Annotated in this window: 124 protein-coding genes, 1 riboswitch and 1 other annotated feature (1 of these 126 running past the window's edge); of the genes, 88 read left to right on the forward strand and 36 right to left on the reverse strand. The window is 45.5% G+C overall.

The window, feature by feature from the left end:
* From AR337_RS15420 to AR337_RS15455, 7 genes are all read left to right on the forward strand, one after another.
* Window positions 1-789, forward strand: the 3' portion of a protein-coding gene (locus AR337_RS15420) for a DUF445 domain-containing protein (protein ID WP_059173287.1). 348 nt of this gene lie to the left of the window's left edge; 789 of the gene's 1,137 nt are visible here — the last part of the coding sequence; its start codon lies off the left edge, out of view; its stop codon occupies window positions 787-789.
* 97 nt (window positions 790-886) lie between these two features.
* Window positions 887-1,240 carry a YlbF family regulator gene (locus AR337_RS15425; protein ID WP_059172909.1) on the forward strand — a complete coding sequence of 118 codons (354 nt, stop codon included), beginning with the start codon at window positions 887-889 and terminating at the stop codon, window positions 1,238-1,240.
* Between the two features lie 556 nt (window positions 1,241-1,796).
* Complete coding sequence (locus AR337_RS15435) at window positions 1,797-2,054, forward strand: Xaa-Pro peptidase family protein (protein ID WP_059172911.1); 258 nt, start codon at window positions 1,797-1,799, stop codon at window positions 2,052-2,054.
* Window positions 2,055-2,103: 49 nt separating this feature from the next.
* Entirely contained in the window at window positions 2,104-2,616 is a 513-nt protein-coding gene (locus AR337_RS15440) for a DUF2179 domain-containing protein (RefSeq protein WP_059172912.1), read from the forward strand.
* 151 nt (window positions 2,617-2,767) lie between these two features.
* Window positions 2,768-3,637 carry a Cof-type HAD-IIB family hydrolase gene (locus tag AR337_RS15445; protein ID WP_059172913.1) on the forward strand — a complete coding sequence of 290 codons (870 nt, stop codon included), beginning with the start codon at window positions 2,768-2,770 and terminating at the stop codon, window positions 3,635-3,637.
* A gap of 188 nt (window positions 3,638-3,825) precedes the next feature.
* On the forward strand, window positions 3,826-5,352 hold the full coding sequence (locus AR337_RS15450) for a coproporphyrinogen III oxidase (RefSeq protein ID WP_059172914.1): 1,527 nt from the start codon (window positions 3,826-3,828) through the stop codon (window positions 5,350-5,352).
* Window positions 5,353-5,477: 125 nt separating this feature from the next.
* A complete protein-coding gene (locus AR337_RS15455; RefSeq protein ID WP_172797557.1) occupies window positions 5,478-6,284 on the forward strand; it encodes an enoyl-CoA hydratase in 807 nt (268 codons plus the stop codon).
* Window positions 6,285-6,450: 166 nt separating this feature from the next.
* On the opposite strand, the gene AR337_RS15460 is transcribed toward AR337_RS15455, so the two are convergent.
* Window positions 6,451-6,636 carry a YhzD family protein gene (locus tag AR337_RS15460; protein ID WP_059172916.1) on the reverse strand — a complete coding sequence of 62 codons (186 nt, stop codon included), beginning with the start codon at window positions 6,634-6,636 and terminating at the stop codon, window positions 6,451-6,453.
* Window positions 6,637-6,833: 197 nt separating this feature from the next.
* Between AR337_RS15460 and AR337_RS15470 the strand changes: the two genes are divergently transcribed.
* The 4 genes from AR337_RS15470 to AR337_RS15485 all read left to right on the forward strand — a co-directional run bounded on the left by AR337_RS15470 (window position 6,834) and on the right by AR337_RS15485 (window position 12,570).
* On the forward strand, window positions 6,834-8,057 hold the full coding sequence (locus AR337_RS15470; RefSeq protein ID WP_059172918.1) for a metallophosphoesterase: 1,224 nt from the start codon (window positions 6,834-6,836) through the stop codon (window positions 8,055-8,057).
* Window positions 8,058-8,067: 10 nt separating this feature from the next.
* Window positions 8,068-11,055, forward strand: a complete 2,988-nt coding sequence (locus AR337_RS15475) for an AAA family ATPase (protein WP_059172919.1) — start codon at window positions 8,068-8,070, stop codon at window positions 11,053-11,055.
* Between the two features lie 54 nt (window positions 11,056-11,109).
* On the forward strand, window positions 11,110-12,054 hold the full coding sequence (gene yhaM / locus AR337_RS15480; RefSeq protein ID WP_059172920.1) for a 3'-5' exoribonuclease YhaM: 945 nt from the start codon (window positions 11,110-11,112) through the stop codon (window positions 12,052-12,054).
* A 339-nt stretch (window positions 12,055-12,393) separates the two neighbouring features.
* Window positions 12,394-12,570: a sporulation YhaL family protein gene (locus AR337_RS15485; protein WP_059172921.1), complete on the forward strand. Its 177-nt coding sequence runs from the start codon at window positions 12,394-12,396 to the stop codon at window positions 12,568-12,570.
* Between the two features lie 117 nt (window positions 12,571-12,687).
* On the opposite strand, the gene AR337_RS15490 is transcribed toward AR337_RS15485, so the two are convergent.
* The gene (locus AR337_RS15490; RefSeq protein ID WP_059172922.1) at window positions 12,688-13,563 is read right to left on the reverse strand and encodes a peptidylprolyl isomerase; all 876 of its coding nucleotides are present in this window, start codon (window positions 13,561-13,563) and stop codon (window positions 12,688-12,690) included.
* A 233-nt stretch (window positions 13,564-13,796) separates the two neighbouring features.
* Between AR337_RS15490 and AR337_RS22795 the strand changes: the two genes are divergently transcribed.
* Entirely contained in the window at window positions 13,797-13,886 is a 90-nt protein-coding gene (locus AR337_RS22795) for a YjcZ family sporulation protein (protein ID WP_082687011.1), read from the forward strand.
* A gap of 94 nt (window positions 13,887-13,980) precedes the next feature.
* On the opposite strand, the gene AR337_RS15495 is transcribed toward AR337_RS22795, so the two are convergent.
* The gene (locus AR337_RS15495; protein WP_059172923.1) at window positions 13,981-14,160 is read right to left on the reverse strand and encodes a hypothetical protein; all 180 of its coding nucleotides are present in this window, start codon (window positions 14,158-14,160) and stop codon (window positions 13,981-13,983) included.
* 171 nt (window positions 14,161-14,331) lie between these two features.
* Between AR337_RS15495 and AR337_RS15500 the strand changes: the two genes are divergently transcribed.
* The gene (locus tag AR337_RS15500; RefSeq protein ID WP_059173288.1) at window positions 14,332-14,667 is read left to right on the forward strand and encodes a DUF1878 family protein; all 336 of its coding nucleotides are present in this window, start codon (window positions 14,332-14,334) and stop codon (window positions 14,665-14,667) included.
* Here the strand turns inward: AR337_RS15500 and AR337_RS15505 are convergent, their stop codons facing one another.
* Both AR337_RS15505 and AR337_RS15510 read right to left on the reverse strand, forming a co-directional pair.
* Window positions 14,668-15,240 (reverse strand): HTH-type transcriptional regulator Hpr, encoded by a 573-nt coding sequence (locus AR337_RS15505; RefSeq protein WP_059172924.1) that lies wholly within the window; start codon window positions 15,238-15,240, stop codon window positions 14,668-14,670.
* Between the two features lie 689 nt (window positions 15,241-15,929).
* On the reverse strand, window positions 15,930-16,307 hold the full coding sequence (locus AR337_RS15510; RefSeq protein ID WP_059172925.1) for a YtxH domain-containing protein: 378 nt from the start codon (window positions 16,305-16,307) through the stop codon (window positions 15,930-15,932).
* A gap of 177 nt (window positions 16,308-16,484) precedes the next feature.
* Between AR337_RS15510 and AR337_RS15515 the strand changes: the two genes are divergently transcribed.
* Complete coding sequence (locus tag AR337_RS15515) at window positions 16,485-16,676, forward strand: hypothetical protein (RefSeq protein ID WP_059172926.1); 192 nt, start codon at window positions 16,485-16,487, stop codon at window positions 16,674-16,676.
* Between the two features lie 115 nt (window positions 16,677-16,791).
* Here the strand turns inward: AR337_RS15515 and AR337_RS15520 are convergent, their stop codons facing one another.
* On the reverse strand, window positions 16,792-17,337 hold the full coding sequence (locus AR337_RS15520; protein WP_059172927.1) for a tryptophan transporter: 546 nt from the start codon (window positions 17,335-17,337) through the stop codon (window positions 16,792-16,794).
* A gap of 151 nt (window positions 17,338-17,488) precedes the next feature.
* Entirely contained in the window at window positions 17,489-17,914 is a 426-nt protein-coding gene (locus tag AR337_RS15525; protein ID WP_059172928.1) for an HIT family protein, read from the reverse strand.
* A 628-nt stretch (window positions 17,915-18,542) separates the two neighbouring features.
* On the opposite strand from AR337_RS15525, the gene AR337_RS15535 reads away from it, so the two are divergent.
* From AR337_RS15535 to AR337_RS15550, 4 genes are all read left to right on the forward strand, one after another.
* On the forward strand, window positions 18,543-19,283 hold the full coding sequence (locus AR337_RS15535) for an ABC transporter ATP-binding protein (protein ID WP_059173289.1): 741 nt from the start codon (window positions 18,543-18,545) through the stop codon (window positions 19,281-19,283).
* Window positions 19,276-20,487, forward strand: a complete 1,212-nt coding sequence (locus AR337_RS15540; protein ID WP_059172930.1) for an ABC transporter permease — start codon at window positions 19,276-19,278, stop codon at window positions 20,485-20,487. Before AR337_RS15535 ends, AR337_RS15540 begins: the two co-directional genes overlap by 8 nt.
* A 129-nt stretch (window positions 20,488-20,616) precedes the next feature.
* Window positions 20,617-21,351, forward strand: a complete 735-nt coding sequence (locus tag AR337_RS15545; RefSeq protein ID WP_059173290.1) for an EcsC family protein — start codon at window positions 20,617-20,619, stop codon at window positions 21,349-21,351.
* Window positions 21,352-21,365: 14 nt separating this feature from the next.
* Window positions 21,366-22,019, forward strand: coding sequence for a phosphatase PAP2 family protein (locus AR337_RS15550; protein ID WP_059172931.1), 654 nt, complete (start codon window positions 21,366-21,368; stop codon window positions 22,017-22,019).
* Window positions 22,020-22,174: 155 nt separating this feature from the next.
* Here the strand turns inward: AR337_RS15550 and AR337_RS15555 are convergent, their stop codons facing one another.
* A complete protein-coding gene (locus AR337_RS15555) occupies window positions 22,175-23,575 on the reverse strand; it encodes a hypothetical protein (protein WP_059172932.1) in 1,401 nt (466 codons plus the stop codon).
* A 199-nt stretch (window positions 23,576-23,774) separates the two neighbouring features.
* Window positions 23,775-24,266 (reverse strand): antibiotic biosynthesis monooxygenase, encoded by a 492-nt coding sequence (locus tag AR337_RS15560; protein WP_059172933.1) that lies wholly within the window; start codon window positions 24,264-24,266, stop codon window positions 23,775-23,777.
* A 235-nt stretch (window positions 24,267-24,501) separates the two neighbouring features.
* Here AR337_RS15560 and hemE point away from each other — a divergent pair, with 235 nt between their 5' ends.
* From hemE to AR337_RS15605, 11 genes are all read left to right on the forward strand, one after another.
* Window positions 24,502-25,545 (forward strand): uroporphyrinogen decarboxylase, encoded by a 1,044-nt coding sequence (gene hemE, locus AR337_RS15565; protein ID WP_059172934.1) that lies wholly within the window; start codon window positions 24,502-24,504, stop codon window positions 25,543-25,545.
* A gap of 257 nt (window positions 25,546-25,802) precedes the next feature.
* Window positions 25,803-26,741 (forward strand): ferrochelatase, encoded by a 939-nt coding sequence (hemH, locus tag AR337_RS15570; RefSeq protein ID WP_059172935.1) that lies wholly within the window; start codon window positions 25,803-25,805, stop codon window positions 26,739-26,741.
* Window positions 26,742-26,768: 27 nt separating this feature from the next.
* Window positions 26,769-28,187 carry a protoporphyrinogen oxidase gene (gene hemY, locus AR337_RS15575; RefSeq protein WP_059172936.1) on the forward strand — a complete coding sequence of 473 codons (1,419 nt, stop codon included), beginning with the start codon at window positions 26,769-26,771 and terminating at the stop codon, window positions 28,185-28,187.
* A gap of 191 nt (window positions 28,188-28,378) precedes the next feature.
* Window positions 28,379-28,534, forward strand: coding sequence for a hypothetical protein (locus AR337_RS23645; RefSeq protein ID WP_216637388.1), 156 nt, complete (start codon window positions 28,379-28,381; stop codon window positions 28,532-28,534).
* A 9-nt stretch (window positions 28,535-28,543) separates the two neighbouring features.
* On the forward strand, window positions 28,544-28,750 hold the full coding sequence (locus AR337_RS23240) for a hypothetical protein (protein ID WP_156424421.1): 207 nt from the start codon (window positions 28,544-28,546) through the stop codon (window positions 28,748-28,750).
* Between the two features lie 292 nt (window positions 28,751-29,042).
* Window positions 29,043-29,459, forward strand: a complete 417-nt coding sequence (locus AR337_RS15580) for a tol-pal system YbgF family protein (RefSeq protein WP_059172937.1) — start codon at window positions 29,043-29,045, stop codon at window positions 29,457-29,459.
* An 11-nt stretch (window positions 29,460-29,470) separates the two neighbouring features.
* Window positions 29,471-29,902, forward strand: coding sequence for a hypothetical protein (locus AR337_RS15585; protein ID WP_059172938.1), 432 nt, complete (start codon window positions 29,471-29,473; stop codon window positions 29,900-29,902).
* Between the two features lie 111 nt (window positions 29,903-30,013).
* Window positions 30,014-30,640 carry a hypothetical protein gene (locus AR337_RS15590; protein WP_059172939.1) on the forward strand — a complete coding sequence of 209 codons (627 nt, stop codon included), beginning with the start codon at window positions 30,014-30,016 and terminating at the stop codon, window positions 30,638-30,640.
* Window positions 30,641-30,774: 134 nt separating this feature from the next.
* Window positions 30,775-31,125 carry a hypothetical protein gene (locus tag AR337_RS15595; protein WP_059172940.1) on the forward strand — a complete coding sequence of 117 codons (351 nt, stop codon included), beginning with the start codon at window positions 30,775-30,777 and terminating at the stop codon, window positions 31,123-31,125.
* Between the two features lie 452 nt (window positions 31,126-31,577).
* Window positions 31,578-31,937: a hypothetical protein gene (locus AR337_RS15600; RefSeq protein ID WP_059172941.1), complete on the forward strand. Its 360-nt coding sequence runs from the start codon at window positions 31,578-31,580 to the stop codon at window positions 31,935-31,937.
* A 74-nt stretch (window positions 31,938-32,011) separates the two neighbouring features.
* The gene (locus AR337_RS15605; protein WP_059172942.1) at window positions 32,012-32,551 is read left to right on the forward strand and encodes an RNA 2'-phosphotransferase; all 540 of its coding nucleotides are present in this window, start codon (window positions 32,012-32,014) and stop codon (window positions 32,549-32,551) included.
* A gap of 36 nt (window positions 32,552-32,587) precedes the next feature.
* On the opposite strand, the gene AR337_RS15610 is transcribed toward AR337_RS15605, so the two are convergent.
* Window positions 32,588-32,887, reverse strand: a complete 300-nt coding sequence (locus tag AR337_RS15610; RefSeq protein WP_059172943.1) for a hypothetical protein — start codon at window positions 32,885-32,887, stop codon at window positions 32,588-32,590.
* A gap of 143 nt (window positions 32,888-33,030) precedes the next feature.
* Here AR337_RS15610 and AR337_RS15615 point away from each other — a divergent pair, with 143 nt between their 5' ends.
* The 5 genes from AR337_RS15615 (at window position 33,031) to AR337_RS15635 (ending at window position 38,038) form a co-directional block, all read left to right on the forward strand.
* Window positions 33,031-33,393, forward strand: a complete 363-nt coding sequence (locus tag AR337_RS15615) for a hypothetical protein (RefSeq protein ID WP_059173291.1) — start codon at window positions 33,031-33,033, stop codon at window positions 33,391-33,393.
* A gap of 169 nt (window positions 33,394-33,562) precedes the next feature.
* Window positions 33,563-34,297 carry an MBL fold metallo-hydrolase gene (locus AR337_RS15620; protein WP_059172944.1) on the forward strand — a complete coding sequence of 245 codons (735 nt, stop codon included), beginning with the start codon at window positions 33,563-33,565 and terminating at the stop codon, window positions 34,295-34,297.
* A 91-nt stretch (window positions 34,298-34,388) separates the two neighbouring features.
* Entirely contained in the window at window positions 34,389-35,378 is a 990-nt protein-coding gene (locus AR337_RS15625) for a lipoate--protein ligase (protein WP_059172945.1), read from the forward strand.
* Between the two features lie 178 nt (window positions 35,379-35,556).
* Window positions 35,557-37,119, forward strand: coding sequence for a fatty acid--CoA ligase family protein (locus AR337_RS15630; protein ID WP_059172946.1), 1,563 nt, complete (start codon window positions 35,557-35,559; stop codon window positions 37,117-37,119).
* A gap of 142 nt (window positions 37,120-37,261) precedes the next feature.
* Window positions 37,262-38,038, forward strand: coding sequence for an enoyl-CoA hydratase-related protein (locus AR337_RS15635; protein ID WP_059172947.1), 777 nt, complete (start codon window positions 37,262-37,264; stop codon window positions 38,036-38,038).
* A 236-nt stretch (window positions 38,039-38,274) separates the two neighbouring features.
* Here AR337_RS15635 and AR337_RS15640 read toward each other — a convergent pair whose 3' ends face one another.
* From AR337_RS15640 to AR337_RS15655, 4 genes are all read right to left on the reverse strand, one after another.
* Window positions 38,275-39,339, reverse strand: a complete 1,065-nt coding sequence (locus tag AR337_RS15640; protein WP_059172948.1) for a DUF871 domain-containing protein — start codon at window positions 39,337-39,339, stop codon at window positions 38,275-38,277.
* 84 nt (window positions 39,340-39,423) lie between these two features.
* The gene (locus AR337_RS15645) at window positions 39,424-40,797 is read right to left on the reverse strand and encodes a PTS transporter subunit EIIC (protein ID WP_059172949.1); all 1,374 of its coding nucleotides are present in this window, start codon (window positions 40,795-40,797) and stop codon (window positions 39,424-39,426) included.
* 11 nt (window positions 40,798-40,808) lie between these two features.
* Window positions 40,809-41,693 carry an N-acetylmuramic acid 6-phosphate etherase gene (gene murQ / locus AR337_RS15650; protein ID WP_059172950.1) on the reverse strand — a complete coding sequence of 295 codons (885 nt, stop codon included), beginning with the start codon at window positions 41,691-41,693 and terminating at the stop codon, window positions 40,809-40,811.
* A 367-nt stretch (window positions 41,694-42,060) separates the two neighbouring features.
* The gene (locus tag AR337_RS15655; protein WP_059172951.1) at window positions 42,061-42,909 is read right to left on the reverse strand and encodes a MurR/RpiR family transcriptional regulator; all 849 of its coding nucleotides are present in this window, start codon (window positions 42,907-42,909) and stop codon (window positions 42,061-42,063) included.
* A gap of 178 nt (window positions 42,910-43,087) precedes the next feature.
* Here AR337_RS15655 and AR337_RS15660 point away from each other — a divergent pair, with 178 nt between their 5' ends.
* From AR337_RS15660 to AR337_RS15685, 6 genes are all read left to right on the forward strand, one after another.
* Window positions 43,088-43,822, forward strand: a complete 735-nt coding sequence (locus tag AR337_RS15660) for an AzlC family ABC transporter permease (protein WP_059172952.1) — start codon at window positions 43,088-43,090, stop codon at window positions 43,820-43,822.
* Window positions 43,812-44,117 (forward strand): AzlD domain-containing protein, encoded by a 306-nt coding sequence (locus tag AR337_RS15665; RefSeq protein WP_059172953.1) that lies wholly within the window; start codon window positions 43,812-43,814, stop codon window positions 44,115-44,117. Before AR337_RS15660 ends, AR337_RS15665 begins: the two co-directional genes overlap by 11 nt.
* 170 nt (window positions 44,118-44,287) lie before the next feature.
* Window positions 44,288-45,559, forward strand: coding sequence for a M48 family metallopeptidase (locus AR337_RS15670; protein ID WP_059172954.1), 1,272 nt, complete (start codon window positions 44,288-44,290; stop codon window positions 45,557-45,559).
* Window positions 45,560-45,757: 198 nt separating this feature from the next.
* Window positions 45,758-46,216, forward strand: coding sequence for a hypothetical protein (locus AR337_RS15675; protein WP_059172955.1), 459 nt, complete (start codon window positions 45,758-45,760; stop codon window positions 46,214-46,216).
* Window positions 46,217-46,894: 678 nt separating this feature from the next.
* Complete coding sequence (locus AR337_RS15680; RefSeq protein ID WP_059172956.1) at window positions 46,895-48,085, forward strand: M14 family metallopeptidase; 1,191 nt, start codon at window positions 46,895-46,897, stop codon at window positions 48,083-48,085.
* Window positions 48,086-48,328: 243 nt separating this feature from the next.
* Window positions 48,329-48,997, forward strand: coding sequence for an SOS response-associated peptidase (locus AR337_RS15685; RefSeq protein WP_059172957.1), 669 nt, complete (start codon window positions 48,329-48,331; stop codon window positions 48,995-48,997).
* 53 nt (window positions 48,998-49,050) lie between these two features.
* Here AR337_RS15685 and AR337_RS15690 read toward each other — a convergent pair whose 3' ends face one another.
* Complete coding sequence (locus AR337_RS15690; RefSeq protein WP_059172958.1) at window positions 49,051-49,287, reverse strand: IDEAL domain-containing protein; 237 nt, start codon at window positions 49,285-49,287, stop codon at window positions 49,051-49,053.
* Window positions 49,288-49,488: 201 nt separating this feature from the next.
* Here AR337_RS15690 and AR337_RS15695 point away from each other — a divergent pair, with 201 nt between their 5' ends.
* Window positions 49,489-50,064, forward strand: coding sequence for a competence protein ComK (locus AR337_RS15695; RefSeq protein ID WP_156424422.1), 576 nt, complete (start codon window positions 49,489-49,491; stop codon window positions 50,062-50,064).
* Here the strand turns inward: AR337_RS15695 and AR337_RS15700 are convergent.
* Window positions 50,061-50,444, reverse strand: coding sequence for a hypothetical protein (locus tag AR337_RS15700; protein ID WP_059172960.1), 384 nt, complete (start codon window positions 50,442-50,444; stop codon window positions 50,061-50,063). The two genes, AR337_RS15695 and AR337_RS15700, sit on opposite strands and share 4 nt — an antisense overlap.
* Window positions 50,445-50,731: 287 nt before the next feature.
* On the opposite strand from AR337_RS15700, the gene AR337_RS15705 reads away from it, so the two are divergent.
* From AR337_RS15705 to addA, 6 genes are all read left to right on the forward strand, one after another.
* Window positions 50,732-52,723, forward strand: a complete 1,992-nt coding sequence (locus tag AR337_RS15705; protein ID WP_059172961.1) for a S9 family peptidase — start codon at window positions 50,732-50,734, stop codon at window positions 52,721-52,723.
* A 351-nt stretch (window positions 52,724-53,074) separates the two neighbouring features.
* Complete coding sequence (locus AR337_RS15710) at window positions 53,075-54,007, forward strand: LCP family protein (RefSeq protein WP_156424423.1); 933 nt, start codon at window positions 53,075-53,077, stop codon at window positions 54,005-54,007.
* Window positions 54,008-54,083: 76 nt separating this feature from the next.
* A complete protein-coding gene (locus AR337_RS15715) occupies window positions 54,084-54,692 on the forward strand; it encodes a TVP38/TMEM64 family protein (protein WP_059172963.1) in 609 nt (202 codons plus the stop codon).
* Window positions 54,693-54,713: 21 nt separating this feature from the next.
* The gene (gene lepB, locus AR337_RS15720) at window positions 54,714-55,265 is read left to right on the forward strand and encodes a signal peptidase I (RefSeq protein ID WP_059172964.1); all 552 of its coding nucleotides are present in this window, start codon (window positions 54,714-54,716) and stop codon (window positions 55,263-55,265) included.
* Window positions 55,266-55,688: 423 nt separating this feature from the next.
* Entirely contained in the window at window positions 55,689-59,186 is a 3,498-nt protein-coding gene (addB, locus tag AR337_RS15725; protein WP_059172965.1) for a helicase-exonuclease AddAB subunit AddB, read from the forward strand.
* Window positions 59,179-62,946, forward strand: a complete 3,768-nt coding sequence (gene addA, locus AR337_RS15730) for a helicase-exonuclease AddAB subunit AddA (protein WP_059172966.1) — start codon at window positions 59,179-59,181, stop codon at window positions 62,944-62,946. The genes addB and addA overlap by 8 nt, the downstream gene beginning before the upstream one ends.
* Window positions 62,947-63,038: 92 nt before the next feature.
* On the opposite strand, the gene AR337_RS15735 is transcribed toward addA, so the two are convergent.
* Genes AR337_RS15735 through AR337_RS15760 form a run of 6 tightly spaced genes read right to left on the reverse strand, consistent with a single transcriptional unit; the run spans window position 63,039 to window position 64,978 of the window.
* Entirely contained in the window at window positions 63,039-63,257 is a 219-nt protein-coding gene (locus AR337_RS15735) for a spore germination protein (RefSeq protein WP_059172967.1), read from the reverse strand.
* Window positions 63,258-63,297: 40 nt separating this feature from the next.
* Window positions 63,298-63,681, reverse strand: a complete 384-nt coding sequence (locus AR337_RS15740; protein WP_059172968.1) for a spore germination protein GerPE — start codon at window positions 63,679-63,681, stop codon at window positions 63,298-63,300.
* A 3-nt stretch (window positions 63,682-63,684) separates the two neighbouring features.
* Window positions 63,685-63,864: a hypothetical protein gene (locus AR337_RS15745; protein WP_059172969.1), complete on the reverse strand. Its 180-nt coding sequence runs from the start codon at window positions 63,862-63,864 to the stop codon at window positions 63,685-63,687.
* The gene (gene gerPC, locus AR337_RS15750; RefSeq protein ID WP_059172970.1) at window positions 63,861-64,460 is read right to left on the reverse strand and encodes a spore germination protein GerPC; all 600 of its coding nucleotides are present in this window, start codon (window positions 64,458-64,460) and stop codon (window positions 63,861-63,863) included. Before gerPC ends, AR337_RS15745 begins: the two co-directional genes overlap by 4 nt.
* A gap of 42 nt (window positions 64,461-64,502) precedes the next feature.
* Complete coding sequence (locus AR337_RS15755; RefSeq protein ID WP_059172971.1) at window positions 64,503-64,742, reverse strand: spore germination protein GerPB; 240 nt, start codon at window positions 64,740-64,742, stop codon at window positions 64,503-64,505.
* A gap of 14 nt (window positions 64,743-64,756) precedes the next feature.
* Complete coding sequence (locus AR337_RS15760) at window positions 64,757-64,978, reverse strand: spore germination protein (RefSeq protein ID WP_059172972.1); 222 nt, start codon at window positions 64,976-64,978, stop codon at window positions 64,757-64,759.
* A 189-nt stretch (window positions 64,979-65,167) separates the two neighbouring features.
* On the opposite strand from AR337_RS15760, the gene AR337_RS15765 reads away from it, so the two are divergent.
* From AR337_RS15765 to AR337_RS15830, 14 genes are all read left to right on the forward strand, one after another.
* On the forward strand, window positions 65,168-66,355 hold the full coding sequence (locus tag AR337_RS15765; RefSeq protein ID WP_253701803.1) for a DUF418 domain-containing protein: 1,188 nt from the start codon (window positions 65,168-65,170) through the stop codon (window positions 66,353-66,355).
* Window positions 66,352-66,855, forward strand: coding sequence for a DNA topology modulation protein (locus AR337_RS15770; protein ID WP_059172973.1), 504 nt, complete (start codon window positions 66,352-66,354; stop codon window positions 66,853-66,855). Before AR337_RS15765 ends, AR337_RS15770 begins: the two co-directional genes overlap by 4 nt.
* A 120-nt stretch (window positions 66,856-66,975) precedes the next feature.
* A riboswitch (cyclic di-GMP riboswitch) is annotated at window positions 66,976-67,062 on the forward strand.
* 100 nt (window positions 67,063-67,162) lie between these two features.
* Entirely contained in the window at window positions 67,163-67,504 is a 342-nt protein-coding gene (locus AR337_RS15775; RefSeq protein WP_253701873.1) for a DUF192 domain-containing protein, read from the forward strand.
* Between the two features lie 15 nt (window positions 67,505-67,519).
* The gene (locus AR337_RS15780; RefSeq protein WP_059172975.1) at window positions 67,520-67,711 is read left to right on the forward strand and encodes a Flp family type IVb pilin; all 192 of its coding nucleotides are present in this window, start codon (window positions 67,520-67,522) and stop codon (window positions 67,709-67,711) included.
* A gap of 135 nt (window positions 67,712-67,846) precedes the next feature.
* Window positions 67,847-68,362, forward strand: a complete 516-nt coding sequence (locus AR337_RS15785; RefSeq protein WP_059173293.1) for a prepilin peptidase — start codon at window positions 67,847-67,849, stop codon at window positions 68,360-68,362.
* The gene (locus AR337_RS15790) at window positions 68,359-68,742 is read left to right on the forward strand and encodes a TadE/TadG family type IV pilus assembly protein (protein ID WP_059172976.1); all 384 of its coding nucleotides are present in this window, start codon (window positions 68,359-68,361) and stop codon (window positions 68,740-68,742) included. The genes AR337_RS15785 and AR337_RS15790 overlap by 4 nt, the downstream gene beginning before the upstream one ends.
* 13 nt (window positions 68,743-68,755) lie before the next feature.
* Window positions 68,756-69,661 (forward strand): TadE/TadG family type IV pilus assembly protein, encoded by a 906-nt coding sequence (locus AR337_RS15795; protein WP_059172977.1) that lies wholly within the window; start codon window positions 68,756-68,758, stop codon window positions 69,659-69,661.
* A gap of 8 nt (window positions 69,662-69,669) precedes the next feature.
* On the forward strand, window positions 69,670-70,377 hold the full coding sequence (gene cpaB / locus AR337_RS15800; RefSeq protein WP_059172978.1) for a Flp pilus assembly protein CpaB: 708 nt from the start codon (window positions 69,670-69,672) through the stop codon (window positions 70,375-70,377).
* Window positions 70,378-70,396: 19 nt separating this feature from the next.
* A complete protein-coding gene (locus AR337_RS15805) occupies window positions 70,397-71,254 on the forward strand; it encodes an AAA family ATPase (RefSeq protein WP_059172979.1) in 858 nt (285 codons plus the stop codon).
* The gene (locus tag AR337_RS15810) at window positions 71,251-72,684 is read left to right on the forward strand and encodes a CpaF family protein (RefSeq protein ID WP_082687013.1); all 1,434 of its coding nucleotides are present in this window, start codon (window positions 71,251-71,253) and stop codon (window positions 72,682-72,684) included. The genes AR337_RS15805 and AR337_RS15810 overlap by 4 nt, the downstream gene beginning before the upstream one ends.
* A 2-nt stretch (window positions 72,685-72,686) precedes the next feature.
* Window positions 72,687-73,649 (forward strand): type II secretion system F family protein, encoded by a 963-nt coding sequence (locus AR337_RS15815; RefSeq protein ID WP_059172980.1) that lies wholly within the window; start codon window positions 72,687-72,689, stop codon window positions 73,647-73,649.
* An 84-nt stretch (window positions 73,650-73,733) separates the two neighbouring features.
* A complete protein-coding gene (locus tag AR337_RS15820) occupies window positions 73,734-74,573 on the forward strand; it encodes a type II secretion system F family protein (RefSeq protein ID WP_253701808.1) in 840 nt (279 codons plus the stop codon).
* 116 nt (window positions 74,574-74,689) lie between these two features.
* Complete coding sequence (locus tag AR337_RS15825) at window positions 74,690-75,601, forward strand: fumarylacetoacetate hydrolase family protein (RefSeq protein WP_059172982.1); 912 nt, start codon at window positions 74,690-74,692, stop codon at window positions 75,599-75,601.
* A 91-nt stretch (window positions 75,602-75,692) separates the two neighbouring features.
* Window positions 75,693-76,049: a YisL family protein gene (locus tag AR337_RS15830; RefSeq protein ID WP_059172983.1), complete on the forward strand. Its 357-nt coding sequence runs from the start codon at window positions 75,693-75,695 to the stop codon at window positions 76,047-76,049.
* A 135-nt stretch (window positions 76,050-76,184) separates the two neighbouring features.
* On the opposite strand, the gene AR337_RS15835 is transcribed toward AR337_RS15830, so the two are convergent.
* Window positions 76,185-76,751 (reverse strand): DUF2777 domain-containing protein, encoded by a 567-nt coding sequence (locus AR337_RS15835; RefSeq protein WP_059172984.1) that lies wholly within the window; start codon window positions 76,749-76,751, stop codon window positions 76,185-76,187.
* A 410-nt stretch (window positions 76,752-77,161) separates the two neighbouring features.
* Between AR337_RS15835 and AR337_RS15840 the strand changes: the two genes are divergently transcribed.
* The gene (locus AR337_RS15840) at window positions 77,162-78,706 is read left to right on the forward strand and encodes an alpha-amylase family glycosyl hydrolase (protein ID WP_059172985.1); all 1,545 of its coding nucleotides are present in this window, start codon (window positions 77,162-77,164) and stop codon (window positions 78,704-78,706) included.
* Window positions 78,707-78,779: 73 nt separating this feature from the next.
* On the opposite strand, the gene AR337_RS15845 is transcribed toward AR337_RS15840, so the two are convergent.
* Both AR337_RS15845 and AR337_RS15850 read right to left on the reverse strand, forming a co-directional pair.
* Window positions 78,780-79,649 carry an SDR family oxidoreductase gene (locus AR337_RS15845; RefSeq protein WP_059172986.1) on the reverse strand — a complete coding sequence of 290 codons (870 nt, stop codon included), beginning with the start codon at window positions 79,647-79,649 and terminating at the stop codon, window positions 78,780-78,782.
* A gap of 347 nt (window positions 79,650-79,996) precedes the next feature.
* On the reverse strand, window positions 79,997-80,488 hold the full coding sequence (locus AR337_RS15850) for a YajQ family cyclic di-GMP-binding protein (protein ID WP_059172987.1): 492 nt from the start codon (window positions 80,486-80,488) through the stop codon (window positions 79,997-79,999).
* A 159-nt stretch (window positions 80,489-80,647) separates the two neighbouring features.
* On the opposite strand from AR337_RS15850, the gene AR337_RS15855 reads away from it, so the two are divergent.
* Window positions 80,648-81,511, forward strand: coding sequence for a S1 RNA-binding domain-containing protein (locus AR337_RS15855; RefSeq protein ID WP_059173295.1), 864 nt, complete (start codon window positions 80,648-80,650; stop codon window positions 81,509-81,511).
* Between the two features lie 81 nt (window positions 81,512-81,592).
* Here AR337_RS15855 and AR337_RS22800 read toward each other — a convergent pair whose 3' ends face one another.
* Together AR337_RS22800 and AR337_RS15860 are read right to left on the reverse strand one after the other, a co-directional pair.
* Entirely contained in the window at window positions 81,593-81,724 is a 132-nt protein-coding gene (locus tag AR337_RS22800) for a DUF3941 domain-containing protein (protein WP_082687014.1), read from the reverse strand.
* A gap of 126 nt (window positions 81,725-81,850) precedes the next feature.
* The gene (locus AR337_RS15860; RefSeq protein WP_059172988.1) at window positions 81,851-82,711 is read right to left on the reverse strand and encodes a DegV family protein; all 861 of its coding nucleotides are present in this window, start codon (window positions 82,709-82,711) and stop codon (window positions 81,851-81,853) included.
* Between the two features lie 213 nt (window positions 82,712-82,924).
* Here AR337_RS15860 and AR337_RS15865 point away from each other — a divergent pair, with 213 nt between their 5' ends.
* On the forward strand, window positions 82,925-83,767 hold the full coding sequence (locus tag AR337_RS15865; protein WP_059172989.1) for a YitT family protein: 843 nt from the start codon (window positions 82,925-82,927) through the stop codon (window positions 83,765-83,767).
* A 36-nt stretch (window positions 83,768-83,803) separates the two neighbouring features.
* Window positions 83,804-84,610, forward strand: coding sequence for a BsuPI-related putative proteinase inhibitor (locus AR337_RS15870; protein WP_059172990.1), 807 nt, complete (start codon window positions 83,804-83,806; stop codon window positions 84,608-84,610).
* Between the two features lie 146 nt (window positions 84,611-84,756).
* Here AR337_RS15870 and AR337_RS15875 read toward each other — a convergent pair whose 3' ends face one another.
* The 3 genes from AR337_RS15875 to AR337_RS15880 all read right to left on the reverse strand — a co-directional run bounded on the left by AR337_RS15875 (window position 84,757) and on the right by AR337_RS15880 (window position 86,070).
* A complete protein-coding gene (locus tag AR337_RS15875; RefSeq protein WP_059172991.1) occupies window positions 84,757-84,945 on the reverse strand; it encodes a DUF3813 domain-containing protein in 189 nt (62 codons plus the stop codon).
* Window positions 84,946-84,947: 2 nt separating this feature from the next.
* Window positions 84,948-85,100 (reverse strand): hypothetical protein, encoded by a 153-nt coding sequence (locus AR337_RS23525; RefSeq protein ID WP_172797559.1) that lies wholly within the window; start codon window positions 85,098-85,100, stop codon window positions 84,948-84,950.
* A 145-nt stretch (window positions 85,101-85,245) separates the two neighbouring features.
* Window positions 85,246-86,070 (reverse strand): Cof-type HAD-IIB family hydrolase, encoded by an 825-nt coding sequence (locus tag AR337_RS15880; protein WP_059172992.1) that lies wholly within the window; start codon window positions 86,068-86,070, stop codon window positions 85,246-85,248.
* A 208-nt stretch (window positions 86,071-86,278) separates the two neighbouring features.
* Here AR337_RS15880 and AR337_RS15885 point away from each other — a divergent pair, with 208 nt between their 5' ends.
* From AR337_RS15885 to AR337_RS15905, 5 genes are all read left to right on the forward strand, one after another.
* Window positions 86,279-87,091, forward strand: a complete 813-nt coding sequence (locus tag AR337_RS15885; RefSeq protein ID WP_059172993.1) for an alpha/beta fold hydrolase — start codon at window positions 86,279-86,281, stop codon at window positions 87,089-87,091.
* Between the two features lie 63 nt (window positions 87,092-87,154).
* Window positions 87,155-87,463 (forward strand): metal-sulfur cluster assembly factor, encoded by a 309-nt coding sequence (locus AR337_RS15890; RefSeq protein ID WP_059172994.1) that lies wholly within the window; start codon window positions 87,155-87,157, stop codon window positions 87,461-87,463.
* Between the two features lie 61 nt (window positions 87,464-87,524).
* On the forward strand, window positions 87,525-87,863 hold the full coding sequence (yedF, locus tag AR337_RS15895) for a sulfurtransferase-like selenium metabolism protein YedF (protein ID WP_059172995.1): 339 nt from the start codon (window positions 87,525-87,527) through the stop codon (window positions 87,861-87,863).
* Window positions 87,864-88,379: 516 nt separating this feature from the next.
* Window positions 88,380-89,045, forward strand: coding sequence for a reverse transcriptase-like protein (locus AR337_RS23245; RefSeq protein WP_172797560.1), 666 nt, complete (start codon window positions 88,380-88,382; stop codon window positions 89,043-89,045).
* A 252-nt stretch (window positions 89,046-89,297) separates the two neighbouring features.
* Entirely contained in the window at window positions 89,298-90,455 is a 1,158-nt protein-coding gene (locus AR337_RS15905; protein WP_253701813.1) for a TIGR04053 family radical SAM/SPASM domain-containing protein, read from the forward strand.
* 236 nt (window positions 90,456-90,691) lie between these two features.
* On the opposite strand, the gene AR337_RS15910 is transcribed toward AR337_RS15905, so the two are convergent.
* A complete protein-coding gene (locus tag AR337_RS15910; RefSeq protein WP_172797564.1) occupies window positions 90,692-91,378 on the reverse strand; it encodes a Crp/Fnr family transcriptional regulator in 687 nt (228 codons plus the stop codon).
* Window positions 91,379-91,768: 390 nt separating this feature from the next.
* Between AR337_RS15910 and moaA the strand changes: the two genes are divergently transcribed.
* A complete protein-coding gene (gene moaA / locus AR337_RS15915) occupies window positions 91,769-92,785 on the forward strand; it encodes a GTP 3',8-cyclase MoaA (protein ID WP_059172998.1) in 1,017 nt (338 codons plus the stop codon).
* Window positions 92,786-93,083: 298 nt separating this feature from the next.
* On the opposite strand, the gene ric is transcribed toward moaA, so the two are convergent.
* Window positions 93,084-93,779 (reverse strand): iron-sulfur cluster repair di-iron protein, encoded by a 696-nt coding sequence (gene ric, locus AR337_RS15920; protein WP_059172999.1) that lies wholly within the window; start codon window positions 93,777-93,779, stop codon window positions 93,084-93,086.
* Window positions 93,780-94,001: 222 nt separating this feature from the next.
* Between ric and glp the strand changes: the two genes are divergently transcribed.
* The 4 genes from glp (at window position 94,002) to AR337_RS15940 (ending at window position 97,207) form a co-directional block, all read left to right on the forward strand.
* Window positions 94,002-95,267, forward strand: coding sequence for a gephyrin-like molybdotransferase Glp (gene glp / locus AR337_RS15925; RefSeq protein ID WP_059173000.1), 1,266 nt, complete (start codon window positions 94,002-94,004; stop codon window positions 95,265-95,267).
* Window positions 95,255-95,788 carry a molybdopterin-guanine dinucleotide biosynthesis protein B gene (gene mobB, locus AR337_RS15930; protein ID WP_059173001.1) on the forward strand — a complete coding sequence of 178 codons (534 nt, stop codon included), beginning with the start codon at window positions 95,255-95,257 and terminating at the stop codon, window positions 95,786-95,788. Before glp ends, mobB begins: the two co-directional genes overlap by 13 nt.
* A 127-nt stretch (window positions 95,789-95,915) precedes the next feature.
* Window positions 95,916-96,353 (forward strand): respiratory nitrate reductase subunit gamma, encoded by a 438-nt coding sequence (locus tag AR337_RS15935; protein ID WP_059173002.1) that lies wholly within the window; start codon window positions 95,916-95,918, stop codon window positions 96,351-96,353.
* A 131-nt stretch (window positions 96,354-96,484) separates the two neighbouring features.
* Window positions 96,485-97,207, forward strand: coding sequence for a YwiC-like family protein (locus AR337_RS15940; protein ID WP_059173003.1), 723 nt, complete (start codon window positions 96,485-96,487; stop codon window positions 97,205-97,207).
* A 257-nt stretch (window positions 97,208-97,464) separates the two neighbouring features.
* On the opposite strand, the gene AR337_RS15945 is transcribed toward AR337_RS15940, so the two are convergent.
* Window positions 97,465-98,157 (reverse strand): Crp/Fnr family transcriptional regulator, encoded by a 693-nt coding sequence (locus AR337_RS15945; RefSeq protein WP_059173004.1) that lies wholly within the window; start codon window positions 98,155-98,157, stop codon window positions 97,465-97,467.
* A 254-nt stretch (window positions 98,158-98,411) separates the two neighbouring features.
* Between AR337_RS15945 and AR337_RS15950 the strand changes: the two genes are divergently transcribed.
* On the forward strand, window positions 98,412-98,591 hold the full coding sequence (locus AR337_RS15950; protein WP_059173005.1) for a YjzC family protein: 180 nt from the start codon (window positions 98,412-98,414) through the stop codon (window positions 98,589-98,591).
* A 282-nt stretch (window positions 98,592-98,873) separates the two neighbouring features.
* Here the strand turns inward: AR337_RS15950 and AR337_RS15955 are convergent, their stop codons facing one another.
* Entirely contained in the window at window positions 98,874-99,056 is a 183-nt protein-coding gene (locus AR337_RS15955) for a YjzD family protein (RefSeq protein WP_059173006.1), read from the reverse strand.
* A gap of 175 nt (window positions 99,057-99,231) precedes the next feature.
* On the opposite strand from AR337_RS15955, the gene AR337_RS15960 reads away from it, so the two are divergent.
* Complete coding sequence (locus AR337_RS15960) at window positions 99,232-99,963, forward strand: hypothetical protein (protein WP_059173007.1); 732 nt, start codon at window positions 99,232-99,234, stop codon at window positions 99,961-99,963.
* 73 nt (window positions 99,964-100,036) lie between these two features.
* Window positions 100,037-100,690: a hypothetical protein gene (locus AR337_RS15965; protein WP_059173008.1), complete on the forward strand. Its 654-nt coding sequence runs from the start codon at window positions 100,037-100,039 to the stop codon at window positions 100,688-100,690.
* 16 nt (window positions 100,691-100,706) lie between these two features.
* Here AR337_RS15965 and AR337_RS15970 read toward each other — a convergent pair whose 3' ends face one another.
* Window positions 100,707-100,964 (reverse strand): hypothetical protein, encoded by a 258-nt coding sequence (locus tag AR337_RS15970; RefSeq protein WP_059173009.1) that lies wholly within the window; start codon window positions 100,962-100,964, stop codon window positions 100,707-100,709.
* A 193-nt stretch (window positions 100,965-101,157) separates the two neighbouring features.
* Between AR337_RS15970 and AR337_RS15975 the strand changes: the two genes are divergently transcribed.
* The 10 genes from AR337_RS15975 (at window position 101,158) to AR337_RS16020 (ending at window position 111,691) form a co-directional block, all read left to right on the forward strand.
* Entirely contained in the window at window positions 101,158-102,090 is a 933-nt protein-coding gene (locus AR337_RS15975) for a beta-ketoacyl-ACP synthase III (protein WP_059173010.1), read from the forward strand.
* 43 nt (window positions 102,091-102,133) lie between these two features.
* Entirely contained in the window at window positions 102,134-103,372 is a 1,239-nt protein-coding gene (fabF, locus tag AR337_RS15980; protein ID WP_059173011.1) for a beta-ketoacyl-ACP synthase II, read from the forward strand.
* A gap of 149 nt (window positions 103,373-103,521) precedes the next feature.
* Complete coding sequence (locus AR337_RS15985; RefSeq protein ID WP_059173012.1) at window positions 103,522-104,292, forward strand: DUF2268 domain-containing protein; 771 nt, start codon at window positions 103,522-103,524, stop codon at window positions 104,290-104,292.
* A gap of 169 nt (window positions 104,293-104,461) precedes the next feature.
* Window positions 104,462-105,490, forward strand: coding sequence for an ABC transporter ATP-binding protein (locus AR337_RS15990; RefSeq protein ID WP_059173013.1), 1,029 nt, complete (start codon window positions 104,462-104,464; stop codon window positions 105,488-105,490).
* A gap of 5 nt (window positions 105,491-105,495) precedes the next feature.
* Complete coding sequence (locus tag AR337_RS15995; RefSeq protein WP_059173297.1) at window positions 105,496-106,497, forward strand: ABC transporter ATP-binding protein; 1,002 nt, start codon at window positions 105,496-105,498, stop codon at window positions 106,495-106,497.
* Window positions 106,498-106,594: 97 nt separating this feature from the next.
* On the forward strand, window positions 106,595-108,301 hold the full coding sequence (opp4A, locus tag AR337_RS16000; RefSeq protein ID WP_059173014.1) for an oligopeptide ABC transporter substrate-binding protein: 1,707 nt from the start codon (window positions 106,595-106,597) through the stop codon (window positions 108,299-108,301).
* A gap of 259 nt (window positions 108,302-108,560) precedes the next feature.
* Complete coding sequence (opp4B, locus tag AR337_RS16005) at window positions 108,561-109,526, forward strand: oligopeptide ABC transporter permease (RefSeq protein ID WP_059173015.1); 966 nt, start codon at window positions 108,561-108,563, stop codon at window positions 109,524-109,526.
* Window positions 109,527-109,538: 12 nt separating this feature from the next.
* Window positions 109,539-110,450 (forward strand): oligopeptide ABC transporter permease, encoded by a 912-nt coding sequence (opp4C, locus tag AR337_RS16010; protein ID WP_059173016.1) that lies wholly within the window; start codon window positions 109,539-109,541, stop codon window positions 110,448-110,450.
* Between the two features lie 190 nt (window positions 110,451-110,640).
* Window positions 110,641-110,856, forward strand: a complete 216-nt coding sequence (locus AR337_RS16015) for a hypothetical protein (RefSeq protein ID WP_059173017.1) — start codon at window positions 110,641-110,643, stop codon at window positions 110,854-110,856.
* Window positions 110,857-110,944: 88 nt separating this feature from the next.
* Window positions 110,945-111,691 (forward strand): YjbA family protein, encoded by a 747-nt coding sequence (locus tag AR337_RS16020; RefSeq protein ID WP_059173018.1) that lies wholly within the window; start codon window positions 110,945-110,947, stop codon window positions 111,689-111,691.
* Between the two features lie 220 nt (window positions 111,692-111,911).
* Here AR337_RS16020 and trpS read toward each other — a convergent pair whose 3' ends face one another.
* Window positions 111,912-112,907, reverse strand: a complete 996-nt coding sequence (gene trpS, locus AR337_RS16025; RefSeq protein WP_156424424.1) for a tryptophan--tRNA ligase — start codon at window positions 112,905-112,907, stop codon at window positions 111,912-111,914.
* A 61-nt stretch (window positions 112,908-112,968) separates the two neighbouring features.
* Window positions 112,969-113,188, reverse strand: a binding site (T-box leader).
* Window positions 113,189-113,218: the final 30 nt, after the last annotated feature.

The following is a 113,218-nucleotide window of genomic DNA, read 5'->3' on the forward strand; positions in this document are numbered from 1 at the left end:
AACGGTACGGAACGGATAGAAAAGCGGATTGGGCGGTTTGTTGAAGGGGTTTACGAGAAGGCGATGGCCCAGTACCGCGGCCAGCCGATTGGAAGTGTCCTGCCCCAGCCGCTCCTTGAAGGCGCCGAGAGAAAAATACCAGAAATTACAACCTACATCCTAGGCAAGGGGGAGGATTACTTCTCCAGTTATGAGGGAAAGGTTAGAATCCAGGCTATGTTTGACGAGTTTTTCAAGGATAAAGGGATGATTGGCAATATGATTCAAATGGTGCTAGGCAATGTAAGCATCGCTGATAAAATCCAGCCCGAAATCATCAAGTTTTTTAAAAGCGAAGGGGCACATGGGCTAATTACGAGCATCCTCCAAAAAGAATGGACAAAACTTATGGAACGGGATGCGGCCGAATTGGAAGTGATGGCCGGCAGGGAAAAGATTGTTTCCGCCCTTAAGGACTATGCAGTCAATCTTGCCGGGACGGAGAAGCTTTTGGGAACTCCTGCATCGGAGCTGCTTGCTTCTTATAAAGAAACGATTCTTGAGCGGATGGCGCCCAATATTGTTGTTATGCTTGGTGATTGGCTCACATCGAGAATTGACATGATGATGGAGAAGCTTCATCTACAGGAACTGGTTCGCGCCCAGGTCGCGACATTTTCACTTGAGCGGATGGAGGATATGGTTCTCGGGATTACGAGAAGCGAGCTGAAAATGATTACGTACTTAGGTGCGCTGCTCGGCGGACTGATTGGGATTTTTCAAGGTATATTCGCAATCCTGTTTTCATAGGATATACTGTTATGACGATTTTTTACGGGGCATTTCCTTCACGAGTCCTGTTTGGTATAGTGGACAGGAATGCCAAATTGAATAAGGGAGTGTTACCATGGCAGTAAATTTATATGATGCCGCATACGAGCTCGAAAAGGCAATCCGTCAAAGTGATGAATACAGGGCCCTGAAACAAATTTATGATGGTGTCAACGGGGACGAATCGGCACGGAGGATGTTCGAAAACTTCCGCAATATCCAGATGAACCTTCAGCAAAAGCAGATGATGGGACAGGAAATCAGCCCAGAGGAAGTCGAGCATGCACAAAAGACAGTTGCTCTTGTACAGCAGCATCCTTCCATCTCAAAGCTGATGGAAGCGGAGCAGAGGATGGGCATGGTCATAGGTGAGTTGAACCAGGTGATTATGAAGCCTCTTGAGGAATTGTACGGAAATCCAATGAAATAATGGACGTACAAAAAGCCCGGCACTAAGCCGGGCTTTTTCTATTTCCACTAATCATTCGATGAGGCTATATTTATTTTTTTGAAAATCAAAAAAACGTTCGTTCAGGACGATTTCCAATTTGCTGGGTGGGAAACCTCCTGGCCATCAAAAAATATTGTGCAGGGAGAATTTTGGCTCGAAGGCGATGGGCTTTCTTCCAAATACGTTGCTCGCCGTCCGGATATGCATGTAGCCCAATCCGGCGAACCTACTCTGGTAATCTGGGAATGCTGAATCTGACCCATAGGGAGTGCCATGAATTCCCCTATAGCTCTCTTACCTGGCGAGGGGTATACTGTTAATGTGCGACTGAATGCCATTAGCGAAGTCCTTCCAGAGGTACAGCCATTCACATTAATAGTTAATATCTGCGAAAAACAAAACTGGTTTACAAAAACTTGGGAAACAGAGATTCCTCGCTACCTGGTTTAGGAATGGCGTATTGTGTTATAGAACTAGTATGGACTGCTTGTTTTTGGCAAGCCGTCCGGTTGGCTGGAGGCGTTTCTTGTGAAAATTGACTCCCGGGGTTCGCAGGCTAAAGGATTACAGGGAGGAAAATGGGGCTGAGGAATATGTAAACAATCGCGTCGGCCGCGGTTTGGGGTTGTCGGAGCACGAGGAACCGTATTTGCGTTTTGACAATGAACTCATACTTGAAGAGGGCATGGTCTACACGATTGAGCCGGGAATTTATGTCCAGGGGCTTGGCGGATACAGGCATTCGGATACTGTAATTCTTACAAAGACAGGCAGCTATTCGATTACCAGGTAACCAAGGGAGATTGAACACTTGTTTTTTAATAACAATCGGGGTGATCACAATGCCGTCTATTATTCTGACCATTATAGGAATCAATATTTTGTATGTTTCCTTGTTTACACTAAGGGTTATGATCGTTATCAAAGGATACAGGGTGCTGGCTTCCGTCATATCAATGGGTGAGGTTTTTATATACCTGATGGGCCTAACGATCGTTCTTGAGAATCTTGATAAACCCCTTAATATTGCCGCCTATTGCTTTGGCTGGGGCCTTGGGGTTTATATCGGGAGTAGAATTGAAGCCTACCTGGCACTCGGATATGTTGTCATGGAAGTGATTGTCGAGTCATCGGATTTAACTCTACCTGGAAAAATAAGGGAGAAAGGGTACGGCGTAACTTCATGGCTGGCCGATGGAAAGGATGGAAAGCGCCTGATGATGAAGGTGCTTGCAAAGCGGAAGAGCGAGCAAAAACTGAGAAAACTAATTACCTCCGTTTACCCAAAAGCCTTTATGATTTCATACGAACCAACCCACTTTAATGGCGGATTCCTGCTTGGACGGCTTCGTTAATATAAAGATGCATTTGAAGGAAGCGCGGGCCTGGATGGCTTGCGCTTCTTTTTGGTATTTAATGAAATTTTTGCCCATGCCTGTTCTATTAAAATCTTTTTTTTCATACAAGTGAAATAAGGATGATTCCATCAGGACAGGGGGCACCACCATGATATACCGTATGCTTGCTCTGAATATCGACGGCACGCTTCTGGAGAGTAGCGGAAAGCTTCACAAATCAACGAAGGAAGCAATCCGGTATGTACAGCAAAAAGGGGTTCATGTAACCCTTCTGACTTCGCGTAATTTCGCCTCGGCAAAAAAAGTGGCGCGAACATTGAAGATGAAAGGGCTTTTCGCATCCCATCACGGAGCTTATATAGCTAATGCCCAAGACAAACCCGAATTTGTAAAACGGATCAATGAGGACCTCACATACGAAATAGTCCGTTTCCTTGAAAGCTTCCAATGCCAGATTAGGCTTGTCCATGAGAAGTTTTCGCTCGCCAACAAACTTCATTTGAATAACAACCTTCTGGCAAAAGCAATTTTCACATCAGGGGATCCTTTAGCCTATTCCCATCAATTTGTCTCTGATTTGAGCGATTCACTGGTTGATACGCCTGTCGCCCCTCCGAAAATTGAAGTTTATTTCGAATCGGAACAGGACTTGGAGGATGCCAAGCAGGCCATTGGGTCAATGTTCAATGAGGTCGAGGCTGCCTGTAATGTTCCATTTAAATTGGATATCATGCCTGCTGGCGTCTCAAAGCTGTCTGGGCTGATTTATATATGTGAACGCCTTGGAATTAGCTTGAAAGAAGTGGTCGCGATCGGCGATGGGCCCGATGACATCCCGTTTATCATGGCTGCTGGGCTTGGCGTGGCGATGGGAAATGCATCATATGAAGTCAAACGAGCAGCCGACTGGGTGACCCGTTCGGAAAACGAACACGGGGTTGCCTATATGGTCAAAGAGCACTTCCGAAGGCAGCATCCAATCGCGTTTTTGCAGAAAATGAATATTATTAAAAAGTAGCAGAGTAGCGGCAGAGGAGACAGTGAAGTCACCTATGCCGCTTTTTACTATTTGGCTAGCCAACAGGTCAAAATCAGGCCCTTAGGTCGCAAACCCTTGCCTTCATAATCCTGCTTGATAGTTTTTTCATCATATTGACCTTGCTTACCCGATTCTGTACACTAAAGTAAGCAAAAAAGTAGAGGTGGATGAATGTGCATATTTCTATTACCGGCCTTTCGGATGAACGGTTCGAGCGGCCGCTGCGGCTTATCGCCAACCTTTTTTTCGAAGAAACCGAAATTCAATTAAATAGAATCGAAGAAGCCGATTTTTCCATAAAATTCACCCTAGAGCAAAATGGGGCAGACCTAATCGTATCCGGCATTTTGGAAAAGGAAGGGGAACCCCAAATCAATAAGGCACACCAGGCGACTGTTGACAGTTCCTTTTCCGAAAAGGAACAATTTAAGGCTGCCAAAAATGCCGTTTCCCATGTTTATCTAAAGCTGCTTCAGGATTTGACGGGAATCACCCAGAAGTGGGGCATCCTGACAGGCGTCAGGCCGACAAAGCTTCTCCACAGGAAGTTAAGGGCTGGCACAAAGCCCGAAACCGCCCATAAGGAGCTTGCCGAGGAGTATTTGATTACTCCAGAAAAAGCGGCGCTCATGCAAAAAATTGTAGACCGCCAGCTTGCGGCGGTCCCTGACCTGTATGATTTGAAAAAAGAAGTCAGCATTTATATAGGCATTCCGTTTTGCCCGACAAAATGCGCGTACTGCACGTTCCCAGCCTATGCCATTAACGGGCGGCAGGGATCGGTCAATTCCTTCCTTGGCGGCCTTCACCACGAGATGAGGGCTATCGGCAGCTGGCTGAAGGAAAAGGGCATACGGATTACAACCGTTTATTACGGCGGCGGGACTCCGACAAGCATCACCGCAGAAGAGATGGACATGCTCTATGAAGAAATGTACATCTCTTTCCCTGATGCAAGTGAAATCAGGGAAATAACGGTTGAAGCGGGCCGCCCGGATACGATAACCCCTGAGAAGCTTGATGTTTTGAAAAAGTGGAACATCCACCGGATCAGCGTCAACCCGCAGTCGTATATCCAGGAAACGCTGAAAGCGATTGGCCGCCATCATACTGTAGAAGAAACAATTGTAAAATTCAACCTTGCCCGGAAGATGGGCATGGACAATATTAATATGGATTTAATTATCGGCCTTCCTGGAGAGGGGACGAAGGAGTTCACTCATACGCTGAACGAGACCGAAAAATTGTTGCCGGAATCACTGACCGTCCATACACTCTCTTTTAAACGGGCGTCGGAAATGACAAAAAACCGTGATCGGTACAAAGTTGCCGACCGGGATGAAGTAGAGCGGATGATGGGCCTTGCCGAGAAGTGGACGAAGAGCCATGGCTACGAGCCCTATTATTTATACAGGCAAAAGAACATTCTAGGCAATCTTGAAAATGTGGGCTACTCGTTTCACGGCCAGGAAAGCATCTACAATATCATCATTATGGAAGAAATGCAGACAATCATCGGGCTGGGATGTGGGGCAGCAAGCAAATTTGTGCACCCGGAAACAGGGGCGATTACCCATTTTGCCAATCCGAAGGACCCAAAATCATATAACGACAGCTTTGAGCATTATACAAATGAAAAACTGAAAATACTTGAAGAACTATTTATTCAAAAAAACGAGCCTGCATCGCTGTGATGCGGGCTTGTTTTACTTCGGGTTTGGATGGTCGTAACTTCATAATGGCAGGATTTAGCTTTCCGATTTTACAGGAAAATTCTTACTTACTGGATGGACAATCTCTATAATAGAGGTAAGTGAGAATGAAGGAGGCGTTGAAGTTGTCATTCAATTTTGTTACAGAAAAAGTTGATGTTCGTGTCGATGGGCGTGTTGCGACACTCAAGATGAACAGGCCTGAAGCTTTAAACGCACTGGATAAGGAAATGATCAAGGGACTTGTTTCGAGATTAAAGGAAATCAGTGTTTCCGATGAAATTGACATCGTAATCCTAACCGGGACTGACAAGGCATTTTCTGCCGGAGGGGATATTAAGGCGATGCTCTCCCTGGACGATGAGTATGAGTTCCTTTCAATCATGGATTGTATCAATGAACTTGTCATCACTCTGTACAGCCTTCCAAAAATCACAATCAGCGCAATCTCGGGGCCAGCAGCAGGGCTGGGCCTCAGCATCGCATTGGCGACAGATTATATCATTGCAGACCAGAACGCCAAGCTTGCCATGAATTTCATCGGCATCGGGCTGATTCCAGATGGAGGCGCCCATTTTTTCCTGGCAAATAACATCGGGGAAAGAAAAGCAAAGCAATTAATTTGGGAAGGAAAGACCATGTCTGCCGAAGAAGCGCTTGGGAAAGGGCTAGTCCATGAAGTGGCCGCTGAAATGGAATCAGCCCTGAGACATAGGATAGCTGGCTATCTTCAGCAGCCTATTCAGGCAATGATTAAAACGAAGAAAATATTCGCCGAGGTAAACCGGCCTCACCTGTTGAAAGTCCTAGAGCTTGAAAAATATGCCCAACGAAAAATGAGGGAAACTGAGGACCATAAGGAAGGAATTCGAGCTTTTGCTGAAAAAAGAAAACCAAGATTTAACGGGAGATAAACGAATAATTTAGCCCACTGTGCAGAGAAGAAGATCGGTTAAAGCGCATAAATGGTTAGTCCATCTTTTCTTATGTGTTTTCTACAGGGACCGTGCCACCTTCAAATAAAAAAAGAAGCCGCATTCCGGCTTCCTGTTTGTAACAACTATAGAGTTTTTCGAAAATTCACGAATGGAAAAGAAGCAGTTTGCCGGCCGGGGAAGTACAGCGATGGGCCTTTTCAATAAGCCCTTTTTCCTCCAGTGCTTTCCGGCCGATCTCCTTGGCGGCATCGTCATTTTCCGCCAGGAATGAATCGTCGAGCAGCTTTTCCCCATCCCGCTCAAATGCGGTCAATTTATAGGTTTTCAACCTGTTCCCCCCTGAGCACTCATATAGTTCTATTTTTGCATATCTTGAAAAATTCCGCAAAGATTCCGCCCAAATCGAGCAAGCCAACACTTCCACGAAACAGAACGTGCATTCGCATTTTTAAGATGGTAGAATAGTAGAAAGAAAAGCCTGAAAACAGCCCGAAAAAGCGAGGACCCTGAAAGGATTGGTTTTTTATGAAAAAGGTGAATTTCATCCACGCAGCTGACCTCCATCTCGACAGCCCGATGGCCGGGTTGAGGGATTTGCCGCAGCCTATTCTGAAAAGGCTGCGTGAAAGCACGTTTTCTGCGTTGAAGAAGATTGTAGATGCCGCCATTGCGAATGAAGTGGATTTTGTGATTCTCGCCGGTGATTTATATGACGGTGACGACAGGAGCCTTAAGGCCCAATCAAGATTCAGAGCCGAAATGGAAAGGCTGTCGGAAAAAAACATCGCAGTCTATGCGATTCATGGAAACCATGACCATCTTGGAGGGACATGGGTGAAAATCGTGATGCCGGATAATGTTCATCTATTTGGCGCTGAAACGGAGGCTATCCTTCATAGGGCCAAGTCTGGGGCGGATGTTTGGATTTACGGGTTCAGCTACCCGACAAGACATGTCACGGAAAGCAGAGTATATACATATGAGAGAAGAGCCGAGGGCGATTTCCATATTGGAATACTCCACGGAAATGATGGTTCCAGTTCGGAGCATGGAAGTTATTGCCCATTTACGGTCAGAGAGCTGATTGACAGGCAATTCGACTACTGGGCGCTTGGGCACATCCATAAACGGGCAGTCCTTTCAGAGACCCCGCCTGTTGTCTATCCGGGCAATATACAGGGCAGGAATCGAAAGGAAACAAGTGAAAAGGGTTGTTACCTTGTCCAACTTGGGGAGAATGAGGCCAATCTGGAATTCCTCGAGACAAATGACGTCATCTGGAAAGAAACCGAAATCAGCGGAAAGGGAGCCCGTGACTTTGATTCAATCTTGCGGCTTTGCCTTGATCGGAAGGAAAAGCTGCGAAGGAACGGTATCGGGACATTGCTGTCGATCACTTTGAAGGATGTAAATCTTGAAGATGGAAGTGAATTGGACAGCCTCTACAGCAGCCTGGCCGAGCTTGTCCAGGATGGAGAGGAAGAGGAGCGCTCATTCGTTTGGATTAATGGGATCACGATTGAGGAGGAAACTTCCTGGAAAAGGGAAGAGCTCGCGGCGGAGGCCGATTTTTACAGAGAGCTATTTCTAATGTCCGAAGAATTTGGCGATGTAAATGAAGTGCTCGAACCCCTGTACGGAAGGCTCCCGGGGAGAAAGTTTCTTTCACGTCTTGGAAAAGAAGAGGGAACACGCGTCCTTGAAGATGCGGAGTACTTGCTTGTTCATCTCTTGAGGGAAAAGAGTTAGGAGGTTGGCGATGAAATTTGAAGAATTGCACATCTATGGATATGGAAAGCTTGAAAACAGGATTATTTCAGGCCTTGGGGACTTTCAGGTGTTTTACGGGGAAAATGAGGCGGGAAAGTCCACAATCATGGCTTTTATCCACGGCATCCTTTTTGGATTTCCAACGAAGCAGCAGCAGGAGCTTCGCTATGAACCCAAGGGGGGAGGCCGGTACGGCGGGAAACTTTCTTTGCGCCATCCTGAATTTGGCCTTGCGGTCATAGAAAGGGTTAAAGGGAAGGCGGCAGGGGATGTCACCGTCCTTCTGGAGGATGGTACCTCCGGCGGGGAAGAACTTTTAAAGCTCTTGCTGGGTAATTTTGAAAAGAGTATGTTTCAGGCCGTTTTTTCTTTCAACCTCCATGGGCTACAAAATGTCCATCAAATGAAAAATGAGGATATCGGCCGGTTTTTATTTTCCGCGGGAACGCTTGGGACAGACAGGCTGGCCAGGACGGAAATCGAATTGCAGAGGGAACTCGAATTACGGTTCAAGCCTTCCGGCAAAAAACCGGCTCTTAACGCTAAGCTGGCAAGCCTTCGCGCGCTTGAAACGGAGCTTGGCAAAGCGGCAGAGAAAAATGCCCGGTACGGTGAGCTTATCAAGGAACGGGATACAGTCTTGGAAGAAATCCGGTCGACTGGGGAAGAGATTCCTGTTCTTGTTCGGAAAGCTGAAAAGCTGAAGGAATGGGAACGGATCGAGGGAATTGCCCGTGAGGAGGCCGCGCTGGCCTATGAGCTTAGCCGGGCCGAGGAAGGAAGATTTCCGGCACGAGGAATCGAAAGGCTCGAAGCAAGTAAACAAATGCTGACTCCCTACTCGCTGCAAATTGAAGGCATTAAAGAGCGAAAGGAACTGCTCCAAAAAGAAGTTGATTCCATAGTCCTCCATAATGGCCTGCTGGAAAATGAGGCAGAAGCGGGTGCGGTTTCCGAGCTGATCCCTGCCTATGAGCAGTCAAGAAAGGAATGCGCCCAGCTCGATGAAAGGCTTTCCCAGCTTGAGGAACGCATCGAAATGGCAAAAGGAAAACTGCACCTTGCAATTGATGAGGGGGAAATTGCTTCAATCAATACGGATATCTATGTGAAGCAGCAGGCGGAAAAGGCGGATGAACGCCGAAAAAGGGCAGCAGCGTTAAAGATTCAGCTTGAGGCTGATTTTCAAGAAGAAAAGGCTGGGCTTGAACAAGTTGAAAAGGAATTGAAGAATGCAAGGGCGCAGATTTTGCCCCAGGATAAAAGAAGCCATTATGAAAAGCTTGCCGCGGCAGGAAACGAGAATGCTATCCGCGGGGAACTAGAGGCATGCAAGGAAAGGATTGTGCTTCTCGAAGAGGCTGCGAAAAGGGAAGAAGCCTATAAGAAAAGGTCCCGGATGTCAGGAATGGGAATAACAATCGGAGTGCTTGTCCTCGCTCTCTATGGATTCATGGCTAATGACTGGCTGCTGCTTGGAGTAGGAATCATTTTTGCCTGCATTGCAGCTTTCGCATTTAGAAAAGGGATTTTTTCCATCAAGTCCGGCAAGCCGTCAGCGGAAATTGATCGGCAGAAGGCGAAGGCAAAACAGCTTGAAGAGGAGCTTCTTTCAACAAGGTCGGGGCATGCGGAAGCAGCGGCATTGCAGCTCGAGCAGGATGACGTGAAGAGGCTAAAGGTGAACAGCCTGATGGCGCGCCTTGAGCAGCAGACTGCCCAATATGAAAAAGTCCTAGCGCGGTTTGACCATTTGGAAAAAGAAGAAGCATTGCTCCGGGAACAGGTGGACCTGCTTTGCAGGGAACTGAAAATCAGCAGTTCGATTGGAAAGCATATGCCGGCCGAGGCATTTAAGATTGTTGAAGAATGTAAAACCGCCATCCTTGAAAAGAAACGGGTTGAAGGGAAAATACTGTTATTGAAGGAGGGGGAATCAGAAATAGAAGCGAGGGCTGAAAGGCTTGGACGGCATTTTCCGGAAATAGGGGGAAAAGATATCCACCTTGTTGCGCATACCGCCAAGATGTCCCTTGAAGAGGAGAAAAAGAAGGCCATTCTGCTTAAGGAAAAGGCTCTGAAGCTCGAGGAAATGGAAGTTGATTTGGCAAAGCTTGAAAAAGAGCATTCAATACATCAACAGGCCATACAGGACCTGTTTGCACAAGCGGGGGTGGATAACGAAGAAGACTACCACGCCGCCGCCAAACTGGCAATGAAGCTGGAAGAGAAGCAGGCAAGGCTGAACGAATTGCGCACTGAACTTTCATTTTCAATTCTTGGAAAAGATGAGGTTGAGGAGCTACTGCCTATTCGGAATGCCTCCGGGCTGATACAGGAGCTAAATGAAAAAATTGAGTATGCGAAACAGGAAATCAACAGGCTTCAGCAGAGGCTGGCCGAGGTACGCTATGAGGTTCAGGCGATAGAAGAAGGCGGTACCTATTCAGAACTGCTCCATTCTTTCAGGCTGGCAAAATCGGAATTTGAAGAGGAAGCGAAGGAATGGGCCGTTTATAAGGTAGCTGGCGAACTTTTGCAAAGGACTACCGGCCGGTTCAGGGAATACCATTTGCCAAGGCTGCTGAAACAGGCGGGAGTATATCTTGGCTCCCTTACCGGCGGGAGATATCGCAGACTATTCCTGGCGCCTGCCGGGACCGGCTTTTTAATAGAGCGGGCGGACAATACACGATTCGAGGCCAACGAGCTTAGCCAGGCGACAACCGAGCAAGTGTATGTATCACTGCGGCTTGCGCTTGCCGAGACGATTTATGAGAAATTTTCATTCCCCTTAATAATAGATGATAGTTTTGTTAATTTTGACGGGGAGCGGACCGCGAGAATGATAGAGCTTCTGAAAGGCCTTGATGGCCGGCAGGTACTGTTTTTCACCTGCCATTCCCATCTTCTTAGGCACTTCGGTGAAGGGCAAGTCCATCATCTTGATAAAAGCCATGCAAATATTCAGGGATAAAGGGCCTTTGGCTATATGTTATAGTGGTGATAACGGGAAGGAGCGACTGTGAAAATGGGAAAAAAAATACTAGAACACGAGACAGGGGAACAGGTAGAACAATTTTTGCTGATAAAAAGCTCGGTAAAAGGGATAGCCAGCAATGGGAAACCGTTCCTGACCCTGATCCTTCAGGACAAAAGCGGAGAGATTGAAGCAAAGCTTTGGGATGCCGGGGAGGATGAAGAGAGGAATTACAGCGCGCAAAGCATCGTGAGAGTTGCCGGGGAAATTCAGAATTATAGAGGGAAGAATCAGCTGAAGATTCGGCAAATCCGCCCGGCAGGTCCGCATGATGCGGTCAAGCTGGATGATTTTCTGGAAACAGCTCCGTTAAGCCGGGAAGAAATGGCCGGAAAGCTGACTCAGTACATTTTTGAAATGAAGAACCCGAACATCCAGCGGATTACCCGCCACTTGCTTAAAAAGCATCAGAATGCATTCATGGAATTCCCAGCGGCGACAAAGAACCACCACGAGTTCGTTTCGGGACTCGCCTACCATGTCGTCAGCATGCTGGATCTCGCCAAGGTGATTTCGAACCTGTATCCAAGCCTTGACCGGGATTTGCTGTATGCGGGCATTATACTCCATGATATGGGAAAGGTGCTCGAACTTTCAGGGGCAATTTCGGCTGCGTATACAGTCGAGGGGAATTTACTGGGCCATATTACCATTATGGTCAATGAAATCGGGAAGGCGGCGGATGAGCTTGGTATTGCAGGGGAGGAAGTGCTGATCCTGCAGCATATGGTTCTATCCCATCACGGCAAAGCGGAGTGGGGCAGCCCTAAACCGCCGTTGATCAAGGAAGCAGAAATTCTCCATTATATTGACAACCTGGATGCGAAAATGAATATGCTTGACGGTGCGCTTGAACGCGTAAAGCCCGGTGAGTTTTCGGAACGGGTGTATGCACTTGATAACCGCTCGTTCTATAAGCCTGTTTTTCACAAATAAAAGCCTGGAAACGGGCTTTTTTTGTTTAGCCGTTTGGAAAACTAGCCGGGATGCGTGGCGAAGTAATCGCTATAATCCGGGTGTGATGTCAAGAAAACCCGGATGAGCGACAAAGATTTACCCAAAGCGGAAAAGGTGTCGCTTAAATCCAAAATTAATAGGAGCGGTGCACCATTTTAAAAGATTACATTATCCTACCTACCTAAATCCAACAACCACGGTTGATAGGCAGTCGGGTTATTTTTGCTGCGTTTTTTCTTCCCTTGTGGGAATATTCCACCTCAGCCTGAAATATGAATACAGTAGCGGACAACCATAACAGGGAAAGGAGCAGCGTACATGACTATACCTCTCTGGATTTATGCAATACTTGCCGGCATCGCTGTAAGCGCCGGAATGGCAGTTAAAACCGGCAAAGAAGAACGCAAGATTGAACACGAAACAATCGAAAGAGAAGGCGAAATCTATATGAAGCGCTTGGAACTAGAAAAAGAGCGAAGGGGACTTACAGGATAGAAAAGTACAGTCGAGGCAAGAGCGTACTTCGGAAAATATAAAACCAAAATAAAAACCTGCGCAGTGATTTCTGCACAGGTTTTTTAAAATGGGTCTTGTCGGCAATCCGCTTGAGGATTATTGTTGCTCGCTTGTTTCGAAGGTGTTTTTCAAGTCTTTATCCTTGACTTTTACATTGGCATCCTTCAATTCACGCTGCATGGCTTCATTAATCATTTCCGGAGTAACTTTCGCGGATTTGACTTCATATTCGATATCTTTTTTCATGTCTTCGTATGATTTCTTTTCCTTAATGTCGGTTACCTGGATGATGTGGTAGCCAAATTCGGATTTAACCGGTTCGCTGGTTTCACCCTTTTTCAGCTTAGCAGCCGCAACATCGAATTCTTCCACCATTTTGCCGGTGCCAGGCCTGAACCAGCCAAGGTCGCCGCCTTGAGCAGCTGAACCGGTGTCAGTTGAGTATTCCTTTGCCAAATCTTCAAATTTTCCGCCTTTATCAAGCTTTTCTTTCACAGTCTTAGCGGTTGCTTCGTCCTTTACCAGGATGTGGCGCGCCTTGATTTCAGGCTTATAGTTATCGTAATAATCTTTCATTTCCTTCTCAGTCACTTTTACGTCCTTGAGGGCCGCTTTTTCCTGGAGAAGGCCGATCCTGAATGTTTCTTTCAGGTCTTCTTCGCTATTATAGCCGTATTGCGCAATTGCTGCTTCGAAATTCGAGCCAAGCTCCTTTTTTAACTCGTCAATCTTTTTGTTTACTTCTTCATCTGTAACTTTATATTTGTCTGAGAGTACTTTTTCATAAACAAGCTGCTGGAGCGCCGGCTTGCCAGCCTTGTCCTTCATTAGATTATACATATCATCTTTTGTAATATTGCCGGCTTTCGTTTCGGCAACAGTTTCTCCGCTGTTTCCATTAGCTGCATTATTGCAAGCAGCAAGGGTCATAACCCCGCCAGTGAGAGCAAGGGCAAGCATCCATTTTTTCATGATGTATCTCTCCTAAAAAGTAAATTTCTAGCAGGTTTTTAACCCACATCCAATACTATAACATAAATGGCCATGAGTGCCAAAATGTATAGGGTGATAGTAAGTGCATTCCTGTAAATTTATTGAGGGGAAGGGAGTTATGGAAATAAAGAATGAACTAAGGACTAAAGCCCATCTCGAAAGTGGGGGATAGGCATAGTATAAGGTAGCTTTCCTTGAAGGAGGTGCTGTAAATGAGTGGAGGTTTCGGTTTCGGTGGAGGCTTTGCATTAATCGTCGTGCTTTTCATCTTATTAGTTATTGTAGGGGCTGCCTGGCTGTAAACAAGAGGGACATGGAGGCCGGATAGCCCCATGTTCCATTTGTTTTTCTAGCCATCAGGATTATTGTGGAAAAATGGAATTGTTCAGGAGAACCTCATGTAAACAGAACTTCTACATAAGAAGAAATCAACAGAATTGTCACCAATATATTGATCGTTCTAAAAACCCTTTGCTGGTTTTCTTCAGGAATTTCCTTTTGGATACAAAGGGAGGTTGTCAATCTATTAATGGTATATAGAATGAAAAATGCAAAAATCATGTAAAAAAAGTTCATCAGGACTCCCCCCTTGCTTTTATCATGCTAATTTACAATACCAAATAATAATTAAAAAGGAAAGTTAGAAATTCCAGCTGGCTCCTGCTGTCATCTGCTATTTAATTGTTTACCCCAAACGGAAAAAGGTGAATAATAGAAGGGGAGATGGAAGAGAAGAGAGGGCATGAAATGGATTCAAAAGAATTGGTTGAAAGGATTCGGACATTGGAGTATCACATGAGGCTGATGGCTGATGCGCTTGAAAGCACCGACTATCAATTTACAAAAATGATCGTCGCAAACAATCTCACTCAAAGGGAGACGGATGAGATCTATACCTTGTGTGAGAAAATGAACAAACTTATGGAAGAACAAAAAGCGGAAGGTTTTTTAAATTTTCATCCGCTTTTTCAGGAGTTTTCAGTATCTCTATCACCGAAGCTAAATCCCGGTGAGATTGTTCAAGCATGTTTAAGCCAAAAGATGTTTATTTCGCTTATGAAAGAATTTAATAAGTTCGTGTAATCAGACGACTTCCTTGGAATTCCGGATTTTTCGAAGCTTGCCATCTTCTTCGACGAATTCACATTCGAGGTTGTGGAACGACTTTTCAAAAATCTCCATGAAATCATCCCCGTAAATATTGCGGACAATGGCCATCATTTCGATGATGTCCGGGAATTTGCCGTAAAGTTCCCTAAGCGGCATCGCTCCGGAAAAGACGGAATTGCTGCCAGGATCATAAGACTCCATCAATTCGAGCAAAATGGATTCCCCGGCCTCAGTCAATTGGATATATGTATTCCGCTTATCATTTTCCTTTTTTGAAAATTGGAGCAACCCTCTTTCCTCAAGTTTCTTTGAGAAATTGAACGCTGTGGAAACATGCATGACCCCGAATTTTGCTACATCAGAAATCGATGCCCCGTTTAGATGGTACGCAATCCATAAAATATGGTGTTCATTAATATTGAGGTCGTAGGGCTTAATCCATTGCTGCCAGTCTTTCTCAACTGATTTCCACAGAGCCTTGCTTAGTTGGGCAATCCGTTGGCTAAAGAGCATTGCTTCTTTCATGCTATATTGTTTTTCAGCCATCTCTTTTCTCACCTCTTAAATAATGTGGTTGACAAGGCTCCCGGATGAAACCATGGGCGACTGTCTTTAAAGCCATTAAGTCAAATCTAGGGAAGGGATGATGCGCATTGTCAGAATTGTATTCTTATTTTATATATTAACATTATGCCAATAAAATAAAAATTAATAAAGATATAAATTTACTAAATTTTTAGAAATTGATAAATTTTTCCGGAAAAAAGCTATTTTTTTCTAAAAAACCTTCCTCTGCATAAGGCAGAAGAAGGCCTTTTTGGCTGTCTAGGAATTTTTAAAACAGAAAATTGAGGATAACTCGAAATAAGTTATTGTAATCCAGCTCCACCAGAATAAGCTTCGGAAGTATAAGCCTCGCACGAAGAAAAAGCGTTAGCTTTTTCGAGGAGCGCCTAGCCCCTCGAGGTCTTAAGCCGGTTCCCTCCGGAGGGCAGGCCAGTCCTCGGAAATCCTCAATTATGCTACCGCATAATTTCGTGCGATGTAAGTTCGCTGAAGCCTTCCTTTGTGCTCGCATTTCCTTCGTGCGTGGGCGAATTCAGGGATGCCATTCAGTGTCCTGCGGGCCCCGTCTTAATCTGGTCGGGGCTGACCACTAAGGAAAGCTCCTTAGATTAATCATCGCAGGGACAGGCGTTCTTTGCCTGTCGCGAAGGTGCTTGCACATTTTGTTCCTAATTGGCGCTTTTATCAGGTGCCTGGATCGCCAATTCAGTTTCCAACTGGCTGATGGCGGCTTCAATTTCACCTAATTCTTTTTGTATTTCAATTTGCTGGGGAAGAGTTTCAGCCTTCCATTTCCCAATTGCTGTATTCACTTCCTGAATGAAATGTGAAACGTGGACACGGCCTTCCTTGGTTGCATGGGCCGAGGCTTCCTTCACATCCGTTATGCTTTTCTTCAAATCCTTCAATTGGCTGATAAATAAATCCTTATTCGTTTTAATTGCTTCTCTTGTCTCCCTGCCCGGCTGCGGGGCGGTAAAGAGTGTCGCCAACCCAGCGGCTGCGCTTCCCAATAGGAATCCATACAGGAATTTCTTTGCTCCCATCTTTTACAACACCTCTCTAAATAAAATTGCTTTTCTATATTTTACCCAATTTAAGAATAGCTTGACAAATTCAGCCATAATCTTTAATAGCACAAAATTTGAATGATAAACCTCCGGGCTGCCTGTAAGCGCTTGGATGGCAACTCTGCTAGGCAAAAAGCCAAAGGAGGATTAAGAATGAAGGCTGCGGCATTTCTTTTCTTTTTAGCTGGCGCATTGTTGGCGGTGGCAGCCATTTATAATCTGGCGTTGTTCAACAGGCCCGGAGTGTATCCCCCGAAACAGCTACTAAAGGACAGGGCAATCGCCTTAGTGGCAGGAATGGTTCTATTTCTTCTTTTTGGTTTGCTGATTATTTTTTTGGCATAATGGAGGGAATTGGAAATGGGTGAAAGTGGTAAAAAAAAACAAAAGTTTTTAGAGAGGTAACTTTCGGCAGCAATAAAAAAGAACCCGGCTTATTGCACGGGCTCTTTGAATAATCTTATTTCTGTTCCTGGAAGGCTGGCTTTGCTGGTGCAAAACCGGTTCTTTTTATAATCGATTGAACAATTGGATAAACAATTACCATGATAACAGTGTTGAGCACCATTGTAGGGATGACAATACCGACAAACAGAGCGCCAAAAGTCATTGATCCTGGAAGGCCCGCAAGAAATTGGGCGGAGCCAAGGAATACGGATCCGGAAATAATGGTTCCGACTGCGGTCAAAGCACCTAAGACGGCCAATTTTTGGCTAAACTTCTTAAGAGCAAGGAACATCAGGTAAAAGACGAATGCCGTTACAAATTTGTCTATGATGTTAGGGAATAATCCGCCAGGGAACGTGGTTGTTAAACCAGACAATACGCCAGTCACAATTCCGACCAGGAGGACATTCTTCTTGTCCGGGAAAAGCATAATTCCGAGGAACATCATTGTCAGCATCATGTCAGGCTTCATACCGTTTCCGATTCCCGGGATGACGGCGTGCAGGACTGCACCAATCCCAATCAATAGGGATAGTACCACAAGATTTTTCGTATTCATTTCTCATCTCTCCTCTGCTTAACTAAGCTAATTTGGTTTTGGTTCCTCCTGCAGTGCACTCGTTGCCTGCAGCGAAAAACTTGTTGTCATTATAGCACAGGTTAACCGGACATATAAAGTGTCAATTTTCAAAAAATCAGGAAATGCCTAATTAATTGCTGATATGGGAACCGATTGCTTTAGCCATTGCCCCTAAATCTTCACCGGTATAGCTGCTCTCGTTCGTTTTCCATACAGCCCCAAATCCATCACCCTGCCCGTATCTTGGAATCAGGTGGAGGTGGAAGTGGAAAACGGACTGGCCTGCTTTTTCTCCGTTGTTATTTAAAGTGTTCAGGCCGATTGGGGAAAATTCTTGCTTTAGCGCCTTGGCGATTGTTGGAACGGCTTTGTAAAGATTCGCGGCAATCTCTGGAGTGAGTTCATATATGTTCTCTTTATGTATCTTTGGAATGACAAGGGTATGACCCTTAGTCACCTGGCTGAGATCAAGAAAGGCAAAAACATGTTCATCTTCGTAAACCTTTGCCGATGGGATATCACCTTTGATAATTTTGCAAAAAATGCAGTTTTCCATCCTTACCACACCCTTCAATGTTTGCCCTATTTTAGCATAAAATCGCATGCGGAAAAACCACTAAGGCTGCCCGCAGTGGAATGAACAGAATCATTTAGTGATAAGCTGATTTATCAAAAAAGGGCAGGATCCGCTTGGAATCCCGCCCTGATGAAGGGGAAATCTTCTTGTTTTTCGTCCAATCAGGAAGTTTCTTTGACAAACACCTCATTTGGCAATGAAATGTACAGGCTTAAACGGATTCGTCCAAGATAACCATCTCCAAACTCTTATAAGTTGGCTTCAACATATAAGGCTGTTTGATGTTCTTTGGCAAACACCTCATTTTTTTAAAATGCCGCCTGCGAGTCAGGCAGTCCGGTGCCGGCTAGACAAAAGGCCTGTGCAAGACAACCATCCCCTCGGTATGAACGTTGTGGAAGCAGCTAATTTTGAATCGAAACTGTCTTTGACAGACACCCCTCTTCAATCTGGCTGTAAGCTTGTTCCCCTTCATAATTAGAATGGCCTCAAAGCCGGTGGATTATAAATGGAATCGCCTTCCAAAAGTCCAGGTGTGTTCCCAAATTTCGCAAGGAGGGGAATTTTTGCTAAAATAGAAGGTATTAAGCGAGGAAGGGCGTTTACTATGTCTTTATTATCAATTGACGGACTTACAGGCGGCTATACAAAAAATCCTGTATTGAAGGATGTCACCTTCGAAGTCGGTGCAGGGGAGCTCGTTGGGCTGATTGGCCTGAACGGAGCTGGGAAAAGTACGACCATTAAGCATATCATCGGCCTGATGGAGCCGCAAAAAGGTGAAATCAGGATAAACGGCAAGTCTTTTAAGGAAAATAAAGAAGCGTACCGGAAGCAATTTACCTTCATCCCCGAGACACCAATCCTTTATGAGGAATTGACCCTTGAGGAACATCTTGAATTGACCGCAATGGCGTATGGGCTTGACCGGGCTCAGTTTAAGGAACGGATGCCGCTCCTTTTGAAGGAGTTCAGGATGGAGAAAAGGTTCAAATGGTTTCCGGCCCATTTTTCGAAGGGGATGAAGCAAAAGGCAATGATCCTTTGCGCATTCCTTGTCCAGCCGTCCCTCTATATCGTGGACGAGCCGTTTGTGGGCCTTGATCCATTGGGCATTCAGTCGCTTTTGGATTTGATGAACAAAATGAAACAGAATGGAGCCGGTATCCTGATGTCGACGCATATCCTGGCAACCGCTGAACGGTATTGCGATAAGTTTGTCATTCTCCATGAAGGAAGGATTCGGGCAAAAGGGACGCTTGAAGAGCTGAGGCATGAATTTTCCATGCCGGGTGCGACCCTTGATGACATCTATATCCAGCTGACAAAGGAAGAAAGCCATGTTTGAAGGGAATAAGCTGTGGAGGGAACGGGCCGGCAAAACGATGAAGGAACTAGGCCGGTACCTGAAATATATCTTTAACGGCCACCTGGTCATTGTGCTTTTTTTCCTAATGGGGACAGCAGCGTATTATTACCAGGGCTGGCTGAAAACAGTCGATTCAAGTTTTCCTACGGAAATCATCATGGGAATTGTTTTGGGTGCGGCACTCACGTTCAGCCCTGTCTATAATTTCCTGAAAGAACCCGATAAAGTATTCCTTCTGCCGGTTGAAGACAGGCTTCAGGGCTATTTTCTCCGTTCAGCTGTTGCCAGCGGGGGATTGCAGGGGTATTTTCTTTTGATGCTCCTTGCGCTGTTCATGCCTTTGCTTGCCAGGACGACAGAAGCTGGATTCGGGAATTTTTTGCCGATTCTGCTGATCCTGCTGGCTTTGAAGGCCTGGAACATCGCCGTGGAGTGGAAGGTTGCGTTTTTGGGCGATTTTTCAAAAACTTCTGGTGATAAAATCATCCGGTTTATTGTTAATGCCGCTTTCAGCTATTTTCTTTTTAGCTGGAATGGCCTTCTGATTCTAGTTCCGTTTGTCGGAATACTGTTTGCTTATCTGGGCTATTGCCTTTCAGCCGCAAGAGGGAAAGGTTTGAAATGGGAAGCTCTCATCGCGGGGGAAGAACGGCGGATGATGGCATTCTATAGGCTGGCAAACATGTTCACGGATGTCCCACATTTGAAGGAAAATGTGAAAAGGCGTCGCTGGCTCGATTTTCTGGTCGCGAAAATCCAGTTTGGCGGAAGCCATGCCTCCCTTTACTTGCTTTCTAGGACATTTTTGCGTTCTGGTGATTACCTTGGCCTTTCCGTGAGGCTCGCTGCCATTGGAGCAGTTGGCATCGTGCTCATTTCGTATTGGCCTGGGCAGCTGTTTTTCGCCTTGCTATTCCTTTATTTGACCGGGTTTCAGCTTATGCCGCTTGCTTCGCATCATGGAAACACTTTATGGGAAAATATCTACCCTATTCCTGATGGCGCCAAAAAAGCGGCGTTCCAGCACTTGCTGGGATTGGTGATGGCCGTCCAGGCAGTTGTTTTTGCCTCCGCTATCGCGTTCAGGGGGGAATTAGGCCCAGCGCTTGGAGCGCTTGCTGCAGGTGCCCTGTTCACGTTCGTTTTTGTCCGGTATTACAGCATACGGAAACTGAAAAATTGATCCCTTTCCAGACGGAAGGGATTTTTTTGAAATAAATTATTGAAACTGATGTGAGTTTAGTTTCGTAAAACAGCTGCGTGAAGAAAAAACGACAATTGACTTCCGTGAGAAAAGAGGTTGTCCCAGATGATGAACGAGTATGAAGTAAAGGTATATGAGGAAGTTGTTGACTGGAAGCGGAAGTTATCGGCCCGATCGGGTATGTTCAACCGGTTTTCAAAAAAGGCGCAAACGAAAATCAACGGGCTTATTCCAGAGAAAGTGCATCAAACTTTGACGGAAGCAATTAAGGGAATGGTCAAGGCGACACTGGCTGGATCGAATATAACAACGAAAAAACCGGTTGAACCAAGGCCAACCCTCCAGACAATGGATGAGGAAGCTAGGAAAAAAACAAATATGTTCCAAAAGACCGCGATGATTGAAGGGGCCGGAACGGGAGCTGGAGGTATTTTTCTTGGGCTGGCCGATTTTCCCTTGCTGCTGACAATAAAAATGAAATTTTTGTTTGAAATTGCATCTGTTTACGGTTTTAATACAGAGGAATATGAAGAAAGGCTTTTCATCCTCCATGTGTTCCAATTGGCATTTTCAAGTGATGCAACGAGGTTTGAAACGCTGGATGTCATTGAGAACTGGGAAGAGAGGAAAAGGACGCTCGCCGACATGGACTGGCGCGAGTTCCAACAGGAGTACCGGGATTATATCGACCTTGCAAAAATGCTCCAGCTTGTACCTGGAATAGGCGCTGTTGTCGGGGCATATGCCAACAACAAGCTTCTTGGACATTTGGGGGAAACCGCGATGAATGCGTATCGGCTAAGGGTGCTGGAAGGGGGCTATACCCCGAGGGTTGATTATTAGGGGGGATTGGCTTTTTGGAAAAGAAAAAAATACGGCTTTTATTCATGGCTTTATCAGTTGTGGTACTGCTGCTCATTCTGCCTGGAGTGATGCAGGGGAGGGAACTGCTGATAGATCAAGTTGTTAAGAGGCTGCTTGGCGCTGTTCCGGATTCGCTTGACCCCGTCTTTGTTGCCATCACCCATCTTGGCGATAAAAAAGGCGTTGGGATAACAGCGCTGATCATGCTGGTTTGGCTTTTGTTCAAGCGCAGGGATTATCTCGCGATGGGTATTTTCGCGCTTGCGGTTGCATTCGGCAATGAGCTGAACAAGTTTTTGAAGGTTTTGATTGGAAGGGAAAGGCCTTCGCTTGAGCAACTGGTTCATGTTAAGAGCCTTAGTTTTCCGAGCGGCCATGCGATGGTCAGTTCAATCCTTTACTTAATGATTGCGTACTTTTTGCTAAAGGAATACGACAATCCTGTCGCGCGGAGGGTAATAGTTTTTCTTTCGGCAGCGGTGGTTCTTTTGATTGGAGCCAGCCGAATTATATTGAACGTCCATTATCCATCAGATATTATCGGCGGCTATGCTTTCGGTTTCCTTTGGTCGGTACTATTCATGATATTTTATGAAAAACTGCGGGAGGCCTACCCTTTTTTAAAGACGGAAAAAGAAAGAAAGTAAAAAACAGCCGGTGCGGCTGTTTTTTATATTTGCAGATGGTTTCTCTTAAGTGATGAAGACAGTTTTGGTTGGCAGGAGGGTCTGAAAGTGTCTTCATAACCCCGATAAAGACAGTTTTGAATGGCGGACGTGTATAAAAATGTCTTCATTCAAATTTATATGAGAAACATCGCTGCGATGGTTGTAACGACAAGACCGATAAGAACGGGTAAAAGGTTCCTTCTCGCCAGCTCGAACGGGTCCACATTACAGATCGCAGCTGCAGGGATGAGCGCCCAAGGAACGAGGGTGCCCCCGCCTACCCAAATGCCGGCAATTTGCCCCAGTGCCGTTAAAGTGGCAGCGCCTTTACCAATCGAAACCGCAAACAGCGCGGCGACCGACCCCGCCAGGGAAATGCCTGAAAAGCCGGAACCATCGAGGCCGGTAATTGCGCCGACGGTCGTCAAAGTAATGGCGGCGACTTCCTTGCTAAGCGGAACAAGTCCAGCTAACGCGATACCTAAATCATTGACAATTCCCTGTGACGATTTGGGAAGATAATCACCAATAATTTTTCCAAACCCAGCATCGCCCAGATAGAAGAAAGCCGCGATGGGGATGACGGGGCCGAATACTTTAAAGCCAAACTGGAAGCCGTCAATCAGGTAAGCAGTTGTCTTTTCAAGCCCTCTATTCTTATGGGCGGTGAGTGTGATGGCAAGAAGAATAAAAATCGAGGTACCGCCAATCAGCGCTGTGGCGTCCCCGCCCTGAAGGTTTAAGAGGAACATCGCTGCTACATCCAGAAGGAAGAGAAGTGGGACAAGAATCGCGAAGATTGTTTTTTGCCGGATTGATAATAAGGGAGCTCCGGCTTTTGATAGCTGTTCCGTTCCACCGGGCACAACTCCTGTTGAGGATGTTAGTTTTCCATTTTTTAAATCCCTTTTTAAAAAGTAGAATGCAACTACCGTTGTAACAGTTCCCATTATGAAAACAAGCGGAATGCTCGCGCTTAGCACTTCATTGACAGAAAGGCCAGCAGCATCGGCGGTCAGCTTCGGCGCGGCCTGGATAACGAAATCTCCGGAAAGGGCGATTCCATGCCCAAACAGGTTCATCGCCATCGCGACGCCAAGTGCCGGAAGACCGGCCCTGAGGGCGACGGGCAAAAGGACGGCCCCGAGAAGCGCGACTGCCGGTGAAGGCCAGAAAAACCACGAAATGACCATCATCAGAATACCGATTGTCCAGTAGGCAAGTGTAGAGTTCCGGATCAACTTTGAAAATGGCGAGATCATAACATCGTTAATCCCTGTCGTCGTCAGCGTTTTACTCATCGCGACAATAATTGAGATGACCAGGATTGTGGATAGGAGCTCGGTAATGGCGTAAATGAAGCTGTTGAAAATACTGCTGACCGATCCGCTTAATGAACCAGTCGCAGTAATGGCAATCAGGAAGATTCCAATGATACATATAAGCGATGTATCCCTCCTCATAACCATAAAACCGATGATAAGGCCAATAAAAACAACATAAATCCAGTGTAGAGCCGTCAGCTCCGCAACCATTGAACAATCCTCCCCTCATTCATCGGAAAAATGGGCCAATCCAAATGCCCATGCCCGATGTAATACAGAATATGAAAAAGGGAGGAAGGGGTGAAAGGAAAAAATGGTGTTGGTGGTGAAAATGAAAAAACCGAACAGTGCCTGGCACCGCCCGAAAATTGTCGAAAACAATAGGACGAGGCAGCCGCCCCGTCCTTTCCTAATCAGATATAGTATACTTGGTGATGTAAGGCTGGCCGGAGAAGATGTTTGGCCCTCCTTCAGGTTTATTCTGGCCGTGTGACTTTCCGAAGGCGGCTGAATCTTTCCAACGCTGAAAGGCAAGTTCATCGTCCCAGGCGGTTAAAATGACATACGTGTTTGACTTGATCGGCCTCAGGACACGGATTGCCTGAAAACCGGGTGTATTTTCAATTTTTCCGGCGCGGTTTTTGAACCGGTATTCGAAAACGGGCCTGCCTTCATCGGTGACCGGGATGTTGTTCATCACGACCAAGCCCGGGTTTCCCAGTGTGCCGACCGATTCGAGCACCTCATACTTCCTCGGTGATGCAAAGACTGTCTTTCCTCCGGTTTCATGGATAAGCAAAGCGCCGTCCTCTCCCGACATCAGCACCATTTTCTCTCCCGAATGCTTTCCGGAAAGCTTTTCCAAAAAATCATACGTTCCAGCGGTCATATACAAATTCATTCAATCAACTCCAACTGTTTTTTATATCCCCCGCAAATGAATCCCATTTCATTTTTCCTTTTATTACAGACCTGCAAACACAAAAACGACTTTTTTTTGACAGTTGCCCGTTGTGCCTATACACCCTTTAGATTAACAGATATAGTGAAAACAGTATAAAATTGTGTAAGGTTTCTATTTTTACTGTGAGTATATTAGAATGGTAAATGAGAAGTTGTGAAAGGTGGAAACTAAGATGAAGCAAATCAACGAAACAATCTTAAAGGCAGCAAGGGGTGAAAGAACAGGCCATGTCCCAGTGTGGTATATGCGCCAGGCGGGACGTTCCCAGCCAGAATACAGGGCTATCAAGGAAAAGTATTCCCTGTTTGAAATTACCCACCAGCCTGAATTGTGTGCGTACGTTACCCGCCTTCCGGTTGAACAATACAATGTCGATGCGGCAATTTTATATAAAGATATTATGACTCCTCTTCCAGCGCTTGGAGTAGACGTGGACATCCAGGCGGGAATCGGGCCGGTCATTTCCAATCCGATCAAATCAGTAGCGGATGTTGAAAAGCTTGGTGAACTCAACCCGGAGGAAGATGTTCCATACGTATTGGAAACAATTAAAATCCTGACAGAAGAGCAGCTTTCGGTTCCGCTCATCGGGTTTTCCGGCGCGCCGTTCACACTGGCAAGTTACATGATTGAAGGCGGCCCATCAAAGAACTACAACAAAACAAAAGCATTCATGTATGCCGAGCCTAAAGCATGGTTCGCCCTGATGGACAAACTGGCCGATACAACGATTACATATGTAAAGGCGCAGGTTAAGGCGGGGGCGAAAGCAATCCAGATTTTTGACTCATGGGTAGGAGCCTTGAATGTTGCGGACTACCGCTATTATATTAAACCGGTCATGGAACGAATTTTTACTGAACTAAGGAAAGAAAATGTACCATTAATCATGTTCGGTGTCGGTGCAAGCCATCTTGCCGTCGAATGGAATGACCTTCCGCTTGATGTCGTCGGGCTGGACTGGAGGCTTCCAATCAGCGAAGCAAGGGCAATGGGGGTTAACAAGCCTGTACAGGGCAACCTCGATCCGGCTCTCCTTCTTGCACCGTGGGAGTTCATAGAGGAACGGGCAAAGGCTATCCTCGATCAGGGAATGGAGCAGCCTGGCTATATTTTTAATCTTGGCCATGGTGTTTTCCCATCCGTAAATCCTGAAGTTCTGAAGAGGCTGACAGCGTTCGTCCATGAGTATTCCGCTTCCAAACTAAGCCGTTAAACTATTATTTACTATGTTTGGAGTATAAATGGTGGTATACAGTCCATTTATTTGGCAAAATAAAGTGGGGCTTCCTTTATTGGCGGTTTAGCCTACTAGTGAAATGTCCTAAAATCTGTCCCTTTTCTAGTATAAATTCATCTTGATAGAGAGACAGTAGTGCACGGCAAGGTTAAATTCACATCGGCAGGGAGAAATCCCTGCCGTTTATGGTTGAACTTCGAAAGAATACATAAACGCAATAAGAGGTGTGGGAAATGGCAAAAAAGAAAATAGGCCTTCTGGTTATGGCTTACGGGACACCGTATACGCTCGATGACCTTGAGCGCTACTATACCCATATAAGGCACGGCAGAAAGCCTTCCGACGAAATGATTGAGGAATTAAGGGGCCGCTACGAGGCGATTGGCGGGATTTCCCCGCTTTCCCACATTACGGAAGACCAGGCAAAAGGCCTCGAAGACAGACTGAATGAAGTCCAGGATGAAATCGAATTTAAAATGTATCTTGGCTTGAAGCATATCGAACCATTTATTGAAGATGCCGTCAAACAAATGCATGTGGACGGGATAGAAGAAGCGGTCAGCATCGTGCTTGCCCCCCATTTTTCAACCTTTAGCGTCAAATCGTATAACGGAAGGGCGAAAGAAGAAGCGGAAAGGCTTGGCGGGCCAAAGGTCGTGTCGGTCGAAAGCTGGTACGATGAGCCGAAATTCATTACCCACTGGGCCAAAAAGGTCAAGGACGTTTTTGAAAAAATGCCTCCTGGACTAAAGGAAGAGGCGGCGCTCATTGTTTCGGCGCACAGCCTTCCTGAACGGATCCTCCAATCCGGCGACCCGTATCTGGACCAGCTGAAGGAAACGGCTGATTTAATCGCGTCCGAGGCGGGTATAAACCATTATGCAGTTGGCTGGCAAAGCGCCGGCCAAACCCCGGAGCCATGGCTTGGGCCTGATGTCCAAGACCTGACAAGGGAGCTGCACGAAAAGCATGGGTACAAGGCATTCGTGTATGTGCCTGCCGGCTTTGTGTCGGACCATCTTGAAGTGCTTTATGACAATGATTATGAATGCAAGGTTGTTACAGACGAAATCGGCGCGGCGTACTATCGTCCGCAAATGCCAAACAGCCAGGCCGATTTTATCGACGCCATGGCAACCGTCATCCTGAAAACACTCGGGAAAGGCGAATAGACTAAGAATAAAGAAGAGGCGATAAATGTGGAAGGGAAGAAACGAATCGTAATCATAGGAGGAGGGATGGCTGGACTTTCTTCAGCCTACTACCTACAAAAAGCTGCACGCGAAAGGAACCTCCCTGTTGAAGTGGTCCTCGTGGAAGCTTCCCACCGCCTCGGCGGAAAAATGCAAACTGTTGTAAAAGATGGATTTATCATTGAACGCGGCCCGGATTCCTTTTTAGCAAGGAAAACGAGCATGTCCAGGCTTGCGGCTGAAGTGGGGATGGCGGACGAGCTTGTCAGCAATTCCACAGGCAAGTCCTATGTTCTGGTCAATGAAAGGCTCCATCCAATGCCGGGCGGCTCAATCATGGGCATTCCGACTGAAGTTGCCCCATTCATTACAACTGGCTTGTTTTCAATCCCAGGTAAAATGCGGGCGGCAGCCGATTTCATACTGCCGAAATCTCCTGCCGGAAAAGATCAGCCACTCGGCCATTTTTTCCGGAGAAGGCTGGGGGATGAGGTGGTCGAGAACCTGATTGAGCCGCTTCTATCAGGGATTTATGCAGGTGATATCGACCAAATGAGCCTGATGTCGACGTTCCCGCAATTTTATCAGGTGGAGCAAAAATACCGCAGCCTCATTCTTGGCATGAAGAAGACAACACCGGCCGCTGCCAAGCAGCCAGCGACTCCTGCCAAGAGCAAAGGCGGCGGATTCCTCACCTTCCGGACTGGCCTGCAATCCTTTGTCGATGCCATTGAGAGCAAGCTCGACCCGAATTCTGTTCTAAAGGGATATAAGGTAAGGAACATCGTAAAGGAAGACGGCTATTATGAAATAAACCTGTTGAACGGGGAACCAATTATAGCCGACTGCGTTATTTCCGCCGTTCCACACCACGTAGCCCAGTCGATCTTTTCGGAGTACCCATTCTTTGACCCATTGAAGGGCATGCCCTCCACATCCGTGGCGACTGTCGCAATGGCGTTTCCGGAAAGCGCGATTAAAAAGGATATTGAGGGAACCGGGTTTGTCGTATCAAGGAATGCCGACTACACGATTACGGCGTGCACATGGACGCATAAAAAGTGGGCCCACGCGGCACCTCAGGGAATGGCTCTGCTTCGCTGTTATGTGGGAAGGGCCGGTGACGATACGGTTGTCGACCTGTCCGACGATAAAATTGCCAGAATCGTTCTTGAAGACCTGAACAAAACGATGGAAATAACCGAAAGCCCGGAATTTGTCGTCATCTCCCGCTGGAAGGACTCGATGCCTCAATATACAGTCGGTCACAGGCAAAGGCTTGAAACGCTTCGAGGGCTTATTTCGGAGGAACTACCGGGCGTTTACCTCGCCGGAGCTTCCTATGAAGGAGTCGGCCTTCCCGATTGCATTGACCAGGGAGAAGCCGCTGTCCGCGATGTATTGGAATATCTTAAATTATCATAGCTTTTTTGAACGTGCGGGAATGTGGCTCCCGCACGTTTTTTGGTGTAGGAAAATGCGAACAGTGCCTAGTACTCCCCGAATTTTCTTGTTTCACAGCTGTCGGCGAGAAGGAATACTCCATGCGCTTTTTTCGCGGTATATGAACGAACTTATATAGGGCTGGCGATATTCTCGATGAACAGTTCATTATGTTGAAAAACTCAACCCCAATCGCCATTCAGAATGATGTCGAGTTCATTAAGGAATGCCTAGTTTTTTTAACAAAAATGGTCGTCGAGGGCTTTGGAAAGCGGGAAGCCTTGTTTATCATCACTCCGAAGTTTCAGGAACTGGCTCGCTTGTGGTGAAATTTTTGATTGCCCCTTGTAATTCTGGTTGCCGTTTACTACTTTTCGTACAAAATGACTAATATGTTCATTTGGTCATTTTATTCAGGCTTCATGGCCTTCGCCTTCTCCCATTCCATGCTTGTATTGTTTGGCTTCATGGCCGCGTTCGTCCTTGGAACGTTGGGATACTTCACAGCCATGCATAAGAAAAAATTCGCCACCTTGGCGAATTAGAATCCTGCAGCCGCCCTCATTTTAGTGGGCGGCTGTTTTTTGTTTTTGGAGGTTTCTTAAAAATAAAAATTTGAACTTTCTTAACTTACTCATTCTATTGTTAGATTCTATGTATAATTTTGGATATTTGTTAGATGTATAGGAACAATTAATTGTTAAAATTAACTGTATTGTGGATTGCCTTTTAGTAAGTGGGATTTCTAAGAGAAGAATAGTGTAAAAACGAAATAACTTGTTCAATGGATTTTGGCCAAATATATTTATTTCTTTTGATTTTTAGGAGGTACATAGAGTGGAATTACAGGATGAAGTATACGAACAAATCGTTGAGTTATGCTCCCAGGGTGACGAATTAGTTAATAATGGTGAGTTTGAAGAGGCTATCGAACTATATTCGAACGCCCTGGACCTTATTCCGGAGCCTAAAATTATTTGGGAAGCCAGTACATGGGTTTACACAGCACTAAGGGATACTCACTTTTTTATTGAAAATTATGAGGTTGCCATGAACTTTTTATACGATGCACTAAATTGCCCTGACGGTATGGGAAATCCTTTCATTCTTCTTCGCCTAGGTGAATGTTTATATGAACTAGGAGAGGTCAGTAAATCGAAAGAATACCTTCTCCGAGCCTATGTACTTGAAGGATACTCCATATTTCAGAGTGAAGATGATAAGTATTTTCAAGTAATAATTAATGAAATTTAGGGGGTATTCAGGTGGCATATGTATCCGGAGAAAAAGGCGCATACATCGATGATTTAATAAAAAAAAGTAATGTGGAGTATGATAAAGGAAATTTAGGAGAGTCTATTTCCCTTTTGGAGCTAGCATGGGACGAACTGCCGGATTCAAAAGTAAATTATGATGAAAGCTTTTTGATAATTTGGGATATCTTGCATGTGGCAATTGAGTTAAAAGATGTTGCGACGATGAAAAAGTGGGTTGATAAAATATTCGTGGCCGATCCTGAGCGAATAGATTCTGGTGAACGGGAATATTGGGCAGGTAAGGTTGCTTATGAAATTGGGGATTTCCCTAAAGCAAAAGAATACTTTGAAATGGCAAGTATGAAGTCAGGGGGTAGGTGCTTTGGTCCAAAAGATGCGAAGTACCTTAAATTTCTTAAAAGTAAAGGGGACGGAAGCTGAACTATTGGACTGATTCCTTTATTAAAAATGATTTTCCTCAAGTCTGTATTTGGTCTGCAAGATACTTATTAATTTTTGAGCCTATTCCGTGGAACTGGTAGGAGGATGACTGTGAATGTATTTTTAAAACGTATATGGACGTTCATTGTTGTAGTAAGTGTTTTTTCATTATTATGGTTTCTCCTTGGTACAACGGCCAACTTCCAAAGATACTTTGATTTAGTTGATACCGTTTTTCTAATCTATTTTTGGTTTCCAAACCTTGTATTAACAATAGCATTGGCGTTTTTTCTGAGCAAAGGTTGGATGCCCGCTAGCTGGAAAGGCTATTTAGGTATATTTTCAGGTTTAATACTGGCTTTAGTACTTTCTCTAATCTTAATAAAAAATGTAAATACGCATGGGTGGTTAACCGAAACGATTAGAAGCGATACATTAAAAATTACCGTAGATAAAAAATATGAATATAGGTTAGAATTGATTAATTTATTCCAACGAAATAGCCGTGCGGAGCTATATGTGAAAACTATCAATTCCAGCGAAGTTATTAAAATTCCAGTAGATATTGATACTAAAGAAATTTCGGGTATTTGGACCGATAATGAAGTAAATTGGGTTCTAATGGAACCCAAGGGGAATTCTGATCGTTATATCCTGACTACCACTGAAGAACTAGGAATTCCTGAAGAAAAGTTTGAAATAAATATACCCAAGGCTACTTCCAAAAGGTTGAAGTAGGAGGGGTTAACTCTGCTATGTGGTTGAGAAGTGTTGTGTATTTCTAAAAAGAAACAAACCTAATGTTAATGTGCCGAATATAGATTATATAGATAATTTATTTAGTCACCAAAAGATTGAAATGAGGAAGAGAAATGAATGAAGTTTTTGTTCAATCACTTTATAAGTCTATAGTTAAAGAGAACCTTCAATTATACAAAGATTTGTATGAAACAACCATTATTACTCCTAAAACAGATGAATATTGGAAACAGTCAATTGCTTTTTACAATAGTTTAAGTCAAGACAATAAAGATACTTTACTGAAAATAATTGAACAAACCATGATTGACACCATTTCAAATATGTTAGGTGTCATCGATGGAAGCTCAACTTTAAAAGAAGGTCCATTTGAGCCGAAATTACTTCTTAATTCTAACGATACAAAAGGGGAATTGCAGAATTTGTTTTTAGAATTCATAGAAGAAAAAAATAGCCACAACTAACCGGATTTTTAATAACCCCCGTATCCTTATTATATATATGGAGTGCCTTTCTATGAATGAAAATAAACAAGCAATTGATTTTTTGGGACAAGTTTTAATGGAAAGGATTAGAGACGAGGCGATAGATGAATGGGAAAGAATATTCCGATGCAAGATGCGATCATGAGTCGAAAAAAATAATTGATTCATTGAGATTGCTAACTCCTGAACAAATACAGTCTATTATTAACTTATTTCCTAATATTGTTGCCAACGTTACATCATCTTTTATGGACACTAGAACAAGAAGAGAGCATAAATGTATTTGTTAAAAATGAAGAAAACAAGGTTTTAAATATCCGAGGAATTAGTAATGGCCTGGCTGGAGAGTTATATACAGAAGATGGATGGATATCACGCTTTAGTAAGAAATTGTAGAAGATCATCACCAGCCTTTTAAAAGGAGGGCTATTTTGGGAATCTATTTTGATAATTTGGATGATGTATATTCCGCCCCTAATTTTGAAATCAAAAAAGGTTCTCAAATATTATTGTACATGTATTTCGATGGAAGCCTAAAGGATTTTGATGATCCCATTTTTGGAACCAAAGAAATGTTGGATTGGTGGGCGTATGATAGTGAAAATGGAAAGAGGAAAAGACCTTTAAAGCTTATTAATTATGCAGGTTATGAAAACTGGTTTAAAGCCGAATTGTTATTCGTTAAAAAAAGTCAAAATATTGATGAACTTAAACTTCTAATTCAAGACTTAATGGATGTTTATAATATTGAGGGACTTAGAGTTAAAAAATGTGAAGTAACCCCTTCTTAATAATCTCATGTAACTAGGGCAAAAAATGCGTATTTTTCCTCTGAATTAGCCGAATTTAGAAAGAAGTTGAGTATATGGATTATAGGAAACTAAGTAAGGAAATGTCGTACGCTTTACGCCATGCTCCTTGGGAATATGAGTTGGAACTGGATAATGACGGCTGGGTGAGTGTAGAACAAGTTTTAAATGCACTGCAACATAATTCAGAGTGGGTTTCGATTAACGAAAGTGATTTGAGAAAAATGATTGAGGTTTCCGATAAAGAAAGGCATCAAATCCAGAATGGCAGGATAAGAGCATTATACGGGCATTCAGTGCCGCAAAAAATATTAAAAAAAGAGGGGAACCCTCCTCCAATTTTATTTCATGGAACAGCTAGACGAATAGTTGACGATATTTTCTCCAATGGGCTTCAACCAATGGCAAGGCAGTATGTACATTTATCAATTGATGTTGAAACTGCGAATTTAGTTGGAAAACGTAAAGATTCAAATCCAGTAATACTAAAGGTGAATTCCGTTGAGGCTTTAATGGAAGGGATAAAGTTTTATCAAGGAAATAATGATATATGGCTGGCAGATAGTATTCCTCCTAAGTTCATAAGTGTGGATTAGATGCTTAAACCTTGATCGGCTGGATGTTTTATAGATTTAATGTTTCTTGAGGAAAGCCTTTATAATTCTTTCCCTTATTAGATAGAATAGTGAAATAATCAGTAGTATCCTGCTAATAGAAGGTATAACTGCAAATAGAATATCTGAAAAAAAGTCTATTATAGTACTTTGAAATCCTGCAGCATTAACAGAAAGAATGAATATAAACGTATAAATTGGTGCTATTGCTATTATTGCCGAAAATATTGACCATTTGATTTTTTTTAACAAAATAAAAATTATAGTTGCACTAACTGCTAAAATAAAATCCCATGATGCACTTCCAATTCCGAACATAATCTTGCCTCCCATCAATGTTAATTATCTGCGTGATCAATATTTGGTAGGGCTTTTTATACTCATCTACAAGACAATATATAAAAGTTTTATCCAGAAATGAAATTTGTGAAGGTCCACAAGGAATGTTGGGAGAGAATCAAGTGAAACTTATTGGGAGTAAAACAGAACAAGAAATTAGGAAACTTCTAATTAAATCTAATGAGTTACTTTTTAAAAGTGAAGAGGAAAGAAGGCTCTTAGAAGTAATAAAAAGTTCTTGCCCAGAAATGATTACGGCATATATCCTGCATTGGATACCAGAACAAGGTGAAGATATTTATAAAATCTTAATAAATGATAGCATTATAGCAGTAATTGAACTAGACCGTAATAATTTCGAGTTGGAACCGAAAGTCGAAACATTAACAATATCTCAGTATTTAAAGGGACTTAGTAAGCAAAATCGAATTAAATTGGCTGTTGCGCTTGATTTAGCGAAACAAGACTTAAAAGATAAATACTAATTGAACCTTGAACGGCTGAATGCCTTTCAAGGTTTTTATTTTTGATTAGGTACTGTCTTAAGGAATCACGTAAGCCTTCTATGTGAAGCCTTAAACAAGAAACATGAAAAAGTTTGTTTTTTTGAGTATAGTAAATACTAGGGAAATCAGCGATAATGGGGTGGATTGAATGAAATTGACGGTTATTGGCTTCTGGGGCGGCTACCCTAAGAAAAATGGCGCGAGCACTGGCTATTTGCTTGAGCATGATGGCTTTAAGCTTCTTATTGATTGCGGCAGCGGCGTTTTGGCAAAGATGCAAAATGTGGTTCAGCCCGAGGAATTGGACGCGGTTATCCTTTCCCACTATCATCCGGACCATATTGCCGATATCGGTGTTCTATACCATGCGAGGCTGATCCAGGGATTTCTTAAAGGAAAGCTCCCTGTGCTCCCGATTTATGGCCATACGCAGGACGAAGCTGAATTCAAAAAGCTTACCCATGATGGCGTGACAAAAGGTATCGCCTACAAACCGAACGCGGGCCTCAAGCTTGGGCCCTTCGACATTTCTTTCCTAAAAACAGTCCATCCGGTACCGTGTTATGCGATGCGTTTCGAAGCGGGCGGAAAATCCGTTGTGTATACGGCGGACACAGCCTTCAAGGAGGAGCTTGTTCCGTTCAGCAAAAATGCGGATGTGCTGCTATGCGAATGCAATTTTTACGCGAATCAGTCCGGTCAGGGCGCGGGCCATATGACGAGCACCGAAGCAGGCCGCCTCGCGGAGAATGCTGGGGTCGGCGAGTTGATACTAACCCATCTGCCGCATTACGGGAATGTCGAACAGCTCGTGGATGAGGCATCAAAGGAATGCGCCGGCAAAGTCCGTCTTGCAGAAGAATTCATGGAAATTAAATTGTAATGACCTTGGCGGGAAATTTTTCATGCTGGCTTGCCTTATTAAGAAGCAGTGAGGAAAAACCGTGAGTCAAGAGAGAAAAGGGGAATGGATTATGCTGTTTATTGACAACAAAGGAATTACCGATCCGCGCATCAATTTGGCAATCGAGGAATATGCGCTGAAAAACCTTGATATCGACCAGACTTATTTACTTTTTTACATAAACGAGCCATCCATCATAATCGGTAAAAATCAGAATACGGTTGAGGAAATCAATACGGATTATGTCGAGGAGAACGGCATCCATGTCGTCCGCAGGCTATCTGGCGGCGGTGCGGTTTATCACGATTTGGGCAACCTGAATTTCAGCTTTATTACGAAGGATGACGGCGAAAGCTTCCATAACTTCAAGAAATTCACGGAGCCAGTGGTAGCAGCGCTCGCAAGGCTGGGCGTTAATGCCGAATTAAGCGGCAGGAACGATATCGTGGCCGAGGGGCGAAAAATTTCCGGCAACGCCCAATTTTCAACAAAGGGCAGGATGTTCAGCCACGGCACACTGCTGCTCGATTCCGAAATTGATGCGGTCGTTTCTGCGCTGAGGGTTAAACAGGACAAGATTGAATCAAAAGGAATCAAGTCGATCCGCAGCCGGGTTGCCAATATTTCCGAGTTCCTTGATAGGAAAATTAGCATGGAGGAATTCCGTTCCCTGCTCCTGAAATATATCTTCGATGGAGTAGAAGATATTCCCGAATACGTCCTGACAGAAAACGACTGGGAAAAAATCCATGCAATATCGAAGGAACGCTACCAGAATTGGGACTGGAACTATGGGAAGTCACCGAAATTCAACCTGCACCGTACACGCCGTTTCCCTATTGGGTCCATTGATGTAAGGCTTGAAGTGGAAAAGGGTATTATTGAAAACTGCAAGATTTACGGCGACTTTTTTGGAGTCGGTGAGATTGCTGAAATTGAGGAAAAATTAAAAGGCATCCGCTATGACCGCTCTGAAATCGACCGCGCGCTTGAGGGCGTTGACATCAAGCACTATTTTGGGAATGTCACAAAAGAAGAGTTTCTCGAGCTCGTTTATTAATTGAAAATCCAAGCCTCCGCCAGGGTGATGGCGGAGGTTTTTGTCGTTTTAAAGTGGGGTGGAATCCACGGTAAAACTTGAGACGGGACCCCTTATTCTCTATAATGAATTTAGAATATTTTTAATTTTGTAGGCGATTGAATGGAAGGTCGGTTCACGCCTAAAGGGGGAGATGGAGTTGAACTTATCGTCCAAGCTTCACGAAACGGCGCAAGCATTGCCCGAAAAACCAGCCTATTATTTTATGGGAAAAGAAACATCTTACGGGGAACTGGACGCCGCCATCACGAAGTTTGCATCCGGGCTTGAGCAGCTGGGGATCAAAAAAGGGGACCATATCGCCCTTCTTCTCGGAAACTCGCCGTACTTTGTCATCAGCCTGTATGGCGCCTTGAGGATGGGTGCCACTGTCATACCAGTCAATCCTATCTACAGTCCTGACGAAATCGGCTATATCTTGAATAACGGGGATGTAAAGGCAGTTGTCACGCTAGATCTGCTTCTCCCGCTAGCCGAAAAATCTCATCGTCAACTCCCAAAGATCGAACATTATATTATCTGTGATTCCAATCAGCCTGAAGCTGCCGGAATGAACAAAGAAGAATTTACGATTTACCCAAAAATGAAGGCGTTTACAGACGTGCTCGCTGCAGGCCGGCTTGATTACATCGGGCCGGAACTCCTGGAAGATGAAACTGCCGTCATTCTCTATACTTCGGGAACTACAGGAAAGCCGAAGGGCGCGATGCTGACGCATAAGAACCTATACAGCAACGCCATTGATATTGGCACGTATTTGAATATGGATGAGAACGACAGGATGATTACAGTCCTGCCGATGTTCCATGTCTTCTGTTTGACGGTCTGCTTGAACGCTCCTTTGATGACGGGCGCGACGATGCTGATCCTTCCTAGATTCAACCCTAAGGATGTTTTTGATATGGCCAGGGAACAGGGGGCGACGATTTTTGCCGGTGTTCCGACAATGTACAATTTCCTTTATCAATATGAAGCTGGTAATCCGGAAGATTTCAAGACGATACGGGTATGTGCATCCGGAGGAGCCTCCATGCCTGTCGCTTTGCTTCTGAATTTTGAGAAAAAGTTCAATGTCCGGATTTCTGAAGGATATGGGCTGTCCGAAGCCTCCCCGGTTACGTGCTTCAATCCGCTTGACCGGGAAAGGAAGCCAGGTTCGATCGGCCTATCGATTGTGAATGTGGAAAACATAGTTGTCGATGAGCTTGGTGAGGAAGTTCCGCCTGGGCAGGTTGGTGAGCTGATTGTCCGCGGCCCAAACGTCATGAAAGGGTATTACAAAATGCCAGAGGAAACTGCCGCAACGATACGTGACAGCTGGCTGTACACAGGGGACCTGGCGAGGATGGATGACGAAGGGTATTTTTACATCGTCGACAGGAAAAAGGATATGGTCATTGTCGGCGGCTACAATGTGTACCCGCGCGAGGTGGAGGAAGTGCTATACGACCATGCGGACATTATTGAGGCCGCGGTCGTCGGCATTCCGGATCCTGATTTCGGCGAAGCGGTCGTAGCCTACGCAGTTTCGAAAAACCCGGAATTAACGGAAAGGGAATTACTTGCCTATTGCGATGAACGGCTTGCGAAATATAAAGTGCCGTTGAGGATCGAATTCCTCGAAGAATTGCCTAAGAATACGACTGGGAAAATTTTGCGGAGGGCGCTTAGGTCGCAGGTTATTGAAGCCGCAAAGCAGTAGAGTTGTAGCGGCAAATTGGATCATCGCCGTTCAATTGATAGGAAAATTATTTAATAGAAAAGCAGTTTAAACAATATGGTGGAAAGGGGCAGGCTGCCGTTGTCTGCCCCTTGCCAATGCCAACTTGGAGGGAATGTGGACGATGGACCAAATTTTATTTGAACAAAAAGGACATATCGGAATCATCACGATCAACAGACCGGAAGTGATGAATGCATTCAATTATGATACTTTGGTCAGGCTACAGGAAGTTGTAGAAGAAGTGAGTGAAAACAACGATGTGCGGGTCGTGATATTTACTGGTGCCGGTGAAAAAGCGTTCAGTGTCGGTGCGGATTTAAAGGAAAGAAAGACGTTGACGATTGAGCAGGTGCTTCGGAATGTAGGGAAAATCAGCGAGGTATTCAACCTTGTCGACCTGATGCCGCAGCCGACCATTGCGGCCATCAACGGATTCTGTTTCGGGGGCGGGATGGAGCTGGCTCTCGCCTGCGATTTCCGGATTGCTGAGGAGGGGATCCAGCTTGGCCTAACCGAAACAAGCCTGGCCATCATTCCAGGTGCTGGCGGGACTCAGCGGCTGCCAAGGCTTATTGGCCAGGCGAAAGCACTGGAACTGATTCTTGGCGCTCATAGGCTGACTGCCGGAGAAGCGAACAAGTACGGTTTGCTGACGCGGATTGCTGGCGAGGGCAGGGCGATGGAACTTAGCCTTGAAATTGCCGGCAAGCTGTTGAACAACGGCCCAATTGCCCTACGCCAGGCAAAGCTTGCGATTAAAAAGGGAATGGAAACCGATTTGCTAACTGGATTGAAAATCGAGCGGCAGGCGTATGAAGGATTGATCCACACTGAAGACCGGGTTGAGGCGCTTGAAGCTTTCAGTGAAAAAAGGATGCCGAATTTCAGGGGGAAATAAGCGTATGGCGGGCGGCTTAAAGTGGTTGCTGCCGGCTATATCTTTGGGTTCTCAAGACCGTTTCGTTTGATTGGAATAGTCAAAACGGTCATGACAGAGGTGCTCAAGACCCTTTCACTAGAATGTAAAGGTCAAAACGGTCTTGACCAATTCTAAAAGTCCATGAAAATGCAGGTTTCATTGAAAAAGAGCCAGCTGCTCCATCAAAGCTGGCTCTTTCCTGTTTGAAAAATCCCCTAAACCCACCTCAGCATGAATTTACAGCCGCCTTTTATAAACGGCAGCAACGGGAGATCTTCCTCAACAACCCTGCCGACCACATTAACCTTTTCATCCGCTGCCAAATCACTTTTCGTAATTTGCACCTCGCCCTGGTAGCGGCCGTAACGTTCATTGTCAATCGTAATTGAACCCGTGACTCGTTCAACTGTATTGAGCGGAGGAACATTTTTACTGCCAATCAGGGCATACATGCGGGATTCCATCGAACGGATGACATCGCGCGCACTGTCCTGCCGGTTAGACTGGGTTGCGGAAAGGGTCTCGAGCAGATGCTGATCTTCAATAAAAGCTTTGGCTCGCAAATAGAATACGCCATCCCTATAGGCGGAAAATTGCTGCAGCGCCGTATCGGTGACTCCCGGGTCGCCGATGAGGATTTTATCCACACCTTCATTTTCCTTCAGGTCCAAAAAGGCAGCGAAAGGCGACGAAAACCTGTGGTCCTCCAATGTTGGAAGCCCTTGGAATAATGGCCCGCGCCTTGTTTCATCACCTGGGACGAACGCCATTACCGCGATTCCCTCATTACGCAGCATTCGATTTTTCTCCATGAAGCTTTCCCGTTCAAGACCGGTTTCCGGTCTTGGGTAAAAATTGTGCCATGCCTCAACAGAACTTGCCTTTAAGCCGAACGTCTTCATAGCGCTGATTTCATCAAGCGTCAAGGTACTGGCATTTAACGCAACCTTCATTCTTTGCGAAAGAAGAGCAATCGTTTCCGGTTCTACCCCGTAATCGACGCGCAGCCCGCTAAGCCCCCACCCAAGCAGCGTATCTGCGGTTTCCCATGTGTAGCCAAGGTGGCGGAGCGAATTTGGAGATATATCGGGAATCAGTTCCATATCCAATTCCCTCGCAAGTTTGCCAAGCTCCATTAGTTGGTCACGGTAGATAGCTGGATTGTCCTCCGGTATATGGAGGGATGTGAAAATCGAGTCGAAGCCATGGTCCTTCATTTTCCGGATATAGGCTTCCTGGCTGGCTACAGGCTCTGATAAATAAACGGAAATTCCTAGCATTCTCAAAAACTCCTTTCCTATCAGCCAAAAAAAGACCTGGCACCCCGGTAAAAGAGTGCCAAGCCGCTTAATACTTTTACTCTATTAAATATTATCAGCCATTTCCTCTTTGAAACCAAACAGGTAGGTGAAAATGAATCCGAATACGTAAGCAAGTGCGATTCCGATCAAGTAATAGATAAACTTGTTATCGACGATCAGCGGAGTCAGGGACAGGCCGGATACCCCAACCGCTGCGGCGGCTGTTTTCATGACTGCCTGGAAAGCACCGCCGACGGCGCCGCCAAGGCAAGCCGTGATAAACGGGCGTCCAAGCGGCAGGGTAACCCCGTAAAGAAGCGGTTCGCCGATGCCAAGGAAACCGACTGGCAGACCACCTTTGATGATGTTGCGCAGTCTCTTATTCTTAGTTTTTGTGAAAATCGCAATTGCCGCACCAACTTGCCCTGCACCAGCCATTGCCAGTATCGGAAGAAGCGGAGTGTTGCCAATTGAGTTAATGAGCTCCAGGTGAATTGGTGTCAAGCCGTGATGCAGCCCGACCATGACGAGCGGCAGGAAGAATCCGGCAAGAATCGCGCCGGCGACAACGCCACCAACTTCAAGGATCGCTTTCAGGCCGGAAGTAATTCCGTCAGCAAGGAGGCCTGCGACTGGCATGATCACGAATAGGGAAAAGAATCCGACAATTAAAACCGTAATGAAAGAGGTAAAAATAATGTCAACGGAACTAGGAACAACTTTCCTTACTCGTTTTTCAACTACAGTCATCAGCCATGCGGCAAACATGACGCCAAATAACCCGCCGCGCCCTGGGATGAGCGCTTCACCAAACACTTGAATATCCGCAAGGCCAGGGCTGAACAGGACAATACCGGCAATCGCACCAAGGACTGGCGTTCCGCCGAATTCTCTCGCTGTATTCCAGCCGACAAGCACTGCCAGGGATCCGAATACCGCGCCGCCGAGGACAAGGAGGATTTGCATCCATGTTTGTGTAGGATCAACGCCAGCGTTTTTTGCAAAGTTGGCTGCCCCGTTAATGAGACCTGAAGCAACAAGACCTGGAATAAGCGGAATGAAGATGCTTCCAATCCTGCGGAGCAAGTTCTTTATTGGCGTATTGTTTTTCTTTTTGACAGCTGATTGATTCAGGGCTGCCCTTTCTTCGAGTGTCAGGTCATCGGCATTTGCTTCTTCACCGACACGAAGCCCAGTCATTTCACTCATTTCTGCTGCAACTTTATTAACAGTGCCAGGGCCGACAACGATTTGCAGATTGTCATCCTCGACAACACCCATAACACCGTCAATGTTCTTTAGATTCTGGATATTGGCCTTGGAATCATCCTTCAAGTTTAGGCGAAGGCGGGTCATGCAGTGGGCTACGCTTCTAACATTGTCTTTGCCGCCGATATGCTGAAGAATATCATTGGCCATGCGTTGTTCTTTTTTCACATTTACTCCTCCTATTTTGTCTTTCTAATAAAACCGTTAGACTTTTCAAGCTTTTCCACAGCTTCTTCATACGTGCAGTTAAGGAGAATCATGATGATGGCGGCCTTTACGTTTTGATTGGCTTTTTCGTAAAATTCAGAAGCGGTATCGTAATCTGTTTCTGCAGCCTGCATAATGATTCGCTTCGAACGTTCCACCAGTTTTTTATTCGTGGACTGGACATCGACCATAAGGTTCTTATACACTTTGCCGATGCCAATCATGGAAGCAGTGGAAATCATATTTAGGACCAGCTTTTGTGCTGTGCCTGCCTTCAGCCGTGTCGACCCTGTCAGGACTTCAGCCCCTGTTTCCACCTCGATGGCAATCTCCGCATACTTGCTGATTTCGCTGTTCTTGTTGCAGCTGAGGCTTACAGTGGTCGCACCCTTTGTTTTGGCATGCTTCAATGCGCCAATGACATAGGGAGTCCTGCCGCTTGCCGCAATGCCAATGACCGTGTCATTTTCGTTGACTGAAATGCTGTCCAGGTCTTCAACCCCAAGCGCCTCATTGTCCTCCGCACCTTCAACCGCCTTTGTGAACGCTTTCATACCGCCCGCAATAAAACCCTGGACCATTTCTGGCGGGGAACCGAATGTTGGTACGCATTCTACCGCATCAAGCACTCCGAGCCTGCCGCTTGTGCCTGCTCCAAGATAAATCAGCCTGCCGCCTTGCCGGAAGGAGGAAATTGTTTTTTGTACGGCTTCTTCAATCTGTGGAATCTCGCTTGCGACAGATTGAGGAACAGTAAGATCTTCCTTGTTCATTGTTTCAAGGATTTCCTTTACCGACATAAGGTCGAGGTCCATCGTCTTCTCGTTCCTTTTTTCTGTTGTGAGTTTATCAAGCATAGAATCATCCTTTTTATAAAAGTGCTTACAATTCTATTTTATTATTGTGAAATTTAAAGTCAACATAATTTTGAATTTAGCTGAATGTTAATTTCATTTATTTAAATATTAAGTAAACTATTGAAGGCTGGAATACTCATCAAGTTTTCAGGGCAACAAGTCGTCCTAATCCATTTTATGGTGGTAGGTATTGGATTTATTCGTCAGCAGACAGCCAAATCCACTTTTCTGTCGCAAAACACTGTTTGGGTATAGGCAAACAATAAAGCACCAGCCATTTTAAAACTGGCTGGTGCCTGCTGCCCCTATATTTTCAGCTATGTACAACCCCTGGCGATTTCGCAAAAAATGCTCTATTTTTATAAATTCATCGCCTTAGATTCATTACTTCCTTCCTGGCTTCATGGTACTGCTCGACGACCTTTTCGCCAACAAGGTTGAACACGCTTAGGTAAAGAGCGTCAATTATATTCAATTGCGTCATCCTTGAGGAAATGGTCCCTATACGGAAATCCTGTTCGACCGTGGGCGTACAAAGCCTAATGTCAGCCATTTTATAAAGTGGGGACTTATCTAGGTTTGTCAGGGCAATGACAATCGCCCCTTTTTTCTTAGCGAATTCCGCGAGTTCCAGGACATCCTTTGTCTTTCCCGACATTGAAATCGCAACGAAGATATCAATGGGGGAGAGATAGGGGATGAGGGACAGAAGGTAATGGAAATCATGCGCCATGACGGAATGGTACCCAAGCTTTGAAAATTTATAATGGGCATCGAATGCCACCGTGGCAGACCCGCCAACCCCGAAAAAAATAAGTTTTGAGGCATTGGAAACTGCTTCGACTGCCTTTTCAAGTTCTTTTCGATCGAGAGAAGCAAGTGAAGATTCAATCGCCGCTTTATTTGTATATGTAATCCTGTGGAACAGGTCATAGGGAGAGTCCTTTTGCTGCAAAATTGAGAAGTCGGTCAGGCTGGTTCCCGAAAGGGCGTTTTGTTTTGCCAATTCCAGCTTGAACGATTTAAAGCTGCCAATTCCGATGGATTTGCAAAATCGGACTACACTTGATTCACTGACACCGGTTTTTTGTGATAAATCTTTCGTGGTCATGTTCGGGATAAATTCGGGATGTCCAATAATGTATTTCCCAATCATCCCTTCCGCCTCTGATAAATTATCCAGTTCCCGTTCAATCCTTGCCAACAGAGTATTCACAGTTTCCAGCTCCCAGCATAATTAGCTTAGTTCCATCATATGGCGAAAATCGTCCCAGCGCAATATTCTCAAAATGACATGGATTTTATTAGTTTTGGTTACCCAATTACAGAAAATTTGATAAAATGTATTTTTAAAATGAACTTCCATACATAAAAAGAAACGGGGGAGATTGGAAATGGCGGAAACAATGACGGGGAGAATCTCTCTTTCTTCAGACTTCAAAGCTGGCACCCAGGCCGGCATCAGCATTGCAATCGGCTACTTTCCGATAGCCCTGACTTTCGGGCTTTTGGCAAAAACGGCCGGGTTAACAATTGGGGAAACCTTTTTGATGAGCCTCGTAGTGTTCGCCGGGGCTTCCCAGTATATTTCACTGAGCCTGCTGAGCCTCGGGACAGGCATCTTGGAAATTGTCCTTACAACCTTCATCGTCAACATCAGGCACTTCCTGATGGCGACTTCGCTAAATGAAAAAGCTCCAGAGGGAGATGTGGCGGCAAAAGCCATTTACTCCTTCGGCTTGACGGATGAAACCTTTTCGGTTGCGGCTACAAAGGAAGGCGAAGTAAGGAAAGGATTCATGTTTGGCCTCGTGCTCATTTCCTATGCAAGCTGGGTCATTTTTTCTGGAATCGGCCACCTGATTGGCGCAAACCTTCCAAAGACCTTACAGGAAAGCATGGCTGTCGCACTCTATGCGATGTTCATCGGGCTGCTCGTCCCCTCCATGAAAAAAAGCGCGAAGGCCGTTTACCTCGCAGCAATGGCAGCCGCCTTCAATACAATCTTTACACTCGGAAAAGTCCTTGAGCCTGGATGGGCCATTGTTGTGGCTACTCTTTTTGCGGCCGTCATTGCCGAAGCGGTTGTTTATTTGAGAGGGAAGAAGGTGTCCGGCTATGAAGAGTGAAATAGTCTGGATGATTATCGGGATGGGGATTGTCACCTATCTCCCGAGGATGTTGCCGTTCGTACTGTTCAAGGGAAAGGAACTGCCTACTTTTTTGCAGGGAATCCTGAAAAATGTCCCTTACGCCACACTTGGAGCCCTAATCTTTCCCGGAATACTCTTTATACATGAAGACATAAGGTACGGGCTGATTGGCGCGGCGGCCGCTTTTATTGCCGCATTCCTTGGAGCGAATGTAATCATCGTTGTCCTCGGCTCGATCGCCGTTTTAACCGTTTTTTCGGGAATGCTATAAGAAATGCCGGTTCCATGCGGGCCGGTTTTTCTTTTGGAAAGTTTGTTTTAAAGGCACTTTGAAAAAAGGAAGTTGTCGGAAATGCTTTAAAACAAGGACAAACTGTTCTAAACACAACATTTTTTTACTAAACTAATAAGAGAGACGCTGTACAAAAAGGAGGACAATTTATGGCAAGGAAGATGGGGGTCTTCGCAATCCTGGCTTTTGCGCTTTACGGGCTATTCTTTTATTGGTATTTATTCCATTTTTCAAGTTCATCCCTACCGTTTGAATACCAGGGGACGGGCGCGGATCCTGTCACGTTCATGAATGTGAGGGAGCTCGTGCTCACCGAGGAATATTCGCAGACAAGGAATTTGCTGTTTTTTCTTTCCTCGCCATGGGAGTGGCTATTTTATATCATTATTTTGCTGACTGGGCTGAATAATTGCTTTAAACGATGGGCCGAAGAAACGTCAAAGCGGAAAATCCTGAAACTGCCGATTTACTTGTTCTGGCTGACGTTTGTTGGCTATTTGGCAGCTCTCCCATTTGGCTATATAAGTTATACCTTGTCAAAGACATACAACATTTCCACGCAAACCTTCCCTTCCTGGATGAAGGATGAACTAATTGATTTTTGGATCAATTATGGCACCCTGCTGATAATCGTGCCTGTCTTGTATTTTCTTTTGAAAAAAAGCCCGAGGCGCTGGTGGGTCTTCGCTTGGTTGCTGTCGATTCCGTTTACGCTCTTCATGATGTTCCTGCAGCCTGTCATCATTGATCCTTTGTACAACGATTTTTATCCACTCAAAAATAAAGAGCTTGAAGCAAAAATCTTGGATATAGCTGCTAAAGCCCATATTCCGGCTGAGCATGTGTATGAAGTCAACATGGCGGAAAAAACAAACGCCATGAATGCCTATGTAACCGGGATTGGCTCCAATTCACGGATTGTTCTCTGGGATACAACCCTAAACAAGCTCACTGATGACCAAATTCTTTTTATCATGGCTCACGAAATGGGCCATTATGTTGAAAAGCATTTGTATAAAGGGATCGCGGGATATTTGCTGCTTTCGCTCCTTGGTCTTTATTTGGTCCATGTGCTAATGCAGCGGGTACTTGCCAAGTGGGGAACGGAAGTAAAGATACCATCCGCGGCGGATTACCGGAGCCTCCCGCTTATTCTGCTCCTCCTATCAATGCTGATGTTCCTTTCTAGCCCGTTCTCCAATGCGGTCTCCCGATACCAGGAAGGAAGGGCCGATACGTACGCAATCAATATGACGAAAAACCCGAAGGCTGCGATCGGAAGCTTTCAAGAACTCACAAGGGCTGGATTAAGCCAGGTGAACCCGCCTTTCCTCGTAAAAATGTTTCGTTATGGCCATCCTACGATGCTCGAACGGATTTCCATGCTGGAGGAGTATGAAGTGAAGCACCGCGCGGATTAGGTCCTGTGAAAGTGAATTAGGAATCCAGTTAAATGATTAGGAATCGTAAAAGCGGACGAAGAAATCCCGTGAAAAAATCGAATAATGGGTACAAACGTCAAGTGATAGCTGGATAGTCATTTAATTATAGGCCGAGTATACTGGGGTATCTCGGCTTTTTGATTTTTTGATATGATGATTAAAAAAGGAGGCGGGAGTGTGAATCGATTTGTTTATTTTGGAGTTATAGGTTTGATTATAATTGCAGGATTGTTCTTCTTTTGGAATCAAGCAAAAGAAAAAGAAAAAGAAACAACTTTCGGGGAAGCAATTTCATCTGAATTCGAAAAAAATTCAATCAATAAAATAGAAATCGTCTGGTACATTAAAGATAAAAAGGGTGGTCTTACGCAAAAAACAGTAACTATAACTAACAAAGATACGATTTTAAAGTTACTTGAAGAACCTTCTTCTATGAAATTAAAAGAAATCGATGCGACTCCTGGGATTGACTATACGTTGACTGTCTACACTGATAATAAAGTGGAAGTGGATTCTATTATTTTTGGTGATGGATTGATTAATATCGCTGATAGTTATTTTGTAATAACCGACGCTGAAAACAAACTTGAAAAAGTAATCAAAAAGTTAAATCTTGACTGGGAAACGAAGAAGTAAAAGAGTCTAAAAAGGCTATTTTTGGGTGAGATAACTCCTGCCAATTTAACCTTAAAGGGGCAGCATCAGGAAATGCTGATTTACAACGTTACGCTCAAATAACATAGAAAAATCGGTTCCTTAATCGTTGAGGAACCGATTTTTGATTTGGCTTGTTAAGCCTAACGCATCCGTTACTTTAGTAAGAGTTTACATCACCCGTTATTTTTTTAGCATCAGGACAATCTATTTCCCGATTACACCAGAAATTATAAAATTGAACCTTGTCGATACCTTGAAACAGGTTGTTGTATCCAGCTTCCATGCCTAGCCCCTCTATGGTCTAAGCCGGTCCCCTCCCGAGTGTAGGCCCGTCCTAGGAAATCCTCAATTATGCTAACGCATAATTTCGTGCAAGGATTATTCCCAGAAGTCTCCCTTGTGCTGCCGCATACCTTCATGCGATGTAAGTTCGCTGAAGCCTTCGTTTGTGCTCGCATTTCTTTGTACGTGGGCGAATTCAAGGTTGCCATTCAGTGTCCTGCAAGACCTTACCTTTCCTTGTCGGGATTGCCCAAGGCGCAAGCGCATTTTGTTCTGCCCCAACTTATATCGTTTCCGCCATAACCCGTGGGATAAATACCTATCCTATTTCATATAGTTTCGTGAGTATATTTTTCATAGGGCGGTGGGGTGGGGATGGAGGTTTCTATAAGGAGAGGGGATTCTTTCTGGTATTACAGCCAGTTATATAAAATTCCCCTCCAGCTCATAACGGACTCAAATCGGAATACGAATCCTTCGGCGTTGTCGATTGGCCAAAGGGTTCAAATCCCTGGATTTGTCGCAACCGGCTATCAAATAAGAGCGGGAGATACATTATGGGGGATCGCTCGAAGCCGGAATCTCCAGCTTGATGCGCTCCTTTTGGCCAATCCCGGAATCAACCCAAATCGGATTCAAATTGGGCAGATGATTCGCCTTCCTACTCGAATAACTTGGAGGCTCGTCCAAGGGAGGCAGAATTATGATCACCGGCTAATGTTGAATGATTTAGGCAGGCTGCAAAATGTGTATCCTTTTCTCCAAGTCGCGTCAATCGGGAATACCGTAGTGGGGAGAAATATACCTGAAGCCCTTGTCGGCAAGGGAAGAAAAAGGGTTCACTATAATGGGTCCTTTCATGCGAATGAATGGATTACCACTCCAGTCCTGATGACGTTCTTGAATGATTATCTTTTAGCCTTAACCAACCAAACAGGCATTAGGGGAAGGGCGGCTTTGCCGTTATACCAACAGTCCACGCTATCCATTGTCCCCATGGTTAATCCGGACGGAGTCCATTTGGTCATAAACGGTTTGCCTGCAAACGACCCATGGAGGAGCAGGGTAATTGCCTGGAACAGGGGAAGCACCAATTTTTCAGGCTGGAAGGCAAATATCCGGGGCGTCGACCTAAACGACCAGTTCCCTGCCAGATGGGAGCTTGAACGGGCCCGAAACCCCAAAGTGCCAGGCCCCCGGGATTACGGAGGGGAAAAGCCGCTGTCCGAGCCTGAAGCCATTGCCATGGCAAATCTTACTAGAAGGCGGGACTTTTCCAGAGTTATTGCCTTTCATACACAGGGCCAGGTTATCTATTGGGGATTTGAAAATCTTGAACCACCTGAATCGGCTGCACTCGCTAGGGAATTTGGCAGGGTGAGCGGCTATGAACCGGTAAAGACAATCGAAAGCTATGCGGGATACAAGGATTGGTTTATCCAGGATTGGCGCCGGCCTGGTTTTACAGTTGAATTGGGGAGGGGGACCAACCCGCTGCCGATTGCCCAATTCAACCAAATTTATGAGGAAGCACTCGGCATTTTATTGGCAGGGCTGTACAGCTGATTTTTAAAAAGATATGAATGTATAAAATTTGTCTAGCTCCAACGCCCAGCGCCTAGTGTACTTCGGTCCCCTCGCTACGATAAGTCAACATCGATTCGCCTTCGCTCATCGTGTTTCCTTTATCTCCATCGGGGCCCTCCAGTCCATACGACGCTGAACGGGCGCTTGCGCTTTTCTTTGAATTGTTCCTTTTGCCGTCTGTTCATGCTAAAATTTTGGCAATATGAACGGAGGCTGATCGCCATGTGTGGAAGATTTTCGCTTATTACGGATGTATATGCCTTGATGCGGCAGTATCAATTCGAATTTGAAGGGGAGCTTGAGCCACGCTACAATATCGCTCCAGGAACTGATATCCTTGCGATCGTCAGCCATGGGGGAAAGAGGAGGGGAGTTGGTTTCCGTTGGGGACTGATTCCGTTTTGGGCCGATAATGAAAAGATTGGCTATAAAATGATCAATGCCCGCGCTGAAACGGTGCATGAAAAAACCAGTTTCAGGCAGCCGTTAAAATCAAAGCGCTGCCTGATACCCGCAGATGGCTATTTCGAATGGAAGAGGGAAGGCAAGTTTAAGCAACCCTACCGTTTCATTAACAAGGACAATAGCCCGCTTGCTTTCGCCGGCCTGTTTGACCGCTGGGATAAAGGAGGGAAGCCCGTTTTTTCCTGTACGATTATCACAACCGCCGCAAATGAAAAAACGTCTGCAATCCACGACAGGATGCCTGCAATCCTAACTCCCAAACAACAGGAAATATGGCTTGATCCCGCCATTGATGACCCACTGGCACTAACCCCTCTTCTAAAGCCTTATCCTTCGGGGGAGATGGAATACTATGAGGTTTCGACACTCGTCAATTCGGCAAGGAATGAAGAAAAGGAGATTATTGCCCCCATTAATAGCATGTAACATCCTGTTTTGCATCAAAAAAATCCGTCCCGGGAGTGGGACGGATTTTTGGGTTAAGCCCCAAATCTCTTTTTCAGTTTGGCTAGGGAACGGGTCAGGCTCATGAATGCCGGTTTGTCACCTTGTTCAAGAGCTTTGTCGATATTGCGCATTAGCTTTTCTTTTTCAATGTTCAACTGGATTTCATTCAGCAGCATCTCAATGTATAATTCCTGTAGCGACGATTCCTTTGCCTTTTCCCTTTTCATAGCGCCGATTTTCATCAGCTCTGTATAGGATTTCTCCTTCATCAAAAATCCCCCCTGCTGCTTTTTTTAATTATATGGCTATCAGGGGCCAAAATCAACTGAGTTTTTATAATTTTCTGATAAATTTTTTCCGATTTAATACTGATATTATGAATAAATTCGCAACATTTTCATAACGATGAGAAATTATGGAAGAATAATGGTATGATATTTCCGTACATTACCAAACTAGGAGTTGAGAGAATGAAGCAAAGACAAATTGAAGAATACGAGATTAATCCGTGCACCATGTTCATTAAGCCATTCGTGTATGGAACAAAGATTTATTCACAGATTGTAGAAATCGATGATGAGTTCCTTTCTCCATTCAAGCCCCTCGATATTATTAAGAAAAGCTGCGAATATTTCGGAAGTTCTTTTGAAGGACGAAAGGAAGGAACGAGGCAGCTGATCGGCATCACCCATAAAGTTCCCATTGTCATTGACCCCACGAACTTCATCTATATTTTCCCCACCACCTCGCCAAACCGGCCTGAGTGCATCTGGATTTCCCATGAACACGTTCTGCAGCACAGCCGGACATCCACAGAAGACACACTCGTTACTTTCCAAAACAAACATTCCTACCCATTTCCGATTTCCTATAGTTCTTTTGAAAACCAGTTGCTTCGTACGGCATTGCTGAGGACCAAATTAATGCAGCGGATTGAACATATGGAGAGAAGGTCTTTTTATTCCCTTCAAAAGTCAAAAATGATGGAAGCATCGGAGCAGCATCGCGAATATGGGCAGTTTATCGATTACAGGCAAAGAGGCTAGTTTACAGATTCGCTAGGACGGGATAGATGCCTGCCGACTAAATAGTATTCCATCAGTTCCTGGACCTTGTTCCGGATGCGCGGATTAAAATAGTTATGGTATTCCTCGTAGCCTTTGTACAGGAACAGAAACATTGTGAATGCATCATCCCGTTTCGTCTCCATCACTTTCAGCTGATTGGTTTTCATATACGCTTTTACCTCCGTAAGCTCCTTCTGGACGGCCTTCATCGTCTCCTCGACCAATTCCAGGTAGGGTTTCCTCAGCTTGAACGGGCTCGCTTGAATAACGGAAAGGTCCCGGTTCAGGACGGTCAGCACCATCGGAAGATAGATGGCCTGCTCCATTATGTCCCGGTCCTTTTCAGGTATTCTTGTCATGTCACAGGCTCCCTTCAGTAAAAAAACAGAACGCTTGTTCGTAATTATCATACATAATTCCGCTGCAAATCGCAATAGGAAGGCAAGCTCTATTTTTCGGAGGCTCTAAATCCTTTTTCTCAAACTGAATCAGGCATTTTCATACTATGTATGGTATCAGTATGCCAATTATGCCATCATTATATTGGGGTAAGGGGAGAATATTTGCTATATTTAAAAAATAAAGAAGGAAAAAGTATTTCTGTTATCGAAATACTTTATGACTACATAAAGAAGGTGGGAAAAAGATGAGTGAAACTGGAATCAGAGCAGAGCATCTATATGAACTGAAGTCGGCAGCAGATCCGCGGCTGTCACCTAATGGGGCGGTCTGCGCTTATACAGAAACCGGCATATGCGAGGAAAAGGGAGATTATTTTTCAAATATTTTCACAGTGGATGCGGACGGGGAAAAAGCGCCGGTCCAATGGACATATGGGAAACATAAAAACCATTCGCCGCGCTGGTCGCCGGATGGAACGAAGCTTGCGTTCGTATCCAATCGCGGAGGAAAGAACCAAATTTATCTCATTAGCGTAAATGGCGGGGAAGCAAAACAGCTGACTGAACTTCCGAACGGGGCCGGGACTCCGGTGTGGTCGCCGGACGGCAAGAAAATCGCCTTCCAGGTATCCGTTGAGAACGGGAAGAAGGTTACCGATAAAGAGGAAGAGAAAAAAGAAAAAGACAAGGATAAACTTGAGCCTCTGGAAGTTACCAAAATGAAGTACAAATCGGATGGGGAAGGCTTCTGGAAGGGAAAATACAGGCAAATTGCAATTGTGGATGTCGAAACAGGTGATGTCGGCCAATTGACCGACGGGCCGAATGACCACTACCTTTTCTGCTGGGCGCCGGATGGCCAGAGACTTGCTGTGGGTGCCGATTATAGCGAAGACAAGGATCATTCCTTCAGGCTTGACCTTTATTTCCTTCAGCTTGAATCCCGCGAGCTTAGGAAAATCGACTCAGGGGAGCTTTCCTTTTCAAATGCTTCCTGGTCTCCTGATGGCAGGACAATTGCCCTGTCAGGACACAACATGGAGTATAAGAATGCGACATTAGCGCGGATTTGGCTTTTCGATGTCGAGTCCGAAGCTTTTACATGCGTTACCGGTGATCTGGATGCCACACTTGGATCCGTACTTGGAGGCGATTTCCTCCAAGGCGCAGTGGCTCCGGGAATCCTTTGGGCCGATGACAGCAAGAGCTTTTATTTTATCGTCAGCGATCTTGGGAACACGGTTGTTTATTTCGGGAACGTGGATGGTGAATTGTATCCGGCTCTTCTCGACAACCAGTATGTATACGGAATGTCCCTTGACGGCAAAAACCAGAAGGCCGCGGTTGCCATCAGCAGGCCAGACGAGCCGGGCGATTTGTACCTGCTCTCAATTACAAGCGGCGAGCTGACAAGGCTTACTTCACTCAACGAAGAATTTTTGAAAAACAAAACACTCTCCGTGCCGGAAGCAATCAGCTTTGAGGCGGAAGATGGAGTCGAGCTCCACGGCTGGATTATGAGGCCTGCCGGATTCGAGGAAGGGAAAAAATATCCGCTCATCCTTGAAATCCATGGCGGCCCGCACACTATGTATGGAAATACCTACATGAATGAGTTCCAAATCCTGGCGTCAAGGGGTTATGCAGTCCTTTATATCAACCCGCGCGGAAGCCATGGCTACGGACAGGAATTTGTCGATGCGGTCCGTTCTGATTATGGCGGCGGCGATTACAGAGACCTGATGAGGGCCGTCGATTATGCGCTTGAGAACTTTGATTTTATCGACGAAAACCGCCTCGGCGTCACGGGCGGAAGCTACGGCGGATTTATGACAAACTGGATTGTCGGCCATACGAACCGTTTCAAGGCGGCCGTTACGCAGCGCTCGATTTCTAATTGGGTCAGTTTTTACGGAGTCAGCGATATCGGCTATTATTTCACCGAGTGGCAAATCGGCTCAGGCCTTGAGGACATTGAGAGGCTCTGGAAGCATTCCCCACTTGCTTATGCGGAAAACATTGAAACGCCACTCCTGATTCTCCACAGCGAGAAGGATTACCGCTGCCCGATTGAGCAGGCGGAACAGCTCTACATTGCTCTGAAGCGCCGGAAAAAGGAAACGAAATTCATCCGCTTTCCTGAAGAAAACCACGAGCTTTCAAGGAGCGGCAGGCCGAACTTACGGATTGCCCGCCTAAACTATATCGTCGACTGGTTCGATGAGTATTTAAAGTAAAACAGCAACACAAGAATACAAGTTTAAGAGAAAAGCCGCCTTTTACATCGGGGCGGCTTTTCAGTATTTTTGGAAAGTTTGATGAGCAGGCCCGGTTGGACAGCAAAAAGATTACTCAGCATGTATTATGTGTGAGGATGCCCCGGTTTCAGAAAACAAAACCATTATTCATTGAATACCTCAGATTCAAACAGGAGGCCATTGCGCCATTCCTTTAAATCGACATTTTTTCATGAAATTAGGAAAACGGCAAAAAAATTGGTAAGATAAATTCAGCAAACCATGCCGCGTTTCCGCTTTTTTCGACAACGGCTGGGGATTATTCGATTTCAAGGAATGGACGGGATATACATGAGGTATGAACAGAGGCGCAGAAGGAAAAAGAGGATATGGAAACCGATTCTTGGCGTAATTGCCATCTTGGTTTTAAGTATCGGGGCTTATTCATATTTTCAATATAAGCAAGGGGTCAAACAGTCGGAGAAAGTCATTGGAGAGAAGAAAAAAATTGAATACACCTTCACTGGCCAAAAGGACCAGTACGGAGGCACCAATATTCTCTTGCTTGGCATTGATAAGGATGGCGGGAGAAATTCGAGGGCCGATACAATTATGATTGCCCATTACAACCAGGGGAAAGGCACTTACAAGCTCACCTCCATCATGCGGGATAGCTATGTGGACATTCCTGGCCGCGGAAAACACAAAATCAACAGCGCTTTTGCGTTTGGCGGCCCTGAACTTGTGAGGAAAACCATAAAAGAGAACTTTGATCTGGACATACAGTATTATGCAATTATCGATTTTCAGGGTTTTGTCCAATTAATCGACGAAGCTTTCCCTGAAGGTGTTGAAATCGATGTTGAAAAAAAGATGAGCCAATACATTGGCGTGAAGCTCGAGCCGGGCCTCCAGCACCTTGATGGCAAACATTTACTTGGCTATGCACGGTTCCGGCATGACGCGGTTGGGGATTTTGGAAGGGTAGAGCGCCAACAGAAAGTTGTCAACAAGGTTGCCAACGATTTGTCCAGCTTGGATATGCTTCCGAAGCTTCCGAAGCTAATCGGGATTGTAGTTCCGTTTGTCAATACAAATATGGATACGGGCGATATTTTGTTTATGGGCAAGGACTTTATGGGAAAAGGTAAGGGCGATATTAAGACATTTCGCATCCCGGTGAAAAACGGCTATTCCGATGCCCGTATTAGCGGGGAAGGCTCCGTCCTCGCAATTGATATTAATAAGAATAGGGAAGCTTTGCACCAGTTTATTACAGAATGATTATTTTTTGCCCCCAAAAGATTAGAAAAGAGCCAAACAGGATATAAAAAAAGAAGCTGGCTATAAGGAGTTTCAAATGGATGTCGAACTGTTGAAATCATGGTTTACGCTGGATAATATAATGGACCTTATCCGGGAGTACAGGTCTTTAGGTCCCATACCGGGGATTTTGCTGCCCATGCTAGAGGCCTTCCTGCCGTTCTTGCCGTTGTTTTTATTCGTCATGGCAAACGCAAGCGCATTCGGGCTTTGGCTCGGATTCCTCTACTCATGGGCAGGAGCCTGTACAGGGGCGCTGCTTGTCTTTATGATATTCCGGCGCTTTGGCCAACGGCGTTTTCTGGCCTTTTTGCAAAAGCATTCCGCGGTCAGAAAGCTTATGAATTGGGTTGAGCGCCATGGATTTGGGCCGCTGTTCCTTATGTTGTGCTTCCCGTTTACTCCTTCCGCAGTCGTAAACATTGTCGCCGGCCTGTCAAAAATCAGCATCAAGCAGTATATGCTGGCGGTCTTGGCGGGCAAGATGGTAATGATCTTCACCATCAGCTTTATCGGCTACGATATCCGTTCGCTCTTTACGCAGCCGCTCAGGACGCTGGCAGTCGCCGTGATCATTTTCATTCTTTGGCTTGCCGGTAAACAAATTGAGCGAAGATTGGCTATTGCAACAGAAAAGCGCGAATGAAGTTTTGCGGGGGCGGTTTGTTTGGCAAATTGGAAAAAAGAAGCATTTGAGTGGATAAAGGCCCTCTTTGTTGGAATCATCATTTTTGCGTTAATCAGGTCCTTCTTCTTCGCCAACTATGTGGTGGAAGGGGAATCGATGATGCCGACCCTGAAGGAAGGGAATAAGCTTGTTGTGAATAAGATTGGCTACCACATTGGGGAGCTGCACAGGTTCGATGTAATCGTCTTTCATGCAAATCAGCGTGAGGATTATGTCAAAAGGATAATTGGGCTGCCTGGTGATGAGATTGAGTACCTCGGCGATCGATTATTCGTAAATGGGAAGGAGTTCGATGAACCTTTTTTGGACGGATACAGGGAGGAGGTTCCCGGACAGCTATTCACCGGCGATTTTACGTTAAAGGAATTGACCGGAAAAGTTAAAGTGCCTGACGGGAAACTGTTCGTTATGGGTGATAATCGGCTTGAGAGCTGGGATAGCCGCCACTTTGGCTTTATCCCTGCCAGGAATGTCGTTGGCAAGGTGAATCTCCTCTATTGGCCAATTAAGGATGTCGCTATTTCCTTGTGAAAAAACCCTGCTATGCGGGGTTTTTTGTTTACCAGGAAATTATAAAATCAACATTGTGAATAACTCGAAAAAGGTTATTTTAATCCAGCTCCACCAGAATAAGCTTCGAAAGCATAATCCTCGCACGAAGAAAAAGCGTTAGCTTTTTCGAGGAGCGCCTAGCCCCTCGAGGTCATAAGCCGGTTCCCTCCGGAGGGCAGGCCCGTCCTACGGGCCCCGTCTTATGCTGGTCGGGGCTGACCACTAAGGAAAGCTCCTTGGAATAATCATCGCAGGGACAGGCGTTCTTTGCCTGTCGCGAAGGCGCTTGCGCATTTTGTTCCGTTGTCATCAATTTCCTCCATCTCCCAGCTTCCAGGCAAACATTTGTACCCCTATTATGGTAAAATAATCGTATGCTGAAAAAGGACGGAGGGTACGTGAATGTCTCTAAGAATGCTGATTGGGAGAGCGGGAACCGGCAAGACGCTTACTTGCCTTGAAGAAATAAAGAGCCGGCTGGCTGAAAGCCCTGAAGGCTCGCCGATTATTTACCTCGTACCGGAACAGATGACGTTCCTGTCCGAATACAGGCTCGCTACTGACGAAACGATCGGTGGCATGATCCGGGCCCAGGTCTACAGCTTTTCCCGGCTTGCCTGGCGGGTCCTCCAAGAGACCGGTGGTTCAAGCCGGTATCATTTAAGCAATGTCGGATTGAATATGCTGATCAGGAAAATCATTGAAGAACAGAAGGACCAGCTCCGCTTGTTCAGGCGTGCCGCTGATAAAAACGGCTTCATCCAGCAGGTCGAGGAAATGCTTATAGAGTTCAAGCGCTACTGCGTCGACACGGAAAAGCTTGCTGAAAGCCGCGCTCAAATCGGTAGCGGGGGCAAGGTGGATAAATCGCTTGCCGATAAGATGCATGATTTGGAAATTATTTATAAACACTTTGAGGAGACAGCTTCGGGCAAATACATTGATTCCGAGGATTACTTCCGGCTGCTTGCCGAAAAAACCGGAAGTTCATCGTACTTGAAGGATGCCGAAATTTATATTGATGGCTTCTACAGTTTTACACCTCAGGAATACCGGGTTATCGGTGAGCTGTTGAAAGTGTGTAAAAGAGTGACGATCACCATTACGCTTGACAGGCCTTGTCCGGAAAAGTCACCTGATGAGCTGGACTTGTTCAGGATGTCAGGTGAAACGTGCAAAAATCTGTTTGATTTGGCGCGCGATGAAAGAATTGAAATGGAAGAACCTCTAGTGCTTGGCTGGCAGAATCGCTGGGCCAATGAATCGCTCAGGCATTTAGAGGCGCATTTTGATTCCAGGCCGGCTAAGCCATTCGAAGGTGAAACCGCGATAACGGTTATCCAGGCCGTTAACCGCCGGGCCGAGGTTGAAGGGATTGCGCGGGAAATCAGGAGGCTTGCGAGGGAAGAAGGCTTCCGCTACCGAGATATAGCGCTCCTTTTGCGCAATGGGCGTGATTACCATGAAACGATTGAACCTGTTTTTTATGATTATGAGATTCCTTATTTCATAGACCAAAAAAGAACCATGCTCAACCATCCCCTAGTCGAGCTCATCCGTTCCTCACTTGAGGCGGTCATTGGGCACTGGGGCTATGAGCCGGTATTCAGGGCTGTTAAAACGGAGCTCCTATTCCCGCCGGGAGGGAATAGGGCGAGGCTGCGCAGGCAAATGGACAAGCTGGAAAATTATGTCCTGTCGCATGGAATCCAGGGGAAAAAATGGACCGGCAAGGACCGCTGGAGATATCGGAGGGTGCGAGGGCTTGACTTCGCATCAACTGTCCAGACGAATGAGGAAATCCGGACCGAGCAGGAACTGAACGAACTTCGCCTGATCATTTCCACTCCGCTGCTGAGGATGTCAAGAAGGCTGAAAAAAGCGGGGACCGGGCGGAAAATGTGCGAGGCCGTCTATCTTCTTCTGGAGGAGCTGGATATCCCATCGAAGCTTGAGGGCTGGAAGGCGGAAGCGGAGGAGGAAGGCAATCTTGTAAAGGGACGGGAGCATGGCCAGGTGTGGAACGCCGTAATTGACCTGCTTGATCAGTATGTCGAAATGCTCGGTGATGAGACGGTCACCCCTCGCCAATTCGCCTCCATTCTTGATGCGGGCCTCGAGTCGCTTGAATTTTCGCTTGTCCCTCCGGCAATTGACCAGGTGATGGTGGCGAACCTCGATAGATCCCGGCTTGCCGAAATTAAAGTTGCCTTTGTCATTGGCATGAATGAAGGAGTACTGCCTGCAAAAATCGGCGATGAAGGCATACTGGGGGATGCGGAAAGAGAATTGCTCTCTGCAGCGGGGATAAAGATTGCACCGGGAAGCACGGAGCGCCTGCTTGACGAGAATTTTATAGCCTACAAGGCATTCGTCACCCCTTCGGATAAATTATACATTAGTTATCCGCTAGCCAATGCGGAAGGAAAGTCACTAATTCCGTCGTCCTATATTAAAAGAATGAAAGACTTGTTTCCGGATTGCGAGGAATGGATGGCTGCTGCGGATCCTGCCGATTTGAATGAAGAGGAACAGTTATCCTTCGTCAGCAATAAAGGGACGGCGCTTGCTTTTTTGACCTCACAGCTTCAGCAGAAGCAAAGGAATTATCCAATCTACACCTTTTGGTGGGACGTATATAATTATTTTGCTGCAAGCCAGGAACTTCGGGGCAAGGCCAAAATGGTCCTCTCAAGCCTCTTCTACACGAACACGACTGTCAATCTTCCTTCCGATCTAGCCGTGGAACTTTATGGAGAGGACATCCAGGGCAGTGTGTCGAGAATGGAACTGTTCAACAGCTGCCCGTTCTCGCACTATATCCAGCATGGGTTGAAGCTTCGCGACCGCCAAATATTTAAGCTTGATGCTCCTGACATAGGAGAGCTTTTTCACGCGGCCCTGAAGTATATCGCCGATACAGTCAACGAGCAGAATATTTCCTGGGCGGGCCTTTCAAGGGAGCAATGTGAAAAGCTGGCGAGAAGCGCGGTAGAGGCTATAGCGCCAAGGCTTCAGAATGAAATCCTGTTAAGCTCTGAAAGGCATCATTATATTAAACGGAAGCTGGAACAAATTATAACAAGGGCATCGATTGTCCTGAGCGAGCATTCCAAACTGAGCGAGTTTGAACCGATTGGCCTTGAAGTTGGTTTCGGCCGAGGCGGAAAGCTGCCGCCGCTCTCATTCAACCTGAAGAACGGAAGCAGGATGGAGCTTGCCGGGCGGATTGACCGAATCGATAGCGGATTAGGGAAAAACGGAGAACTGTATTTACGGGTTATTGATTATAAATCAAGCAGCAGAGGATTGAACCTTGCGGAAGTTTATTATGGAATCGCTTTGCAGGTGCTCACCTATCTTGATATCGCCATTTCAAACTCGGCTCTCCTGGTAGAAAAGGAGGCAGCGCCTGCAGGTGTGTTCTATTTCCATGTCCATAATCCGATGGTCAACACCACACGCCGTCTGTCCGAGGAGGAAATCGAACAGGAGATCCTGAAGAAGTTCAAGATGAGCGGCCTTGTCCTTGAAGACGAGGAAGTCATCCGCCTGATGGATAAAAGCCTTGAAAGCGGGGATTCGCAAATCATTTCCGCGGGGTTTAAAAAGGACGGGACATTGACAAAGGCTTCAAAAACAGCGACCGCCGAGGACATTGAAGACCTGCGGAAATTTGTTCGGAAGGTATACAGTGATACGGGTAACGCCATTATCGGTGGAGAAGTGGGAATCGATCCATACAGGCTGAAAGACAAAAAACCTTGTACGTTCTGTTCCTTTAAGCCGGTCTGCCAATTTGATGAATCCATTGATGGCAGCAAATACCGCAGGCTCGTGCCGCAAAATGACCAAGAAGCGCTTGAGCGGATCAGGAAGGAGGTAAGGGAACATGAGTAAAGTGTCGATACCGCCTATGCCGGTCGGGCTGAAATGGACCAGTGACCAATGGAAGGCGATCATGGCGAAGGATGCCGATATTCTTGTTGCGGCAGCGGCGGGTTCCGGTAAGACAGCCGTTCTAGTTGAACGGATCATCCGGAAAATTTTATCAGTTGAAGACCCTGTCGATGTTGATCAGCTCCTTGTCGTGACATTCACGAATGCGTCCGCTGCTGAAATGCGCCATCGAATTGGGGAGGCTCTTGAGAAAGCGATTAATGAAAGCCCCGACTCAAGGCATTTGCGGAAGCAATTCAGCCTGTTGAACAAGGCGGCGATTTCCACCCTCCACTCCTTCTGCCTTGATGTTGTCAGGAAGTATTATTACCTGATTGACGTGGATCCGGGCTTCCGGATTGCGGATGCAACTGAAGCGCTGCTGCTAAGGGATGAGGTTCTTGACGACTTGTTTGAAGAGGAGTATGGGACAAAGGGGAATGAAGAGTTTTTCCGCCTGGTCGATACGTTTACTTCGGACAGGACAGATGTTGCCCTGCAGGAAATTGTCGGGGCGATATTCGATTTTGCCCGTTCCAATCCCAATCCGGACCATTACCTGGACAGCATCGTTTCCATGTATGATACAGAACACATTACAAAAGTTGAGCAGCTGCCGTTTATCGGGGCGCTGCTTTTCGATGTTGAACTGCAGCTGAAAAGCGCAAGGCAATTTGCTGAAAAGGCTATGGCTGTGGCCATGCTTCCCGATGGCCCGGAACCTTATGCGGACGCGTTGACAGAAGACATTCGATTGATTGATTCGCTGCTAGCGGTATGCGATTCGTGGGATGCACTGTATACCGCGATGCAAACTGTGGGTTTCGCAAAGGCAAGGCCGATTAAAAAAGGTACCGCTGATGAAGAGTTAAAGAAAAAGGCCGGGAAGCTTCGGGACAAAGAGAAAAAGCTTATTAACGGCCTTAGGGATGAACTGTTTGCGAGGAAGCCTGAAAGCTTCCTTCGTGACATGGAGGAAATGAAACCGGTCATTAAGACACTTACAGGCCTCGTTCGAAAATTTTCCTCCAGGTTTGAAGCTGCGAAAAGGGAAAGGGGAATGGTCGACTTTTCCGATCTTGAGCACTATTGCCTGGAGATCCTGGCTCAGGGTGAAGATGAAGGTGGAGAACTGGTGCCTTCCACGGCAGCCATGTCTTACCGGGACCGTTTCCGAGAGGTGCTTGTCGATGAATACCAGGATACAAATATGGTCCAGGAAACGATTCTGAAGCTGGTTTCGGGAGGCCATGGAGAAAACGGCAACCTGTTCATGGTTGGGGACGTTAAACAATCCATTTACCGCTTCAGGCTTGCTGAGCCGAACCTGTTCCTTGGAAAATACAACCGTTTTTCAAAGGATGGATTGTCAGAGGGGCTAAGGATCGATTTAGCAAAAAACTTCCGGAGCAGGAAAGAAGTGCTGGATGCGACGAACTATTTGTTCAGGCAAATCATGGGCGTAAAAGTAGGGGAAATCGAATACAGTGAAGATGCCGAGTTAAAGCTTGGGGCGGACTATCCAAAAGAACCTTTCCCTGTTGAGCTTCTCATCATTGACCAGGGCGCGAATGGCGACAGGGATGATGAAGAGAGCGAGCAGGAAGGAGATGTGCTTGAAGCGGAAGAATTGGAGCAGTCCCAGCTCGAAGCGAAGGTGATGGCTGCCCGGATTAAGGAAATGATTGCTTCAGGAGAGCCAATTTACGAGGCAAAAACAAAAACAACCAGACCAATTCGGTACCGCGACATTGTCATACTGCTCCGCTCGATGACGTGGGCGCCGCAAATCATGGAGGAATTCAAGCAGCAGGGGCTGCCCATCTATGCCGACCTGTCAACTGGTTACTTTCAGGCAACCGAAGTCGCCATTATGATGTCCCTCCTAAAGGTAATTGACAATCCGTATCAGGATATCCCGCTTGCCGCGGTACTCAGGTCGCCGATTGTCGGGCTGAATGAGGAAGAACTCGCATTTATAAAAGTTCAGGATAAAAAGGGTGCCTTTTGGGACAGCGTGATTGCCTTTTGTGCTAGCAAGCCAACGCCGGATCGTGAAGTCCTCCATGAGAAAATCTGCCGTTTAAGTGAACAGTTGGATGAATGGGGGTCGCTTGCACGGCAGGGATCCCTTTCCGAACTCATCTGGCAGCTTTACCGCGACACGGGATTTTACGATTTTGCTGGAGGCCTTCCCGGGGGAAAACAACGCCAGGCAAACCTCCGCGCGCTTTACGACAGGGGCCGGCAGTACGAGGAAACTTCCTTCAGAGGATTGTTCAGGTTCCTTCGTTTCATTGAAAGGATGATGGACCGGGGCGATGACCTTGGCGCTGCAAGGGCGCTCGGTGAACAGGAGGATGTCGTCCGGATCATGACAATCCACTCGAGCAAAGGGCTGGAGTTTCCGGTAGTGTTCATGGCCGGGCTTGGCAGGAGCTTCAATATGATGGACATAAGAAGCTCGTATATGCTCGATAAGGAATTCGGCTTTGCGACAAAATATATTAACCCAGAAAAGCGGATTGCCTATCCATCGCTGCCCCAGCTAGCATTCAAGCGGAAGAAGCGGATGGAAATGCTTGCAGAGGAGATGCGTGTACTGTATGTGGCAATGACCAGGGCGAAGGAAAAGCTCTACATGCTGGCAACCGTAAAGGATGCGGATAAGAAACTGGCCCAATGGGAAGATTTAGCTGTTTATCCGAATTGGCTTCTCGAGGATGCCGACCGTGCCGCGGCAAAAGGCTATTTTGACTGGATTGGCCCCGCTCTCGTCCGCCATGTGGATTGTGCCGCTCTCCGCAGGGCTGGCATCGGTGGAAGAGTCCCGGATACCATATCCCATGATGAATCGAACTGGGCCGTAACAATAATTGATGCGGAAGAAATCAGGAGCGAGGATTCTGAGGAAGAGGCAAGCGAGGATGGTTTATTGGAACTCGTCCGTGATCTACGAGCGGTACCGGAATCGTCAAGCCGCGATACAGATGTGCTCGGAAGGATGGAGTGGGAATACCGATTCCAGGACGCCGCCATCCACCTGGCAAAGCAAACTGTGTCCGATATGAAACGGAACCGTGAACTGGCAGATGAGGAAAGCGGAACAGACCTCATCCGCAAGTCACGGAAAACAATTCTTGACAGGCCAAGGTTCATGCAGGAAAAATCGTTGAGCGCTGCGGAACGGGGAACTGCCCTCCATAGCGTCATGCAGCATGTCGATCTGGGCCAGCCAATAACCGAGGAATCCATTGCACTGCTTGCCCGCCATATGGTGGATGCGGAGCTTTTAACTGAAGAACAACGAGAAGTAATCGAGCCGGCACTGATCGTCAAGTTCTTCCAATCAGAACTTGGCCAAAGGCTTCTTTCGGCTAAAAAAGTGGACCGTGAAGTGCCGTTTACGGCTTCAATTTCGTCCAGGGAAGTGTACCCGGACTGGAAGGATGAAGACGAGCCGATTTTTATCCAGGGGATTATCGACTGCCTTTTTGAAGATAATGAAGGTCTCGTTATGATTGATTTCAAGTCAGACAGGATTGCCGGCCGATTCCATAGCGGTTTTGCAGGGGCCGCTCCAATACTTGCAGACCGTTACCGCCTTCAAATCGATCTGTATACAAAGGCGCTGGAGAAAATATGGAAAAGGCAGGTCGATGAACGCTATTTGTTCTTTTTTGATGGTGCGCATATCCTTAAAATTGAGAAGGAAATCTAAACAACTGGTTTAGAAAAATGAAGCCATCCTTTAGAAATGAATTAGGAGTTGCCACAAAAAATGACATGAACCGTATCTGGTTCATGTCATTTTTATGTGTTCCCGGTCATTGGCTGATCAATCAGCTTCGTGTCAAGAACGTTCGTTCCACTAACCGCACTGCCCGTAGCGATGAATATACCCGTATTTGAGCTCCCGGCTCCTTCAAAGGATTTGGACGTGCTTTTAGGAGAAATATTTAGGACATCGCCAAAATTAACAGTTCCTCCTGTAACGTTGTGAATACTTACCGGTCCGACTAGTGCCGGCATTTATAACACGCCTTTCGTTCGCTGTTTTAAAAAAAGCAGCTTATGGGCTCTCATTTCGTCGTTCGAGGAGCTGCCTGATATGTTGAATCCTTGCTTCCATGCTGATAGTAGGAGTACTGCCAACCTGGATAATGGAAGCTGCTGAAAGTCCTGTAACATCGATTGTACCTACACGGATGACAGGATTCAGCTGGAAGGAGTCTATAAAAATTGGTTCATTAATCTCGGGAAGGGGGATTGGTTCTAAAAATACTTTGTATTGGGTGAAGTCCCCTTCATCGCTAAAAAAGATCTCGGCTTCCCTTTGGACGGCAATCGCCCGGGAATATCCAAAGATTCTCACCGAATCCCCAATCAAGATAGTTGAAGAAAACAAAACTGATTTTACAAAGACATTATCAACTTTCGAAACTCTCTGAAGCATCGGCTACGTTTCCCGGCTCAATGGCACAAAAGGACCGATGATCAGCGATTCGGCTGGGGTATCAAAGGCCGACGCAAGCTGGATGGTTTGCGCATCTCCAACTAGCAGCAGAGAGGAGCTGGAAACCCCGAGGATCTTAATGCTTCCGACGGATAGGTCCCTGTTGTAGGTTTGGAAAATCATTGTTGTCCTCCCCCTTTCAAATTAGCGGGTAAATTATTCAAAAAGGCAACCACGCCATTCTCAATTTCATTTTTCAATGCTTCCGCAGTTTTACCAATGAAAGCTTCATCAAACTCGGTGCCTCCTGCTTTCCTTAAATGAGCCTCTATCCGGCCGGGAAGCTGTTTTTTAATGTCGTTTTGTATGAAAGAAAGGTAGGAGCCCGCATGCTGAAGTCCTAGTTTTTCTTCAACCGAGGAGACATAAGCCGGCAAATCGCCTTCGAGATAGCGGGTGATTTCCTCTTCGATTTTCATTCCCCTCTGCATCATTTCCATTGGAGGCAAAGGCTGCCCCTGAAGGCCGTTCGGAATGGCTAAATCTTCTATTCCTTGTACATCCTGTGGATTAAGGCCGATGCTCAGCGTTCCTTCCAATGTTTCAACCTTAAGCTGGTCAAACTTATATTGAATGGTGCCGACCTGGATTGCCGGTTTCTCCTTTAGCTTCTTAATTTCATCCTCTGCGCACCTCAGGGAATTTTCGAGGGCGGTTATTCTTTGTTCTGATAACTGCAGCTGCCCTTGCAGCCATTGGATGGCTTGATAGAAATCCATAGAAAAAACACCTCTTTCCTCAACCCGAGAACAGCTCCATCATCATAGCGGGACAGCAGGAGTTCCAAGCAATGGAAGTTTCCCTTCTTCGGCTGGAGTGGGTGCTGGAATGGAAAAGGGTTTTTGCGCGGCGGGGGCAGGGCCTGTGAAACCTCCTGTATTGGCAAGATAGGAAGCAGGTTTAATAATCCCGGCACTCCCGATTTGAAAAACAGAGGAGTTTGAAATCCCGCCAATTTTAATGAAATTGATCTGAATCGTTTGCTGGATGTAAAAATTCATTGTCAGCCACCTCACTAGATATTGAATGCGATAGGCTGGTCGATTCCATCTGTGTCATACACATTCGTGGAGCTAACGCTATTCAGGTTGCTGATTGCATCCCCGGTATTAAAGGACCCAGCTCCGGAGAAGGTTTTCGCGCTAGAAATTGGCGAAAGGTTGTAAACATCCCCTATGTTCAAAACGGCGCTTGTTCCCAAGGCTATGACCTGGACAACACCTACGATTGCTGGCATGTGCTACACCCTTTGAAATTATTCTTCTACCATCGTATGTACACCGCCCGGGAATGTGAGTGGTGTGAATGAAAAATCGAAACGAAAATGAGTGTAAATTGGCAAAATCCACTATATAATAACGAGATGTGCCCAATATATTTGATCCTGTGATTCACATTAAAAAGATAATGGAGGGGGCTATACCGTTTGGATCACAAGTTGGAACCGACTCTTGAGGGAAAAAGGATAACTTCATTGGATACAATGAGAGGATTTGCGATTCTTGGAATCTACCTGGTCAATATGCTTTCATTCCATTCACCATACTTATTCATTGACCCGTTGACCTGGTGGGATAAAGGCCTGGACAGGAAAGTATATATTTTAATTGATGTATTTGCACAGGCGAGCTTCTACCCTTTGTTTTCAATGCTTTTTGGGTATGGGCTTATGATGATGAGAGAGCGGACGATTGGACGTGGCTCGAATTTTAAAGTGGTTGCTGCAAGGAGGCTTGTGTTTTTGCTTGCAGTGGGAATGATCCATGCTTTCCTTATCTGGCCGGGCGATATTTTGATTACATATGCCTGTATTGGGTTCATTGCCCTGTTTTTCCTGCGGCTTAGCGGGAGGGCGCTCTTTGCAACAGCAATTGTGATGTACATCATTCCGAATCTTTTGTTGGGACTGCTATTACTAGCTGCAGATATGTTAGGGCCGGTTGGTGAATTTTCAAGGTTCAATTATACCGATTCACAGCATGCGCTTACGGTTTACGGGAATGGTTCGTTTCAGGAAATTACCGAGATGAGGATGTACGAATGGAAGTTTGGAAATAATTCGGAAACATTCCCGATAAAGTTGTTCTCCATATTGCCGCTCTTCTTGCTTGGCGCGGCTGTGGCAAAGTTAAAGTGGCTGGCGGAACCAAAATTGCATGTTAGAAAATTAAAGGCAGCCGCTTTTGGGTTCCTCGTGCCCGCGTTGGCAATAAAAACATTGCCGTATTATGGCTGGGAAGGATATAGCGCTGAGTTTTTTCAGGATATTTTCGGAGGACCCCTTCTGGCAATAGGGTATGCGGGCATCGTTGCTCTGGCAGTTGAAAAATTCGGGGTAGCAGCAGGCCCGCTTGCTATTGTGGGCAGGATGTCGATGACAAATTATTTGTTCCAATCTTTTTTGTCAACGTTCATTTTTTACGGATATGGGGCAGGCCTATATGGCAATGTGACGGTGGCACTGGGAACCCTCCTCGTTTTCGCTGTGTTTCTCTTTCAGCTCTTTGCCAGCACCGTCTGGCTGAAAAAATTTAAATACGGCCCTGTCGAATGGATGTGGCGGAGTTTCACGTATTTCACGCGCCAAAAAATGCGTCGGGAGGAGACGTCTTGAGACGGATTGTCATTGTCGGAAGCGGAGGAGCCGGGAAAAGCACGCTTGCTCGGGAGCTTGGCCAAAGGCTTGGCATTAAGGTATACCACCTGGACGCTATGTTTTGGAAACCTGGCTGGATTCCCATGGAAAATGGCGAATTTATCCGCCTTCAAACTGAAATCATGGAAGGCGAATCTTGGATTATCGATGGAAACTATGGCAGTACGGTGGATGCCAGGCTGAAAAAAGCCGATACAGTCATATTCCTTCATTTTTCAACAATCCGCTGCTTATACGGGATAGTGAAAAGAAGGATTCAGTACCAAGGAAAAACAAGGCCGGATATGGGGAAAGATTGCTTGGAAAAACTGGATTGGCAGTTCATCTCCTGGGTTGCGGGTTACAACCGCAAGAAAGCGCCTGTTCTACTTGAAAGACTTAAACAATACAAGGATAAAGAAATTATTGTTTTTACCCGCCTTTCGGAAGTTAAAACCTTTTTAAGGGGGTTTTTCTAAAAAATACTACTAAATAACTATCTGTTTTTGATGAAAATAATACTTTTGCACTATATTCATCCATTTATAAACATTTTATGATGTGAGTAAGAGAACAGTCGACAAGATATGCGCGCTGTATCTCGATAAAGGCAAAACTGATGAAAATCAGTGACGCAAAACTACAGGGGCTAACGCACGTTTGTGCTATGCCAGCCAGTTACCGAAAGATCAGGGTGCATCATAGGTGTGTTTATTTACCAATGATCCCCCTTTCGGTAAAGGCGGGGTCATTTTATTTTGCAGGAGGTGACGAAGGTTGAAGGTCGTGAATCTGTCGAACGGGACGGAGATTGCAGATTCGGTAGGCAGCGCCGACAGTTTTTTCAAAAGGCTGAAGGGCCTGATGTTTACAAAGGATCTGCCCGCGGGTCACGGCCTGCTCATACAACCCTGCCAATCCATCCACACATTCTTCATGAACTATCCAATCGATGTTGTGTATTTGGACGGAAACAGCATCGTCGTGGGCATTGACGAAAATATGGCGCCCTCAAAGATTGGAAAGGTCCGCCGGAAAGCCCGCTCAGTACTAGAATTGCCGGCGGGAACCATACAGAATGCAGACTTGAAAGTGGGACATTGTTTATCTATTAAAAATAAAAAATAAGGGAGTTTTACAATCATGACGAAAAAAATGAAAGCATTGCTAACTGAAGAACAAGGACAAGGTATGACTGAGTACGGTTTGGTTTTGGGGGTTATTGCTTTGGGCGTAGTTGGGGTCCTAGTCACATTTAGGGCGAAAATTGTTGAATTATTTACAAATGCAACAACTGATATTGGTAATGCAACTAAAACTCCAACTACACCTTAATAGAATTTGTTTAATTTCTTACGTTAATTAATTTTAGCTTTAATTTACATTGTTAGCAGTTAAGAGCCTTGCGTTTGAGGAGTCAACGTGGGGCTTTTTTCAATCAGAGATTTACCTGGAAAAGAGGTTTTTCGAGTGATAAACGCCATTTTACTGTTTTTGTTGCTGGTTATTTGCACTGTGACGGATGTGAGGGAGCGGAAAATATACAATAAGGTCCTGTTGCCTTTCCTGATCGTGTCACTAGCGGTAAATTTGATGACAGGCGGGCTTGAAGGATTCACCTTATCCATTCTCGGGTTCCTTGCCGGATTCGGCATTCTCCTTATTCCTTATCTGTTAGGCGGGATGGGAGCGGGGGATGTGAAACTCCTCGCCGTGATTGGAGCGCTGATGGGAGCGAAGTTTGTCGCATTATCGGCTATTTATATGGCGCTGGCGGGTGGAGTCTTTGCTTTATTTCTTATTGTGTTTCGGAAGAGCGCAAAACAATTAATAAAAGGGCTTTTCTTTTCATTCCTCGGATTAATGAATGGACTGAAAATCCCTATCATTTTCGATAAGGATTCTATGAAACAGACGTATCCATATGGCGTTGCAATCGCGGTGGGTGCGGCCATTCAATTTTTCCGGGCCGGGATGATTTTATGAAAAAGAATGAATCCGGCCAATCATTAGTGGAGACTGCCCTTGTCTTGCCCATTTTGTTATTACTCGTAATTGGGATTCTGGATTTTGGCAGAGTGACTTATTCTTATGCCCACCTCCACATGGCCGCCCAGGAAACAGTCCGGAAAGGGGGGCTGGGGAGGACGGATGCAGAAATAACATCATTTGCGAAAAGTTATGTCCACCTCGGGGATTCAAGCAAATTGATTGTTGATATCTCTCCGCCTGGTTCAATAAGAAAATCCGGGGATTATGTAAAAGTAAAATTGAAGTATCCAATAAAGCTGTATACTCCGTTCTTATCGAGCCTCTTCCCGTCTCCGCTTTATGCCCAAACGGATTCCACAATCCGGGTTGAATAGGGAGGGATGAAACATGAGGAAATTTTTAAAAGAGGAAAATGGGATTGCAATCACCTATGTAGCGCTTGCCATGGTTGCTTTGCTTTGTATTACGGGCCTTGCCATTGACGGCGGATTGCTTTATATGACAAAAAGCAAACTTCAAAAGGCCGCCAATGCCGCTGTACTATCCGGAGCTCAGGAGCTTGCTAATTCCGAAGAAAAAGTCAATAAAGTGGTAAATAGAATCCTCACAGACCACGGTGAATCAGGTTCAAAGGAAAGCTTGCTCGTAGTGAAAGACAAAAAAGTAAGGGTTGGCCTGTTAAAAAAGGTGAAGCCGGCATTCGTGGGGTTGTTCGGGTACGAAACAGTCGATGTCAGAGCTGCCGCCGCAGCCTCGCTCGCACCAATGGGTAGGGCAAGCGGAGTTGCACCTCTTGGGGTCCATGAGGATACTCCGCTAAATTACGGCACGATTGTAAAATTAAAAACAGATTCATCCGGTTCAACTAGCGGGGTTTTCGGCGTACTTGCCCTCAATGGACCGGGTGCGAAGACGTATGAAGAAAATCTCCGATATGGTTATCAGCAGGAAATCAAGGTTGGGGAAATTATCCCAACCGAAACCGGTAACATTGCCGGAAAGACGAGGACGGTTGTCCAGGAATTGATAAATGGATGTTCATCTGCTATCGGGGATTTATCTGATAGGGATTGCTCGAGGATTATCCTTATCCCTGTCTACAAGCCATATAATTTCGATTCCAACCAGCTGAAAACCATAAAAGTAACCGGTTTTGCCTATTTTTATATAACAGAACCGATGAGCAACAACGATACATCAATTACCGGGATGTTCATTAAATTTCCGGGAACGGGTTATTATGAGGAAGGCAGCCTTGACCGGGGAGCCTATGCCATCCGGTTAACAGAGTAGGTGGGAAAATGCGATCAAAGATGGTTTTAGTGCTGGCCCTTGTTATGGGGATTATTACGACAGCATTGTTCTATCAGTACATGAATAAGTTCGATAACAAGGAAACCACTTCTGCTCCGACAACGGAAATAGTAGTGGCTAAGGAAAGGATCAATAAAAACGAAATAGTTACGGCGGAGAAACTTGAGGTAATCCGGGTAGCCGAAGAAATGGCCCTTCCCCAAGCCATTTCCTCCCTTTCGCAGGCAGAAGGAAAGCTGGCGGATGCCATGATTGAAAAAGGTGAACCGATTTTGGCTCACAGGCTTGTTTCCCAAACAGAAGAGACAATGTATGTTTCCCGTAAGGTGAGGGAAGGATACCGGGCTGTTTCCGTTTCCCTAAACCTGCCTCAGTCGGTTACAAATCTAATAGAACCTGAAGATGAGGTAGGCGTGATTTTTGCAAAAGAAGATAAAAAAGCGGCCGATGTACCTGATTTTAGGACGAGCATTTTGCTTGAAAAAGCAAGGGTATTGGCTGTCGGCAGGAAAATAACCCTGCCTGAAAATACGAAGGAACCCTATGTAGAATATACGGCTGTTACGCTCGAAGTAAAGCCGGAAGATGCCGTAAGGATTGTCAAGGCATCACAAGAAGGGATCGTTCATTTAATGCTGCATACCAGGCCGATCATGAAGGCTGATGAAAGCCCGGAACAAGGAAATGAGAGTTAATTGATGGAAGGTGATGGAGATGGCTGGGTTTGATGAAAAGACAACAATTGAGGGCGGTGCTCCGGAAACCCGCGGGAAGATGATTGCCGTCTGCAGCGCCAAAGGCGGGATTGGCCGTACAATCCTCTCTGTCAATCTGGCTGTCTCTTTATCCAAAAGGAATCATTCCGTCGCAGTTCTGGATGGCGATTTTCAATTTGGGGATGTTTCACTTGCAATGGATTTGCAGCACACGTTCACAATCAAGGAAGCGATGGAAGGCATCGGTTCGCTTGATGAACATCGCCTCGAAGAATATTTAAGTGTCCATAGCAGCGGGGTACGAGTCCTGCCCGCGCCGGAAAGGCCGGAGTACGCGGATCTATTAACAAAAGAGGCTGTTTCAAAAATGGTCGAATTTCTGTTGATGAAACATGATTTTGTTGTTTGCGATACTGGTGCCGGATTAAATGAACAGACGCTAACTTTGATTGAAAAAGCGGATGAAATCCTCGTTGTCGCAACTCTTGAAATGGCAGCTATGAAAAACACCAAATTACTGCTCGAAACGCTCGAAATCCTTGGATTACGGGAAAAGGTTCGTGTTGTCCTGAACAGAGCCAATATGGAAAGTGTCATAAAAGCCGAGGATGGAGCGAGGATTTTAGGGGAGGAAGCCCCTATTTATATTCCAAATGACTTTCAAATATGTTCGAAATCCTTGAATATGGGCAGTCCGTTTGTGATTGGCAACTCGAAATCCGATATTGCGAAAGCCGTTTTTAAAATGGCGGAATTGATTGCATCCAACAAGGCTGGAGAGGGAATTGGGAAAAAGAAAGCAAAAGCGATATCCTTATTCCCCTGGAAACGCAAGAAAGGGGAACTATCAAAATGAAGCTGCTAGAGCGCATCAATGAAAAAAACAAAACAGCATCAGAAGCCGCGAATCCTAAACCAAGCGAGGAGCAGATAATCCCCGAAAAAAGCACTCCGAAGGCACAAGTTGATGAAATCCCTAGACTAAAAGAGCAGCCGAGAGAGCAAATTATTGAGCCAATTCGCCAAAAACAGGCAGACAAACAGAAGGAATTAAAAAGTATCCTTCATAAGAAAATCCTCAACGAACTTAAGGATGAAGAAGTCGACGACATTATTCCTAAGCTTGATGCAATGGCCATGGAAGTAATAAAGGAAGATGATTCTTTCCGTGGCATTGTCGACCGGAAAATGGTTGTTGCTGAGCTGGCGAATGATTTAACCGGTTTTGGTCCAATTAACCCATTACTTCTCGATGAAGAAGTTTCAGAGGTAATGGTAAACGGGCCAAGACAGGTTTATTGCGAAAGAAAAGGCAGGCTTGTCCTGACCGATATCACTTTCAGGGACAACGAGCATGTCATGAATGTCATCGAGAAAATAGTTGCCCCGATCGGAAGAAGGATTGATGAAAGCTCGCCAATGGTGGATGCGAGGCTCCCGGACGGATCGAGGGTAAACGCCATAATTCCGCCGCTCGCGTTGAATGGTCCAACCATCACCATCCGGAAATTTTCCAAGGATCCTTTTCAAATAGAAGATTTAATAAATTTTAACACAGTTTCACATGAGATGGCTGTCTTCCTGGATGCCTGCGTAAAAGCAAGGCTAAATATTTTTGTCAGCGGCGGTACAGGTTCGGGCAAAACAACAACACTCAATGTACTGTCAAACTTCATCCCCCATGACGAGCGGATTGTAACGATTGAAGATGCAGCAGAGCTCCAGCTTGGCCAGGAACACGTTGTTTCGCTTGAATCAAGGCCCCCGAACATCGAAGGGAAGGGAGCGATTACAATCCGCGACCTGGTTAGGAACTCGCTTAGGATGAGGCCGGATCGGGTTGTAATTGGCGAGGTGCGCGGTGCCGAAGCCCTCGATATGCTGCAGGCAATGAATACTGGCCACGATGGTTCCCTGGCAACTGGACACTCCAATTCCCCAAGGGATATGATTTCAAGGCTTGAAACAATGGTTTTGCTTGGAGGGGTCGATCTCCCCATTAAGGCGATCCGCGAGCAGATTTCAGGAGCGCTTGATTTGATCATTCAGCAATCAAGGCTGAAAGATGGATCAAGGAAAATTACGAACATTACAGAGGTCCAGGGGATGGAAGGCGATGTCATTGTCCTCCAGGATGTTTTTGTTTACCGGCAAACTGGGGTAGACGCATCAGGAAAGTATACAGGCAAACTTGTTCCAACAGGCGTCCGTCCAAAATTTTATGAGCGGCTTGAAAATTCAGGCATCCATGTCCCTCCCAATGTATTTATTGAAAGGGAGGATTAGCCATGAAAGCAGTTCTGCTTTTGTTTAGTCTCTTTTCTTCTTTTCTATTATTTTACGGGTTGTTCCAGCTTTTCTTTTTCCGCAATCAGAGAATCGAGAAAAGGATGGAGAGGTATTTATCCTCTCACGGGGAAGTTGAAATAAGCCGGAATGAAATGGATTTATTCGCCAGATATACGGCCGCTAGAAAAAACATTACCAAAAAGCTGCTTACGAAAAAGAAGAACAATAAACTCGAAACGATGCTGGCCAGGTCGGGAGTCCCTCTGAAGCCAGATGAGTTCATTACTTTCCAATGGATAGCGGCGGGATTATCCGGAATGCTGTTAGTCTTGTTTTTCAGCCACTGGCTATTGTTTTTCCCTGGATGTTTAATTGGATATCTTATCCCTGGCTATATTTTAAAAAGGAAGGAAAAAGAACGCATTGAGAAATTCAATGAAGGTCTTTCGGACATGATCACTACCATCATTGGTTCTTTAAGAGCAGGATTCAGTTTCCAGCAGGCATTAAAATCGGTTGCCGATGAGTCTGACTCACCAATAAAAGAAGAAATCGAATCGGTTATTAAATCCATGCAATACGGAAGCAGCATTGAAGATGCTCTATATGAGTTGAAGGAACGGATGCCGAGCGAGGATTTGGATTTAATGATTCAGGCAATCCTGATTCAGCGCCAAGTGGGAGGCAACCTGGCAACCGTTTTAGAGAAAATCGTCGAAACGATCAGGGACAGGACAAGGATTCAGCGCCAAATCAAAACCCTGACTGCACAAGGCAGGATGTCGGGAGTTGTGATTGCCTTGCTACCGTTATTTCTCGGTGTGGCGCTTTATTTTATCCAACCCGACTTTATGATACCGATGTTTACCCATCCTATTGGAATAGGAATGATAGCAGTTGGGGCGATTTCTTGTACAATTGGCTTCTTGTTCATCAAAAAAATCACAAATATTGAGGTGTAGGAATTGGTCTACCTCACTCTTTTCCTGGCAATAACCCTGTTTACTTATGGCATATTAACCTTAGGAACAAAAAAGAAGGAGCATGTGGAAAAGCGTGTATCCGTCTATATTACTGGAGAGCAGCAAAAAAATGTCTTAAAGGTGGAACAAGAAGAGCAGTTATCCTTTAACCAGCGTTTTTTTAAGCCGGTAATGAACGATTTTAAAAAAAGCTTTAAGAAGAGGATGCCTGGTGAAAAAGAGGCGAAAATCGAGAGGAAGCTTGAGCGCGCGGGCTTTCCATTTGGGATGACCCCCGTTGACTTCCGACTTTTCCAGGCAGCGGCAAGCATCGTACTTCCAGTCGTTTTTGCAGGGTATTGCCTTCTTATCAACCTGAGTTCATCCGCTGTCTTTTTTGCCACATTTATCGGTCTTGCTCTTGGAACAATCCTTCCTCACTATTATTTGAAGCAGAAGACCAAGTACCGTGAGAAGATGGCCCTGAAGGAATTGCCTGACACACTCGACCTGCTGACAGTCAGCCTGGAAGCGGGGCTTGGGTTTGATGCGGCAATAAGCAAGCTTGTATCCAAAAAGGAGGGTATCCTTGCGGAGGAATTCCAGCGCTCATTGGAGGAGATGAGGCTTGGCAAGCTGCGGCGAGAGGCTCTTGGAGGTGTGAGAGATCGGCTTGAGGGAGTCGATTCGGTAAAAAACTTCATCAGCAGCATTCTTCAGGCGGAAAAACTCGGTATCGGTATGGTGCAGGTCCTGCGTGCACAATCTGTTGAGGTACGGGAGCAGCGAAAGCAGAGGGCTGAGGAAGCGGCAATGAAAGCGCCGATTAAAATGCTCTTCCCTCTAGTTCTGTTCATATTCCCGAGCCTGTTCATCGTGCTATTGGGCCCTGTCGTCATGCAATTTATTAGTAGCGGATTGTGATTATGGAGACTGCCCCAGTTTTGAAAAAATAGAACATTCCGTAACCTTCCCTTTAAAAAGGAAGGTTCTTTTCTGTATACTAAAGGAAATTGAGAATGTAAGGAGCGCTAAATGTTATGAAACTAGCAACTGTCCTGCATAATGATGAAACAATTCCTGTACTGGTAAGCAATGACGGTCACTCTGTTCTTCCACTGAAGGCCGCTTCTGAAAAACGTCCAGAACGAGGAGGCCAAATCCCTGGAAGCCTGCTGGAAATCATTCAATCCGGTCCATCGATGAGTGAGTACATACGTGAGCTTGGCCAATGGGCCGAAACGGATGAAGATGGACGGACCATGTGGATTCCTAAAGAGGAAGTGAAGCTTGTGGCTCCGATTCCGCGGCCGTTAAAAAATGTGTTCTGTGTCGGAAAAAATTACGCTGAACATGCAATCGAAATGGGCGGACCGGAGGATATACCAGAGCACATCATGATTTTTACCAAACCGCCGACTGCCGTAATCGGACCTGAGGATAAAATTCCACACCATGCTGCAATTACTCAGCAGCTTGATTATGAGGGGGAATTGGCAGTAGTCATCGGAAAAAGGGGAAATGCAGTTAAGAAAGAAGATGCGCTTGATTATGTGTACGGATATACAATTTTAAATGATATAACGGCAAGGGATCTTCAAAAGCGCCATAAGCAGTTTTTCATTGGAAAAAGCCTCGATGGTTCCTGCCCGATGGGACCTTGGATTGTAACGGCTGATGAGGTAGAGGATGCCGGGAAGCTGGATATCCGGACGCGGGTGAACGGGGAAGTAAGACAGGATTCCAATACAAAGCATTTTATTTTTTCGATAGAGCAAATGATCGAGGATCTCTCAAAAGGATTGACGCTTGAGCCGGGGGATATCATTGCGACAGGTACGCCTGCCGGGGTCGGCAAAGGCTTTAACCCTCCAAAATTTTTAAAACCAGGGGACACCATTGAAATTGAAATTGAGAAAATTGGCATGCTAAGGAATACTATTTTGGAATAGCCAATGGATTCCACTTTTGGCACCGTATATTTAGGATTTTCATAGTCGCTATGGTATGATAGTAGCGAAAATCATAAAGGAGGCAAAGTGGATGACACACGCCCATATCACAACCTGGGTACTAGGCGCAATTTTATTTTTCGTCGCTCTATCCATGTACAAAAGCGGAAACCAAAAAGGCGCGAAAATTACCCATATGATTTTAAGGGTCGTTTACCTGCTTATTTTGGCAACTGGCTTCATGATGTTATTTTCCTTAACAAAAATTGGATTGCTTTACATTCTAAAAACGGCAGTCGGCCTTTGGATAATCGCCATCATGGAATTTATCCTAATGAAGACAGGCAAGAGAGAAAGCAAGAATGTCCTATGGATTCAGCTTGCAATCGCATTCGTACTTGCTCTTCTCCTCGGCTTCAGCCTGCCAAAAGGAATTGACTGGTTCTAAAAAGCTGCCACTGGCGGCTTTTTTTCATAACGTGAAGCAGGGGACGGATCCCGTGTTTCATTTTTTTATATGAAGTCGATAAGTATTAAAGCTTGGCCAAAAAGCAATCAGACCGGACAATCAAAAAAATAAATATCAGGAAGAGGCAAGCTTCTCAATCACCAGCCGCTTCCCTGTATTGAGTGTAAATTCAAAACGGTCGCTCTCTTTTTCAAAATAGCAAAAATGATGCTGCACACCGCAAATCTCTTCCTGGTTATCGAAAATCATGAAGTTAACCCCGCTTTTTGGGGAATTATCACTTAAGAAATTAAGATGGTTGTAGCAATAAAGGCAATCGTAAATCGAAAAGCCGAGAGAATTCAACGTTGTGACAAACTGGAAGAAGGCGTCATGATGGATTCGCTCCAAAAGTCTTTCCAGAGAATAGATGAGATGCTTTCTAACCCTTATCCTGTCAAGGTCGCGCAAAAACGCGCTCTCTTCGCCAAATGAAACTTTTCCCGCCTCGACTAGAATACCTTTCCGCCAACGATTTAACCTGAAAATCTCAATCTCCTGAAGAAGATACTCCTCAAGCAGCGAAGCCTCTTCTGTTTCCTTTTCAAAAAAAACCCATTGTTCATTTATATTTTCAATGGATCCTTCCGTAAAGGCTCTTGCCTGGGTCTCATAAATTTTGTCGCGCTGCTGTCGATTCATCACATTACCTCCGTGAACGGTGCTATCTCCTTTTTAGACATAAACTTATGATTTTATAACTAGTAGTTTCTTTCCATACGGGCATTATAGTCCTTTGGAGGAACTATATTTTTTAGGGACAAATTAACGCGCCCGGGCATTTAGCATACACTAGTAAAAAACGATGGCTGGGAAACTTCCCATTGCCTCCTAATAGAATATTCTCCTTTCCGCAAATCTGATACTCGGAAATTGAATTTCCACTAGTGGACAAGCCATGCGTAACAGATGCTAAATTCAATCTCCCACGAAATCCCCTTCTCTTTCACCTGACAAATTAGGTGCATATGGTACAATACTATGTGGAAATAGGATTTTTTATAAAAAAATATGGCGGGATTTTGTACCTGCCAGTAGGGGGATGGAAGCGCATGAAGGCCAAACTGGCAGCATGCATCCTGGTGCCGCTCCTCCTTTTCGGAGCATTGCCTGTACAGGCTCTTGAAAAGGACGGCCGGAAATGGCAGGACGAGACGATTTACTTTCTTATGGTTGATCGTTTTAACAATGGCGATCAGAAGAATGACAAAAAAGTGGATGCCAACGACCCATTGTCTTATAATGGCGGTGATTTCAAGGGAATCATTGATCGGCTTGGGCATATAAAAGATATGGGCTTTTCAGCAATCATGCTGACGCCGGTTTTTGATAATGTCGATGGCGGCTACCATGGTTACTGGGTAAATGATTTTTACAAAACCGATGAGCATTTTGGAACGCTAAAGGAATTTAAAAAGCTTGTTAAGGAAGCGCATAAATCTGATTTAAAGGTGCTAATCGATTTCCCTGCCAATAGCGCCGGGCCGAACAGCAAGTATATTTCAGAAAAGGGGCCGGATTGGTTCCATGAACAAAAGGACATTGTGAATTCTGCGGAAAGGGAGCAACAACTGAATGGCTGGGTGGATGGTTTGCCCGATTTTAACCATGAAAATCCCGAAGTTCGCAGTTTTTTAATCGATGCAGCCAAATGGTGGATCAAGGAAACAAATATCGATGGTTACCGGCTTGGTTCAGCAGCGAATGTCCCTGCGGAATTTTGGCAAGAATTTTCCAAGGCTGTGAAAGCTGAAAAAGAAGGCTTCTACTTGCTTGGCGATCTTGGGCCTGAAAGCGGGAGCCTATTTGGAGAATATAAGGACGCGGGCATTGATTCATTTTATGACTACCCGCTTATGTCAGCAATGAGAAAGTCCCTTGTCAAACCGGACCTGAGTATGTCCCCGATTTTGGACAGCTTGGGAGAAAGGGATGCGGGAATACCTAACCCACACGAAATGGGAACTTTTTTCGATGATCACAATACGGTTAGGTTTACGAGAGATATGGTTGAGGTAAAGCAATTCCCTGGCAGCCAATGGAAGCAGGCGCTGTCATATTTGTATACGGCTCCAGGCATCCCGATTATTTATTATGGAACGGAAATTGCTGTGGACGGCGGGGACGCGCCTGATAATAGGCGGCTCATGAATTTCAGGGCCGATAAAGAGCTGATCGACCACATTGCCAAGCTGAGTGAATTAAGGGATAAGCTGCCTTCCCTCACCAGGGGTACGATGGAGAAGCTGTATGAAAGAGATGGAATGGCTGTATTTAAGCGCCAGTATAAGAGCGAGACAGCCGTTATCGCGATAAACAACACAAGCAAGACCCAAACGGTTCGCCTTGATCCAGAACAGGTCAATCCCGAGGGTAATGAGTTAAGGGGCTTGCTGATTGATGAAAAATCCGTAGGGAAAAAGGATGGATTCACTCTGGTTCTTGAGCGTGATGAAAGTGAAATTTTTGTTCTTGCGGAAAAACAGGGGCTTAATTATCCCTTTATTGCAACATTGGTGGCAATCTGGGCATTTTTCATCGGGCTTTTCATTTTCCTCGCAAGGCGTGGGAAAAAGAAAAGGCTTCAAGGATCATAATTCAATAAAAAACATAGGAAAGCCGGACCCGAAGTTCATTGTGGGTCCGGCTTTTTTTGTGGATGCCAATACATTATCCGTTTATTATTTTGCCTCCGTTAATATGGATCATCTGGCCGCTGATATACGCTGAATCATTGGAGGCGAGGAACACATACGCTGGTGCCAGTTCGAACGGCTGGCCGGCCCGTCCCATAGGCGTATCAGCACCGAACTTCGAGACCTGCTTCTCGTCAAATGTGGATGGGATGAGCGGTGTCCAAATGGGTCCCGGTGCAACTCCATTAACACGGATCCCGTCCTTCGCAAGCGACATGGACAGCGAACGGGTGAAGGAAACGATGGCCCCCTTCGTTGCTGAATAGTCGATTAAGGTCTCATGGCCGGCGTAAGCAGTTATAGAAGCCGTGTTGATGATGGAGGCTCCTTTTTTCAAATGCGGCAACGCTGCCTTTGTCAAATGGAACATCGAGAAAATATTTGTACGGAAGGTTTTCTCTAGCTGTTCGGAGCTAATGTCGAGCAAGCTTTGCTGTGGATGCTGTTCCGCTGCATTGTTTACTAGCACATCCAGTTTGCCAAACTGGTCAATCGTTTTTTCGACGGCCGTCTTACAAAAAGCTTCGTCTCCGACATCGCCTGGGATAAGCAGGCATTTCCTTCCTTCATCCTCGATCTGCCTTCTCGTATCATCCGCGTCCGAGTCCTCGTCAAGGTAGACAATTGCAACATCGGCCCCTTCCTTGGCAAAGTAAATCGCAGCAGATTTTCCGATGCCGCTGTCGCCGCCAGTAATTAGCGCAACCTTGTTGGCGAGCTTACCGCTTCCTTTATAGTCCGGGTCCACATGGATTGGCTCGGGATCCATCTTGCTTACAAGCCCAGGCTGCTCGTCCTGATGTTGGGGCGGGAAACCGCCTTTAGGCAATTCTTTTTCATTCATGGTATCTGCCTCCTCTAGTTAGTCCTACTCCACATAATTCCTTCTTTCGGGCAGAAACTAACATGGGAAAAAATAGAAGTATCACGTAATCGCGTTTGTAAGGGAGGCTGCTCCAAAATAAAAACCGGAAGTCTAGGCTTCCAGCCGCAGGGTAAAGCAATGAAGACAGTTTGGTATGGATTTTCGAGGTGAAAGTGTCTTCATCGTGGTTATGAAGACAGTTTGGTGTGATTTTTCAAGGTGAAAGTGTCTTCATCGTGGTTATGAAGACAGTTTGGGGCCATATCCCGAACCGAAACTGTCTTCATACTGATGGGATGGACTTTTTTTAAAAAAGCCATACCGGCTTAGCGGTAATTTAAAAATTGCACTTCGACCGTTAAATCCGCTTCCTTTACCGCGGCAATGATTCGCTGCAGGTCATCGCGGCTTTTCGCTGTAACCCGAATTTGGTCATCCTGTATTTGGCTTTTTACCTTCAATCCGCTGTTTTTAATAATTGTATTGATCTTTTTGGCATTATCCTTGTCAATTCCCTGGACAAGCTTAGCGCGTTGGCGGACAGTCCCGCCGGATGCGCCTTCCAATTTCCCGTAATCAAGGTTCTTGACCGGGACGCCGCGCCTGATTAATTTTCCAAGCAGGACATCCTTCAACTGGTCAAGCTTGTATTCGTCGTCCGAAACAAGGACAAGGTCTTCCTTGTCAAGGGTGACCTGGCTTTTCGACCCTTTAAAATCATAGCGGGTCTGAATTTCTTTCATTGCTGCGGTGACAGCATTCGTGACTTCGGAAAAATCAACTTTGGATACAATATCAAAAGAGCTATCTTTGGACATGGAGAACCTCCGATCAGTTTTTCATTATCGCTTCCATTATAGTAGAATATAGAAAGTGAAACAATAGATGGCATCCGAGAGGGATTATGGCTAAGGCGTTGATCCGCCTATTATGGAGGCGTTTTTAGCGCCAATTTAGAATAAATGGAGGAAGAAAAAGTGGCATTGATTGAACTAGTAGGGCAAAAGGTTACGCTTGAAGTGGCACGGAAGGCCGCATACGGCTATTTTTTAACAGATGGGGAAGAGGATGTGCTCCTTCACAGCAATGAAGCGGAAGCGGAGTACGAGGAAGGGGAAAAGATCGAAGTCTTCCTTTACCCTGATGCGCACGGGCGGGTTGTTGCAACTTCGAAAATGCCAGTGATCACAGCCGGGGAATATGGCTGGCTTAAGGTAGTCGACACGAAGGCAGGAGTGGGTGTTTTCCTTGGTATCGGCATTCAGAAGGACATCCTGCTAGGCGAAGAAGATTTGCCAGTACATAAATCCATTTGGCCGACCGTCGGCGATATGGTGTATGCGACAATCAGAGTGAACCGCCAATACCGGCTATATGCTAAGCTGGCGACAGACCCGGTTATCCAGGAAATTTCGGTAAAAGCGACAAGGAATGATTTTAATAAAAATGTCCAGGGCCATATTTACCGGACGGCAAAGGTCGGAACCTGGATTTATACGTTGGAAGGGTTTCGTGGGTTCATCCACGAATCCCAGCGTCCGGAAGAGCCACGCCTCGGACAAAAAGTTGAGGGAAGGGTAATCGATGTAAAAGAGGATGGCACGGTCAATGTATCGCTATTGGCAAGAAAACAGGATGCTGTCGAAGAAGATGCAGCTTCCATTTACGACTACCTCCTCTCACGGAATGGAGCGATGCCATACAGCGACAAAAGCATGGCCGAGGATATCCAGGAGCGGTTCGGCTTGAGCAAGGGTGCATTTAAGAGGGCGCTCGGCAAGCTAATGAAGGACGGCAAAGTATACCAGGAAGGCGCATGGACGTATAAGAAGGAAGAGTAGTTTGAAGCCGGGCACCCAAAAATGGGGCCTGGCTTTTGTTTTCGGCCACTTCTTAAAATTAAAAGAACCCATTGCGGGTCCTTATAAATGGTCTGTCTTTTTTGAATAGGAATTCTTGCCTGCTTTCCGATTCTTCTCTCGGATCATATTTTTTTCATGGCGGAGAGCGTTGTTGTCTTTTGCTTTTTTATCATTGTCCGAAGTAGTCGACATATGAAAAACCCCTTTCCCGAAGATACAGTTTTAGTGTCTGTATTCCGGGAAAGGAGTATGCGGATTAAGATATTAAAAAAAGACCAATAGATGTTTTTTAAAAAGCCGGCTTTTAAAAGCCAGGAATTACTTCGGCAATTCGTTCAAAAAGAAAATCGCGATTGTGCCTGGGCCTGTATGTGCTCCAATGACAGCGCCAATATCGGTAATATAGACGTCCTTGGGAGAAAATTCATTGACAATCAACTGCTTTATCTCCTCGGCAGTTTCCCGGTCATCGGCATGGCTGATGCCAATTGCCTGTGAGCCAAAATCACGGCCGCGTTCCTTCATGACCTCCACGACTCTTCGCAAAAGCTTTTTCTTGCCGCGAATTTTTTCAAGGGGGACGAGTTTCCCGTCCTCCACATTCAAGAGCGGCTTGATATTAAGCAGACCGCCCAGGAAAGCCGATGCCTTTGATACACGGCCGCCTTTTGCCAAGTAGTCCAGGTCTTCCACTGTAAATAAGTGCTCCATATGCTTGCTTCTGAACTCGACATCCCTCAGGATCTCTTCCTTTGACGCTCCAGCTGCAGCAAGTTCCGCTGCTTCCTTCACAACAAGCCCGTAGCCAAGCGATGCGCACTTCGTATCGACGATTGTCAGGTTGAAATCTGGATAGGATTCCTTTACCTGTTCAAGGATCATCACCGCTGTTTGATAGGTGCCTGACAACTCGGATGAAAAAGCTATGTAAATGCCATCTTCTTTATTCTCGGCCATTTCGGTAAACTTTTTTTCAAAACCGAGCGGTGAAGCCTGGGAGGTTTTCGGAACCTTCCCGCCGCGGATGGCGCTGTAGATTGTTTCCGGCGAAATGTCCCGCAAATCTTCGTATTCCTTATCATCCACGTGGACTTTTAACGGGAAAAGGCCAACTTGATTCTCTTCGTAATATGCTAGCGGCAAATCGCATGCACTGTCGGCAAATAGTTTTAACGCCATTCACTCACCCTGCCTTCAAATCATCTCTTTTTCCTCAGTTTATCGGTTTCAACTTAAAAAAACAACGATGTTAGACATAATTGATAAAAAAGGGGAATTATAGAAGTATTGAACAGAGCCCGGCACCACCCGGAATTTGTCGAAAACCGAACAGTGCCAGGCACCACCCGAAATTTGTCGAACGGTCATGGGTGGCTGAAAGGGGAGGAATGGATGGTTTGGCTTCATACAAAAAAGCTTGCGGTTGTTTTGATTGGAGCGTTATTAAACGCGGTTGGGCTGAACTTATTCCTCATCCCCGCCGATGTGTATGCAGGTGGATTCGCAGGGGTCGCCCAACTGCTCTCAAGGGTTTTGACAGAGGCAACTCCGCTTACAGTATCAACGGGTTTTTTGCTGCTGGCATTGAACATTCCGGTTACAATCCTTGGCTGGATGAAGGTTGGCAAGTCATTCACTGTTTACAGTTTCATAAGTGTCGCATTAATGTCACTGTTCCTGGAGCTTATTCCCGTCTTGCACATTTCGGGTGACATTCTGTTGAATGCCGTTTTCGGCGGGGTTATATCGGCGATAGGGGTCGGCATAACGTTAATGTGGGGGGCGTCGACTGGGGGACTCGATATCATTGCAATGATTTTGTCGCGTATGAAGGACAAGCCGGTCGGGACATACTTCTTTGCCCTGAATTCAATTATTACGCTTACCGCCGGGTATTTATTCGGTTGGGAAAAAGCGCTCTACACACTGGTGAACCTGTACGCTTCGACCCGGGTCATTGACGCCATTCATACCCGAGCCCAAAAGCTTACGGCGTTCATAGTATCTAAAAAGTCAGCGGAATTAAAACGTGCCATCCAAACGAAGCTAGTCCGCGGCATCACTGCAATTCCGGCAAAGGGTGCTTTCAAGAACGAGGACAATGAAATGCTCATGATTGTCATTACCAGGTATGAGCTTTTCGACCTCGAAAGGATTATCAAGGAAACAGATCCGCAGGCATTTACAAACATTGTCCCAACAACAGGTGTGTTGGGTTTTTTCAGAAAGGATTGAGCAAGAAAATTGCTTGAACTTTAGGAGGGATTGTCGATGAAACTTACTATTGCATCATGGCTTCTTTTATCAGTATGGCTGCCATTTGCGCAAAATGGCCAGGGAAAACCGGATGGCCTTCAGCTAAATATCCAGGTTGAGCCCGGCCCTGAGCAAGCAGCTATCCTTCTGCAGCTTAAAAATAAAGGCTCAGAAACGGCCCAGCTTCAGTTCCCCACATCCCAGTACTATGAAATTTATGTCCTTGATGAAAACGGCGGCGAAGTCTTTTTATATTCAAAAGGAAGAGCCTTCCTCCAGGCGCTGCAAACGGTAACAGTCCCGGGCGGCGGAACAAAAGTATGGAAAGAAACTTGGCCATATTCCTCAGATGGAATCCGGGTCCCGGAAGGCAACTATAAGGTTGTCGCAACAGTTCTGCCGACAAGTGTGGACGGGAAAGCACCTAATCCGGCAAACCTCAGTGCGGAAACCACTGTCACCGTACCGGCAGGAGGGCTGGAAGGGGATAGGGCAAGCGAACCTGGGGAGCAAACGATATTTACAGAAGTTAAAACAGAAGGGACAAACGGGAGTTATAAGGTAACCGGGAAGGCGCGCCCGCGTTCCGGAGAGTTTTTCTATACTGTTGAAGACGGCCATAGCCAGCTTGTTCCAGAAACAAAGGTGCCTAGCGGAAAAGCTTACCCTGAATGGGGCCAGTTTGAGGTTAAAATAAATATCCCTCCGGGTAAACTGCCGAAAAATGGCGTTCTGATTCTGAACCTGTACGAAAAGAAGGGAAGTTCAATATCCGGAGAGCCAATGGCAGTGATCCTGGAACAATTCCGGGGAAAAGAGTAGACTTTCCTAGGCTCGAAGAATAGAAAGGGCCGGGTCCATTGAGGTCCCGGCCTTTCATTTGCTCATAATTCCCCTTCTTGCAAAAATGCAGATGTGCCTCGGCTGTCTATTCCAGGTTCATTTCCGCTGGGTAATGGCCAATTCGCCTATCCGCCAAGGCTGTCCAGTTGCTCCTGCATCTCCGCCAGCTGCCTTTGTTCCGCAAGGGTTGAATTGGCATATGCAGAGCTAAGCGCGTTTTTCGCTTTTGCTACTGCTTCCTGCCTCTCCTCGGGCGTTGAATCAAGAGCATGAGACGTAAACTTTCTAGCTTGTTGAAAAAGCTGGTTGGCCATCGTTAAATCCCTCCGTATGAGGATTCCCTGACGTTCTCCAACTTTTGGGCCTCTGCTTCAGCATAGGTGGTATGGTACGGGATGCGCTGGCTATGCCTTGCAACTGAGTCTGCCCCTTGCTTGACAAAGCGTTTCGATTTGGTGCGTTTACCCATTCGAAATCCCTCCATTTATGAGCTAGATGCGAAACAGCGCAGCTGCTTCATTGCTAGTATGCTCTTTACTTAAGAGGGATAAATAGGAAAACCCTTCCAGGCGCGTTGGCCCTGAAGGGTATTTTTACAAAAGGCGATTAAAAACCTAATAGATGCGCTTTTTTAAATTCAGCGTTTCTTCAAGATAAACGCCGATGCCATCTTCTTCGTTCGTAAGCGTGATGTCATTTGCAAGTGATTTCAGCTGGCTGATGGCATTGCCCATGGCGACGCCGCGTCCCGCATATTCAATCATTTCAAGATCATTGTCTTCGTCGCCAAAGGCAATGACACGCTCGGCAGGAATCCCGTAGGAATCGGCTACCCGTTTCAGGCCGACTGCTTTATTCATTCCGGATTTAACGATTTCGATGACATGCCAAGGATCGGCCCATCTTCTGTGATCAATGACTTCTGCGTGGACATCGCTTAGATGCCTGCGGATTGTTTGAACATGCTCCTCATCGGTATGAATGAGCATAGCCGTAGGAGAATCTTCCAAATACTCCGCCAGGTCACCGGAAGTAATCCTCGGATTTCCGAAGCTGAAAATGTCGAGGAGCTTTTCGTCGTGATAGTGGAAGTACACATCATCGATGACCTCGGCGATGATATTATGGAATGTGAAGGAACGGCACGCCTCGACAATATCCTTTGCGACCCTGATATCGAGAGGCGAGTGGTACATGCCCCACGACTGGTCTGTTGGGTGGTGGACGAAAGCGCCGTTAAAGTTCACGATTGGCGTATCGAGCTGAAGTTCACGGTAGTATGGTTCGCTTGAACGGTATGGCCTCCCGGTGGATATCATGACGATATGTCCCTCTTCTTTTGCTTTCATTAATACGTTTTTGGTTTTTTCGGAAATTACCTTATCGTCTGTAAGCAAAGTTCCGTCCAAATCAAGTGCAATTAAGTGTCTGTTTGTCATGGTATCTCCTTTTCGTCTTTTAATTCCCTTTACCCAAGGTATACTTTTATGCTTACCGCGGTAAAAATGGTAAACTAAAACTACAGTCATATTTGTGTTGCCATAGTCACTATGTTACCAATTATACAGCTTGCCTGTAAAAAAAATCACATTGCACGATGTTAAAATTCGGTAAACTATAAATAGTAGGCTCAGGAGGTCTAAATCTTTGGTTGTTATCCGTAAGGAGTATATTAACAGAATTCCCGTTCTCCAAGTTGTCAAAGAGGAAATTCAAGCTGATAAGCTGCCTTTGGTCATCTTTGTCCATGGCTTTACGAGCGCCAAGGAAAATAACCTTCATATTGCCTATCTGCTGGCTGAAAAAGGTTTTCGCGCCGTCCTGCCCGATGCTCCCTATCATGGTGAGCGTGACGAAGAGTTGCCCGAAGAGGAGTTGTCAGGAAGGTTTTGGGAAATTGTAATAAAAACCATCCATGAAGTAAATACCGTCAAGGAGTTTTTCGTCAACGGCGGACTTGCTTCACCGGGAGAAATAGGTCTTGCTGGCACATCGATGGGCGGGATTGTCACACTTGGCGCTTTGACCCAATTCGACTGGATTGGGGCTGCGGTAAGCCTCATGGGATCGCCAAGCTACCAGGCCATGGCCGGGTGGCAGGTCGATGAATTGCAAAAAAGAGGGTATCAGCTTCCTTTTTCAAAGGAAGAACTTAATGCGCAGATTGGGGCGCTTGGAGTTTATGACTTGAACCTTCAGCCTGAAAAAATTCAAGGGCGGCCTCTCTTGTTCTGGCACGGGGAAGCTGATACGGTTGTACCCCATCGCTATGCTTGGGATTTTTATCAAAAACTGCTGAAGGATCCGGAGCGAAAAGGCGATCTCGCATTCGTTTCCGAAAAGCGTGCAGGTCACAAAGTTACCAGAAAAGGGACTTATGCGCTTGTCGACTGGTTTTCGGAACATCTTGGAGCTGTGAAGGAAACGGCGATACCAGAGGGAAAAACCGTTGCATTTTAATAGTTGGAGCTGGCAGGAGAAGCAAGCCTTTTCCTGTTTAAAATAATCAAGGGAGCGATATGAATGGATCAGGAATTAAAAGATAGTTTGATGGGTGCGCTTGAATTGGTCATTGACCCGGAGATTGGCATTGACATTGTCAATCTTGGCCTTGTTTATGACGTGGAAATGGACGAGGAAGGAAAGGCTACCGTTACGATGACGCTGACATCAATGGGCTGCCCGCTCGCCGGTACGATTGTCGACCAGGTAAAGCGCGCTCTTGCAGATATCCCGGAAGTAAAGGATGTCGATGTTAATATCGTATTCAACCCTCCTTGGTCAAAAGACATGATGTCCCGCTATGCTAAGATTGCATTGGGAATCAGATAGGAAGCGAATCGTAGTAGGTCCTGCTCTCTAGGCCCGATGATACGTTAAGGAGGAGTAACTGTTGAAGGATAAAGTAATTTTGGCAACATCAACCCAGCTTGGCAGGGGGGACGAGCAGCTTGGCGAAAGTGTGCTTGAAACATTTTTCACACTGCTCAAACAGCGGGAAGACTTGCCTCGCGCCATTTTTTGCATGAACACAGGCGTGTACCTTATGACGGACGATTCATTCGTTTCCGTCCATTTGAAGGAGCTTGAGCAAAAAGGTGTTGAAATCCTCGCTTGCAAAACATGCGTCGACCATTACGGACTAGAAGAAAAACTAACCGTCGGCAAAATAAGTACGATGGGCGAATTCATCAACCTTGCCGCAAAACATGAAGTACTAACCATATCTTAAATTCCAAAAGCAGCCGTTAATTCGGTTGCTTTTTTTTGTGAATGAGTGAAGCAGTGAAGCAGGGGACGTATCCTTTGCTTCACTCATTCTTTTATCGTCTCCATTCAGAAGGATATTTTAAAGTAGGAATTAAATAATGAAGAAATTTCTGGTAAAATTTATGTGTCGGGTAATTTTTAGGGATAATTGAATAATTAATGTGGGGAAGGGGGGAAGGTTTTTTATATAAGCCAATGAAGAGAAGAGATGTAATCTCTTTATAAAATAAATAGGTGCAGGTGGAACATGGCCGAACTGTTAAAAAAACCGGAAGTTCTGCTTTTAAAAGGAGAACTCCAGACAAAATTGAAGGTATCTAAATCCCAATTTAATGTTTTTCTTGAAGATGGGATGCCCCATTATCTTTTTGGCAACCAATATCGTTTTTTGGAAAGAGAAGCACTGGATTGGCTGAAAGTTTATAAGCCGTCACAGGAACGGCTGGAAAGCCAATTTCGGGACGAAAAGGGCCGGACGTTGGAAGAGTATGTGACCGAAGACATTGCTATCGCAACTTTGAGGTTAGGCAAAGTATATTTAATCGGTCTTTGCAAAAAGGGAATGCCTTTTTCAGACGTTGGAAAAAAACGTTTCTATCATATCGGAGACATTCTTGAATTTTATAGGATAAGCAAGGAGAGCCGGACCAGTTTGCCGATAGAAAAATACCTTAGCCCATTTTGTAATGAGGATCCAAAAGATGTGCCCGTTTTCATTGTAGATGGCTCCTACAATTTTGAAAAGGGAAAGGCGGGAGCCGGAATAGTAATGGTGGATAATTGGGAAACGGCCACTGGATGGTCAAAAGTCAGAAAGGTGAAAACTGACAAGGCTATAGTTAGCGAATTTCTGGCAATCCTTGAGGCGCTGAAAATTGTTAAAAATAAGAAGATTAAAAAGGCAATTATAATAACAGATCAGGAACACTTAGCAAAAGGAATTGAAATAGATGAAAGGAAATATGAGGAATCCATAAGGCCGCAGCTTCAAGAGCTTAATAAATTATGGAATGAGCTAAAGGAGAAAGTGGAAATAAGGTTTTTAGGGGAGCTGGAAGGCAGGAGAAAAAATCCCCTTTACAAAAAGGCTGATAAATTAAGCCAGGAATACAAAGTCGCTAAAATAGATCCGCTTCATTTTTGAGTTGCAGCCATTTAACTTACTGTGGCTGTTTTTTTATTTTCTTTTTTGAAAAAGATAAGTTTGCTTACAAAATGAATGAGGCGAAGGAAACGTCCCCTGCTTCACCTGCTTCACTGCTTCGCCTTGCCCTCTTTCACAAATATGACATAGAAAGGGGGATATGTGTGATGAATGTCACTTTTTCGGTTTCTGGGCAATTTTATAATACTAGTAACAAGGCTAGTGAGAGCCAGCCGTCAGGAGGCGTTTAAAATGGCTTTTAACCCGGAAATGATGATGAGGAAGAATCCATATGCTCGGGATTTCAATGAAAACCCGTTTATTGTGATTTGGGAGCTGACGCGTGCATGCCAGCTGAAGTGTTTGCATTGTAGGGCAGAGGCGCAATATATGCGCGACCCGCGTGAGCTGACGTTTGAAGAGGGGAAACACCTGATTGACCAAATATATGAAATGCAGAATCCGATGCTTGTGTTCACCGGCGGAGATCCGCTGATGCGCAAGGATGTGTTTGATATTGCCAAGTATGCAGTCGAGAAGGGCGTTCGCGTATCAATGACTCCGAGCGCGACACCGAATGTTACGAAGGAAGCGATTGAGAAGGCGAAAGAGGTTGGCCTGTCCCGCTGGGCATTCAGCCTCGACGGACCTAATGCGGAAATACACGACCATTTCAGAGGGACCGCTGGCTCATTTGATCTGACGCTCGAACGAATCAAGTATCTGCATGAACTTGAAATACCTATACAAATTAATACAGTTATTTCCCGATACAATATTGATTACCTTGAAGAAATGGCGAAACTAATGGAAGAGCTCGAATGTGTCCTTTGGAGTGTATTCTTCCTTGTTCCAACGGGCCGCGGGCAGGAAAGCGACATGATATCCCCTGTCCAGCACGAGCATGTATTCCGCTGGCTTTATGACCTGAGCAAACGGGTTAAATTCGATATTAAAACCACTGCTGGGCAGCATTATCGCCGTGTGGTTATCCAGCAAAAAATGCGTGAGGCAAAAGAACAGCAGGGAGAGATTGAGTACTTGAATGCTTTGACCGCCCATGGGCTGACAGGCTCGATTGACGGCCTTGGCCGGGCGCCAATGGGGGTAAACGATGGCAATGGATTTGTATTCATTTCTCATATCGGTGATGTGTACCCAAGCGGACTCTTGCCAATCAAGGCGGGCAATGTAAGGGAAACGCCACTCGCGGAAATTTACCGTGAATCGCCCGTGTTCAAGTCCCTCAGGAATCCGGATGAATACAAAGGGAAGTGCGGCGTCTGCGAATTCCGCCATGTTTGCGGCGGATCTCGGTCCAGGGCGTACGCGATGACCGGGGACTACCTGGAAAGTGAGCCTTTCTGCGTCTATATCCCAAAGGCGATGAGGGAGAAGCAGGTTCAGTAGCAAAGAATTTTCCGAGATTCAAAAAGGAAACCATCCATTTTTAAAAAAATAGGGCAGCCAGTTCAAATAGAATAGCGGCCGGAACGAGGAATCGCTCCGGCCGGTTTTTTTACGGGAACAGGGTGTCTGGCGTCAGGAGTGAAAATGGCGGGGCAGAATGTTTGTAAGTCCACATCGGGCCTAGGTTGATTTTCCAAAAAAAAGCAAAAGAAAAAGGATGGAGGGTTCCATCCTGATTATTCGATGCTGCAATAGACGGCCGGGCAGTTTTCACAGCCGATTTCAAGCCTGAGGTATTCAAGATCGTGAACGGTGATTTTGCCTTTTTTGATTGAAATGAGGCCATCACGCTTTAGTTCACTTAAAATCCGGTTCGTGCTTTCCCGGGAGGTGCCGCAGAAGTTTGCGAGATCCTGGTTAGTGAGCGGCAGGTCTATGAGGATGCCGTCCGGTTTATGGATTCCATAGCTGTTGGTCATCCGGATAAGTGTTGAAAACAAAGCGCCGCGCTTACCGTTTAAGACGAGGTCACGGAATTTCGTCTGTGTTTTGCGGAAATGGTCACTCATCCATTTCATAAATTCGAATGCGAGTGTGCTGTTTTGGAAAATTTCCGTTTCAATTACGTCTTTGCGGATTGCCACGATTTCGCCTTCTTCAAGAACCTTTGCACTGAGGAGGTATTTCGGGTTAGAAGTAAATAGTGTCAGTTCCCCGCAAATATCATTTTCTCCGCAAATACGGAGTGACAATTCCCGCCCATCGGATGTGATCTTGCTTATTTGGATTTTACCGGAGAGGACGATATACAGCTCCTGGGCCTCCATTCCCTCCTGGAAAAGAAAGGTGCCCCGTTCGGATCTGAATTTCCGATCAGCAAAGCGCAAGAGCTCTTTTATTTCAATCGAGTGGGTCGGTTTCATAGCTTTTACAGCTCCCATAAGTGCCACCTCTTTAATATTTATTGGTTTTTATATTAGTCTGTGATTTTTGTTACTCTCATTGTATATCAGTTTCTATCCCTGGAAAGTTGTTAACAATGACAATATAGTGAAAAATGGAAATGAAATTTTTAAGAAAAGGTGAACATTGTTTGAAATCGTGTTCCAAGTGGTCCTCTTTTACCAAAAGAGGGTAAATGTATGCTAGAATGTATAGATAATATAGTTAACAATATGTAAATGTGGATATCGGGTTGGGTAGTGGATGGAGTTGCTGTCCGCTCTAGTCGTCTGGGCGGTTCCGGAATGCTGATGGTTTCCTTAAAATAAGGAAGCGGTGTTGGCTATATCCTGAATATTGGAGTTGATAAAATGGAAAAGTCCATTATTAAAGATAAGTTGAACAGGCCGCTGAGAGATTTGAGGATTTCGGTAATAGACCGCTGCAATTTCCGCTGCCAGTACTGTATGCCCGCGGATAAATTTGGTCCGGACTTTGTTTTTCTGCCTAAAAGCGCGTTGCTGACGTACGAGGAGCTTGAGAGGGTTGCAAAAGTATTCGTCGGGCTAGGAGTGGAAAAAATCCGCTTGACCGGCGGCGAGCCGCTCCTCCGCAAGGATTTGCCAATCCTCGTTGAAAAGCTATCGAAAATTGAGGGGCTAAGTGACATCGGCCTTACGACGAATGGGGTGCTTCTGCCTAAATTCGCTGAGCAGCTGAAGGCAGCCGGGTTGATGAGGGTGAACGTTTCCCTTGATAGCCTGAATGACAAGCTGTTCGGGGAAATAAACGGCCGAAACGTAGGCACACAGCCAGTTCTTGATGGGATTGCGGCCGCTCGAAAGGCCGGACTCGGCGTTAAAGTGAATATGGTTGTGAAAAAAGGGCTGAATGACCAGGAAATCTTGCCGATGGCTGAATACTGTAAGGAAAATGGGCTGCAGCTTCGTTATATTGAATATATGGACGTCGGCAGCACGAACGGCTGGAAAATGGACGATGTCGTAACGAAAAAACAGATTTATGACATTCTGAAAGAGAAGTTCGAGCTTGAGGCATTGGAGCCTGCTTACTTTGGCGAAGTGGCCAAGCTTTATAGGTATAAAGGAACAGATAGCGATGTTGGGTTTATCACGTCTGTGTCCGAATCCTTCTGCAGCAGCTGTACACGCTCACGGCTTTCGGCAAACGGGCAGATTTTCACCTGTTTGTTCAATGGCAACGGGCACGACATCCGCAACTTCCTGCGGAACGGTGCTACAGATGAGGAGCTTGCAGAAAGAGTTACATCGATTTGGGAAGGGCGCGGGGACCGCTATTCGGATGAGCGAACAGAGGAAACGGCCGCAACCCGGAAGAAAATCGAGATGTCCTATATTGGAGGATAATTTAGAGAGGCTGAATCCGGCTTGGTGCCGGGACGGCCTCTTTTTTTTGAATTTTTTAACGGGGTGCCGTTTGAACCCGTTATTAATGCCGGATAACCCGATAATAATGCCGATTAACCCAATATTAATGCCGAATAGGTCGTTATTAATGCCGAATAACCCGATAATTATGCCAAACGCTGGACTATTAATGAATGATATAAACCTAAATACTATTCCGGTCAGTAACCTAAAGGAGTTAATCTACAAAAAAAGCCTGCCGGCTACAATATCCGGCAGGCTATTATGTTTCCAAAACTTAAAAATATCGTGGGAACAAAATGTTATTTTCCAAATGGACGTGCATGAATGTTTGCTCTTCAAGCATTTCAAGGCGCTTGTAGACAAGGCGATAGGTGCCGCACGCATCTGCAGGAGGTGTGAAATCAGAAGTGATTTCGCGAAGCTCCTTTAAGATTGCGCCTGCATGGTCATGCTCTTTTTCAAGCTCTTTTATATAATTCAGCGCTTGTTCGCGGTCTTCAATTGTATTGGCTTCAAGCTTCCTGATTAATGGAAATACTGTCTCTTCTTCCTTCGCAACGTGCTCAAGCATTTCTTTTTTCAGTTCGTAGTAAAGGTCATAAACCTTTAAGAGTTCCGGGCGGTGGCCGCCATGGACACGGGATACCTTGGTCACATACGGGCTAAGATTCAAAAATTCCTCGCGGAGGGGGTTATGGTAATCGGAAATGACATGATCGATGATTGTGTCTGATTCCGAGTCAATCCAAACCTTTAGATCTGTTTCTGAACCGTTGCTTTTTTCAATCACATCGGCCAGGTTCGCCATAAGGGTGCCAAGATCGATTCCGCCAGCAGAAGCAGCCTCCGCTATCGGCGTTGCGCCGCCGCAGCAGAAATCAATCCTTACACTTTTAAATACATCGGCTGTTTTAGGGAATTCATTGACGAGGTCGCGGACAAGGGTTTGTTCTGAGTAAGTTTTTAACATTTTTATATATCCTCCTTAGTAAAGGTAATGAATTTTTTCTTAAACCAAGCATACGACACTGTTAAACGGAACATGGTGACCTGCATCACACCTGAGAATCTTTTTCATCAAGATTTTTATTTTGCCAAAAAACGTCCATATTCCTAATTTGCCAACGATTATGGTTTCGGCTACCCTTATAATGGAGATGGAATATATTTAGACGGTGCAGGAGATGATGACATGCTGGAATTGAGGAGGCCGATTTCAATCGGCGAGGCGGTACAGCGGATTATGGAGTGCAGGCAAACGGGTGAAACCGAGTTCATATCGATTGATGAAAGCTTTGGCCGGTTCCTTTCAGAAGATTTGGCGGCCACTAGCGACGTCCCGCATTTCACAAGGGCTCCATACGATGGCTTTGCGGTCCGTTCCGAGGATACACAGACGGCGGGCCTCGATAATCCTGTTGAATTCGAGGTCATCGACCATATCGGTGCCGGGCAAACAACATCCAAGGTGCTGGGTGAAAAACAGGCGGTCAGGATTATGACTGGTGCGATGATGCCGGAAGGATCAGACGCGGTCATGATGCTAGAGCTAGTGAAAACATCGGAACGCGGCGGAAAGAATTTTATGACAATCAAGCGGAAAATCAAAAAAGGTGAAAATGTTTCCTTTCAGGGAGAAGACGCAAAAGAAGGGGAAGTGCTTGTTAAAAAAGGCACGCTTATTAATCCCGGGATCCAGGCGATGCTCGCGACATTCGGATATGCAAAAGTACCGGTTGCGAAAAAGCCGGTTGTCGGCCTTTATGCGACCGGGACGGAGCTGCTTGAAGTGGATGAGCCGCTCGTTCCAGGCAAAATCCGCAACAGCAATTCCTATATGATAGCCGCCCAGATCGAACGGGCTGGAGGAAAGGTTGTGTATTTTGGCAATCTTCCGGATGATTTCGATACTTGTTTTGAAGCGGTCAAAAACTCGCTCGATAAGGTTGATATGCTTGTGACAACTGGTGGTGTTTCAGTCGGGGATTACGACTATCTGCCTGCCATTTATGCGAAGCTCGGGGCAGAAGTGCTGTTCAACAAGGTTGCGATGAGGCCGGGTAGTGTTACGACTGTTGCAGCTCATAATGGCAAGCTCCTGTTCGGGCTATCGGGAAACCCGTCCGCGTGCTATGTCGGTTTTGAACTATTTGCCAGGCCGGTCATCCGCACGATGCTTTGTTCGACAAAACCGCATCTACGCAAGGAAAAGGCTGTCCTAGATACCGATTTTCCAAAGGCCAACCCGTTTACGAGATTCGTCCGCAGTACGACTTTCTTCAAGGATGGCCGCATAGTCGCGACACCAAGCGGGCTCGATAAATCCAATATCGTAATGAGCCTTGCTGGAGCGAATTCATTGATGATTTTACCAGGGGGAACGAGAGGGTTCGAAGCAGGCAGGGATGTGGAAGTTCTCCTGCTGGAAGACCAGGAAGGAAGCGAATGGCCATGGTAAGGCCATTCGTTTTTCAGGTTGTCGGCTATCAAAATAGCGGCAAAACAACCCTTTCGGAAGCCCTCATTAAGCGGCTCAATGAAAAGGGCATAACTGTAGCGGCCATCAAGCATCATGGGCACGGGGGGAAGCCTAATATAGAAAAGGAAAAGGATTCAACGCGGCATGCATCTGCCGGGGCTTTAGCTGCTCTGGTTGAAGGAGGCGGTCGGCTAGTCCTTCAATCTGAAAAGGATAACTGGACTCTTGATGAACAAATTGCCATAATGTCAGCATTCGACCCGGACGCCATTCTCGTAGAGGGGCATAAACATGCAGCCTACCCGAAAATCGTCCTTATCCGTAACAGCGAGGATGAACAACTCTTGTTTAACCTTGAAAACATTCTAGCCGCTTCATACTGGAAAAGAGAGCCATCCATAAAAGGAAACTATCCGACCTACGCAATCCAACAATCACAAACCCCCGATTACCTCGCAAACCTTATCGCCAAAACAATGGGTCTGCCAGGCGCCAGATAAAGAGATCGGGTTCCTGCACAATTCAAGTCAAGTAAACTTTTTATGAACTCAGTTACTTTTGTCACTGAATTGTCACGTTTACTTCGCTACAATGGGAGTTGGTTGTGGATTTAAAGGGAGTGAAGGGATGGAATTGTTTCAATGGTTCGCCTGGCTGGTCTATCCTTATACAGTGGCAGCGGTCCTGGCAATGGGGATAGTATGGCAATATGATACTCCAGATCAGTTTGAGGAAATGCAGCTAAAATCAGGGGTTATCCTCAACAGGATTGTGAAAGTGCTTTGGCTGCTAACTACACTGACCGGCATAGGGTTGATGATTTTCTACCGGGCTACGGACGAGTTAAAGAATATGGTTGAGTGGCTGATAAGCTTCTTACATTTCAATCCGGATATGGGGTTGCTGAAGCACGCATCTGCATTGCTTCAAGTGCATTTATTATTGCTTTTTACGTTTCTGTTATTTTTTTCTTTTACTAAATATGTTGCCATCGTATTTAAACCAATTTACATTTTGAAAACGCTTTCCGAAAACAGGGCTAAACGGGCCAACCAAGCCAGATAATACAGTGGGTTTCCCCGTCCGATGTTGCCATTTTCGACACTTTTGCACATGAATATGTGATGCATTTCACTTTTCCACCCTCTTGATTGGCTTATAGTAAAGGTAAGAAAGCTAAGCAAGAGGTGTTGAAAATGAAATTATTTATGCCAAAGCAGCATGGCGCGTGGGCAATGGTCATCCTACCATTCTGGCTGGGGGTTGTCGCATCCGGATTCTTATGGGAACATATTCCTTTCTTCTTCGGGTGGCTGCTTCTATATTTGTCAACGTATCCCATGCTTCTCCTTTTTAAAAGGAAGAAGATCAAATTCCATGTAAACTGGACGCTATTTTACCTTATTCCGGCCATTGCACTATTGATGTTCCCGCTATTCGAGCGCCCCTCTGTCTTATTGTTCGGCGTAATGATGATTCCTTTTTTTGCGATTAATGCTTATTTTTCATCTAAAAACAAAGACAGGGCCATAATGAATGACTTTAGCGCGGTCTTTGCGTTTTCCCTCGCAGGGATAGCAAGCGCATTCTTGCCGATTGGAAAAGTCACAGAAGAAGCTATCCTTGTCTTTATAGTGTCAGCACTCTTTTTTATAGGCAGTACCTTCTTTGTTAAAACAATGATCCGAGAAAAGAAAAATGTACAGTTTAAGTGGATTTCCTGGTGCTTCCATAGCCTTGTTTTACTGGCATGGCTTCTGCTTGGAAAATGGCTGGTCGCAATTGCCTTTATCCCGAGTGTTGCAAGGGCTATCGGCTTTTATGGTAAAAATCTCACCCCTAAACAAATCGGCATATATGAAATAATAAACTCGGCAGTTTTCTTTATACTGATTGCCAGTTATCTGTTATCAAACTAAAAAAACCTGCCAGGCACTTTGAAGCCGGCAGGTTTCTTTATGAATCAGTATTTTAAATTAGGTGCTTACGCATTTCATTATCGATTTGGAAATTATTAAATCGAACATTGTGGACAACTCGAAATAAGGTATATTAATCCAGCTCCAGCGCCTAGCCCCTCGAGGTCTTAAGCCGGTTCCCTCCGGAGGGCAGGCCCGTCCTGCAGGCCCCGTCTTAATCTGGTCGGGGCTGACCAAGGCGCTTCCGCATTTTGTTTTTAATCAATATTGCAAATTTCCTTCGGGCAGTTTTCACAGTCGATCTCGCGTTTTAAATAAGGGAGCTGATGAATGGTGATAATCCCCTTCGTAATGGAAATAATGCCTTTCTTCCTTAGCTCACCGAGAAGACGGTTGACGACCTCGCGGGAAGTTCCGCAAAAATTGGCGACTTCCTGGTTGGTAAGGAGAAGATCGATCATTATGCCATTACTAGTCTTTACGCCATAGCTGTTTGCCATCCGGATTAAGGTGGAATAGAGGGCGCCTTTCTTGCCATGCAAAACTAGGTCACGAAATTTTGTTTGCGTCTTTCGGTAATGCTGGCTCATCCACTGCATGAATTCTAGTGCTAAAACATGATCACTCGCAAGCTTTGCTTCAAGGGCATCTTTCATGATGACGGCAACTTCCCCGCTTTCGACCACTTTCGCACTTAATAAATTCCTTGGCGTTGCACAAAATATATTCAGTTCACCGATTAAATCACCCTCTGAGCAAATGCGGAGAGTCAACTCCCGCCCGTCGGGAATGATTTTGCCAACTTGGATTAAACCGCTTAAAAGGACGTATATCTCCCTGGAAGGGGAACCTTCTTGGAATAAGAAATGCCCTTTTTCGATTTTTTGAACATGATGGGTATGTTTTAATAATTCTGTCAGCTTTGCGGGCGCACCTGCAAGCGATTGCATAATTGCCACCAACCTTCAATACGGATTCTGTTTCTTCAAATGGCAGAATGTAATTTATTACTATAATTATATTGCTAACCAAGGAAAAAAACTATAATACCCAACGAAGGTTCATACAAACGTCATATTCGACAAATATTGCTCGGGAAATAATCAAAAATTGATGACAATAATTCCCCTAATCAGGCTCTTTTGCCGCGGAATACTATAAAAGAGGGCCAAAAGCCCCCTATATATCGAAAGGAGGGAAAAAGATGGGCCAAAACCGCCAATTTAAACCTGGGCAAAAAGCACCGAATAATGGTACCTATATTGAAATCGGTGATACGACCAGCCCGGTTAACAACCCTAGGAAAATCCATTTGAAAAAAGGCCAGCCATTCCCGGAGGCGTCCAACCATGAGAGGATTTGGACCTATACAAGGAAACCATAGAAAAAAATCTTCGCCTGAAACACAATGATTTTCATAATTAGCCAATAAATTTGTAGCCAGAAAAAAAAGCCACCCGGCAAGGATGGCTTTTTTCGGCTTTAAGACTATTCCCTTATTTTTCATTTTTCCTTTTTGGTGAGGTTGAACAGCTACCAACCCGGGTATTAAAAGGAATGAAGAGCAGCCAGCCCGGTAACCAATCAAAATCCATTCCATTATCCTTTTACCCCGTTCGAATAACCATAAAAAAAGGTCATCCTGTTCGGGATGGCCTTAAAGTAATTAATGATGGTCAGCTGGTTCATTCGGAATAATTGCTGGAACAACGAGGATTAAAACAGCCGTCAGTATTCCAAGAAGTGCGGCGATTTTATAATCGAATGCAACCCCTATCATTGACGTTACCACATAGCTAAGCATTTCAACTAAAAGAAGAACCCAAAACAGTGTCCAGAAGTATCTCATACCGTCACCTCATAGCATTTTTATCTTTCTCATCTTATCATACAGTGGAAAAAGAAGAAACGCAAAAAGTGGAAAACATACAGAAAATCGGAAAGCCCATTGAGGAAAGTTCCTATTTCATTCTGTGGTGCTTTACATACACTATTAGTGGAATATGGCAGAAGGAGTTTTACGTATGGATAACAGAAGTTTTCAACTAGGAAATCAATGGAATACCATCTACTATCCGGAGAAACCAACTGGCTTCGGCGTGCTGATCGTTGGTGATGAACGCCATTTTGTGGAGGAGGAGACAAGCTTCTGGAACCAGAATTCCGGGAAACGAAAGATCCTCACTACTTTAAAAGAGGCAGGCTATACCTTGTTTACATCCAACCTTTACGGGAGAAACTGGGGCTCCCCAAAGGCTGTCATGCTCGCTGCCATGTTGTACGAATTGGTCATGAAGAATGAAATCCTGAACACCAAAATCCACATTATAGCTGAAGGGATGGGAGCTCTTACAGCTCTGAAGCTGGCGCAGGAAATGAAAGGGAAAATCAGGTCCATAGTACTGATTAATCCAATAATCTCCCTAAAGTTCCATCTTGAGCAGGAAAAGGAACATAAATTTTTTTATAAAAAACTTCTTACGGAAATCGCGGAAGCACAAGAGATTGAGCGAGAGAAGACAGCAATGGTGATCGGACAAGAGGAAATGCCCGAACTTGATTTTGGAATACCGATCCGGATTTTTCAAATCCTTTCTGGCGGAAGGACTTACAAACATGCGAGGGCCTGCAAAACTCTCCTAACCGAGCTTCAGCCGAAGCCGCCAATCACAGAAACCTATATGCTTCCGGAAAAAGCTGGCCAGCTTGGTTGGGAAATTGCAAAATTTATGTCAAGGTATGAAAAAATTCTATAGTTGGATTCTTGATGAAATTTATTGTGGGATTTGCATAGGATAAAATGAGACCAGCTGATAGGAGGGGAGATTAATGGGAGGAGCTCTCATTATTGGCGTATTCGATCGTCTTGGTTTTCATCTATGTAAAAAAATGCTGGAACTGGGCTATGTGATAAGGGGGATATCCTTAAATACTGAGAATACCGAAACCGAAGAAGAAATGGAACTTGAAATCGGGCGAAACAGTAATTTTATTAACATTTCGATGGATAGCATCAATGCAAACCAGATTGAAAACGATGCTATTATCTTTTCACTTTATGACCTTTATACAAGTGGCGTGGCTTCAAACCTTGAAAAACCCGGCCTGGCTGATGAAGTGGAAAAGTACATTCGGAAACACAAAGGCCCGTCCTCCGTTGTTCTCCTGCTTCCCCTTGGGCTTTCTCATCAAAACCCTGGACAAGAAGGCATTCAAGTGATCAAACGAGCAGCAGATTTTGCGGAGACAACTGCCGAAAAAGTGTTAAGGCTTTATTTACCATTGCAAGAATTGCCCCCGCTGCAAGGGGAAGAGGAGGCTGGAAGTTTCCCGAAGAAAGCTTGGCCAGAGGATGGACCTGCCGGGCGAAAAGCCGGGGAGGAATTTCACGACTGGTACGGAGTTGCTGAACGAATCGCAATGCTGATTGAAAAAGGAGAAACTGGAACCCGCTTCCTCGAGGATATATGTATAAAGAAGTAGCTGCCAACCCGGGCAGCTACTTCTTTTTCATAAATTGCTGGATATACGGATATACACCATTAAATACTGGTTTTAGGGTATCAGCAATGCCGACCATACTGTCGATTACTTCCATTAATTGCAGATAATTAATGGTGTTTTCCCCCGCCCGATTCTGTACGGGCTGGCCTTTTTCCTTTCCGGTATTTGACAGGCTGTTGGTTCTCCTTCCCGTCCCAAACATCATGCTTGTGAATGGATCAGGTGTGTGTTTTTCCTGATTGCTTTCGTCCACCCTTCGCCCCTCCTTTTAAACCTTTCCTCACTTCCACTATATGTTGGAAAATGGAAAGGGATGGTCAGTTGAATAGGCTATTCGGCAATTAACTATTGCATAAAGGTGTTTTTATTTGATAAAATTAGTACCAAGTCATAATATTTGATAATAAGCAGAAATAATTATTATACAACATAAGGAGATGGCGGCCATGCGAGCTGGCATTGTTGGTTTAGGGAAATACGTGCCTGAGAGCGTTCTTACAAATTTTGACCTCGAAAAGAGGATGGATACGTCTGATGAATGGATTCGGACAATGACTGGAATAGAGGAGCGAAGAATTGCCGGGGAGGATGAAAATACGTCACATATGGCCTATAAAGCTGCCCGCATGGCAATTGAAGATGCAGGCATTTCGCCCGAGGACCTCGATATGATCCTTGTTGCGACAGTCACACCCGACAATCCGTTTCCCTCGGTTTCCTGCATGCTTCAAGAGAGGCTGGGAGCAGTGAATGCAGCAGCGATGGACGTAAGCGCAGCTTGCGCAGGATTCATGTATGGGATTGTAACAGGAAAGCAGTTCATTGAAACAGGTGTTTATAAGCATGTCCTGGTCGTAGGCGTTGAAAAACTATCAAAAATCGTCAACTGGGATGACCGAAATACAGCGGTACTATTTGGAGATGGAGCGGGTGCCGTTGTCCTTGGCCCAGTATCCGAAGACAAAGGGATCCTTTCATTCGAGCTTGGAGCGGATGGGACTGGCGGAAAGCATCTGTACCAGGATGAGAACATCATCATGAACGGCCGCGAGGTCTTCAAATTCGCCGTACGCCAAATGGGTGAGAGCAGTGTAAACGTCATTCATAAGGCTGGCTTAGAAATAGATGATGTCGATTTTCTCGTACCCCATCAGGCGAATATCCGCATTATTGAAGCCGCGCGGCAAAGGCTCGATTTGCCGGTGGAGAAAGTGTCCTATACAATTAATAAGTACGGAAATACATCGGCTGCCTCAATCCCGATTTCTTTGGTCGATGAAGTCCAGGCGGGCAAAATCAAGGACGGCGATGTAATCGTAATGGTCGGATTCGGTGGAGGGCTCACATGGGGCGCAATCGCCATCCGCTGGGGAAAATAAAACGGATTGAACATAACTGGTACGAAAAAGGAGTTGGCTTTGCGTGACAAAACGAAGGGTAGTTATCACGGGGGTTGGAGCTGTTACCCCGCTCGGAATGGATGCTGAAACAACCTGGAAAAATATTGTGGCTGGCAAATCGGGGATTGGGCCGCTGACCCGCATTAACGCGGATGATTTCCCGGCAAAAGTGGCAGCCCAAATTAATGATTTTAACGCTGAGGATTTCATGGAGAAAAAAGAAGCACGGAAGATGGACCGGTTTACCCAATATGCCGTGGCCGCTTCCCTGATGGCGGTCAAGGATTCAGGCCTTGCCATCGTGGACGAGAATGCCGATAGGGTAGGTGTTTGGATTGGCTCGGGTATCGGCGGTATGGAAACCTTTGAACAGCAGTTTGAAGTATTCCAGAATCGTGGTTACAGAAGGGTCAGCCCGTTCTTCGTCCCAATGATGATTCCTGATATGGCAGCTGGCCAGGTATCGATCATGCTAGGCGCTAAAGGATTCAATTCCTGTACTGTCACTGCTTGTGCGACAGGGACAAATTCAATCGGCGATGCTTTCAAGGTCATCCAGCGCGGTGATGCCGATGCCATGGTAACTGGCGGAACGGAAGCACCAATCACAAAGATGGCCGTCGCAGGTTTCTGTGCGAATACAGCCTTGTCAACCAATCCCGATCCTGCAACTGCAAGTAGGCCATTTGATAAAAACAGGGACGGTTTCGTAATGGGCGAAGGCGCGGGAATTGTTGTTCTTGAAGAACTAGAACATGCGAAAGCCCGCGGGGCGAAGATCTACGCAGAAGTTGTGGGATATGCCGCTACCGGGGATGCTTATCATATTACAGCACCTGCTCCAGGTGGAGAAGGCGGAGTCCGTGCCATGAAATTGGCAATTGAAGATGGAGGCCTAAAACCGGAGGACATTGATTATATCAATGCTCATGGTACGAGCACTGACTACAATGACAGGTTCGAAACAAATGCTATAAAAGAAGTTTTTGGCGAGCATGCCTACAAGCTTGCTGTCAGCTCGACCAAGTCGATGACAGGACACCTGCTTGGAGCGGCAGGCGGAGTCGAAGCAATTTTCACAGCCCTTTCCATTAGGGATTCGATTCTTCCGCCAACCATAAATTATGAAACACCGGATCCAGAATGCGACCTTGATTATGTCGTAAACCAGTCAAGGCCGAAGGAAATAAAGGCCGCTATCAGCAACTCGCTCGGTTTCGGCGGCCATAACGCGACGCTTGCCTTCAAGAAATATGAGTAATACTGGCGGATGATGCCGTAACTTTTTCCAAAAACCAGCTTGTACCTTGTGTACTAGCTGGTTTTTTTATTTTTCCAACCGGACAAATATGAACCTCCAGGTTGGCGGCTCATAGAATAATTACAGGCATGATTTTGGGGGGATTATGGATGGCGATTGTTCCTACGGACGAATGGCTCAAGGAAAATTGGCATAGGCCCGAAATGATTTGTAAACAGCTTGAGCCGTTTTTTCAAAATGGAAAGCCACAAGCCATTTATGATGAGCTTTTATCCTTCGGGATGTATAGGCCATCATCAATGAGCGGAAAGGAAATAGAAATGCTTCTAGAAAGCGGAGCATGGGAAAAGACTGAACAGCTTTTTAAAAAATACCAGGCGAAGTGGAAAGGACCCGAAGTACCTGTCTTTATTTTTCCAGCAGCGAAAAAAAAGGCATTTTTCCGAAAGGCTGCCGCACAAAAATCTGGAGTTTCTTACCCTGACAAGCTATTCCTGTTCCTGCCGATTATAGAAGACCCCAAAGAACTGGAAGCATTGCTTGTCCACGAGTACCATCATGTCTGCAGGATAAATACTATAGAAAAAGAAGTTCGGGAAAATACATTGCTAGAGTCGATGATCATGGAAGGTCTTGCCGAGTATGCTGTATACCACGAATGCGGGGAGGAGTACTTGGCTGAATGGTGTTCACTTTATGAGGAAAGGGAACTAATGCACTTTTTCAAAGTATTATTGCAAGATAATCTCGATAAAAAAAGGACAGACAAAGTTCATGACCGGCTCCTTTTTGGAGGAAACGGCATTCCAAGACTTTTAGGCTATTGTTATGGATATTATTTAGTAAAAAAACACTTCTTTAGTCACGATTTTTCATTGAAAGATTCCTTCGAAATAAAAGAAAGTTCTTTCTTTTTATAAACAATTTATTTTTTTAAAAGTGGAAAAGCCTGTAAGGACAGGCTTTTCCTTATTTTAAATCATCCACATAAAAATTAACAAAAAATCCTTGCAATTGTAACAATTTTGTAATAGTATTTTATTTAAATATAGCGAATTCACTGAAAATTAAAGAGTAAGAAGGTGTCATATGGGCGCGAATAATTTCCAAAAAAATGGAAGGCCATTACTAGAAATAAAGAACCTGGAAACAGCATTCGATATTGACGGAGCCTTTTACAATGCCGTAGACAATGTTTCGTTTTCAGTTAAACCCCGGCAAATCGTAGGGGTAGTAGGGGAATCCGGCTGCGGGAAGTCGGTCATGAGCCTCTCTATTATGCAGCTTCTTCCAAAAGGGATCGGCAAAATAAAGTCGGGGGAAATCATCTTCGACGGCATCCACGTAGAAAAGATGGACGAGAACCAGGTAAATAAAATACGCGGCAAGGACATCTCAATGATTTTCCAGGAGCCGATGACGTCCCTGAATCCGGTATTCACAATCGGATCTCAGATTCAGGAAGTCCTTTTGAACCACCAGAAAATCTCGAAAAAAGAGGCGCGCCAAAAAGCGATTGCGCTACTCAAGAGCGTCGGGATCTCAAGGCCGGAGAAAATTGTCGATGAATATCCGCACCAACTTTCCGGCGGTATGAGGCAGCGGGTCATGATTGCAATTGCAATTGCCTGCCAGCCAAAACTTTTGATTGCCGACGAGCCAACAACCGCATTGGATGTAACGGTTCAAGCCCAAATCCTTGAACTTCTGAAGGAAATTCAGGAAGTCAATGATATGTCCATCATCCTAATCACCCATGACCTTGGTGTGGTTGCCGAGATGTGCGATGAAGTTATCGTCATGTACGCTGGAAGAATAGTCGAACAAACAGATGTGGAAACACTCTTTTATAATCCAAAGCATCCATATACAACACTTCTTCTTGGCGCAATTCCAAAAATGGAGGAGGAAACCGAGAGGCTTAGCTCCATCCAAGGGATTGTCCCATCGATTACTAACATGAAAAAGACAGGCTGCAGGTTTGCCAACCGCTGTCCAATGGCTATGCCTGAGTGCCAAACAGTCACGCCTCTTCTAGCCGATAACGGGGACGGCCACCAGGTTGCCTGCCTGCTCTTTGAAACTAGCAGGCCAAAGGAAGGAGCGATCAGCCAGTGAGCGGAATAACATCTGAAGCCAGCAAACGAAAAACCGGTTCCGAAAGGGAAAACTTGCTGGAAATTAGGAATCTCAAAACTTACTATCCTGTCAAAGGCGGTTTTTTTAAGAGGACAGTCGGGAATGTAAAGGCCGTTGATGATGTTTCTTTTGAAATTAAAAAAGGGGAAACCATGGGCCTCGTAGGGGAGTCGGGCTGCGGCAAATCAACCGCGGGACGGACAATCCTTAGGCTGCTAAAGCCTACCGCCGGGAAAATCTTTTTTGATGGCAAGGATATTACCAATGTGACCGGCAAGGCGCTGCGTGAAATCCGCAAAGACCTCCAGATGGTTTTCCAGGATCCATATGCATCCCTTAACCCGATGCAAATGGTTGGCGATATTATCGCGGAGCCAATCTATAACTTTACAAAAAAACCAAAGGAAGAATTGAAGAAAGAAGTGATGGACCTTTTGCAAAAGGTCGGCCTTCCGGAGGATGCCTATTTTAAATATGCGCATGAATTTTCAGGCGGACAGAGGCAAAGGATCGGAATCGCCAGGGCACTGGCCTTAAGGCCAAAACTGATTATTGGTGACGAGCCCGTATCTGCCCTTGACGTTTCGGTACAGTCGCAGGTTTTGAACCTGCTCAAGGATTTGCAGGAAGAATTCGACCTGACCTTTTTATTCATCGCCCACGATTTGAGTGTCGTTAAGCATATGAGCGACAGGATCGGGGTTATGTATCTGGGGAACATGGTAGAAATCGCCGATAAGGACAGCCTCTATGCGGAACCGCTCCACCCGTATACTCAGGCGCTGATTTCCGCCATCCCTTCACCGGATCCGAAAAAGAAGAAGGAGCGGATCATCCTGACCGGTGATGTGCCAAGCCCATTGAATCCGCCGTCCGGCTGTCCTTTCCATCCGCGCTGCCCAATGGCAATGGAGCAATGTTCCGTTACAAAACCTGAATTAAAGGAGGTGAAGCCCTCTCACAGAGTCGCTTGCCACCTTTATTAGAAACACAAGGAATGCTATGGCGTTCTATGTGTTTTGAAAAGTGTCCAAATACTTTTCTGGACGCTTGTAATACCACTACTTATATGGGGGGACCACAATGAAGAAAAATTGGTTATGGCTGTCTGCGCTGGTATTGGTTTTATCCATGTTCCTGGCGGCATGCAGCGGAGGAGAAAAGACTGGTACCAAAAAACCTGGAGACAACGGCGAAAATGCTTCCGATAAGCCGAAAGATGGCGGAACACTTATTTACTCGCTTGACTCCTCGCCTGAAGGAAAGTTCAACCCGAACTTCTATGGAACTGCAACTGATGCAGAAGTAATTGATTTCTTTGATGAAAACCTGATCGATTATGATGAGAACCTGAAAGCCCAGCCTTATATCGCTTCTTGGGATACAGACGATAACAAGGTTTACAAGTTCAAGATTAAAGAAGGCGTAAAATGGCATAACGGTGAAGAACTTACCGTTAAAGACTGGGAATTTTCAATCAAAGTCCTTGCTGACAAGGATTATGATGGGCCGCGTTATGTCAACGTCCAAGACGTAGTTGGCGTTCCTGAGTACAAGGAAGGCAAAGCTGACTCCATTTCCGGAATCAAGGTCATCAACGATTACGAAATGGAAGTTACGTTTGACAAAGCACGTGTGAACAACCTTGAAAACTTCTGGACATACCCAATGTCCCAGAAAGCGTTTGAAGGAATTGCCGTTAAAGATATGATGGCATCCGAGCAAGTACGCACGAAGCCGGTTGGACTTGGGCCGTTTAAGGTTTCCAAAATTGTCCCTGGCGAGTCCATTGAGCTAGAGCGTTTCGATGATTACTTCGGCGGCAAGCCTCACCTTGAAAAAGTCGTCATGAAGGTAATAGATCCTTCCTTGACTGTAGGAGAATTACAAAATGATTCCCTTCATATGACTTCGTTCCACCCAAGCATCATCGAACAAGTCGAGGCGCTTGATAACATCAATGTTGTTAAATACCCTGGCCTTTCCTACTACTATGTCGGCTTCAAGCTTGGAAACTGGGATGGCAAGAAGAACGTTATGAACGAGCCTAAGTACGAGGATAAGGAACTCCGCAAGGCTATGTATCATGCGATCAACCGTAAAGAGTGGGTAGATGCATTCTTCTTTGGAGTAGGTAAGCCGGTTAACCGCCCTGTTCCTACAAACCACTGGATAGCTGCTGATAATGCTGACCTTGAGCAATTCGAATTCGATCAAGATAAAGCGAAGCAAATCCTTGAAGATGCTGGCTGGAAGGATGTTGACGGAGACGGATTCCGTGAAGATCCAAATGGCAAGCCATTCGTTGTTAACTTCGCGCACTATGCAACACAAAATCCAACGTTCGAAGCCCGTGCGAAACAATTGACTCAGTACTGGGAAGATATTGGCTTGAAATCCAAGCTGACAATGACAGACGCTGGCCTTTACTACGATATGCTTGAAAAGTCAGATAAGAAAATGGAAGTGTTCTTCGGCGGCTGGTCCACTGGTACAGATCCAGATCCATCCGGCCTGTGGAAATCCGATGCACTTTGGAACTACCCACGTTGGGTAAGCGAGAAGAGCGACCAGTTGCTTGACGACGCTCTTGATATGGAAGTAGTAGGAACAGACTCCGATAAGCGTAAGGAACTATATGTTGAGTGGCAGAAGCACTTCATGGAAGAACTTCCTGCGCTTCCAATCGCGGAACTTGAAGAAATCGTTGCCCTTAACAAACGCGTTAAAGGCGTCAAGTACGATGTTTCCGGCTCCAACCGCCCGAACGAATGGTGGCTTGAGCAGTAGGATGGAACCTTCATCAGTGGGCTATGCCCGCTGATGAAGTCCCATTTTACAGTTAAGTTTTAACGCTAGATGAACCGATTGGAATGAATTAACCGCGGATTACCGCCGCGGTTAATTTAGATTGAGAATGCCAACCGGATCCAAGGGGCAGACTGTCCCACCCGAAACTTTAGATTGCTGTACCACAGTTTTGTGGCGGGGTCTTGCTGCTTGGAATTTAAACGGCGGTTAAGACGCAGCAAAGGTAAGGAGAATGCACATGTTGAAGTATTCGCTCCGAAGAATATTGGGCATGATCCCAATGTTGCTCCTTATCTCCATTGTCGTGTTCACCCTAGCAAAATTAATGCCGGGTGATGGACTAAGTGGAGAAATAGATCCGAATAATACAGACCCACAATACATTGAAGAAATGCGGCAAAAACTGGGGTATTATGACCCGCTTCCGGTTCAGTACTACAATTGGATTACTGACTTTGTACAGGGAGACTTCGGCAAATCTACCCGGTTCAAAATAGATGTTGCCGATGTAATCGCTGAAAAATTGCCTAACACCTTGTTGCTTGGTGGTACGGCAATCCTGATTACTTACATCCTCGCATTCTTCATGGGGATATATGCAGGAAGGAAGCCCTATACACTTGCAGATAACCTTATTGGAGGTTTCAACTATCTGGGGCTGTCGATCCCATCATTCATTGCAGGGGTTTTCGCTATTTATATTTTCTCGTTCAATCTAAATTGGTTTCCTTCAAATGGCTCAGTCGATATTACAATAACGAACGGCACGTTTGAATGGTACTTGAGTAAACTGCATCACGTATTTTTGCCGGCTATTGTGCTGGGTTCTCTTAGTACTGCCAGCTATACGCAGTTTTTGCGGAACGACATCATTGAAAACAGCCGTAAGGATTATGTAAGGACAGCAAGGGCGAAAGGAACGCCGGTAAGCCGTATTTATAATGTGCATATCTTGCGGAATTCCATTATCCCACTCATTACCTTCCTGGGTTTTGACATTGTCGCACTCATCAGCGGGGCAATAATTACAGAAACGATTTTTACCTATCCCGGAATTGGCCAGCTTTTCCTAAACTCTGTACGCACCAATGACTATCCAGTGATGATGGCCCTGACCATGTTGTTTTCTTTCTTGACTTTGGTTGGAAACCTTGTAGCTGATATCCTGTACGGTGTAGTCGATCCGCGGATCAGGCTGGATTAGGGGGAACGAATAATGGAAATTATAACTCAAAAAGATACTGAATTGAATACGGGACCCCCTAAGAGAAGTCTATCTCCGATGGCGCTTGCCCGTAAAAAATTCTTAAAAAACAAACTGGCAATGACCAGCCTTATTTTTCTATTAGTTGTTGCTGTATTATCATTCCTGGCACCATACATTACTACCGCGGATGTTACCAGGATTAATATTGGTGAAATGTCGCTGAAACCATCAGCTGATCACTGGCTTGGCACTGACAAAAGCGGGCGCGATGTTTTTACAAGGCTGCTTTATGGCGGACGAATTTCGTTAATGGTAGGGATTTCATGTACAGTCTTTGTTATCTCTCTCGGAACTCTTATCGGTTCAATGGCGGGCTACTTTGGAGGAACTGTTGATAGCCTTCTAATGAGGTTTACTGACTTTATCCTTAACTTCCCGTTCATCGTATTCGTTATTGTTCTAAACGCAATCCTTTTTGGCTTGGTCTCAGGGGTGTGGGTACTGATTGGAACAATCAGCCTATTGAGCTGGGGCGGCGTTGCCAGGATTGTACGAAGCAAAATTCTCTCTGAAAAAGAAAATGAGTACATCATCGCAGCGGTTTCAATCGGCTGTTCACCATTCAAGGTAATCACCAAACATCTTTTGCCTAATGTGGCATCTACGATCATTGTGCAGGCAACCATCCTGTTCGCAGGTATGATTGTTGCTGAATCCGGCCTTAGTTACCTTGGCTTCGGAGTACCACAGGAAGTTCCGAGCTGGGGGAATATGCTATCTTCCGCGAACGAGCCGGACGTCCTGAAAGGCAAGCCATGGATTTGGATTCCGCCTGCCTTAATCATTACGACTACAATCCTCTCGATTAACTTCATTGGAGAGGGATTGAAGGATGCTTTCAACCCTAAATCTCGAAGATAAAATCTACCATCCCAAAATGGTAGATTTTTTTGTTTTGTACTAATACGCACCCCAACCAAATCCTCCGTTTTTCGAAGTTGTATTCCAATTGAAGTGGGCTTAATATCATAAACCACGGCCACCGTACATACATTTGTTTTAAAGGGTGGACATGCTGGGAGGAAGGGTATGAACAGACGAGCTGATGTAAATGGCATTTAGGGCTTTTTTCCTTTTGACTGGATTTGGGATCGCAGTTTCTGGGGGAATTAGTTTAGTCGCGTACCTTAACGTATTTGCTGCTGGAATGGGCTATTTGGAATACCTCGAATTTATATCCGGGCGGCCGGAATGTTACTTGCTCCCCGCTGGAATGTTCATTGTCATTCTAAGTATTTTTATCCCTGGGGACATTGAAGGGAAATGAGTGGATTCATCGACTAAATAAGGAATAATTTAACTTGACGCTGCCTATACTGATTGACAAATGGATTCTTGAAGTGAGGGGTCGGTCAATGTTATATCTTCATGATGTCTGGGTGAACTGGTTTGAAGGGGAGGAAAATGGCTACAATGTCTGCCATTTTCACGAATGGAGGAAGGATGATGGCGTTGAGCTGCTTGACCAGGTACCACTTTTGAAGGTGGAACAAGTCTTGTTCCGGTACATTGAAAATGACCTTGCGTCATTGCCTCAACAGCTAATGGATGATATTTACCAGAAGGCGTATTTAAGAAAAAATCATGAGCGGATTCAACTTGACTATTGTTTCATCATTAGTGATGGAATGGAGATATTGGCAGTGGACACGATCGGGTATAATATACCGGTCAGAAAAAGCAGGCTTATCCCGCGACAGGAGCAGCTAGTTTATGAAATGCTTGAGAGCCATGATCCCATTGTTTACAAGTTTAAGCCTGAACAGGATTCAAAGGAATTCCACATCCTTTCCCCCGAGCCCGAACTGATGACAGGGCTGACGCGAAAGGAAAGGCAGCTGAAACAGCTATTATTTATGGCCCTTGACCAGCTTCAATCATCGGGTAATGAAGCTGAAGTTCGTTACTGGTATACGGAATGGTCACCGGAAAATTATCAGGAAATCCAAAAAATGAATTTTGAAGAAGCCTGGAGGCATCTTTTTGCTAAAGTGAAGCCGGGATGGACCCGAAAACATGAACATTTTTGTGAAAACCTAATAAAAGGCCAGCCGTTTTTTGAAAAACTGTGGGAAATGGAACACGGTCCAAAGGTGAATTGACTTTGACAGAACGACATTTGATTAGGGCCTTTCAGGCGTAGAATAAAAACGCAATTGCCAAAAACAAAAATCGTTTTACTACTATAGAAAACCTGCTGCGTTTCTTCTATTAAATAGGATGTACTAATAAATAGCACACTTAGCCATATGGCAATATAAACACAAAGAGGCTCCTTCTCAACTCAACGGGAAGCCTCTTTTAATTTATACCTTCAAATAGTTATTTCTTGCGCTTTCTGCCAAGTCCCATCGCGTTTTCCATTTTCTTTAGCATTTTTGACGCGGCTATGTTTGCTTTTTCAGCTCCTCGGTCAAGAATATCATCCAATTCCGATGAATCCATTAGTTCATGATACCTATCCTGGATTGGTTTAAGAGCTGCTATTACGACCTGAGCTAGATCAGCCTTGAAATCTCCGTAGCCTTTTCCTTTATAATCCTCCTCAATCTCAGGAATTGGCTTCCCTCCGAGAACGGAATAGATAGTCAGCAGATTTGAAACCCCTGGTTTGTTTTCCTTATCGAACTTTACGACGCCATCGGAATCGGTAACCGCGCTTTTAATTTTCTTTTCAATCAATTTTGGCTCGTCAAGGATTGAAATGAATGATTTTACATTTGGATCTGACTTGCTCATTTTTTTCAATGGCTCCTGTAGAGACATAATTCTTGCGCCGAATTCTGGAATACGCACATCAGGAACGGTAAAAATCTCCCTGTATTTCTTATTGAAACGCTCAGCAAGATCCCTCGTTAATTCGAGATGCTGTTTCTGGTCCTCTCCAACCGGTACAAGGTCTGTGCCATAGAGAAGGATATCGGCAACCATAAGGGGCGGATAGGTAAGCAGCCCCGCAGAAACGGCATCCTTGCCGGTGGACTTATCCTTAAACTGCGTCATTCTTTCTAGTTCGCCAATGTAGGAAATGCACTGCATCATCCAGCCTGCCTGAGCATGCGCAGGCACTTCCGACTGAATGAAAAGTGTCGCCTTTTCGGGGTCCAGTCCTACTGCTAAATAGAGAGCGGCGAGGCTTCGGATATTTTTTTTCAATTCAATGGGATCCTGGGGCACAGTTATCGCATGTTGATCCACTATACAGAAATAACAGTTGTACTCTTCCTGGAGCTCGACAAATTGCTTTAAAGCGCCAATGTAGTTGCCAAGCGTGAGTGTACCGCTTGGCTGTATGCCTGAAAAAATCGTTTTCATGATAATATTGCCTCCTATTTATTTTTCAAAAATAATAAAAAAAAGACCATTCGTCCCCCATATGGATAGGGACGAATGGTCCGCGGTGCCACCCTAATTGCTAAAAAAGCCTCTTTCCCCCTTGTAGAGGGGAGCCATTTTAACGCTTGGTATGCGCCGGGAGATACTAAATTTCTTTCCCGGGGCTCGAAAGTCCATTCCTGAATGCCGGTTGTTTGTTCGCACCATCCACAAACTCTCTGGAAACCTTAGCAGCCAGTACTATTCTTTGTCATAGCCTGATCATTTTGATTGTAGTAATAAAATACATCAAA

The organism is Bacillus sp. FJAT-27445 (genome assembly GCF_001510665.1).
Classification (GTDB): domain Bacteria; phylum Bacillota; class Bacilli; order Bacillales; family Cytobacillaceae; genus Bacillus_D.

Excerpts from the sequence above, each read along its gene's own strand:
- AR337_RS15425 (WP_059172909.1), top strand. The coding sequence starts at position 887 with ATGGCAGTAAATTTATATGATGCCGCATACGAGCTCGAAAAGGCAATC.
- AR337_RS15440 (WP_059172912.1), top strand. The coding sequence starts at position 2,104 with ATGCCGTCTATTATTCTGACCATTATAGGAATCAATATTTTGTATGTT.
- AR337_RS15445 (WP_059172913.1), top strand. The coding sequence starts at position 2,768 with ATGATATACCGTATGCTTGCTCTGAATATCGACGGCACGCTTCTGGAG.
- AR337_RS15450 (WP_059172914.1), top strand. The coding sequence starts at position 3,826 with ATGAATGTGCATATTTCTATTACCGGCCTTTCGGATGAACGGTTCGAG.
- AR337_RS15455 (WP_172797557.1), top strand. The coding sequence starts at position 5,478 with ATGAAGGAGGCGTTGAAGTTGTCATTCAATTTTGTTACAGAAAAAGTT.
- AR337_RS15470 (WP_059172918.1), top strand. The coding sequence starts at position 6,834 with ATGAAAAAGGTGAATTTCATCCACGCAGCTGACCTCCATCTCGACAGC.
- AR337_RS15475 (WP_059172919.1), top strand. The coding sequence starts at position 8,068 with ATGAAATTTGAAGAATTGCACATCTATGGATATGGAAAGCTTGAAAAC.
- yhaM (WP_059172920.1), top strand. The coding sequence starts at position 11,110 with ATGGGAAAAAAAATACTAGAACACGAGACAGGGGAACAGGTAGAACAA.
- AR337_RS15485 (WP_059172921.1), top strand. The coding sequence starts at position 12,394 with ATGACTATACCTCTCTGGATTTATGCAATACTTGCCGGCATCGCTGTA.
- AR337_RS15490 (WP_059172922.1), bottom strand. The coding sequence starts at position 13,563 with ATGAAAAAATGGATGCTTGCCCTTGCTCTCACTGGCGGGGTTATGACC.
- AR337_RS22795 (WP_082687011.1), top strand. The coding sequence starts at position 13,797 with ATGAGTGGAGGTTTCGGTTTCGGTGGAGGCTTTGCATTAATCGTCGTG.
- AR337_RS15495 (WP_059172923.1), bottom strand. The coding sequence starts at position 14,160 with ATGAACTTTTTTTACATGATTTTTGCATTTTTCATTCTATATACCATT.
- AR337_RS15500 (WP_059173288.1), top strand. The coding sequence starts at position 14,332 with ATGGATTCAAAAGAATTGGTTGAAAGGATTCGGACATTGGAGTATCAC.
- AR337_RS15505 (WP_059172924.1), bottom strand. The coding sequence starts at position 15,240 with ATGGCTGAAAAACAATATAGCATGAAAGAAGCAATGCTCTTTAGCCAA.
- AR337_RS15510 (WP_059172925.1), bottom strand. The coding sequence starts at position 16,307 with ATGGGAGCAAAGAAATTCCTGTATGGATTCCTATTGGGAAGCGCAGCC.
- AR337_RS15515 (WP_059172926.1), top strand. The coding sequence starts at position 16,485 with ATGAAGGCTGCGGCATTTCTTTTCTTTTTAGCTGGCGCATTGTTGGCG.
- AR337_RS15520 (WP_059172927.1), bottom strand. The coding sequence starts at position 17,337 with ATGAATACGAAAAATCTTGTGGTACTATCCCTATTGATTGGGATTGGT.
- AR337_RS15525 (WP_059172928.1), bottom strand. The coding sequence starts at position 17,914 with ATGGAAAACTGCATTTTTTGCAAAATTATCAAAGGTGATATCCCATCG.
- AR337_RS15535 (WP_059173289.1), top strand. The coding sequence starts at position 18,543 with ATGTCTTTATTATCAATTGACGGACTTACAGGCGGCTATACAAAAAAT.
- AR337_RS15540 (WP_059172930.1), top strand. The coding sequence starts at position 19,276 with ATGTTTGAAGGGAATAAGCTGTGGAGGGAACGGGCCGGCAAAACGATG.
- AR337_RS15545 (WP_059173290.1), top strand. The coding sequence starts at position 20,617 with ATGAACGAGTATGAAGTAAAGGTATATGAGGAAGTTGTTGACTGGAAG.
- AR337_RS15555 (WP_059172932.1), bottom strand. The coding sequence starts at position 23,575 with ATGGTTGCGGAGCTGACGGCTCTACACTGGATTTATGTTGTTTTTATT.
- AR337_RS15560 (WP_059172933.1), bottom strand. The coding sequence starts at position 24,266 with ATGAATTTGTATATGACCGCTGGAACGTATGATTTTTTGGAAAAGCTT.
- hemE (WP_059172934.1), top strand. The coding sequence starts at position 24,502 with ATGAAGCAAATCAACGAAACAATCTTAAAGGCAGCAAGGGGTGAAAGA.
- hemH (WP_059172935.1), top strand. The coding sequence starts at position 25,803 with ATGGCAAAAAAGAAAATAGGCCTTCTGGTTATGGCTTACGGGACACCG.
- AR337_RS15595 (WP_059172940.1), top strand. The coding sequence starts at position 30,775 with ATGAATGAAGTTTTTGTTCAATCACTTTATAAGTCTATAGTTAAAGAG.
- AR337_RS15605 (WP_059172942.1), top strand. The coding sequence starts at position 32,012 with ATGGATTATAGGAAACTAAGTAAGGAAATGTCGTACGCTTTACGCCAT.
- AR337_RS15610 (WP_059172943.1), bottom strand. The coding sequence starts at position 32,887 with ATGTTCGGAATTGGAAGTGCATCATGGGATTTTATTTTAGCAGTTAGT.
- AR337_RS15620 (WP_059172944.1), top strand. The coding sequence starts at position 33,563 with ATGAAATTGACGGTTATTGGCTTCTGGGGCGGCTACCCTAAGAAAAAT.
- AR337_RS15625 (WP_059172945.1), top strand. The coding sequence starts at position 34,389 with ATGCTGTTTATTGACAACAAAGGAATTACCGATCCGCGCATCAATTTG.
- AR337_RS15635 (WP_059172947.1), top strand. The coding sequence starts at position 37,262 with ATGGACCAAATTTTATTTGAACAAAAAGGACATATCGGAATCATCACG.
- AR337_RS15640 (WP_059172948.1), bottom strand. The coding sequence starts at position 39,339 with ATGCTAGGAATTTCCGTTTATTTATCAGAGCCTGTAGCCAGCCAGGAA.
- murQ (WP_059172950.1), bottom strand. The coding sequence starts at position 41,693 with ATGCTTGATAAACTCACAACAGAAAAAAGGAACGAGAAGACGATGGAC.
- AR337_RS15660 (WP_059172952.1), top strand. The coding sequence starts at position 43,088 with ATGGCGGAAACAATGACGGGGAGAATCTCTCTTTCTTCAGACTTCAAA.
- AR337_RS15665 (WP_059172953.1), top strand. The coding sequence starts at position 43,812 with ATGAAGAGTGAAATAGTCTGGATGATTATCGGGATGGGGATTGTCACC.
- AR337_RS15670 (WP_059172954.1), top strand. The coding sequence starts at position 44,288 with ATGGCAAGGAAGATGGGGGTCTTCGCAATCCTGGCTTTTGCGCTTTAC.
- AR337_RS15680 (WP_059172956.1), top strand. The coding sequence starts at position 46,895 with ATGGAGGTTTCTATAAGGAGAGGGGATTCTTTCTGGTATTACAGCCAG.
- AR337_RS15685 (WP_059172957.1), top strand. The coding sequence starts at position 48,329 with ATGTGTGGAAGATTTTCGCTTATTACGGATGTATATGCCTTGATGCGG.
- AR337_RS15690 (WP_059172958.1), bottom strand. The coding sequence starts at position 49,287 with ATGAAGGAGAAATCCTATACAGAGCTGATGAAAATCGGCGCTATGAAA.
- AR337_RS15695 (WP_156424422.1), top strand. The coding sequence starts at position 49,489 with ATGAAGCAAAGACAAATTGAAGAATACGAGATTAATCCGTGCACCATG.
- AR337_RS15700 (WP_059172960.1), bottom strand. The coding sequence starts at position 50,444 with ATGACAAGAATACCTGAAAAGGACCGGGACATAATGGAGCAGGCCATC.
- AR337_RS15705 (WP_059172961.1), top strand. The coding sequence starts at position 50,732 with ATGAGTGAAACTGGAATCAGAGCAGAGCATCTATATGAACTGAAGTCG.
- AR337_RS15710 (WP_156424423.1), top strand. The coding sequence starts at position 53,075 with ATGAGGTATGAACAGAGGCGCAGAAGGAAAAAGAGGATATGGAAACCG.
- AR337_RS15715 (WP_059172963.1), top strand. The coding sequence starts at position 54,084 with ATGGATGTCGAACTGTTGAAATCATGGTTTACGCTGGATAATATAATG.
- addB (WP_059172965.1), top strand. The coding sequence starts at position 55,689 with ATGTCTCTAAGAATGCTGATTGGGAGAGCGGGAACCGGCAAGACGCTT.
- addA (WP_059172966.1), top strand. The coding sequence starts at position 59,179 with ATGAGTAAAGTGTCGATACCGCCTATGCCGGTCGGGCTGAAATGGACC.
- AR337_RS15735 (WP_059172967.1), bottom strand. The coding sequence starts at position 63,257 with ATGCCGGCACTAGTCGGACCGGTAAGTATTCACAACGTTACAGGAGGA.
- AR337_RS15740 (WP_059172968.1), bottom strand. The coding sequence starts at position 63,681 with ATGCTTCAGAGAGTTTCGAAAGTTGATAATGTCTTTGTAAAATCAGTT.
- AR337_RS15745 (WP_059172969.1), bottom strand. The coding sequence starts at position 63,864 with ATGATTTTCCAAACCTACAACAGGGACCTATCCGTCGGAAGCATTAAG.
- gerPC (WP_059172970.1), bottom strand. The coding sequence starts at position 64,460 with ATGGATTTCTATCAAGCCATCCAATGGCTGCAAGGGCAGCTGCAGTTA.
- AR337_RS15755 (WP_059172971.1), bottom strand. The coding sequence starts at position 64,742 with ATGAATTTTTACATCCAGCAAACGATTCAGATCAATTTCATTAAAATT.
- AR337_RS15760 (WP_059172972.1), bottom strand. The coding sequence starts at position 64,978 with ATGCCAGCAATCGTAGGTGTTGTCCAGGTCATAGCCTTGGGAACAAGC.
- AR337_RS15780 (WP_059172975.1), top strand. The coding sequence starts at position 67,520 with ATGACGAAAAAAATGAAAGCATTGCTAACTGAAGAACAAGGACAAGGT.
- AR337_RS15790 (WP_059172976.1), top strand. The coding sequence starts at position 68,359 with ATGAAAAAGAATGAATCCGGCCAATCATTAGTGGAGACTGCCCTTGTC.
- AR337_RS15795 (WP_059172977.1), top strand. The coding sequence starts at position 68,756 with ATGAGGAAATTTTTAAAAGAGGAAAATGGGATTGCAATCACCTATGTA.
- cpaB (WP_059172978.1), top strand. The coding sequence starts at position 69,670 with ATGCGATCAAAGATGGTTTTAGTGCTGGCCCTTGTTATGGGGATTATT.
- AR337_RS15805 (WP_059172979.1), top strand. The coding sequence starts at position 70,397 with ATGGCTGGGTTTGATGAAAAGACAACAATTGAGGGCGGTGCTCCGGAA.
- AR337_RS15810 (WP_082687013.1), top strand. The coding sequence starts at position 71,251 with ATGAAGCTGCTAGAGCGCATCAATGAAAAAAACAAAACAGCATCAGAA.
- AR337_RS15815 (WP_059172980.1), top strand. The coding sequence starts at position 72,687 with ATGAAAGCAGTTCTGCTTTTGTTTAGTCTCTTTTCTTCTTTTCTATTA.
- AR337_RS15825 (WP_059172982.1), top strand. The coding sequence starts at position 74,690 with ATGAAACTAGCAACTGTCCTGCATAATGATGAAACAATTCCTGTACTG.
- AR337_RS15830 (WP_059172983.1), top strand. The coding sequence starts at position 75,693 with ATGACACACGCCCATATCACAACCTGGGTACTAGGCGCAATTTTATTT.
- AR337_RS15835 (WP_059172984.1), bottom strand. The coding sequence starts at position 76,751 with ATGAATCGACAGCAGCGCGACAAAATTTATGAGACCCAGGCAAGAGCC.
- AR337_RS15840 (WP_059172985.1), top strand. The coding sequence starts at position 77,162 with ATGAAGGCCAAACTGGCAGCATGCATCCTGGTGCCGCTCCTCCTTTTC.
- AR337_RS15845 (WP_059172986.1), bottom strand. The coding sequence starts at position 79,649 with ATGAATGAAAAAGAATTGCCTAAAGGCGGTTTCCCGCCCCAACATCAG.
- AR337_RS15850 (WP_059172987.1), bottom strand. The coding sequence starts at position 80,488 with ATGTCCAAAGATAGCTCTTTTGATATTGTATCCAAAGTTGATTTTTCC.
- AR337_RS22800 (WP_082687014.1), bottom strand. The coding sequence starts at position 81,724 with ATGTCGACTACTTCGGACAATGATAAAAAAGCAAAAGACAACAACGCT.
- AR337_RS15860 (WP_059172988.1), bottom strand. The coding sequence starts at position 82,711 with ATGGCGTTAAAACTATTTGCCGACAGTGCATGCGATTTGCCGCTAGCA.
- AR337_RS15865 (WP_059172989.1), top strand. The coding sequence starts at position 82,925 with ATGGTTTGGCTTCATACAAAAAAGCTTGCGGTTGTTTTGATTGGAGCG.
- AR337_RS15870 (WP_059172990.1), top strand. The coding sequence starts at position 83,804 with ATGAAACTTACTATTGCATCATGGCTTCTTTTATCAGTATGGCTGCCA.
- AR337_RS15875 (WP_059172991.1), bottom strand. The coding sequence starts at position 84,945 with ATGGCCAACCAGCTTTTTCAACAAGCTAGAAAGTTTACGTCTCATGCT.
- AR337_RS23525 (WP_172797559.1), bottom strand. The coding sequence starts at position 85,100 with ATGGGTAAACGCACCAAATCGAAACGCTTTGTCAAGCAAGGGGCAGAC.
- AR337_RS15880 (WP_059172992.1), bottom strand. The coding sequence starts at position 86,070 with ATGACAAACAGACACTTAATTGCACTTGATTTGGACGGAACTTTGCTT.
- AR337_RS15890 (WP_059172994.1), top strand. The coding sequence starts at position 87,155 with ATGGATCAGGAATTAAAAGATAGTTTGATGGGTGCGCTTGAATTGGTC.
- AR337_RS15905 (WP_253701813.1), top strand. The coding sequence starts at position 89,298 with ATGGCTTTTAACCCGGAAATGATGATGAGGAAGAATCCATATGCTCGG.
- AR337_RS15910 (WP_172797564.1), bottom strand. The coding sequence starts at position 91,378 with ATGAAACCGACCCACTCGATTGAAATAAAAGAGCTCTTGCGCTTTGCT.
- moaA (WP_059172998.1), top strand. The coding sequence starts at position 91,769 with ATGGAAAAGTCCATTATTAAAGATAAGTTGAACAGGCCGCTGAGAGAT.
- ric (WP_059172999.1), bottom strand. The coding sequence starts at position 93,779 with ATGTTAAAAACTTACTCAGAACAAACCCTTGTCCGCGACCTCGTCAAT.
- glp (WP_059173000.1), top strand. The coding sequence starts at position 94,002 with ATGCTGGAATTGAGGAGGCCGATTTCAATCGGCGAGGCGGTACAGCGG.
- mobB (WP_059173001.1), top strand. The coding sequence starts at position 95,255 with ATGGCCATGGTAAGGCCATTCGTTTTTCAGGTTGTCGGCTATCAAAAT.
- AR337_RS15935 (WP_059173002.1), top strand. The coding sequence starts at position 95,916 with ATGGAATTGTTTCAATGGTTCGCCTGGCTGGTCTATCCTTATACAGTG.
- AR337_RS15940 (WP_059173003.1), top strand. The coding sequence starts at position 96,485 with ATGAAATTATTTATGCCAAAGCAGCATGGCGCGTGGGCAATGGTCATC.
- AR337_RS15945 (WP_059173004.1), bottom strand. The coding sequence starts at position 98,157 with ATGCAATCGCTTGCAGGTGCGCCCGCAAAGCTGACAGAATTATTAAAA.
- AR337_RS15950 (WP_059173005.1), top strand. The coding sequence starts at position 98,412 with ATGGGCCAAAACCGCCAATTTAAACCTGGGCAAAAAGCACCGAATAAT.
- AR337_RS15955 (WP_059173006.1), bottom strand. The coding sequence starts at position 99,056 with ATGAGATACTTCTGGACACTGTTTTGGGTTCTTCTTTTAGTTGAAATG.
- AR337_RS15960 (WP_059173007.1), top strand. The coding sequence starts at position 99,232 with ATGGATAACAGAAGTTTTCAACTAGGAAATCAATGGAATACCATCTAC.
- AR337_RS15965 (WP_059173008.1), top strand. The coding sequence starts at position 100,037 with ATGGGAGGAGCTCTCATTATTGGCGTATTCGATCGTCTTGGTTTTCAT.
- AR337_RS15975 (WP_059173010.1), top strand. The coding sequence starts at position 101,158 with ATGCGAGCTGGCATTGTTGGTTTAGGGAAATACGTGCCTGAGAGCGTT.
- AR337_RS15985 (WP_059173012.1), top strand. The coding sequence starts at position 103,522 with ATGGCGATTGTTCCTACGGACGAATGGCTCAAGGAAAATTGGCATAGG.
- AR337_RS15990 (WP_059173013.1), top strand. The coding sequence starts at position 104,462 with ATGGGCGCGAATAATTTCCAAAAAAATGGAAGGCCATTACTAGAAATA.
- opp4A (WP_059173014.1), top strand. The coding sequence starts at position 106,595 with ATGAAGAAAAATTGGTTATGGCTGTCTGCGCTGGTATTGGTTTTATCC.
- opp4B (WP_059173015.1), top strand. The coding sequence starts at position 108,561 with ATGTTGAAGTATTCGCTCCGAAGAATATTGGGCATGATCCCAATGTTG.
- opp4C (WP_059173016.1), top strand. The coding sequence starts at position 109,539 with ATGGAAATTATAACTCAAAAAGATACTGAATTGAATACGGGACCCCCT.
- AR337_RS16015 (WP_059173017.1), top strand. The coding sequence starts at position 110,641 with ATGGCATTTAGGGCTTTTTTCCTTTTGACTGGATTTGGGATCGCAGTT.
- AR337_RS16020 (WP_059173018.1), top strand. The coding sequence starts at position 110,945 with ATGTTATATCTTCATGATGTCTGGGTGAACTGGTTTGAAGGGGAGGAA.